The sequence below is a fragment of the Cupriavidus sp. YAF13 genome, assembly GCF_052113425.1.
In the GTDB taxonomy this organism is placed as follows: Bacteria; Pseudomonadota; Gammaproteobacteria; order Burkholderiales; family Burkholderiaceae; genus Cupriavidus.
In genome coordinates, this window is record NZ_JBFRDD010000023.1 from 1 (window position 1) to 113,098 (window position 113,098).

The window sequence follows — 113,098 nt, forward strand, 5'->3', positions numbered from 1 at the left end:
CCCGCCTGCCTGCAGCGCCTACGCGAGCGCCTAAAGTCGCTGCCCAATGTGAAACGACCCGGTCGCTCATGCGACCGGGTCGTCAAGTCCCGCCCTTCACGCTATGCCGTTCGCTTCCTCAATAGGGACCTTAACTGAACGGCATTACACCCGAAGGTGCCCTTTTTTGCTGCCTTTAAATCTATCCGCGGCTGGCCCGTCAGGCCTGCGCGCCGAAGTTCGGGTCGTCGCGGTCGATGTCGCCCGGCTTTTTCTCGCCCTTGACCAGGTCCTCGCGCTTGACGCCCAGCCACATGGCCAGCGCCGCGGCGACGAACACCGAGGAGTAGATGCCGAACAAGATGCCGACGGTCAGCGCCAGCGCGAAGTAGTGCAGGGTGGGGCCGCCGAAGAAGAACATCGACAGCACCATCATTTCGGTCGAGCCGTGGGTGATGATGGTCCGCGAGATGGTGCTGGTGATCGCGTTGTCGATGATCTCGTGCGTGGTCATCTTGCGGTACTTGCGGAAGTTCTCGCGAATCCGGTCGAAAATCACCACCGATTCATTCACCGAGTAACCCAGCACCGCCAGGATCGCCGCCAGCACCGACAGCGAGAATTCCCACTGGAAGAAGGCGAAGAAGCCCAGGATGATCACCACGTCGTGCAGGTTGGCGATGATGCCGGCCACTGCGAACTTCCACTCGAAGCGGAACGACAGGTAGATCACGATGCCGGCCACCACGCACAGCAGCGCCAGCAGCCCGTCGGTGGCCAGTTCCTTGCCCACCTGCGGGCCGACGAACTCGACACGCTGGAGCTTGACGTCAGGCGCGGCTGTCTGCAGCGCCGTCATGACCTGCTCGCTCTGCTGGGCCGAGGTGGCGGGCTTGCCGTCCGGGCCCTTTTGCAGGGGCAGGCGGATCATCACGTCGCGCGAGGTGCCGAAGTTCTGCACCTGCACGTCGGTGTAGCCAAGCTTGCTAACCTGGCCGCGGATGCGCTCCAGGTCGGCCGTCTGCTGGTAGTTGACCTCCATCACCGTGCCGCCGGTGAACTCGATCGACAGGTGCAGGCCCTTGTGTGCCAGGAAGAATACGGCGGCGGCAAACGTCAGGAAGGAAATCACGTTGAAGATCAACGCGTGCTTCATGAACGGAATATCGCGCCGGATGCGGAAGAATTCCATGTTGAATCCTGTTTTGTACGGCAGCGCCTGCTGCCGTTCTATGCTGGTTGGATGTCCATGCGCGTTCTGTGCGCGCGGACATCCATGATGCTTACTTGGCGACGGTGCCCTGGCTGTCCGAGCCCGGCTTCCAGATCTGGCCGATCGCCACGCTTTGCAGCTTCTTCTTGCGGCCGTACCAGAGGTTCACCAGGCCGCGGTTGAAGAACACCGCCGAGAACATCGAGGTCATGATGCCCAGGCAGTGCACCACGGCAAAGCCGCGCACCGGGCCGGAGCCGAAGGCCAGCAGCGCCAGGCCCGCGATCAGGGTGGTCACGTTGGAGTCCAGGATGGTGGCCCAGGCGCGGTCGAAGCCGACGGCGATCGCCATCTGCGGCGAAGCGCCCGCGCGCAGTTCCTCGCGGATCCGCTCGTTGATCAGCACGTTGGCGTCAATGGCCATGCCGAGCACCAGCGCGATAGCGGCGATGCCGGGCAGCGTCAGCGTAGCCTGCAGCATCGAGAGCACCGCCACCAGCAGCAGCAGGTTGATGGCCAGCGCAGCCACCGAGAACACGCCGAACAGCATGTAGTACAGCATCATGAAGACGGCGATGGCGCCAAAGCCGTATGCCACCGAGTCAAAGCCCTTCTTGATGTTGTCCGCGCCCAGCGACGGGCCGATGGTGCGTTCTTCGATGATTTCCATCGGCGCGGCCAGCGAGCCGGCGCGCAGCAGCAGGGCCAGGTCGTTGGCGGCTTCGGTGGAGTACGAACCGGTGATCTGGAAGCTGGAGCCCAGTTCGGACTGGATCGTTGCCACCGTCAGCACTTCGCCCTTGCCCTTCTCGAACAGCACGATGCCCATCGGCTTGCCGATGTTCTCGCGCGAGACGTCGCGCAGCACGCGGCCACCCTGGGCGTCGAGCTTGATGTTGACCGAGGCGCGCTGGTTCTGGTCGAAGCCTGCCGAAGCGCTTTCGATGCGGTCGCCGGTGAAGATCACCTGCTTCTTGAGCACCACCGGGGCGCCGTTGCCTTGCGTGAACAGCTCGCTGCCGAAGGGGATCGGGTCGCCCGGGCGCGGATTGCGCGGCGCGTCGGGGTCGGCCAGGCGGGCTTCCAGCGTGGCGGTGCGGCCGATGATGTCCTTGGCCTTTGCGGTGTCCTGCACGCCAGGCAACTGCACCACGATGCGGTCGGCGCCTTGTTGCTGGATCACCGGCTCGGCCACGCCGAGCTCGTTGACCCGGTTGTGCAGGGTGGTGATGTTCTGCTTGACCGCCGCATCCTGCACCGCCTTGCGGGCCGCATCGGTGAACACGCCGGAGATGTTGTTGCCATCCGGGGTGAACGCCAGCTCGCGCAGGTTGTCGGCCAGGATGCCGCGCGCCTTGCTGGCGTCGTCGGCATTGTTGAAGCGCACCGTCAGGCGGTCGCCGTCGCGGTCGATGCCGCCATGGCGGATGCCCTTGTCGCGCAGCAGGGTGCGGGCGTCGCCGGCCAGGCTGTCGAGCTTCTTGTCGACCGCGCCCTTCATGTCCACCTGCAGCAGGAAGTGCACGCCACCGCGCAAGTCCAGCCCCAGGTACATCGGCAGCGCGTGCATGGCGGTGAGCCAGCGCGGCGAGCCCGACAGCAGGTTCAGCGCGACCACGTAGGTGGCGTCATTGGGGTCGGGGTTGAGCGCGCGGGTCAGCACGTCCTTGGCCTTGAGCTGCTCGTCGGGCGTCTTGAAGCGCGCCTTGACCGAGCCGGACTGGCCGTTCAGGTCGAAGAACATGCCGTCGGGCTGCAGGTTGTTCTGCGCCAGCACCTGCTCGATCTGCTTTTGCATGGCCAGGTCGACCTTGACCGTGGCCTTGGCGGAGGAGACCTGCACGGCAGGCGCCTCGCCGAAGAAGTTCGGCAGCGTATAGGTGATGCCGATGGCCAGAGCCACCAGGATCACGAGGTATTTCCAAAGCGGATAACGATTCATCTTTGGCCAGTCGTTCTTCGGTTGGTGGCGCCGACGAGACCGTCAGCGGGCAGTTGGCACCACCGCACCGGTTGGCAAACAGCCGCCTGGCATCCACGGATAACCCGTGCTGGATCAGGCGGCTGCAGGGGCACGCGCGCTAAAGGCGTGCCGGGAAGGGCGAAAAAGCAGGCAGGCGGTGCGGGAGAGGCTGGGCGGCGCCTGAGTCAAGCAACGCCACGCCCGCGGCCGCGGTGCTCAGAGCGACTTCAGCGAGCCCTTGGGCAGCACCGTGGTAACCGCGCTCTTTTGCACCGTGATTTCAGTGCCCGCGGCGATTTCGATGGTCACGTATTGTTCGTTGACCTTGGTGACACGGCCGAGAATACCGCCGGCGGTCACGACTTCGTCGTTCTTGGCCAGGGCTTCCAGCATTGCCTTCGATTCCTTCTGGCGCTTCATCTGCGGGCGGATCATGATGAACCACAGCACCGCGAACATCAGGATAATAGGCAGGAAACTCATCAGGCCACCCGCCGCGCCGCCGGTGGCACCGGCAGTCTGGGCAAATGCGTTAGAAATCAGCACGTTGCTTCTCCGTCACAAAGTCAATCAGTTAGTCGATCATTCTACCACCCGCTTGCAACCGCATTCCATGCCCGATCCGGGCATTTACGGTGTAGTACGGGTTTGTTCGGGGCGCCTTGCGAGCCGCTTGGCAGCTGCAGGCACCGCTATTCGACCGGGGCCGTGCGGAAAGTTCACGCCGGGGCGGGTGTGGCCGACTGCGCCCCGCGCGCGCGATCGGCGGCGAACCGAAGGCGGAAGGCCTCGAAGCGGTGTTCCTCGATGGCTTCGCGCATCTCGCTCATCAGTTCCAGGTAGTAATGCAGGTTATGGATGGTGTTAAGGCGCGCGCCCAGAATCTCGCCAACCCGGTGCAGGTGGTGCAGGTAGGAGCGCGAGAAGTTGCGGCAGGTATAGCAGCCGCAGGACTCGTCCAGCGGGCGGGTGTCGTTGCGGTGGACGGCATTCTTGATCTTGACGTCGCCAAAGCGCGTGAACAGCCAGCCGTTGCGGGCATTGCGGGTCGGCATCACGCAGTCGAACATGTCCACGCCCGACGCCACGCCGGCCACCAGGTCTTCGGGTGTGCCCACGCCCATCAGGTAGTGCGGCTTGTGCGCGGGCAGGCGCGGGCCCACGTGCTCCAGCACGCGCATCATGTCCTCCTTGGGCTCGCCGACCGACAGGCCGCCGATGGCGTAGCCGTGGAAGTCCAGCTCCGACAGGCCGGCCAGCGACTCGTCGCGCAGGTCCTCGAACATGCCGCCCTGGACGATGCCGAACAGCGCGTTGGGGTTGCCCAGGCTGTTGAACTCGTCGATCGAGCGCTTGGCCCAGCGCAGGCTCATGCGCATGGAAGCGGCCGCTTCCGCGTGGGTGGCGGGGCGGCCATCGATTTCGTACGGCGTGCACTCGTCGAACTGCATCACGATGTCGGAGTTCAGCGTGCGCTGGATCTGCATCGAGATCTCGGGCGACAGGAACAGCTTGTCGCCGTTGACCGGCGAGGCAAAGGTCACGCCATCCTCGGTGATCTTGCGCAGCGCGCCCAGCGAAAACACCTGGAAACCGCCTGAGTCGGTCAGGATCGGCTTGTCCCAGCCCATGAAGCGGTGCAGGCCACCGTGCTTTTCCACCACGTCCAGCCCGGGGCGCAGCCACAGGTGGAAGGTATTGCCGAGGATGATCTGGGCGTTGATTTCACCGAGCTCGAGTGGCGACATCGCCTTGACCGAGCCGTAGGTGCCGACCGGCATGAAGATCGGGGTCTCGACCACGCCGTGGTTGAGGGTGACGCGGCCGCGGCGGGCGTTGCCGTCGGTGGTGAGCAGTTCGAAGTTGAGCATGGCGGGATTCGGGATTCAGGTTCGGGCTGGCGCGGCGCGCTCAGGGCTGGGGCTGGCGCGTCAGCAGCATGGCGTCGCCGTAGCTGAAGAAACGGTAGCGCTCGGCCACCGCATGGCGGTAGGCGGCGCGGATGGGCTCCACCCCGGCCAGCGCCGACACCAGCATCAGCAAGGTCGATTTGGGCAGGTGGAAATTGGTGATCAGCGCATCGACCACGCGGAAGCGGTAGCCGGGCGTGATGAAGATCTCGGTGTCGCCGCGGCCGGCAGCCAGCGTGCCATCGGTGGCGCCGGCGGACTCCAGCGCGCGCAGGGACGTGGTGCCGACCGCGATCACCCGGCCTCCGGCAGTGCGCGTGTCGAGCACGGCCTGGGCCAGCGCATCCGACACCTCGTACCACTCGGCGTGCATCTTGTGCTCGGCCAGGTTCTCGGTGCGCACCGGCTGGAAGGTGCCGGCGCCCACGTGCAGGGTCAGGAAGCCTCGGCGCACGCCCAGCGCGTCAAGCCGGGCGAACAGGGCCTCGTCGAAATGCAGGCCGGCGGTGGGCGCGGCCACCGCGCCGGGGGCGCGGGCGTAGACCGTCTGGTAGCGGGTTTCGTCGAAGGCGTCCGGATCGTGGGTGATGTACGGCGGCAGCGGCAGGCGGCCGTGGCGCTCGATCAGGTCCAGTGCCGGCTCGGGGAAGGTGAGCGTGAAGAACTGGTCCACGCGCGGGCCCACAGTGACGTCGAAGGCATCCGCCAGGCGCAGCAGGCTGCCCGCGGGCGGCGTCTTGGACGCGCGCACCTGGGCCAGCACGGTGTGGCTGTCCAGCACCCGCTCGACCAGCACCTCGACCTTGCCGCCGCTGCCCTTTTGTCCGAAGAAGCGCGCCTTGATGACGCGGGTGTCATTGAACACCAGTAAATCGTTGGGACGCAGGTAGTCGACGATGTCGGTAAATGCGCGGTCTGTGAGGCGGGTGGTGCCTTCCCCCGCGTCCGTTTCCACCACCAGCAGACGGCTCGCGCCGCGCTCCGGCAAGGCGGTCTGGGCGATCAGTTCGGGCGGGAGGGCAAAGTCAAAATCGGACAGCGTCAGCATCATGGGGGCAAAAACGGCCGCAGACCGCGCGGTGGCGCGGCCGGCATAGGTACAATCGGCGAATCCGATATTGTAAGGCTTGGGGCGGCTGCGCCGCCCGGGCGCGCGCGATATCGCCTATTTGCGCCAACCAGCGCGTGCCACCAGGCGCGCGCGCCGACCCGAATCGCCAGCCACGCCCCAGATGCCAGGAACCGCTCCCGACCGAACCCCGGAAACCAACGACAGCCCGCCCGCGGCGCGCGCCGGGGACAAGCCGGGCCGCGCGGGCAAGGCGGCGGCCAAGGGCGCTGCCGCCGGCAAACCGTCCTCGGCCATGGCCCGGCTGCATAAGCTCGGGCTCAAGCGCGATGTCGACCTGGTGCTGCACTTGCCGATGCGCTACGAGGACGAGACCACGCTGCTGCCGATCGCCGATGCCATCGGGCGCGCGGGCATGGGGCTGACGGTGCAGGTCGAGGGCGTGGTCACCTCCAACGAGGTCAGCCTGCGCCCGCGCCGCCAGATGGTGGTCAAGATCGCCGACGATACCGGCGAGCTGACGCTGCGTTTCATTAATTTCTACGGCAGCCAGACCCAGCTGATGGCCGAAGGGGCCTGCCTGCGGGTGCGCGGCGAGCTGCGCGGCGGCTTCTTTGGCGCGGAGATGGTCCATCCCACGGTGCGCTCGGTGACGCCCGGCGAGGCGCTGCCCGAGCGGCTGACCCCGGTCTACCCGAGCACCGCCGGCATCCCGCAGAGCTACCTGCGCAAGGCCATCGGCGGCGCGCTGTCACGCACGCCGCTGCCCGAGACCCTGCCGGCGCCCGTGCTGCAAGGCCCGCTAGCCCAGCTCAAGCTGCAAGCCTTGCCCGAGTGCCTGCGCCTGCTGCACACACCGCCCCAGGATGTGGACGAGCACGCGCTGATCGAGCGCTCGCACCCGGCCTGGCAACGTATCAAGCTCGATGAGCTGCTGGCGCAGCAGCTCTCCCTCAAGCGCTCCCAGGCGGCGCGGCGCGACAAGAGCGCGCCGCCCATGCCGCGCCGCGCGGGCGGCCTGCTGACCGCCTTCCTGGCCGCGCTGCCGTTCAAGCTGACCGGCGCGCAGCAGCGCGTGGTGGAAGAGATTGCCGGGGACATGGGCGCGCCCCACCCGATGCACCGCCTGCTGCAGGGCGACGTCGGCAGCGGCAAGACCATCGTGGCGGCGCTGGCCGCTTGCCAGGCCATCGATGCCGGCTACCAGGCCGCGCTGATGGCACCCACCGAAATCCTGGCCGAGCAGCATTACCGCAAGCTCTCCGCCTGGCTGGAGCCGCTGGGCGTGCCGGTGGTGTGGCTGGCCGGCAGCCTGAAGACGCGCGCCAAGCGCGAGGCCGCGGCCAAGGTCGAGTCCGGCGAGGCCAAGCTGGCCATCGGCACCCACGCGCTGATCCAGGACAGCGTCAAGTTTGCCCGCCTGGGCTTGTCCGTGGTCGATGAGCAGCATCGCTTCGGCGTGGCCCAGCGGCTGGCGCTGCGCGGCAAGGCGGACCCCGATGCCGCCGCCGCGCCGGGTAAGGCTGGCAAGGTTGCGCAAACCGTGCCGCACCAGTTGATGATGTCGGCCACGCCGATCCCGCGCACGCTGGCCATGACCTACTACGCCGACCTCGACGTCTCGGTGATCGACGAATTGCCGCCCGGGCGCACTCCGGTGGTGACCCGGCTGGTCAACGACGCGCGCCGCGACGAGGTCATCGAGCGCGTGCACCACGCCGCCGCCGATGGCCGGCAGGTCTACTGGGTCTGCCCGCTGATCGAAGAGAGCGAGGCGCTGCAACTGCAGACCGCGGTGGAAACCTATGAAACCCTGGTCGCCGCCTTGCCCGAGCTCAAGGTGGGACTGGTGCACGGGCGCCTGCCGCCGGCGGAGAAGGCCGCGGTGATGGAAGACTTCACGGCCAACCGGCTGCAGGTGCTGGTAGCCACCACCGTGATCGAGGTGGGAGTGGATGTGCCCAACGCCTCGCTGATGGTGATCGAGCATGCCGAGCGTTTTGGCCTGGCGCAGTTGCACCAGTTGCGCGGCCGGGTAGGGCGGGGCAGTGCGGAATCGGTCTGCCTGCTGATGTACCAGGCACCGCTGTCGCCCACCGGGCGCGAGCGCCTGGCGACCATGCGCGAGACCACCGACGGCTTCGAGATCGCCCGGCGCGACCTGCAGATACGCGGTCCCGGCGAATTCCTCGGCGCGCGCCAGTCCGGCGAGGCCATGCTGCGTTTCGCCGACCTGAACACCGACGCCTGGCTGGTCGATTATGCCCAGGAGGCCGCCGAGCTGATGCTGGCGCGTTTCCCGGAGGCGGTAGAGGCGCACCTGCTGCGCTGGCTGGGTGGCAGGGAGCATTACCTGAAGGCCTGATGTGATGGCGGGGACTCACTCGGCCCAGGCGGCCAGGTATCGCCTGCGCCGCTTTGCTTGTCATCTCTGACAGAACATCGAATCGAAGGTAAAATCTATCGCTTAACGAAAATTGATAAGTCATGACGCTCACCGAACTCAAGTACATCGTCGCCGTAGCGCGCGAGCGCCATTTCGGCCGGGCGGCCGAAGCCTGCTTCGTGTCGCAGCCGACGCTGTCGGTGGCGATCAAGAAGCTGGAAGACGAACTCAATGTGCAGATCTTCGAGCGCGGCACCTCCGAGGTCTCGGTGACGCCGATCGGCGAGCAGATCGTGGCGCAGGCCCAGCGCGTGCTGGAGCAGACCATGGCCATCCGCGAGATCGCCAAGCAAGGCAAGGACCCGCTGGCCGGGCCGTTGCGGCTTGGCGTGATCTACACCATCGGGCCCTATCTGCTGCCCACGCTGGTCAAGGAAATGATCCAGACCGTGCCGCAGATGCCGCTGATGCTGCAGGAGAACTACACGGTCAAGCTGATCGAGCTGCTCAAGCAAGGCGAGATCGATTGCGCCATCATGGCCGAGCCCTTTGCCGATTCCGGGCTGACCGTGCAGCCGCTGTATGACGAGCCCTTCGTGGTGGCGGTGCCGCGCGGCCACCATCTGGAGCATGCCGGGAAGGTGGATCCCGATGAACTCAAGCAGCAGACCATGCTGCTGCTGGGCAGCGGGCATTGCTTCCGCGACCAGGTGCTGGGCGTGTGCCCGGAGCTGTCGCGCTTCTCGCAGGCGGCCGACGGCATCCAGAAGACCTTCGAAGGCTCCTCGCTGGAAACCATCCGCCATATGGTGGCAAGTGGCGTGGGCATCACGGTGTTGCCGCGGACTTCAGTGCCGGACCTGAAGCCCAACAAGAACGACCTGCTGGCCTACGTGCCTTTCACCGATCCCGTGCCCGACCGGCGCGTGGTGCTGGCCTGGCGCAAGAGCTTCACCCGCCTGCCGGCCATGGAAGCGTTGCGCCGCGCGGTGGCTGCCTGCGACTTGCCCGGCGTCAGCATGCTGGCCGCCAAGGAACTGGCTGAAGCCGCCTGAGCGCGCCCTGCCTGCCGGCGCTCAACGCCGGCGGCACACTTTCCCCGCCTTGTTTTTTCTCCCCCCTCGATTTTTCTGACTTCACTGTGTCTTTGCCCTACGCCATGCTGGCGCGCAGGCATGGCATAGGCCTGCTCTATTTCATAGTTAGAAATAATTGAATTTGAGATTCAATAGCCATCCCGTAGACTTCCTGCATCGACGCATTGCGCGCTGTAACCGACAAGGAGTCGCACATGAAAGGCGAAACCCCCAGCTTGACCGCCGCCGGCGAGCTCCTGAGCGCACTGGCCGGCCGCATGGCCGACTGCCTGGCCTGCTACGCCACGGTGTACTGATATTTCCCAGCGGCTCTGCCGCATCCCGACCCAGCCAGATTCCCCCGTTCCAACCCAAGAAAAATGAGGCCAAGATGAGCAAGGACAAGGACACTCTCACCACCGCCGCAGGCGCGCCGGTAGCCGACAACCAGAATTCGCAGACTGCCGGCCCGCACGGCCCGATGCTGCTGCAGGACGTGTGGTTCCTGGAGAAGCTCGCTCACTTCGACCGTGAAGTCATCCCCGAGCGGCGCGTGCACGCCAAGGGCTCGGGCGCTCACGGCAAGTTCACGGTCACCCATGACATCTCGCGTTTCACCAAGGCCTCGATCTTTGCCCGCGTTGGCAAAGAGACGCCGATGTTCATGCGCTTCTCCACGGTGGCGGGCGAGCGTGGCGCGGCCGACGCAGAGCGCGACGTGCGCGGCTTCTCGGTCAAGTTCTATACCGATGAAGGCAACTGGGACGTGGTGGGCAACAACACGCCGGTGTTCTTCGTGCGCGACCCGCTGAAATTCCCGGATTTCATCCACACGCAGAAACGCAATCCGCGCACCAACCTGCGCGATCCGATCGCCGTGTGGGATTTCTGGTCGCGCCATCCGGAATCGCTGCACCAGGTCACCATCCTGATGAGCGACCGTGGCCTGCCGCAGAACTATCGCCAGATCCATGGTTTCGGCTCGCATACCTTCTCGTTCATCAATGCGGCCAACGAGCGGTTCTGGGTGAAGTTCCACTTCAAGTCGCAGCAAGGCATCGCCAACTGGACCAACGAGGAAGCGGCCAAGGTGGTGGCGGGCGACCGCGAAAGCGCGCAGCGCGACCTGTTCGAGAACATCGAGCGCGGCAACTTCCCGCGCTGGAACGTGCGCGTGCAGGTCATGCCCGAAGCCGATGCGGCCAAGTACCACATCAACCCGTTCGACCTCACCAAGGTGTGGCCGCACAAGGACTATCCGCTGGTCGACGTGGGCGTGCTGGAGCTCAACCGTAACCCGGACAACTACTTTGCCGAGGTGGAGCAGGTCGCGATGAACCCGTCCAACATCGTGCCGGGCATCGGCTTCTCGCCCGACAAGATGCTGCAGGGCCGGTTGTTCTCATATGGCGACACGCAGCGCTATCGCTTGGGCGTGAACCACAACCAGATCCCGGTGAACGCGCCCAAGTGCCCGTTCCACAATACCTTCCACCGCGACGGCGCGATGCGCGTGGACGGCAACCAGGGCGGCAAGCTCAACTACGAGCCGAACCGCGAAGGCGCCTACGCCGCCAGCGAGCGCGCCATCGAGCCGCCCCTGGCCCTGGATGGCGCGGCCGACCGCTTCGACCACCGTGTCGACAGCGATTACTACAGCCAGCCTGGCGCACTGTTCCGCCTGTTCGACGAGGCCCAGCGCCAGCGTCTGTACGCGAACATTGCGGCGGCCATGCAGGGCGTGCCGGAAAACATCGTGCGGGTGCAACTGGAGCACTTCACCAAGGCCGATCCGGCTTATGGCGAGGGCGTCAAGCGCGCGCTCAACCTGAAGTAATGCGCAAGCAATGAAATAGGGCAGTGCGGGTGGCCCCGGCCCGGGGCCACCTTGAAAGCCCGGCAAGGAGAACCATCATGGCCATGTTCAGACTGTTCGTCAGCGAGTTTCAGCAATTGCAGCACGTCGCCCACGACCGTCCCCGCCGCGCGGACGCGGCGCGCCTGCAGCGCAAGCTGTGGCGCACGGAGATCGGGCTGGCGGCGACCGCGCTGGGCGCGGTCGCGATGTTCCTGGACGCGGCCAAGGGTTTGTCTGCCTTTACCGGGTGATGCCATAATGTGCGGGTTGTGCCGCGACCCGTGGCGCGGCAGTTGTCAGAGCCACCCCAGACTGGAGCGTACCTATCATGGCAAAGAAGAATGAGATGAGCGTGAACATCGGCATTTCCGACAAAGAACGCAAGAAGATCGCGGAAGGCCTGTCCAAGTTGCTGGCGGATACCTACACGCTCTATCTCAAGACCCATAACTTCCACTGGAACGTCACGGGTCCGATGTTCAACACCTTGCACCTGATGTTCGAGACGCAATACACCGAGCTGGCGCTCGCCGTGGACTCGATCGCCGAGCGTATCCGTGCGCTGGGCTACCCGGCGCCGGGCACTTACAAGGAATACGCCCGCTTGTCGTCGATCCCGGAGGAAGAGGGCGTGCCCGAAGCCACCGAGATGATCCGCAAGCTGGTCGAAGGCCAGGAAGCCGTGGTGCGCACCGCGCGCTCGCTGTTCCCGGCCATCGACGCCGCAGGTGACGAACCCTCCGCCGACCTGCTGACCCAGCGCATGCAGACGCACGAAAAAACCGCGTGGATGCTGCGCTCGATGCTGGCCTGATGCCCTGAATCGACACCACCGTCGGCCTTCGTGTGCTGCCGGCCATGCGCGCCGCGCCCTGACCGGGTCGCGGCGCGTTTTTCGTTGAATGCCATTGCCTTGCCCGGCCCCGTGCCGCGGGCCCCTCGCCATGTTTGAACGCTTAGCCCTGTACGCGCGCCTGGTGCGCCTCGACAAGCCCATCGGCACGCTGCTGCTGCTGTGGCCCACGCTGTGGGCACTGTGGATGGCCTCGGGCGGCCGGCCGGTGTGGAGCCTGTTCTGGATCTTCGTCATCGGCACCTTGCTGATGCGCTCTGCCGGCTGCGCCATGAACGACTGGGCCGACCGCGACTTCGACAAACACGTCAAGCGCACCAAGGAGCGGCCGCTGACCGCGGGCAAGATTGCCGCGTGGGAGGCGGTGGCGGTGGCGGTGGTGCTGGCGCTGGCGGCCTTCGCGCTGATCACGCCGCTCAATGGGTTTACCAAGTGGCTGGCGGTGGTCGCGGCCGTGCTTGCCGCCACCTATCCGTTCTTCAAGCGGTTCTTTGCCATCCCGCAGGCCTACCTTGGCATTGCTTTCGGCTTTGGCATCCCGATGACGTTTGCCGCGGTGCAGGACCATGTGCCGGTGGTGGCGTGGGTGATGCTGCTGGCCAATGTGTTCTGGGCGGTGGCCTACGATACCGCCTATGCCATGGTGGACCGCGACGATGACTTGCTGCTCGGCATGAAGACTTCGGCCATCACGTTCGGGCGCTTTGATGTCGCCGCCATCATGATCTGCTATGCGGTGTTCCTGGGGCTGATGGCCTGGGCCGGTGCGCAGTTCGGGCTGGGCTGGCCGTACTGGATCGGACTGGCGGCGGCGGCGGGATGCGCGGTGTATCACTACACGTTGCTCCGCGAGCGGGATCGTATGAAGTGCTTTGCCGTGTTCCGGCACAACAACTGGCTGGGCGCTTGTGTGTTTGCCGGGGTGGCGGCGGCCTACGCGTTGCGCTGAGGCTGCGCTCAAGCGTCCTGACGGTTTGCGTCCTTTCCCGCGCGGCGGGAAAGGACGTACCCAACTCAGTCCTTGCCAAACTCCGCGCCCATTTCCGTCGCGCGTTCTGCCGCGGCGTGCATGGCCTTGACGAAGGCTTCGCCGATGCCGGCGGCCTGCATGGCGGTGAGCGCGGCGTAGGTGGTGCCGCCCTTTGAGGTCACGCGCTCGCGCAGCAGGCTGACCGGCTCTTCCGACTGTGCCGCCAGGGCCGCGGCGCCGCGGAAGGTTTCCACTGCCAGCGCGCGCCCTTGCGGGGCGCTCAGGCCGAGCTCCACGGCCGCTTTCTCCATGGCTTCGATGAAGTAGAAGACGTAGGCCGGGCCGCTGCCGGAGATGGCGGTGACTGCGTCGATCTGTGCGTCGCCTTCCACCCACTCGCACTTGCCCACGGCTTCGGCCAGCGCGCTGGCGATGTCGCGGTCTTGCTGCGCCAGCCCGGCTACGGCTGCCAGGCCGGTCATGCCCATGCCGGCCAGCGCCGGAGTATTGGGCATGGCGCGCACCAGGCGGGTGCGCCCGCCGAACCAGCGCTGCATGTCTGCCAGGCGGATGCCGGCGGCCACGCTCACGATCAGGCTGTCGCCCAGGTGCGGCAGCAGCGATGCCGCCGCTTCGCGGAACTGCTGCGGCTTGACCGCCAGCACAAGCACATCGCTCTTGCCAAAGGCGGCGTCGGGTGCGCCTGCCGCATGCACCCCGAGGTCGCGCCGCAGGCGCGCCTGCGCTTCATCGAACGGATCGACCACGCGGATCGAGGTGGCTGGCACGCCCCGGGCGATCAGGCCGCCGATCAGGGCGGTGGCCATATTGCCGCCGCCGAGGAAACCAAAGGTGAGAGTCTTGAGCATATCGGTCTCTTGCTGGAAATCGTCTGGGAAGAAGGGGGCCGGCGTTCAGGCCGGCCTGGCCTGTGTCGCCTCGGGGGCCGTGGCATAGTCGCGCGCGCCGAAAATGGCGGTGCCGATGCGCACCACGGTAGCACCCTCGGCAATGGCGGCCTCCATGTCGGCGGACATGCCCATCGAGAGCGTGTCCACATCCAGCCCGGCAGCGCGCAAGGTGTCGGCCAGGGTGCGCAGCGCGGCAAATGGCCGGCGCTGGGCCGCCAACTCGCTCTGCGGTTCCGGAATGGCCATCAGGCCACGCAGCCGCAGCCCGGGCAGCGCCGCCACGGCGCGTGCCAGCGCGGGCACTTCGTCCGGCGCGACACCGCTCTTGCTGGCTTCGCCGCTGATATTGACCTGCAGGCAGACCTGCAACGGCGGCATGCCGGCGGGCCGCTGCGCCGACAGCCGCTCGGCGATGCGCAGGCGGTCGATGGCATGGACCCAGTCGAACTGCTCGGCCACGGCACGCGTCTTGTTGCTTTGCAGGGGGCCGATGAAGTGCCAGCTTATCTGGTCGCGCAAATCGCCAAGCTGCGCAATCTTGTCCACGCCTTCCTGTACGTAGTTCTCGCCAAAGGCGCGCTGGCCGGCGTCGAACGCAGCCTGCACCGCGGCGGCGGGGAAGGTCTTCGAAACCGCCAGAAGCGTGACTTCACCGGCCGGCCGCCCGGCCTGTTGTGCGGCTGCCGCGACGCGCCGGTTGACGGCTTGCAAGTTGGCGGCGATTACAGACATAATCCGGCGAACATATCAAGAAGTACAACAATAAGTACGACAAAAAGGGTGGGGTCATTATAGATGGACATCGCGCAGCTATTAGCTTTCGCCGTCAAGAACAAGGCGTCCGATCTCCATCTCTCGGCAGACATGCCGCCGATGGTGCGTATCCACGGCGATATGCGCCGCATCAATGTGGCCGCGATGGGCCACAAGGATGTCCACGCCATGGTGTACGACATCATGAGCGACACCCAGCGCAAGCAATATGAGGAACGGCTGGAAATCGATTTTTCTTTCGAGATCGCCAGCCTCTCGCGTTTCCGGGTCAATGCCTACAACACGCAGCGTGGCGCCGCCGCCGTGTTCCGGACCATTCCTTCCAAGGTACTGACGCTGGAAGACCTGCGCGCGCCGGCGGTATTCGCGGACCTGTGCATGAAGCCGCGCGGCCTGGTGCTGGTGACCGGCCCGACCGGCTCGGGCAAGTCCACCACGCTGGCGGCGATGGTGGACCACCGCAACGATCACGACATGGGCCACATCCTCACGGTGGAGGACCCGATCGAGTTCGTGCACACGTCCAAGAAGAGCCTGATCAACCAGCGCGAGCTGGGGCCGCACACGCATTCCTTCGCCAATGCGCTGCGCTCCGCGCTGCGCGAGGATCCCGACGTGGTGCTGGTGGGCGAACTGCGCGACCTGGAAACCATCCGCCTGGCGCTGACCGCAGCCGAAACCGGCCACCTGGTGTTCGCCACGCTGCACACGAGCTCGGCGGCCAAGACCATCGACCGGGTTGTCGACGTGTTCCCGCCCGAAGAAAAAGACATGGTGCGCACCATGTTGTCGGAATCGCTGGAAGCGGTGATTTCGCAAACGCTGCTCAAGACGCGCGACGGCAACGGCCGTACGGCGGCGCACGAGATCATGATCGCCACGCCGGCGATCCGCCACCTGATCCGCGAGAACAAGATCGCGCAGATGTACTCGATGATGCAGACCAGCAGCGGCCTTGGCATGCAGACGCTGGACCAGTGCCTGTCGGACCTGATCAAGCGCGGCATCATCAACTACAACGATGCCCGCGCCATTGCCAAGAACCCCGACTCATTCACGGGCTGAGGCGAGTCCGCCGCATCCGAACCAGGACACCGCCATGCTCGATCGCGAATCCGCCGCCAAGTACATCAACGACCTGCTCGAGCTGATGGTGGGCAACCGCGGCTCGGACCTGTTCATCACCGCGGATTTTCCGCCGGCCATCAAGGTCGACGGCAAGATCACGCCAGTCTCGCAGCAGCCGCTCAACCCCACCCAGGCGCTCGGCCTGGTGCGCTCCATCATGAACGAGCGGCAGGCGGGCGAGTTCGACGGCAGCCGCGAGTGCAACTTCGCCATCTCCGTGCCCAACGCCGGGCGCTTCCGCGTCTCCGCGTTCATCCAGCAGGGCAAGGCGGGCATGGTGGTGCGTACCATCAATACGCGCATTCCTTCGGTGGAAGACCTCGACCTGCCGCTAGCGCTGCATGACATCGTGATGTCAAAGCGCGGATTGGTGATCGTCACCGGCGCCACCGGCTCGGGCAAGTCGACCTCGCTCGCGGCCATGCTCGATCATCGCAATGCGCATTCGTACGGGCACATCATCACCATCGAGGACCCGATCGAATACGTGCACGCGCACCAGAACTGCATCGTCACGCAGCGCGAAGTCGGCATCGATACCGACTCCTGGCACGTGGCATTGAAGAACACGCTGCGCCAGGCGCCCGACGTGATCCTGATCGGCGAAATCCGCGATCGGGAAACCATGGAATACGCGATGCAGTACGCGGAGACGGGACACCTGTGCCTGGCCACGCTGCACGCCAACAATGCCAATCAGGCCATCGACCGCGTGGTCAACTTCTTCCCCGAGGAAAAGCGCCAGCAGCTGCTGATCGACCTGTCGCTCAACCTGAAGGCGATGGTGTCGCAGCGCCTGTTGCCGCGCAAGGGGCAGAAGGGCCGGGTGCCGGCAGTGGAGATCATGCTCGGCACGCCGCTGGTGGCCGACCTGATCTTCAAGGGCGAGATCCATGCGCTCAAGGAAGTCATCAAGAAATCGCGCGAGCAGGGCATGGTGTCGTTTGACCAGGCGCTCTTCGATCTCTACGAGGCCGGCAAGATCACCTACGAAGACGCGCTGCGCAATGCCGACTCGCTCAACGACCTGCGCTTGATGATCAAGCTGCACGGTACCATGGACCGCGAGACCGACCTGGGCGCTGGCACCGAACACCTGAATGTGATCTGAGCACCTGCGGCAGCGTCGCCAAGTACACTGTCCGGTGGTGGGCGCACATCGCCGTCCACCGCCGTGTCACCCGAGGATTCCGTCATGAGCAATGTCTACCAGTTCGAAGCCAGCTCCCTGGCCGGCCTGCCGGTGCCGCTGTCGCAATTCAGCGGCAAGGTGCTGCTGATCGTGAACACGGCCAGCGAGTGCGGCTTTACGCCGCAATATGCCGGCCTGCAGGCGCTGCAGGACCAGTACGCGGCCAGCGGCCTTGAAGTGCTGGGTTTTCCCTGCAACCAGTTCGGCAAGCAGGAGCCGGGCGACGCCGCGCAGATCGGCCAGTTTTGCGAGTCGCGTTTCCACGTCACCTTCCCGATGTTCGGCAAGATCGACGTCAAGGGCGATAACGCGCATCCGCTGTATCGCTGGCTGACCTCGGAGAAGCCGGGCGTGCTTGGCCTGGAAGCGATCAAGTGGAACTTCACCAAGTTCCTGCTGCGCCGCAACGGGACGGTGTTCAAGCGCTACGCGCCCACCACCAAGCCCGAGGATATCAAGCGCGACATCGAGACGCTGCTGGCCGAGCCGGCGTAGGACGCGTCCCGAATCAGCCGATCACCCGATCACCCGGCTAGCCGCTGGTGTGCTGCACTGCACGCAGGAAGCCGTTGAGCGAGCGGTCGGGTGTTTCGTGGAAGCGCTCTTCCAGCATGACGATGCCGCGGCAGCGGTCCAGGCGGAAGCTGCGATAGTCGGTACGCGTGGTGCACCAGGCGGCCAGCAGCCAGCTGTTGCCCCAGAAGAACAGGCCCAGCGGCTGCACGATGCGGTCGGTGGCGCGCTGTTGCGCGTCGGTGTAGTCCAGGCGCAGCAGGCGTTGCGCGCTCATGGCGCTGTGCACTACGTCAAAGGCATCGCGCACCTGCGGCAGGTTGACGAATTCGGGGGCGAACACGCGGCTTTGCTGCGCCGCATGACGCCGCGCGGGCGGCAGCGCCGCCACCAGTTTCTCCAGCGCGGGATCGGCAGCGGCGGCCAGCGCACCGCCGCCCCAGGCCTTGAGCAGCCGCAGCCCGGCTACCAGCGCTTCGACTTCGATCGCGGTGAACATCAGCGGAGGGACGTCATAGTCGGCCCGCAACCGGTAGCCGATGCCCGCTTCGCCCTCGACCGGCACGCCCGACAGCGACAGCGCCTGGATATCCCGGTACACCGTGCGCTCGGACACCCCGAGCCGCTGCGCCAGCAGCGCCGCCGTGGTGAGGCGGCGCCCGCGCAGTACCTGGACGATCTGGAAAAGGCGGTCGGCGCGGCGGCTCATCGAAGCTTCATCTTGGTTCTATGCGGGTATTGGTAACACGATCGCGGTAGCCGACTATCCTACCAGCGGCTGGTGCAGGCCGATGCGATTGCCTTCGCTGTCGATGATATGCGCGATATGGCCGATATCGCCAGGCAACTGCAGCGGGCCGAACACGGTCTTGCCGCCGGCGGCGGCGACACGCGCCAGCAGCGCCGTGAGCTGCTGCGTGTGCAGGTAAGGCAGGCAGCCGTCGGCCGAAGGGCGGAAGCCCTCCCCGGCTACCAGTGCGCCGCCAGGCTCATGGTTGGCAAAGACGGCCATGTCGATCTGCGCCATGGTTTCGCGCTTGAGGGTGGTTTCGAAGGCCTGCTCGTAGAACCGGATGGCACGGGTCATGTCCGCGACAGGAATTTCAAGCCAGTTGATCAGTCCGCTCATGATGGTTTCTCTCAGGGGTGATGGAGAGACGGATCATGCGCGGGGGCTCCTGACAACGTCCTGTCAGCAGGGATCAGCGCGGCATCCATGCCGCCAGCATCGGCACCATCACTGCGGTCAGCACGCCGTTCAGGCCCATGCCGAGCGCGGCGAAGGCGCCGGCCTCCTGGTTGACCTGGAAGGCGCGCGCGGTGCCGATGCCGTGCGCTGCCACGCCGGTGGCGAAGCCGCGCACGGTGTAGTCGGCAATGCGCAGCAGGTTCAGCAGCTTGGTGGCGCTGACTGCGCCGATGATGCCGGTGGCCATCACCAGCACGGCGGTCAGCGAGGGCAGGCCGCCGATCTTCTCGGCCACGCCCATGGCGATCGGGATGGTGACCGACTTGGGCGCTAGCGAGCGCATGGTCTCGGGCGAAGCGCCCAGCAGCCAGGCGATGCCCACGGCCGATACCACCGCCACCAGCGATCCCGCCAGCAGCCCGCCCAGCAGCGGGAACACGTGCTTGCGCAACTTGGGCAGCTGCATGTAGAGCGGCACCGCCAGCGCGACGGTAGCGGGCCCGAGCAGGAAGTGGACGAACTGCGCGCCATCGAAATAGGTCTTGTACGGCGTGCCGGTCACCGTCAGCAGCGTGACCAGGATCGCGACCGCAATCATCACGGGATTGGCTAGCGGCGAGAAGCGCGCGCGCTCATAGACGCGGAACGCGAAGACATAGGCCAGCAAGGTGGCGGTCAGGCCGAGCAGCGGGCTGGCCGCCAGATAGACCCAGATCTCGTTCAGGCGCGGCGTCATGCTTGTTCTCCCGAACCGGCTTGCGCGCCGGCATCCTCGGGTGGGCGGGGCTTGCCCATCAGCGCGCCCGCCACCAGCGCGGTGGTGGCGATCGCCAGCCAGGTGGACACCACCAGCGCCACCACGATCGGCAGCCACTCGCCGCCGATGCGGTGCGCATGCACCATGATGCCGACGCCCGCCGGCACGAACAACAGCGACAAGTGCTTGAGCAGCTCGGACGTGGTCCCCTGGATCACCGGCAGCAGCCGGTCGTCGAACGTGAGCCAGCCGAACAGCAGGATCATGCCGATCACCGGCCCGGGCACGGGCAGGCTCAGGGAATAACTGAGCGCTTCCCCGACGGATTGGAAAACCAGCAGGATGGCGAAGGTCTGGAGCATGCGGGTGCGGGGCGAAAAGAGGCAAGGGTGAATGCCACTGCATGGTAACCCGGCACTACACGTCCAGCCTACCCCAGCATGCGGTCCACCAGCTCGATCCAGTGCATCACCGGCGTGCCGGTGCCGCTTTGCAGGTGCGTGATGCAGCCGATATTCGCCGAGACGATGGCCTCGGGCTTCGAGGCCTGCAGGTTGGCGAGCTTCTCGTCGCGCAGCCGATAGGACAAATCGGGCTGCAGCACCGAGTACGTGCCTGCGGAGCCACAGCACAGGTGGCTGTCGGCACAGAGCTTGACGTCCACGCCCAGGCCCGTCAGCAGGGCTTCCACCTTGCCGCGGATCTGCTGGCCGTGCTGCAGCGTGCAGGGCGGATGATAGGCCACGCGCCGGCCGCTGGTGCCGCTGGTGCCGTCGCTGCCTTTGCTGCTTCGTGCCTCGGAGGCCGCGTCTTGCAGGGCGTCGGCGAAGTTCGGCAGCAGCTCCGACAGATCCTTGGTCAGCGCCGAGATCTGGCGCGCGCGATCCGCATAGCGGGCATCGTTGCGCAGCAGGTGGCCGTATTCCTTGACCATCACGCCGCAGCCCGACGCCGTCATCACGATGGCCTCCGCGCCGGCTTGCACCGCCGGCCACCAGGCATCGATATTGCGCCGCATATTGTCGAGGCCGCCGTCGTGGTCGCCGGTGTGATAGCGCACGGCGCCGCAACAGCCGGCCTCGCGCGCCACCACCAGCTGCACGCCAAGGCGGTCGAACACGCGTGCCGTGGCGGCATTGATGTTGGGCGACATCGAGGGCTGCACGCACCCGTCGAGCAACAACATCTTGCGCGCATGCGTGGTGCGCGGCCATGCGCCGGCGTCGACCGCCTGCGGCACCTTGTTGCGCAGCGCCTGCGGCAACAGCGGACGCACGCGCTGGCCCACGCGCATGGCCGTGCCGAACAGCGCCGGGCGCGTCATGCTCTCGCGCAGCGCCCACCGCGCGAAACGCTCGCGCGCCGGGCGCTGGATGCCTTCGGCCGCAAGGCGGTCGTCCACCACCTTGCGGCCGATGTCGACCAGACGGCCATACTTCACGCCCGAAGGGCAGGTGGATTCGCAGTTGCGGCAGGTCAGGCAGCGGTCCAGGTGCAGGCGTGTGCTTTCCGTGACGGGCTGGCCCTCCAGCACCTGCTTCATCAGGTAGATGCGGCCACGCGGGCCGTCCAGCTCGTCGCCGAGCAACTGGTAGGTGGGGCAGGTCGCGGTACAGAAGCCGCAATGCACGCATTTGCCGACGATGGACTTGGCCTCTTCGCCGTCGGGCGTGTCGCGCAGGAATTCGGCCAGTGTGGTTTGCATGGTTCGGGGACTCTCCGGTGCCTTGGCTGGGGATCGATGCGGTGTGGCGCGGTGCGGCCCGTGGCTCAGAAGCCGGCGTACATGCGCTGCGGGTTGAAGATGCCGGCGGGGTCGAACGTCGCCTTGAGCCGCTGATGGATGGCAGCCACCGGCGCGGACAGCGGCGTGAACACGCCCACGGCCTTGTCGCCGTTGCGAAACAGCGTGGCATGGCCGCCGGCCGCCTTGGCCGCGGCGCGCACGATGGCACTGTCGGCCGCGCTGTCGCTGTCGCTGCCGCCCAGCCACCAGCGCTGGCCGCCGCCCCATTCGATCAGCTGCCCGCCGGGCAGCGCCAGCGGCGCGGCGGTGGTTGGCACGGCAATGCGCCACAGTGCCCGGCCAGCTTGCACCGGGGCAAAGAAGGCGTGGTTCTGCTCGCGCAGCGCGCGCCACAAGGCATCGGCTTGCGCGGCGTCCACGGCTTCGCCGCCAAGCCGCTCGCGCGCGGCGCGCAGCGCGGCCGCCGCGCCCGACAGGCGCAGGTGCAGCACGCCGTCGTGCCAGGCCGAGGCCGCAATCGGCAGGGGCTGGCCGCCCCAGTCGTTGAGGCGATCGAGCGCCGCGGCCTCGTCCAGCGCAAAGCGCAGCGTGGCATCGTCGAAGGGCATCGGCAGCACCTTGAGCGAGACTTCCAGGATCAGCCCAAGCGTGCCGAGCGATCCGGACATCAGCCGCGAGACGTCATAGCCGGCCACGTTCTTCATGACCTGGCCGCCGAAGCTCAGGACGTCGCCACGGCCATCCATCACGCGCGTGCCCAGCACAAAGTCACGCAACGCGCCCACCGCTTGCCGGCGCGGGCCGGATAGGCCGGCGGCCACCGCGCCGCCGATCGTGGCCACGTCACTGGCAGTGGCGCCGGTGCTGAAGTGCGGCGGCTCGAACGCCAGCATCTGGCGACGCTCGGCCAGCGCCGCCTCGATCTCGACCAGCGGCGTGCCACAGCGCGCGGTGATCACCAGCTCGGGCGGGTCGTAGTCGACGATGCCGCTGTAGGCGCGCGTGTCGAGCAGTGCCCCATGCGTGTGCTGGCCGTAGAAATCCTTGCTGCCGCCGCCGCGCAGGCGCAGCGGCGCGCGCGTGTCGGTGGCATGCCGGATGGCATCGCGAAAGGCGGTGAGGGTGGCTTGCTGATCGACTGGCATGGCTGGCATGGTGGCTGGCGGGTGTCGGCTTGAACTCAGTCAGGCGGAAGGAGTGGGACGGCGAGGTGGCGCCCCGGCGCTTGCGCGGGAACCTGCCGGCTCGCGTTCGCTCTCGTCCTGGTAAGGCGGCAGCTCGTTGCCGCAATGCTTGCAGTAGCCGGCATCGGAGTCGTGGCCTTCCGTCAGGCAATGGTTGCAGGTGCGCGTGGTCAGCGGCCGCTTCATGATGCTGGCGGCCAGCTCGGCGCCCACGATGCCGGTGGGGAAGGCGATGATGCCGTAGCCCAGCAGGATGGTCAGCGAGGTGATGAACTGGCCCAGCGGCGTCTTGGGCACCATGTCGCCGAAGCCGGTGGTGGTCAGCGTCACCACCGCCCAGTACATGCTCACGGGGATGCTGGTAAAGCCGTGCTGCGGGCCTTCCACCACGTACATCACGGTGCCGAGGATCACGGTGATGATGAACACCGTGCCAAGGAAGACGAAGATCTTGCGCCGGCTGTTGGCCAGCGCGCGGTACAGGATCTGCGCTTCCTCGAAATACACCGTCAGCTTGAGGATCCGGAACACGCGCAGCAGCCGCAGCAGGCGCACGTCGATCAGGAACGCCAGCTCGGGCACGAAGAAGGCGAGCCACGTAGGGATGATCGACAGGAAATCGACCACGCCGAAGAAGCTGAACACATAGCGCAAGGGGCGGCGCACCACCACGATGCGCATCAGGTATTCGGCGGTGAACAACAGCGTGAACAGCCACTCCAGCACCGTGAACACGCGGCCCAGCCGCAGGCTTACCGCCGGCAGGCTGTCGAACATCACAATCAGCACGCTGGCCACGATGGCCAGCAGCAGGGTGATGTCGAACAGCTGCCCGTTACGCGTGCCGGCCTCGAAGATGATGGTGTACCAGCGCTCGCGCCAGCCGGATTCGGGCTTGCCGAGGCGCTGGCGGGTTTGCGCGCTGCTGCGGGTGCGTTGCGTGGCGTTTTGAGCGGCCATGTTCAGAATCGGGGCAGGTCAGGGTGTGGCAGCAGGCCGCGCTTCACATGCATGCGGCCGTACTCGGCGCAGCGCGCCAGCGTGGGGATGGCCTTGTCCGGGTTGAGCAGGCGCGCCGGGTCGAAGGCCGCCTTGACGCCAAAAAACAGCTCGCGCTCCTCCGCGGAGAACTGCACGCACATGGAATTGAGCTTCTCCACGCCCACGCCGTGCTCGCCGGTCACCGTGCCGCCCAGCTCCACGCAGCTCTCCAGGATGTCGGAGCCGAACAGCTCGGCGCGGTGCCATTCGTCCTGGTCCGCGCCATCGAACAGGATCAGCGGGTGCATATTGCCGTCGCCCGCATGGAACACGTTCATGCAGCGCAGCCCGTACTTGCGCTCCATCTCCTCGATGCGCTTGAGCAGCGTGCCGATATGCTTGCGCGGGATGGTGCCGTCCATGCAGTAGTAGTCCGGCGAGATGCGCCCGGCGGCGGGGAAGGCGTTCTTGCGCCCGCTCCAGAAGCGCAGCCGTTCGGCCTCGCTTTGCGACACCTGGATGCGGCTGGCGCCGGAAGCGCGCAGCACTTCACTCATGCGCTCCACCTCCTCGGCCACTTCTTCCGGCGTGCCGTCGGACTCGCACAGCAGGATGGCGGCGGCGTCCAGGTCATAGCCGGCGCGCACGAATTCCTCGACCGCGGCGGTGGCGGGCTTGTCCATCATCTCCAGCCCGGCCGGGATGATGCCGGCGCCGATCACATCGGCCACCGCGTTGCCACCCTTGGCCACGTCATCGAAGCTGGCCATGATCACTTGCGCCAGCTGCGGCTTGGGGATCAGCTTGACCGTCACCTCGGTGACTACCGCCAGCATCCCTTCGGAGCCGATCACGGCTGCCAGCAGGTCCAGCCCCGGCGCGTCGGGCGCTTCCGAGCCGAACTCCACCACTTCGCCCTCCATGGTGACGGCGCGCACGCGCAGCACGTTGTGCACGGTCAGGCCGTACTTCAGGCAATGCACGCCGCCCGAATTCTCGCTGACGTTGCCGCCGATGGTGCAGGCGATCTGCGAGGAAGGATCGGGGGCGTAATAGAGGTTGTACTGCGCGGCCGCCTCGGAGATGGCGAGATTGCGCACGCCGGGCTGGACCACCGCGGTGCGCGAGCGCACATCCACACTGACAATGCGCTTGAACTTGGCCAGCGACAGTACCAGGCCGGTGGCGATCGGCATGGCCCCGCCGGACAGGCTGGTGCCGGCGCCGCGCGGCACCACGGGCACCTGCAGCGAGTGGCACAGGCGCAGGATGGCGCAGACCTGGTCCTCGTTATCGGGCAGCGCCACGGCCATCGGCACCTGGCGGTAGGCCGCCAGGCCGTCGCACTCGTAGGGCACGGTGTCTTCGGGTTTCCACAACAACGCCGCATCGGGCAGGATTTTCGCCAGGCCGGCGAGCAACGCGCTGCGGCGTGCGTCGTCGGCGACCGGTGAGACTTCGTGCGGGGCGTTCATGGCAACTCCTGTTATGGCCGCCGGCGCCCGCCATGGCAGGGCGGACGCGGGTGGGGAGCAAGGACTATAGCGCAGCCAGGTGGCTGCGCAGCCTCGTGGCAACGTGAATTCCGCATGGTGGGCCGATCAAAATCGCTCATGACGGCATGGGCCCGGAACGTGCCATGCGGGCGGTGGCAGGGACGATCGTCGTGCGCTGGCCGGTACCAATCCAGCTTAGCACCGGCGTGGCGCAAGGCGCCAACAGGGCGCTTTATTGTCCGCGCGGCGCCAGCATGTGCACCATTTCCAGCTTGTCGTGGTAGTCCGGTGCCACATAGAGCGCCTGCGGCTCCACGCCGTAGCGCACGAAGCCCATGGCCTCATAGAGCGCAATCGCTGGCGCATTGATGACGTTGACGCAGAGCGTGACCTGGCGCAGCCCTGGCATGGCGGTGGCCACCGCCAACGCTTGTTCCATCAGTTGCCGCCCGAGGCGCCGGCCGCGATAGCCCGGTGCCACATACATGCCCCAGATAAACGCCTTATGGCGCTGCTTGGCCTTGTCCTCGCGCATCACTCCGACCACGCCGGCCAGCGTGGTGCCGCCCTCGGTGGCTTCCAAGGCGCCGATCACGGCCTTTTCGGGCGTTGCCTCAAGGCGGCCGGCGATGGTGGCCAGCGGCAGGTCGCGCTCTTCCTCGAAGCTGGAACCGAAGGCGGCGGGCGCTTCCAGCAAGCCTTCGAGGCGCAGCGCCTGGAAGGCTCCAGCATCGGCGGGGGTGAGCAGACGGATCTGCATGGGGAGTGTCTCCGAAAGGGGTTGGCCGGACAGCTAGCCAGTCTTACCAGTCCAGGCTGAGCAGCCAGTCGACGAAATACCGTGCCTCCGGCTTGAGCGGCGCCTGTTCGCGCTCGACGATGTAGTAGCCGTGCGGCGACACCGATTCGATGTCCAGCAGCCGCACCATCTGGCCCAGCGACAGCCAGTGCCGGGCCATGCGCTGGCGAACCAGCGCCACGCCCTGGTTGGAGGCGATGGCTTCGAGCATCAGGCCGATGTCGTTGAACTGCGGGCCGGTCTGGGGCTCGGGCCAGTCCAGGCCCGCGGTCTCGAACCAGGGCTTCCAGGGCTCCAGCGGGCTGCGCAGCAGCACCAGGTTGTGCAGGTGCTCGGGTTTGGTGATGGCGCGGCCGTCGATGCGCTCGTAGTACTCGCGCCCGCAGGCCGGAAACACGGGCTCGACCAGCAGCTTGGTGGTCTTCAGGTCGGGGTAGCGCCCGGTGCCGTAGCGGATCTCCACATCGGTGTCTTCCGCCTTCACGTCCAGGAAGGGGATGGCCAGGTGCAGCTCGGTGTCGATGTGCGGGTACAGCGCCGTGAACTCGGGCAGGCGCGGCACCAGGTGCTGGCGGCCGAAGGTGGGCGGGATCGCCACGCGCAGGCGGGTGCGCAGCTTGTTGTACTCGGGCCGGGCCAGTTCGTTGAGCGCCTTGAGGGCATCCTGCACGTTGCGCAGGTAGCGCGTGCCAGCGGCCGTCAGCCGCAGCGCGGCATTGGCGCGCACGAACAGGTCCTCGCCCCACAGCTCTTCCAGGTTCTTGATGCGGTGGGACACCGCGCTGGGTGTGACCGACAGCTCCTCGGCCGCGCGCGCGAAGCTGCCCAGCCGGGCGGCGGCTTCGAACGCGATCAGCAGGTGCAGCGGCGGGACGCGGTTGAACACGGATGCCATGCCGCGCGAGCCCTTAGCGTACCGGGCGGAAGATCTTGCCCGGGTTGAGGATGTGGTTGGGATCGAGCGCGTTCTTGATGGCGCGCATCAGGTCGAGCGCGTCTTCGCCGTGCTCGCTGACCAGGAAATCCATCTTGTGCAGCCCCACGCCGTGCTCGCCGGTGCAGGTGCCGCCCATGGCCAGCGCGCGCTCCACGATGCGCTGGTTGATGGTTTCGGCCTCGGCGAGTTCCTCGGGCTTTTCAGGGTCGGTGAGGATCGCGACGTGGAAATTGCCGTCGCCCACATGGCCCACGATGGGGCAGGGCAGGCTGGACGCGTTGAGGTCACGCTCGGTCTCGGTCACGCAATCGGCCAGGCGGGAGATCGGCACGCACACGTCGGTGGTGACCGCCTTGCAGCCCGGCTTGAGCTGCAGCATGGCGAAGTAGGCGGTATGGCGCGCGTTCCACAGGCGGCTGCGGTCTTCCGGCCGCGTGGCCCACTCGAAGCCCTGGCCACCATTGTCGGCGGCAATCTGCTGCACGGTCTCGGCCTGCTCCTTGACGCCGGCCTCCGTGCCATGGAACTCGAAGAACAGGTGTGGCGCCTCCGGCATGGACAGGTTGTCGTGCCGGTTGATGGCGCGGATGGCCAGCGCGTCGACGAACTCCACGCGCGCGACGGGCACGCCCAGCTGGATGGTCTCGATGGTTGCTTGCACCGCGCTGCCCATGCTGGGGAAGCTGCAGATGGCCGCCGAGATGGCTTCGGGCTGCGGGTACAGCCGCACCGTCACCTCGGTGATGATGCCCAACGTGCCTTCGCTGCCGATCATCAGGCGGGTCAGGTCGTAGCCGGCGGAGGACTTGCGGGCGTGGGTGCCGGTCTTGATGATGCGGCCGTCGGCGGTGACCACCGTCAGCGCCAGCACGTTCTCGCGCATGGTGCCGTAGCGCACTGCGTTGGTCCCGGAGGCGCGCGTGGCGCACATGCCGCCCAGCGAGGCATCGGCGCCCGGGTCGATCGGGAAGAACAGGCCGGAGTCCTTGATTTCCTGGTTCAGCTGCTTGCGGGTCACACCCGGTTGCACCGTCACGTTCAGGTCTTCGGGTTGTACCGACAGCACCTTGTTCATCTGCGACAGGTCCAGGCTGATGCCGCCGGCCACCGCCAGCAGGTGGCCTTCGAGCGAGGAACCGGCGCCGTAGGCGATCAGCGGCACACGGTGCTCGTTGCACAGGCGGGCCACTTCGGCCACTTCCTCGGTGGTGTGGGCGAAGACCACGCCGTCCGGCGCTGCCGGCGGGAAGGGTGACTCGTCGCGGCCGTGGTGGTCGCAGACGCCGGGGGAGGTGGAGAAGCGTTCGCCGAAGCGGGCCTGCAAGGCGTCACGCACGGCGGCGGGCAGGGGTTGGCGCACCAGCGCGGCGTGGGCAAGGGGTTGGTTCATGGCGTCTCCGGCGGGTCTGTGGGGGCCGGGGACGCGCAGCGCTGGCCATGGCAAGGCCGCGCTGAACGGCGCCGGTAATCGCACCCGGTAGCGTATCAAGCGAATCCCGTTATTCTACGCCGCACCCGGGGCGGCTCGTTGGGCGGGCGCCGCAACCGCCACCCGGCGCCGGGCAGGGCGCTAACGCGAAGGGCCGGATGCGCGCCATAATGCTGGATTCGCCAACGCAGGAGACCCGCATGGGCCATCGCCTCTCCAAGATCGCCACCCGCACCGGAGATGCCGGCACCACCGGGCTTGGCGACGGCAGCCGCACCAGCAAGGACAGCCTGCGCATTGCCGCCATCGGCGATGTGGACGAGCTCAACTCGAACCTTGGCGTGCTGCTCACCGAGACGCTGCCCGACGATGTCCGTTCGGCCTTGCTGCATATCCAGCACGACCTGTTCGACCTTGGCGGCGAACTCTCCATCCCCGGCTACGTGCTGGTCAAGCCCGAGCAGGTGCTGCAGCTGGACGAATGGCTGGATCACTACAATGCCAACCTGCCGCGCCTGGCCGAGTTCATCCTGCCGGGCGGCAGCCGGGCCGCGGCGGTGGCGCATGTGTGCCGCACGGTGTGCCGGCGCGCCGAGCGCGCGCTGGTGGCGCTGGGCGCGCAGGAAGCCCTGAACGAGGCGCCCCGCCAGTACCTGAACCGCTTGTCCGACCTGCTGTTCGTGCTGTCGCGCGTGCTCAACCGGGCCGGCGGGGGCAGCGATGTCCTGTGGCAGCGAGGCCGTTAGCCGCCCCTGTTTTAAATGACTTAAGAAGCACAAAAACCACACTTGGCGCGCAACGTCTCCTAACACCCTTCAACTTGGCCCGCCAGCCTGCCGTTGATCAGAGGGAGAAGCCGAGGAATTTAGTCGGAATTGCACTTCCGGCCCTTGAAATGGCCCCGGACGGCCACATTTCGGCCTCAGGATGAATTGCAGTCCCCGCGGATAGCGGGGCTCAAGAGGAGAGAATAATGGGTAAGATCATCGGTATCGACCTCGGTACCACCAATAGCTGCGTCGCGATCATGGAAGGCAATACGCCCAAGGTGATCGAAAATGCCGAAGGCACGCGTACCACCCCGTCGATCATCGCCTACATGGAAGACGGCGAGATCCTGGTGGGCGCGCCTGCCAAGCGCCAGGCGGTGACCAATCCGCGCAACACCCTGTATGCGGTGAAGCGCCTGATCGGCCGCAAGTTCGAAGAAAAGGAAGTGCAGAAGGACATCGGCCTGATGCCGTACACCATCGTCAAGGCCGACAACGGCGACGCATGGGTGTCCGTGCGCGACCAGAAGCTGGCACCGCCGCAGGTGTCCGCCGAAGTGCTGCGCAAGATGAAGAAGACCGCCGAAGACTACCTCGGCGAGCCGGTGACCGAAGCCGTGATTACCGTGCCGGCTTACTTCAACGACTCGCAGCGCCAGGCCACCAAGGACGCTGGCCGCATCGCAGGCCTCGACGTCAAGCGCATCATCAACGAGCCGACCGCGGCCGCGCTGGCCTTTGGCCTGGACAAGAACGAAAAGGGCGACCGCAAGATCGCCGTGTATGACCTGGGTGGCGGCACGTTCGACATCTCGATCATCGAGATCGCCGACGTTGACGGCGAGAAGCAGTTCGAAGTGCTGTCGACCAATGGCGACACCTTCCTGGGCGGCGAAGACTTCGACCAGCGCATCATCGACTACATCATCGGTGAGTTCAAGAAGGACCAGGGCGTCGACCTGTCCAAGGACGTACTTGCGCTGCAACGCCTGAAGGAAGCCGCTGAAAAAGCCAAGATCGAACTGTCGAGCTCGCAGCAGACCGAGATCAACCTGCCGTACATCACGGCGGATGCCTCCGGTCCTAAGCACTTGAACCTGAAGATGACCCGCGCCAAGCTGGAATCGCTGGTCGAGGAACTGATCCTGCGCACCATCGAGCCGTGCCGCATCGCCATCAAGGACGCCGGCGTCAAGGTCAGCGAAATCGACGACGTGATCCTGGTTGGCGGCATGACCCGCATGCCCAAGGTGCAGGAACAGGTCAAGGAGTTCTTCGGCAAGGAAGCGCGCAAGGACGTGAACCCGGACGAAGCCGTCGCCGTTGGCGCCGCGATCCAGGGCTCCGTGCTGTCGGGCGACCGCAAGGACCTGCTGCTGCTGGACGTGACGCCGCTGTCGCTGGGCATCGAAACGCTGGGTGGCGTGATGACCAAGATGATCACCAAGAACACCACCATCCCGACCAAGCATGCGCAGGTGTTCTCGACCGCTGACGACAACCAGCCGGCCGTGACCATCAAGGTGTTCCAGGGCGAGCGTGAAATGGCCACCGGCAACAAGCTGCTGGGCGAGTTCAACCTCGAAGGCATCGCGCCAGCCGCACGCGGCACGCCGCAGATCGAAGTCTCGTTCGACATCGACGCCAATGGCATTTTGCACGTGGGCGCCAAGGACAAGGCCACCGGCAAGGAAAACCGCATCACCATCAAGGCGAACTCGGGCCTGTCGGAAGACGAGATCCAGCGCATGGTGAAGGACGCCGAGGCCAACGCCGAGGAAGACAAGAAGGCCCGTGAGCTGGCGGATGCCCGCAACCAGGCCGATGCGCTGATCCACTCGACCAAGAAGGCTGTCACCGAATACGGCGACAAGCTGGAAGCGGGCGAGAAGGAAAAGATCGAAGCCGCGATCAAGGAACTGGAAGACGCCGCACGCGGCGGCGACAAGGCCGAGATCGATGCCAAGGTCAGCGCGCTGTCCGAAGCCAGCCAGAAGCTGGGCGAGCGTGTCTATGCGGACATGCAGGCCCAGGCCGGCGAAGCAGGTGCGGCGGGCGCCGCGGGCGCCGCGGGCGCAGCCGGTGCCGGTGCTGCCGGCGCGGGCCATCAGCAAGCCCATCCGCAGGACGATAACGTCGTGGACGCCGAGTTCAAGGAAGTCAACGACAAGAAGTAATGGAAGAGCGGGGCGGGGGCGCGGTGCGCAACACCAGCGCCAGCCCCCATCCCGACGCCGGGCGACGGACATTGGACCAAGCGGGTTACCGCCGTCGAATGCCTCGCTCGGCTTTTTTGCTATTTCGCCCGGGCGGGCTTTGGACGCTTCCGGGCCCATCAGGTAAGCAGCCACCATGGCAAAACGTGACTTTTACGAAGTGCTCGGGGTGGGCAAGAACGCCGGCGACGACGAGATCAAGAAGGCCTATCGCAAGCTGGCGATGAAGCACCACCCGGACCGCAATCCGGACAGCAAGGATTCCGAAGAGAAGTTCAAGGAGGTCAAAGAGGCCTACGAGATGCTTTCGGACCCCGAGAAGAAGGCAGCCTACGACCAGTACGGCCACGCCGGCGTCGACCCCAACATGGCGGGCGGCTTTGGCGGCGGCGGCCAGGCCTACGGCGGTTTCGCCGAAGCCTTCGGCGACATCTTCGGCGATATTTTCGGCCAGCAAGGCGGCCAGGCTGGCGGCGGACGCCGCGGCGGCGGCCCGCAGGTGTACCGCGGCGCCGACCTGCGCTACAGCATGGAAATCACGCTGGAGCAGGCCGCCCACGGCCACGATGCGCAGATCCGGGTGCCCCACTGGGACGAGTGCGAGCATTGCCACGGCAATGGCGCCGAGCCCGGCACCAATGTCGAAACCTGCCCGACCTGCCATGGCGCGGGCCAGGTGCGCGTCTCGCAAGGCTTCTTCTCGATGCAGCAGACTTGCCCCAAGTGCCACGGCACCGGCAAGCACATCCCCAAGCCGTGCACCAAGTGCCACGGTCAGGGCAAGCTGAAGTCGCAGAAGACCCTGGAAGTGAAGATTCCCGCCGGCATCGACGAGGGCATGCGCATCCGCTCCTCGGGCAATGGCGAGCCGGGCATCAACGGCGGCCCCCCGGGCGACCTGTATGTGGAAGTCCACATCAAGCAGCACGCGGTGTTCGAGCGCGATGGCGACGACCTGCACTGCCAGATGCCGATCTCCTTCGCCACCGCGGCGCTGGGCGGCGACCTGGAAGTGCCTACGCTGGGCGGCAAGGCCAGCTTCCCGGTGCCGGAAGGCACCCAGCCCGGCAAGACCTTCCGCCTGCGCGGCAAGGGCATCAAGGGTGTGCGCTCGGGCTACCCCGGCGACCTCTACGTGCACGTGAACGTGGAAACGCCGGTCAAGCTGACCGAGGCGCAGAAGGACATCCTGCGCCAGTTCGACCGCTCGGTGCATGAAGGTGGCTCGCGCCACAGCCCGCAGGAGCAATCCTGGCTCGACAAGGTGAAGAGCTTCTTCAGCTGATCCGGCCTGGAGCATGCGGCCGGCCACGCTTTGATGCGTGGCCGGCTTTTTTGTTTTTTGGGCGCCGCTCAAACCGTTGGCTTCGTTTCAAGCGGCTCCTGGCCAAGCCACCCTCGTGCGCGGCCCTCTGCCCCTGAGGGGATAGGGCCGCAGACAGGGCGGGCGCGCGATAATGCGATGTCGCCCGCCTCCCGGCGACCTCAATTACGCTGGTGATTTCCCGTGGCAGTTTCCCCGATCCGCACGTTCCCCTTCCCGGCCAACGCCGAGCCTTTCGTCCTGCTCGACAATGCCACTGCCGCGCTGGGCGAGGCGGCATCGCGCCTGTACACCGGCTTTGCCCGTGAAGACGTGCTGCCGGATGCCTGCGCGCTCGGCACGCTCGATGCCTTGCTGGCCGATGGCTGGCGCCAGGGCTGGCACGCCACGTTGTTTGCGCCTTACGAATTCGGCGGCCCGCTGATTGGCGTGCCGGTCCATGTCGATTGCGCATTGCCCTTCCACGATGGCGCGCTGCGCCTGCTGTGGTTCAGGGATATGCATCGGCTGGACAAGGCGCAGGTCGCGCAATGGCTGGCGCCGTCCTCGGGTCAGCAGGCCGGCTTGATGGATGTCCTGGCCGACACGCCGGAGCCGGCTTTCCATGCCGCCATCGCTCGCATCCACCAGTGGATCGAAGCTGGCGACACCTATCAGGTCAACTTCACGCAGCGCCTGCGCTTTGCCGAGTTTGGCGATCCGCTGGCGCTCTATGCCGCCTTGCGTGCCGCCCAGCCAGTGCCTTACGGCGCGCTGGTGCGGCTGCCGGGCGATGGCTGGGTGCTGTCGCTGTCGCCGGAATTGTTCGTCCGGCATGACGGCCAGGGCCAGTTGCTCACCCGCCCGATGAAGGGTACGGCGCCGCGCACGGGCGACGACGCGCGCGATGCCGAGGCCGCGCTGGCGCTGGCGGCCGACGCCAAGAACCGCGCCGAGAACGTGATGATCGTCGACCTGCTGCGCAACGACCTGGGCCGCGTCGCGGTGCCGGGTACGGTCGCCGTGCCCGATCGCTTCGTGGTGCAGCCCTTCGGCCAGGTGCTGCAGATGACCTCCACCGTGACCGCCATGGCGCGCGCCGGCACCAGCCTGGCGGATCTGATGCGCGCGCTGTTTCCCTGCGGCTCGATCACTGGCGCGCCCAAGCGGCGCACCATGGAGATCATCGGCGAGCTGGAGAGCGCGCCGCGCGGCCTTTACACCGGCTCGCTCGGCTGGATCGATGCGCCCGGCGAAGGGCAAGCGCAGGCATGGCCGGGTACCTTTGCGCTGTCGGTCGCCATCCGCACACTGGTATTGGGCGCGCAGGGCGCCGACGGACTGCGCGCGGGCGAGATGGGGGTGGGCGGCGGCATCGTGCATGACAGCGACGCCGCGGGCGAATTTGCCGAGTGCGGCTGGAAGGCACGCTTCCTGACCGCGCACGATCCGGGCTTCACTTTGTTCGAAACCATGCGGGTGGAAGACGGAGCGTGCCAGCGCCTGGACCAGCATCTGGCGCGGCTGGCGGCTTCCGCTGCGTGCTTCGGCTTTGGGTTTGAGCACGCTCGCACGTTGGCGTTAGTGCAGGCGGCCGTGGCGGATCTCGGTGCCGGCACCTGGCGTCTGCGGCTGGCGCTGGACAAGGCGGGCAGCCTCACCGTTGCCCACGGCCCGGTGGCGCCGCTCACCGCGGCCCCGGTGCGCGTGGTGCTGGCAGCGCAGGCGCTGCCGGTCGCGGACGCGTTGCGCCGCCACAAGACCAGCGCGCGTGCTGTCTATGACGCCGGCTGGCAAGCCGCCGAACGCGCCGGCGCCTTCGACAGCCTGTTTTTCAACGCCCGCGGCGAGCTGCTCGAAGGCGGCCGCAGCTCGGTGTTCGTCAAGGTGCAAGGCGAGTGGCTGACGCCGCCGCTGGCCGCCGATATCCTGCCCGGCGTGATGCGCGACGCGGTGCTGGGCGATGGTGCACGCTACCTCGGCGGGACGGTGCGCGAGGCGGTTGTCACACGGGCCATGCTGCTGAGCGCGGAGGCACTAGCGCTGGCGAATTCGCTGCGGGGCGTGCTATCGGCGGCGTTGCCGGCAACAGCCTGAGCCAGGCGTTCAGGGGTGGCGCGTATCCAGCCGTCCGTCGCCGAGCTTCCAGCGCACCACGCCCGGCAGGTTGATCAGCTCGCGGTCGTGGCAGACCATCACCACGCTGCGGCCCTCGGCGGCCAGGCCCTGCACCAGGCCGATCACCTGTTCGCGTGCGTGGCCGTCCAGGCTGGAGGTGGGCTCGTCCAGCAACAGCAAATCGGGCTCCAGCACCTTGGCGCGGGCCAGTGCCACGCGCTGCACCTCGCCGCCGGACAGGCGATCCGGGGCGGTGTCCTGGACGTGCGTGATGCCGGCCCAGCCCAGCGCGGCACCCACGCGCCGCCTGACTTCGTCATCGGGCATGCCGCGCGCCTTCAGGCCATAGGCGATGTTCTCGCGCACCGAAGTGCGAAACAGGTAGGGATGCTGATGCAGGTAGGCAATGCGCTGGCGCAGCGCGGCGGGCATCGGATCGAGTGCGGCGTTGCGGGGCTTGCCGTCCGCGCCGGTCCAGGCCACGGTTGCGCCGGGGGCGCGCTCCAGCCCCGCCACCATGCGTAGCAGCGTGCTCTTGCCCGCGCCATTGACACCGGTCAGCACCACCAAAGCGGCGCGTGGGAAGACAAGCTCGGCAATATCGAACAGCCGCCGCGCGCCCACCTGGCGCTGCAAGCCGCGCACCGTCAGCAGCGGCGGCAACTGGGAAGGTGGCAGCGCCTGCCCGTCAGGCGTGCGTCGCGCGGGCAGGGTGCTCATCGGCGAAATCCTCCCGCGCCTTGCAGCCACGCCAGCATCACATTGACGAGCACTGCCAGTGCGATCAGCACAACGCCCAGCGCGATACCCTGGGCGAATTCTCCCTTGCTGGTTTCCAGCGCGATGGCGGTGGTGATGGTCCGGGTGGCGCCTTCGATATTGCCGCCGATCATCAGCGCCGAACCCACCTCGGCGATGACCCGCCCAAAGCCCGCCACCAGCGCGGCCATCAGGCCGAAGCGCATCTCGCGCAGGACGGTGAAAAAGGTCCGCCAGCGCCCGGCGCCCAGCACCCAGGCGGTTTCACGCAACCGCGCATCCGCCCCCTGCAAGGTGGACAGCGCAAACGCCAGCACCACCGGGAAGCCAATCACCGCTTGCCCGAGCACCATGCCGCCGCGGGTAAACAGCAGGGAGAAATTGCCCAGCGGCCCGTGGCGGGTGAACAGCAGGTAGAGGACCAGCCCGACCAGCACGGTTGGGAAGGAGAGGCAGGCCTGCGCCACCACCACCACCACACGCCGCCCGAGAAAATCGTGGCTGGCGATCAGGTAGGCCGCGCCGATGGCGGGCACGGCGGCAATCGCCAGCCCAAGCACGGCCACCACCAGCGAGGTCCACACGATGAACCAGATGGCGCCGTCACCGCTGGCCAGAAGCGCAAAGGCCGCGACGGTGGCGGCACCGATCTCCATCGCCGGCGCGCGCTCAGGCCGAGAAGGTGTGCTCGACGGCCGGGAAGCTGCCGTCCTTCACGGCCGCCACGTAGGCGCGCACGGCGGCCTCGATCGAGCCGGCGCCCTCCATGAAGTTGCGCACGAACTTGGCCTTGCGGCCTGGGTAGACGTTGATCATGTCCTGCAGCACCAGCACCTGGCCGGAGCAATCCGCGCCGGCGCCGATGCCGATGGTCGGGATGGTCAGCAGGCCGGTCACCACGCCAGCCACGGCCGCCGGCACCGCTTCCATCACGATCAGCTGGGCGCCCGCGGCTTGCAGCGCGAGTGCGTCGCGCTTGAGCTGCGCCGCGCTTTCATCGGTCTTGCCCTGCACCTTGAAGCCGCCCAGCGCGTGCACCGACTGCGGCGTCAGGCCAATGTGGCCGCACACCGGAATGCTGCGCTCGACCAGGAACTTGACGGTGGGCGCGAGCCAGTCGCCGCCCTCGAGCTTGATCATTTGCGCGCCGGCCCGCATCAGGGCCACGGCGCTGGTGAAGGTGGCTTCCGGGGTGGGATAGGTGCCGAACGGCAGGTCCGCCACCAGCAGCGCGCTCTGGTTGCCGCGCGCCACGCATTCGGTGTGGTAGACAACTTGTTCGAGCGTCACGGGCAGCGTGGTCTGCTGGCCTTGCATGACATTGCCAAGGGAGTCGCCGACCAGCAGCACCTCGACCCCGCAGTAATCGAGCAGCGCGGCGAAGCTGGAGTCGTAGGCGGTTAGCATGGCGATTTTTTCGCCTGCGGCGCGCATCGCTTGCAGCTTGGGGATGGTGACGGTCTTGCGGGAGGGATCGAGGAGATAACTCATGACGTTGGGCCGGTAGAGAGACGGGAGCCGGGCCTGCCGCAATGCCGCAGTGCGTTCATGATCAGTGCATCAACGCATCTGTATCCGTGCGGCAAGGCCTTTGCCCCTTTCAGTTCGTACTGCGCGAGGCGCTCGGCCCCGGGGATGGGGCCACTAGATTCGCGGCAGCGACTGCTGTCGTTATGGTGAAGGCTGGCAGGCGGGAGAACCTGTCAGGGCGCAGCGAGATTGAGAAAGGCCTTGCGGCCACGCATGTTTTCGATGCGCGACAGTAGTGTACGGAAATCGGCGTCGTTGTCTACAGGACTGAAGTGGGCGGTGTCGACGATCATGACCGGCGCCTCGTCGTAGCGGTGGAACAGCTCACCGTAGGCATCCGACAACCGCTCCAGATAGGCATCGTCGATATTGGACTCGCCGGGCGCGTTGCGCCGGGTGATGCGCTCGCGCAGCAGGGCGGGCGAGGCCTGCAGCACGATGACGAGGTCCACGCGCTGGCCCTGGGCAGGCAGGCGCGCGGCGAGGGCGTCGTACAGCGCCAGTTCGTCCTCGGGCAGGGTCAGCCCGGCGTAGAGGCGGTCCCTGGTGTACAGGAAATCGCTCACCATGCGCTGGCCCGCCAGCAGTGCCGCCTGCCAGGCCTTGAGCTGCTGCGCGCGCTGGTTCATCAGCGACAGCTGCAGCGGCAGCGCGTATCGCGCGGGCTCGCGGTAGTAGCGTTCCAGGAAGGGGTTTTCACGTGCCGCATCGAGCAATTCGCCGGTGCGCAGGGTTTGCGCCAGGCGTTGCGCGAGCGCGGTCTTGCCGGCTCCAATGGGGCCTTCCACCACGATGCGGCGCAGGTGTTCGAGCATGGGCGGGTCCGGTCGGCTAGGGGGAACTAACTACACAGTACAGGGCGGATAAAGCGGGGCCGGCTTGCCGCTGCCGGCCATGGCTTCAGGACTCGCCGCGCGCGTCCAGTTGCCGCGTGCACTTGCAAAAGGAGACCTTCTCGACGCGCTGCGCGCTGACCGCGGCCAGGTAATCCGCCGCGCGGCCAAGGCCGGGGACAACCAGTTCGGCATCCAGCTCAAGCAGCGGTACCAGCGTGAAGGCGCGTTCGGCCAGGCGTGGATGCGGCACCACCAGCTTTTCGTCCTGGTGGATTTCATCGCCAAAGACCAGCAGGTCCAGGTCGAGGGTGCGTGGTGCATTGCGGAAAGGCCGCTCGCGGCCAAACTGATCCTCGATGTGGTGACAGATGCGCAATAGCTGGGCGGCGGTGAACGAGGTCTCTACCTTGACCACCGCGTTGTAGTAGTCGTTGCCCGTAGCATCGACCGGGGCCGTGCGATAGAGCGACGATCTCGCCAGCACCGTGATGCCGACCTGCTGGGCCAGGCACACGATGGCATCTTTCAGAGCCTGCCGGGCGTCACCCAGGTTGGCTCCGATGCCGATAAAGGCAAGTGTCATTACGATTCCTCCGGCTGGACGCGTACCTTGCCGGTTTTCCGGTCTGCAGTGGAGCCGGATTCCTGGCTCGCGTCCATATCACTCCGCGGAGAAACTTTATCCGATTTCCGCGGACTGCGCCGACGGCGCTTCTTCCGTGCCGGGCCGCCGCTGTCGCCGCCGTCGCCATCTCCGGCGGGCTCAAAGCCTTCGGCATCGCCCGCGCCGCCGCTGCCGCCACCTTGCTTGCCGGCGCCGCGCACCGGGCGCACCGCGTCGATCAGGTCCTCACGGCCGTGGCTATCGGCATCCTGGAAGTCTTGCCACCATTTCGCCAGCTCGGCCGGCTGCTCGCCGGATTCGCAGCGCAGGTAGAGGAAATCGAAGCCGGCGCGGAAGCGCGGCGATTCGATCAGGCGGAACGGCATGCGGCCCACGCGCTTCTCGAAGCGCGGCTGCATGCCCCAGATGTCCCGCATGTCGGTGACAAAGCGGCGCTGGATGGCGAGCTGGCCGGTCTGGCGCTCCAGCACGTCGTCCATGGCGATATTGAGCGCGGCAATGGCGTGCTCGCCTTCCTCGCGCAGCGTGGTCCAGCGCTGCAGCACGTGGTGCCATAGCAGCGCGGCAAACAGGAAGCCCGGCGAGACCGGCTTGCCGACCTGCACGCGCTGGTCCGTGTTGTCCAGCGCCAGTTGCACGAAGCGCTGGCCCATCGGCTGCTCCAGCGCGACATCCAGCAGCGGCAGCAGGCCGCGGTGCAGGCCTGCCTTGCGCAGTTCCTGCAGCGACGCCCAGGCATGGCCCGACATCAGCAGCTTGAGCATCTCATCGAACAGGCGCGCGCTGGGCACATTGTGGATCAGCGAGGCCAGGTCGGCGATCGGCTGGCGGGTGTCCTCGTCGATCGTGAACCCGGTCTTGGCGGCGAAGCGCACCACGCGCAGCATGCGGATGGGGTCCTCGCGGTAGCGCGTGACCGGATCGCCGATCATGCGCAGCGTGCGCGCGCGGATGTCCTCCATGCCCTGGTGGTAGTCGTACACCAGTTGCTGGGCGGGGTCGTAGTACATCGCGTTGATGGTGAAGTCGCGGCGTTCCGCATCTTCGGCCTGCGAGCCCCACACGTTGTCGCGCAGCACGCGGCCCGAGGCATCGATCGCGTGGGTCTTGCTGTCGAGCTCGGCGCGCTTGAGGCGGCGCCCTTCGGGCAAGGTCTCGCTGGCGACCGCGTCGACCAGCGCGCGGAAGGTGGAGACTTCGATGATTTCCTGCTCGCGCCCGCCATAGAACGTCACGTGCACGATCTGGAAGCGCCGGCCGATGATGCGCGAGCGGCGGAACAGCGCCTGCACCTGGTCAGGCGTGGCGTTGGTGGCGACGTCGAAGTCCTTGGGCTTGATGCCTAGCAACAGGTCGCGCACCGCGCCACCGACGATAAACGCCTCGTAGCCTGCCTGCTGCAGCGTGGAGGTGACCTTGATGGCGTTGCGCGAGATCAGCGACTGGTCGATCTGGTGCTCTGCATGCGCAACGATATTCGGCGCATGGGCGCGCTGGCCGCGGCGTTTGACGGGGCGCTGCTGGGTGCCCGGCTTGCCTAGCAGCCGGTTGATTAGCTTTTTGATCACGTCAGAACAGGTCCATGATGCGCCAGCCTGACGCGGCGGCGTGGTGACGCAGGCGATCGTCCGGGTTGGCGGCGATCGGCTCGCTGACCTTCTCCAGCAGCGGCAGGTCGTTGGCCGAATCGCTGTAGAAGGTGGTGTTTTCGAAGGCATCCCATTGGGTGCCCATGCTCTTTAGCCAGGCTTCCACCCGGGTTATCTTGCCCTCGCGGAAGCTGGGAATGCCAGCCACTTCGCCGGTGAAGGCGCCATCGGGCTTGCCGTTGACGGTGGCCGGCTCGGTGGCGATCAGGTGCTTGATACCGAAGGCCGCCGTGATCGGGGCGGTGACGAAACTATTGGTGGCGGTGACCACGGCGCACAGGTCGCCGGCGTCGAGGTGCTTGTAGACCAGTGCGCGCGCCTGCGGCGTGATGACCGGATCGATCACTTCACGCATGAACTGGCTGCGCAACGCTTCCAGGCGGTCGCGCGGATTGGCCGCCAGCGGCGCCAGCGCGAAACGCAGGAAAGCCTGGATATCCAGGGTGCCAGCCTTGTAATGGCCGAAGAACTCGTCGTTCCTGCGGCGGTAGAATTCCTCGTCGACAACGCCCAGGCGCACCAGGAAGCGGCCCCATTCGTGGTCGCTGTCGGTCGGGAGCAAGGTGTGGTCGAGGTCGAACAATGCCAGATTCATGGGCGGCGATTTTACATTAACGGGACTGTGAGAGCTTTCTTAACGTCTCTGGATGCCAACAAAGGCAAGCACGGTGCATGCCATGGGTCACGCGCGCTGGCGCGCAGGCCCTGGCTCACTCACGCAACTCGGCAAACATTTCCCGCAGCAGGGGCAGCGTGACGGCGCGCTTGCGCTCCAGCGAATAGGTGTCCAGCGCGTCCAGCAGGGCCATCAGGCTCGGCATGTCGCGGTATTTGCGCGTGACCAGCCAGTGCGGGATTTCCGGTGAAAGCTGCAGGCCGCGCTCGCGCGCGGCCTGCACCAGCGCCGCCATCTTGTCCTCGTCCGACAGCGGAGCCAACTGATAGACCAGGCCCCAGCCCAGCCGCGTGCGCAGGTCCTCGCGCACCGGCATGGCCAGCGGCGCCTGGCTGCCGGCCACCACGATGGCGGTGCGCACATGAGCCCGGACCTCGTTGTACAGCGAGAACACGGCGATCTGGCGCGCTTCGTCGAGCAGCTCCACATCGTCCACGGTGTAGAGCTGGCAGCTCGGGTCGAAGATGAAGTCCGACAAGGCGTGATGCGGGCTCAGGTAGCGGCAACGGATGCCGGCCTGGTAGCCGCTGTCGCAGACCGCATGCAGCAGGTGGGTGCGGCCCGAGCCCACTTCGCCCCACAGGTAGATCAGGCGGTCGGCGGCCCGCTCCTGCGCCACCGCCGTGGCCAGGTCGCGCAGGCGCTGCACCGGCTCGCGGTTGACCGCAACGAAAAAATTCTCGAAGGTCGAGGGCGGCGGACTGCCAAGTTCAAGCGATAGCTGCTTGGGACGCTGAAACATGACTTATCGGTTACTTTGGGTGCGGATCATCTGTCAGGTAAACGCGTCGCGGCTGGCAGGCGCTGACCGCCTGTTGGGCGCGGGCAGAACGGCCGGTGGCTGCCGGAATCATCTTCATCGGGAATGGCTGCGGACAATACTTCATGACACGGAACACCGGAAACTGGAAGCCGGAAGCCCGTATCCGTTAAAATTGCAATTCTACTGGACTCGCGGCCGCAAATCGCCGTCGTGAGCGCCGCATTCCTCACTTCATACTCCAGGAAAAGCAGGTTCCCATGAGCGCATCCCCCACTTCCGGCCAGGCAGGCCTCTCCTACCGCGATGCCGGCGTCGATATCGACGCGGGCGACGCGCTCGTCGATCGCATCAAGCCGTTCGCCAAGCGCACCATGCGCGAAGGCGTGATGGCCGGCATCGGGGGCTTCGGCGCGCTGTTCGAGCTGTCCAAGAAATACAAGGAGCCGGTGCTGGTCTCCGGCACCGACGGCGTGGGCACCAAGCTCAAGCTGGCCTTCCAGCTGAACCGCCACGACACCGTGGGCCAGGACCTGGTCGCCATGAGCGTCAACGACATCCTGGTGCAGGGTGCCGAGCCGCTGTTTTTCCTCGACTACTTCGCCTGCGGCAAGCTCGACGTGGAAACCGCGGCGACCGTGATTAAAGGCATCGCCCACGGCTGCGAGCTGTCCGGCTGCGCGCTGATCGGTGGCGAAACCGCCGAAATGCCCAGCATGTACCCCGATGGCGAGTACGACCTGGCCGGCTTCGCGGTTGGCGCCGTGGAGAAGAGCCGCATCATCGACGGTACCACCATCGTGCCGGGCGACGTGGTGCTGGGCCTGGCTTCGTCGGGCGCGCACTCCAACGGCTACTCGCTGGTGCGCAAGATCATCGAAGTGGCCAAGCCGGACCTGAACGGCGATTTCCACGGCCAGCGCCTGCAGGACGCCATCATGGCGCCCACCCGCATCTACGTGAAGCCGCTGCTGTCGCTGATCGAGACCCTGCCGGTCAAGGGCATGGCCCACATCACCGGCGGCGGCCTGACCGAGAACGTGCCGCGCGTGCTGGCGCAGAACGTGACCGCCGTGCTGCAGCGCGACGCCTGGACCCTGCCGCCGCTGTTCCAGTGGCTGCAAGCCCAGGGCAACGTTGCCGATGACGAAATGCACCGCGTGTTCAACTGCGGCATCGGCATGGTGGTGATCGTCGCCAAGGAAGACGCCGACCGCGCCATTCGTCATCTGCAAGCCGCTGGCGAGGCCGTATGGCAGATCGGCGAAATCCGCGAGCGTGAAGAAGGCCAGGCACAGACCATCGTGGCCTGAGCGGTCCCGCTCCAATAAAAAAAACGGCGCATGCTTAGGCATGCGCCGTTTTTTTTTTGCCCGTCGGGCGCAGACCGTCGATCTACGGTCTGCGGAGTGACTCCGTCGCGCCCAGCTTCGCCAGCGCCTCCCCAGTCACCCGGCAAATTCGCCAGTCCGGCATCACGTCCGCACCCATTGCCCGGTAGAAATCAATGGAAGGTGTGTTCCAGTCCAGCACGCTCCATTCAAAGCGGCCGCAGCCGCGTTCCACCGCCAGCGCCGCAAGATGCTTGAGCAGAACCTTGCCCAGCCCATGGCCGCGCCAGGCGGGGTCGACATAGAGGTCTTCCAGATACAGCCCGGGCTTGGCCAGGAAGGTCGAGAAATTGTGGAAGAACAAGGCAAAGCCGACGGCCTGCGGGACCTGGGTGCCGGGGACCTCCACGAGCACAGCCTCGGCATGCGGGCGCGGGCCAAACAGCGCCTCGCGCAGTTTTTCCGGCGTGGCTTCGACCAGGTGGGTGAGTTTCTCGTATTCGGCCAGTCCCTTGATCAGCGCGAGCAAGGTTTCGCAATCGTCGGAAGTGGCGGGGCGCAGTACGAAATCGGTGGCAGACATGGCGGATTTGACGTCTTCGGCAAGATACAAACGACGATTATCGCTTATCCGTCACACCTGCCCCCCAGTGACGCTACGCTTGCCCGATCCGCGCCAGCCGCGCTACCTGCGCGACGTAGTCCGGCGCCAGGCAGTCCACAACCTCCCGCTCGGGCGTGCTGCGCAGCCAGGTCAGCTGGCGCTTGCAGAGCTGGCGGGTGGCGGCCAGGCCGCGCTCGCGCATGGTGTCGAAATCGGTTTCGCCGTCGAGGTATTCCCACACCTGCCGGTAGCCGACGCAGCGGATCGAGGGCAGCGTGGGCTGCAGGTCGCCGCGCGCGCGCAGCCGTTGCACTTCCTCGATAAAGCCGCCAGCCAGCATGGCGTCGTAGCGGGCGGCGATGCGCGCGTGCAGCACGGCGCGGTCCGACGGCTCCAGCGCGATCACGCGGTAGCGCCGGTCGGCGGCGCCGGCAAAGGCGCGCTCGTCGGCCTGCCGCGCCAGCAGCGCCGACATGGGCTGGCCGGACAGGCGGTGGATCTCCAGCGCGCGCTGGATGCGCTGGGCATCGTTGGGCGCGAGGCGGGCCGCGGTGACCGGATCGACCTCGCTCAGCATGGCGTGCAGCGCCGGCCAGCCGCGCTCGGCGGCTAGCGCGTCCAGCTCGGCGCGCAGGGCCGGATCGGCTTGTGGGAGGTCGTTCAGGCCCTGCGTCAGCGCCTTGTAGTACAGCATGGTGCCGCCGACGATCAGCGGCTCGCGGCCGCGCGCGCGGATCTCCACGATCAGCCGCTCGGCGTCGGTGACGAACTGGGCGGCCGAGTAGCTATCGGCCGGGTCGATGATGTCGATCAGGTGGTGCGGCACCGCGGCCAGCTCGGCGGGCGAGGGCTTGGCGGTGCCGATGTCCATCTCGCGGTAGACCAGGGCCGAGTCCAGGCTGATGATCTCGACCGGTGTCTGTGCGGCCAGCGCCAGCGCCGCGGCGGTCTTGCCGGAGGCGGTGGGGCCGAGCAGGCAGACCACCGGCGCGTGGCCTGATGCGGACGCGGCGGTGCCGCTGGATGAGGCGGTTGTCATCAAGTCGTCGGGCACGCGGCTTACTGCCCGCGCAGGAACAGGCGGTCGAGTTCCGCCACGGTCAGCTGCACCCAGGTGGGCCGGCCGTGGTTGCACTGGTCGGCGCGCTCGGTCTGCTCCATCTGCCGCAGCAGCGCGTTCATTTCTTCCAGCGTGAGCTTGCGGTTGGCGCGCACCGCGCTGTGGCAAGCCAGCGTGGCCAGCAGCTCGTTCTGGCGTTCGACCAGCACGCGCGAGCCGCCGAAGGCTTGCAGGTCGCGCAGCACGTCGCGCGCCAGGGCTTCGGTGTCGGCCTGCTTGAGCAGAGCGGGAATCGCGCGGATCGCCAGCGTGGTGGGCGAGACCTGCGCGATGTCGAAGCCGAGCAGGGTGAGGGTTTCCTGGTGCTCCTCGGCCGTGCCGATCTCCACGGGGCTGGCTGTGAGCGTAACCGGGATCAGCAGCGACTGCACCGCGAGCTCGCGCGCTTCGAGCGCGGTCTTGATCTGCTCGTAGAGGATGCGCTCGTGGGCAGCGTGCATATCCACCAGCACCAGGCCGCGCGCGTTTTGCGCCAGCACATAGATGCCGTGCAGCTGCGCGATGGCATAGCCCAGCGGGCTGGCCTCGTCTTCGGGAAGCTCCTGGCGGGGCATCTGGTCCAGCAGGCCGGGCGGGTCGTTCTCGCGCGCGGCTTGCGCATCGGCCAGCCAGGCCGGGGGCGTGGCGCCCGGGCCGGCCGGTGGGACATAGGCGGCGGGGCCGCGTGAAAACCCGCCGCCCGGCTGGATCGCGTCGCGCACCATGCCGAGGTAGGCCTGCCGGGGCTGGGCCACGCCGAGCTCGGTCTGCCGTGCGGCGGCCGTGTAGTCGACCCATGGGCGCGGGCTGCTGCCGCCGCCCATGCCGCCCATGCCGCCGCTTCTGCCCGATCCGCCGAAGCCGCCGACGCTACCGGAGCCGCTGGAGCCGCCGCCAAAGCTTCGCGCGCCCGGGAATCCGCCGGCACCGCCAATCGGCTCAGCCGCCGCCGGATCGTCCGCGCCGACCGACGTATGCAGGCTGTCGCCTTGCTCGCCGGCCTGCCGCGCCAGGCAACGCTGCACGGCGTGGTAGACAAACTGGTGCACCGAGCGCGATTCGCGGAAACGCACCTCGATCTTGGACGGGTGCACGTTCACGTCCACCATCTCGGGCGGCAGGTCCATGCACAGCACGTAGGAGGGGAAGCGGTCGCCGTGCAGCACGTCCTGGTAAGCGCTGCGCACCGCGTGGGTCAGCAGCTTGTCACGCACGTAGCGGCCGTTGACGAAGAAGAACTGCTGGTCCGGGCGCCCGCGCGAGGCGGTGGGCAGCCCGGCAAAGCCGTACAGGTGCAAGCTGCCGGCCTCTTCATCCAGCGGCAGCCGGGCGTTGGCGAAGTCGGCGCCCAGCACCTGGGCGGTGCGCGTGGCGACGTCGCCGGCGTTCCAGTGCTCCATCGGCTTGCCATTGTGATGGACGGAGATGGCCACGTCCGGGCGCGCCAGCGCCGCGCGCCGCACCATTTCCAGGCAGTGGCCAAACTCGGTTTGTTCGGATTTCAGGAACTTTCGGCGCGCTGGCGTGTTGAAGTAAAGGTGCTGCACGTCGACGGTGGTGCCCACGCCGCCGGATGCGGGCTGTACCACGCCGGTGTTGGCGATCACCTGCATCGCGTGGGTATCGCTGGCGGTGCGGCTGGTCAGGGTCAGCTCGGACACCGAGGCGATCGAGGCCAGCGCTTCGCCGCGAAAGCCGAGCGTCAGCACCGCTTCAAGTTCGTCCAGCGAGGCGATCTTGCTGGTGGCGTGGCGCTTGAGCGCGACCGGCAGCTCATCGGCGGGAATGCCGCAGCCGTTGTCGGCAATCACGATGCGGCGCACGCCACCTTCCTCCAGGCGGAGGTTGAGCTGGGTGGCGCCGGCGTCCAGCGCGTTCTCCAGCAGTTCCTTGACCACGGAGGCGGGGCGCTCCACCACCTCGCCGGCCGCGATCTGGCTGATCAGCTGGTCGGGCAGGGGGCGGATGGGACGGAGCGGCTGGGCGGGGTGCGGGGCTTGGGCAGGCATGGGCGGAATTATACGTGGGTGCGCCGCCTGGCCCGTGGGCGTGCGATGGATGAAAAGTGGTTGGGCAAGGTGACTTTGGCGCCTGTCCGGTCTTGTATGATGTCGGCAAATTATCGAACGGGGATCGAATTGGATATCGCATTGCAGTTCATCGACATGCTGCTGCACGTCGACAAATACCTAGGCACCGTCATCCAGAACTACGGTGCGTGGGTCTACGCCATCCTCTTCGCCATCGTGTTCGCGGAGACCGGGCTTGTGGTGCTGCCTTTTCTCCCGGGCGATTCCCTGTTGTTTATCGCCGGCGCCTTCTGCGCCACGCACGCCATGAATGAATGGGCGCTGGTCGGCCTGCTGCTGGTGGCGGCGATTGGCGGCAATACTGTCAACTACTTTGTCGGCAGTTGGGTGGGGCCGAAAGTGTTCGACGGCCATTGGCGCTTCCTGGACCAGCAGGCGTTGCGCAAGACGCACGATTTCTACGAGCGCCATGGCGGCAAGATGCTGGTGATGGCCCGTTTCCTGCCGATCGTGCGTACCTTCGCGCCGTTCGTGGCCGGCGTGTCGCAGATGACTTTTGCCAAGTTCCAGCTGTTCAACGTGATCGGCGCGGCGGCCTGGGTGCTGGGCCTGGTGTTTGCCGGCTACTTCTTCGGCAACCTGCCGTTCATCAAGCAGTACCTGAACCTGATCGTGCTGGCGGGCATCGGCGCGGCTGTGGTGCCGCTGGTGCTGGGTGGCCTGTGGAAGCTGGTGCGGGGCGGCAAGCGCCGTCCTTCCTGAGCCAGCGGGGGCGGGCCTCGGCCTGCCCCCGCCTGAGTTTCAGGTTACTTTCAGCTTACGCTGCGGCTCATCATGCGCAGCGCCGGCATGCGGTCGCGGATCTGGGTGGTGTCGGCCGCATCCGGGCGCGCCATCACATACGCTTCCAGGTCGGCCAGCGCCGGGCGGAAGCACTCCAGGTTGGCATACGCCAGCCCGCGGTCGCGCACCTCCTCGATCGAGCCGGGCAGCAGGATCACCAGGCGGTTCTGCACCGCCAGCAAGCGCTGCCAGCGCGACTCCTGCAGATAAATCGACTTGAGATTGCGCAGCACGCGCGCCACGATCTCGCGGTGGCTGGCCACCTGCAGGAACAGGCCCAGCGGCACCTCGTTGGGATCCGCGATGCCCTCGCGCTCCAGGTGCGGGTCGAGCATCTCCTGCAACTGTTCCTTGGACAAGGTCTCGCCGGTGAGCGGGTCCACCACCACCTCGCCCGCCGGAATCGACATCCGCACCAGGAAATGGTTAGGGAAGGACACGCCCTTGAGCGGCAGCCCAATATGCTGGCCCAGTTCCATATAGAGTACCGCCAGCGAAATCGGGATGCCACGCCGCTGCTTGAGCACGACGTTCAGGTACGAGTTGTCGGGGTCGTAGTAATCGTTCGCGTTGGCGCCGAAGCCCAGGTCGCGGTAGAAGAAATGATTGAGCAGGCGCATGCGCTGGATGGCCGGCGTACCTTCGGCGACGCGGCGTTTCAGGCGTACCGCGAGCATGTCGAGCGCTGCGAGCTCGGCCTGCAGGTCCAGGTCCGGATAGGCATCCTGGGCGATCGAGAGCACGGTCTCTGTCAGCGGGATACCGTTCTCGTCTGCCACGAGACTGGCAAAGTATTCCAGGACTTTCGTGGTTGTCATTGCGGCGTTCCTGAATGCGGCCTGGCGGCTGTTCCGGATGAATGCTGGCGGCGTGGCGTGCCTTCCCGGACGGTAGGGTGTTGGTACCGTCCGCGGTCGCGCGCCTGGGCAGAACCGCTTCATCTCATTCTGACACAACCTCAGTAGCCTTGACCCTGCACCGCGCGCTGCCGCAACCCTTGGCCCGCGCCGTCTGGCGCTGGCGAAAAGGGCAGGTTTGGCAGGCGGGGGCTTGTTAGCCGGCTCTCCGCTTGAAAGCGGAGTATCTCAGCCCCATGAGCCACAGTGTACCGAAGTAGACGACTGCCGCAAGTACCAGGCACGAGGCCAGCAGGGCGATACGCAACAATGGCGTGGCACCCAGGGCGACCCAGTCGAAGTTGCGGGCGAACCACAACAGCATGCCCGCCAGCAGCGTGACGGCGGTCAGCAACTGGGCCAGGAACAGCCACCAGCCCTTGGCCGGCGAGTAAAAGCCGCGCTTGCGCAGGCCCAGGAACAGCAGCAACGCGTTGACGGTGGCGCCGAAGCTGATCGACAGCGCCAGGCCCGCATGGCCAAAGCGCGGCACGAAGACGTAGTTGGACAACTGCGTGATCACCAGCACCAGCAGGGCGATCTTGACTGGGGTGCGGATGTCCTGGCGGGCATAGAAGCCCGGCGCCAGGATCTTGATGAGGATCAGTCCCAGCAGGCCGATGCCGTAGGAGACCAGCGCCTGGCGGGTCATTTCCACCGCATGGGCGTCGAACTTGCCATAGTTGAACAGCACCGCCGTGAGCGGCGCGCCGAACACGAACAGCCCGACCGCGCACGGCACGGCCAGCAGGAAGGTCAGGCGCAGGCCCCAATCCAGCAGGCCAGAGTATTCGGCCCGGTTTTCCTCGGCGCTGGCTTTCGACAGGCTTGGCAGCAAGATGGTGCCCAGCGCCACGCCCAGCAGCGCGGTCGGGAATTCCATCAGGCGGTCGGCATAGGTCAGGTAAGACACGCTGCCGGCGGCCAGGCGCGAGGCGATATTGGTATTGATGATCAGGCTGATCTGGGCCACCGAGACCGCCAGCAGCGCCGGCGCCATCTGTCGCATGACGCGGCGCACGCCCGGCTCCGCCCAGGCCGCGCGCAGGTTAAAGCGCAGGCGCGGCATTACGCCCAGGCGCCGGAGCGCCGGAATCTGCACCGCCAGCTGCAGGATGCCGCCCACCAGCACGCCCCAGGCCTGCGCGTAGATCGGCTGCGCCATATGCGGGCCGACAAACAGCGCGGCGATGATCAGGCAGATATTGAGCAGCACCGGGGTGAAGGCCGGCATGGCAAAGCGGCGCCAGGTGTTCAGGATGCCGGAGGCCAGCGCCACCAGCGAGATCAGGCCGATGTAGGGAAACATCACGCGCGTCATGAAGACCGCCGCGTCATAGGTTTCTCCGCCATGCTGGCGAAAGCCGGTGGCGACCACCATCATGACCACCGGCGCACCGATCACGCCAAGCAGCGAGACGCCCATCAGGACCCAGGTCATGACCGTGGCAACGGCATCGATCAGCGCGCGGGTCTCGGTCTCGCCACGCTTGCTGTGGTATTCACCCAGGATGGGCACGAAGGCTTGCGAGAATGCGCCCTCGCCGAAGATCCGGCGCAGCAGGTTGGGGATGCGGAACGCCACGTTGAAGGCGTCGGTCATGTCCGAGGCGCCAAAGGCACGCGCGATCAAGATCTCGCGGATGAGGCCTGTGATGCGCGACAGCATCGTCAGGCTGCTGATGGTGGCGAGCGCTTTGAGCAGGTTCAAGATGGTTCGGCGGCAAGGGGTGGCGGCGGCAGCGTCGGTCGGACCGCCGGTGCGAACCGGGTTCAGACGCCGGGCGCGCGCCAAAGTTGCATCGAGGCCACGCGAGGGCGGGGCCGGTGTGGCGCGTATTATACGGTTTGGCCCCGCAGGCGCCCGGATATGCACGTATATCGGCGTTTGCTTCGCCCTGCTCGAGATGAGGTGTGGCTCGGCTTGCCAGCCGCTTTTTCTTGTGTGTATAATTGCCGATTCACAAGGCTAGTTGCGTTCCGGATTCGTGTGCCAGTGCATCCCGGGTCGCTTGATGTGCACTTAATTGTGTCCGCGGTTTGCTCCGTCCTCCCGTCGGGCACGCATCTGAATTCAGGAAATCTACTTAAATGGCAAATTCCGCACAAGCTCGCAAGCGCGCGCGCCAGGCCGTCGCCCAGAACGCCCACAACTCCAGCCTGCGTTCGCGTCTGCGTACCGCAGTGAAGGCTGTTCGCAAGGCAATCGAAGCCGGCGACAAGGCTGCTGCTGCCGAGATCTTCAAGAACTCGCAATCGATCATCGACGCTATCGCCGACAAGAAGATCGTGCACAAGAACAAGGCTGCACGCCACAAGTCGCGCCTGTCGTCGGCTATCAAGTCGATGGCTGCCTGATATAGGCACTGGTGCCGGGCGCAAGCCAGGCACCTTCCGGCTGTTCGCCGGCCATTGCGTGGCCGCGCCGCCTCGGCGGTGTGCCACGGTCCTGGTCAGGTTGTCGGCCGGCAGGGTGGATCGCCTTACGGGGTAGTCCAGCCGATAAAAAAGCTCGTCATTTGACGAGCTTTTTTTGCTTTGTACTTGGCTTCGTGCTTTGGGCTGGCACCTGTCCTGAGGGTGTGTGCGGCTAGCTGCGGCCATGCCGCAGCTGCTTCAGTGCGAGCTCACTCCAGCGAGCAGGCCTCGACCAGTTGCAGGTTGTTGTCGCGCGCGAAGTTGAGGACGAAGTCGAGCGCTTTGGGTTCAATGTCGCGCAGCCGCGCATCGACCACCACGCTCTTCAACCCGCCGGCCATCACTGGCCGCACGTAAGGTGAGTAAGTGATGCGGGGGTCGCCGGTGTCGCCTTCGGGGCGGAATTGCGCCATCACGCCGCACAGTCGTTCAGCCCAGTCGCTTGGGCGGAAGGTCTTGCCTTCCTTGGTGATGCCTTGGATGAAGTATTCGCGAACTGTGGGATTCATGAGACTGCGGGGATAAGACGGGTGACTCGACGGTAAACCCGCCAGACTGACCAAACGGAAGCCCGTTTGACGCGGCCAGGAAACGATTAGTTCGTTTCATTCCGGCCGTGGCGGCGGGGGCGTCGGTGTCGGCGGGGGCACTTTTGATGCCGGCAGCGGGCGGTGGCATGGGTATGCCGGGCCCCGCGTGAATCAGCCAGTATTATATCTTATATAAGACTCGCGCATAAGCCTCCGTGCCGGGCGAGGTGCCGTGCACGCTCGCCAAAGCCACAATAATCCCTTATGATTCTTACAGTTAAATTGCGTAAGCGACGCGAAAGGCGGCTCCGCGGCATGGTCAGGTCATGAACCCTTCATGGCGGCATGCCACCACCGAGCCGCCTTCTTTGTTTTATGAGCCCAACTTCGATCAAGCATTACCTCCAGTTCAGCGACCTGACTCCCGACGAGTACGAGTACCTGCTGGACCGCGCACGGATTCTGAAGACCAAGTTCAAGAACTACGAGACATGGCATCCGCTGCACGACCGCACGCTGTCCATGATCTTCGAGAAAAACTCGACTCGTACGCGCTTGTCGTTCGAGGCCGGCATCCACCAGCTCGGTGGCCATGCCGTCTTCCTCAACACCCGCGACTCCCAGCTGGGGCGCGGCGAGCCGATCGAGGACGCGGCGCAGGTGATCTCGCGCATGGTCGACATCATCATGATCCGCACCTTCGGCCAGGAAATCATCGAGCGTTTCGCCGCGCATTCGCGCGTGCCGGTGATCAACGGGCTGACCAACGAATACCATCCCTGCCAGGTGCTGGCCGATGTCTTCACTTACATCGAGCAGCGGGGCAGCATCCGCGGCAAGACCGTCGCATGGATCGGTGACGCCAACAATATGGCCTACACGTGGATCCAGGCCGCAGAGCGCCTCGGCTTCACGTTCCATTTCTCGGCGCCTCCCGGCTACCAGCTCGATCCGGTCATGGTGCCGGCAACGGCCGCTCATCTGGTCAAGGTGTTCGACGATCCGCTGACCGCTTGCCAGGGTGCCGACCTTGTCACCACCGACGTGTGGACCAGCATGGGCTATGAGGCCGAGAACGACGCGCGCAAGCGCGCCTTCCAGCACTGGATGGTGACTACCGCCATGATGGATCGCGCCGGCGACGATGCCCTGTTCATGCACTGCCTGCCTGCCCACCGCGGCGAGGAAGTCGAGGCCGCCGTGATCGACGGCCCCAAGAGCGTGGTCTGGGAAGAGGCTGAGAACCGCCTGCATGTGCAGAAGGCGCTGATGGAATACCTGCTCTGCGGACGTTACTGACCGTTGGCGGGGTGGCGCCACGATTGGCGCACATGCGGCGCGCCAATCCGGTGCCCGCATGCTCGCCCGGCTCGCCAAGTGCCGCCCAAGCCGGGGCGGACGTGTCAAAATAGCGGTCTTTCCGCATCCCTTTTTCTCGCGTGACTGGCTTTGTGGCTAGCCGCGCTTACTTTTCGCATCGAGTCGAACATGAGCGATATCAAGAAAGTCGTGCTCGCCTACTCCGGCGGGCTGGACACTTCGGTGATCCTGAAGTGGCTGCAAGACACCTATCAGTGCGAGGTGGTCACCTTTACCGCCGACATCGGCCAGGGCGAGGAACTCGAACCTGCCCGCCAGAAGGCGCTCAAGTTCGGCATCAAGCCGGAAAACATCTTCATCGACGACCTGCGCGAAGAGTTCGTGCGCGATTTCGTCTTCCCGATGTTCCGTGCCAATGCCGTCTATGAAGGCGAGTACCTGCTCGGCACCTCGATCGCGCGTCCGCTGATCGCCAAGCGCCAGATCGAAATCCTGCGCAGCACCGGCGCCGACGCTGTGTCGCACGGCGCTACCGGCAAGGGCAACGACCAGGTTCGCTTCGAGCTGGGCTACTACGGCCTCGAGCCGGGCGTGAAGGTCATCGCCCCGTGGCGCGAGTGGGACCTGCTGTCGCGCGAGAAGCTGCTGGCCTACGCTGAAAAGGCCGGCATCGAAATCGACATGAAGCACAAGAAGGGCGGCGCCCCGTACTCGATGGACGCCAACCTGCTGCACATCTCCTTCGAAGGCCGCCACCTGGAAGACCCCAAGGCCGAGGCCGAGGAAGACATGTGGCGCTGGACCGTGTCGCCGGAGAACGCACCGGACGCGGCCGAGTACCTGGACGTCGAGTTCGAGGGCGGTGATATCGTTGGCCTGAACGGCAAGCGCATGACCCCGGCTGAAGTGCTGACCGAGCTGAACCGCCTGGGCGGCAAGCACGGCATCGGCCGCCTCGACCTGGTGGAAAACCGCTACGTCGGCATGAAGAGCCGTGGCTGCTACGAAACCCCTGGCGGCACCATCATCCTGAAGGCCCACCGCGCTATCGAGTCGATCACGCTCGACCGCGAAGTGGCTCACCTGAAGGACGACCTGATGCCGCGCTACGCCAGCCTGATCTACAACGGCTACTGGTGGAGCCCGGAGCGCCGCGCGCTGCAGGTGCTGATCGACCACACCCAGGCCAAGGTCAACGGCTGGGTCCGCGTCAAGCTGTACAAGGGCAATGTGATCGTGGTCGCCCGCGACTCCAAGGACACGCTGTTCGACAAGACCATCGCGACCTTCGACGATGACGGCGGCGCCTACAACCAGGCCGACGCCGGCGGCTTCATCAAGCTGAACGCGCTGCGCATGCGCATCGCCGAAAACGCTCGCCGCCAGCGCGGCGAGTAAGCCGGCCGCAGGCAGGCAACAGAAGAGGGGCCGTCATGGCCCCTTTTTTGCGCCGCCTTGCCCTGCGGTATTCCCGATTCAGTCATCCAGAACCAAGAGCATCAAGGAGAAATAGCGTGAGCCAGTTCGACAACGTATCCGTCGTCAAGAAAGCCAACCTGTACTTCGACGGCAAGTGCGTGAGCCACACCGTGCTGTTCCCGGACGGCACCCGCAAGACGCTGGGCGTGATCTTCCCCGCCGCCCTGACCTTCAACACCGGCGCCCCGGAAATCATGGAAATCAATGGTGGCGTGTGCCGCGTCAAGCTGGCTGGCGAAGACCAGTGGCATACCTATGGCGCCGGCCAGCAGTTCAATGTGCCCGGCGACAGCAGCTTCGATATCGAAGTGACCGAAACGCTGGACTACGTCTGCCACTTCGGTTGATCACGGCAGCCCGGACGGCTTAAAGCACCACCGGCTCGGGTTCGATACGCACGCCGAAGCGGGCCTGTACCGCATCGGCGATGCGGTGCGCCAGCGCCAGCAGCGCCTGCCCGGTGCCGCCGCCGTGGTGTACCAGCACCAGCGCCTGCTTGCCATAGACGCCCACCGGGCCGTCGCTGACCCCCTTGAATCCACACTGGTCGATCAGCCAGCCGGCTGCCAGCTTGTAGCTGCCGTCAGGCTGGGCATGGCTGACCAGGTTGGGATACCGCATCAGCAGCGCGTCGCGCTGTTCGGCGCCCACCACCGGGTTCTTGAAGAAGCTGCCGGCATTGCCGACCTGGGCCGGGTCGGGTAGCTTGCGCGAGCGGATCGCGATCACCGCGTCGCGGATACGGTCTGCCGTGGGGTGCGCCGCAGGATCTTGCGCCAGCTCGCGCGCCAGTTCCGCATAGCCCAGCACTGGCTGCCATGGCAGCGGCAGGCGCAGGGTGACGGCGGTGATGATGTAGCGGTCCCGCCCCTCACGCTTGAACAGGCTGTCCCGGTAGGCGAACTGGCACTGCTCCAGCGTCAGGTGGACGAATTCGCCGCTATGGCGGTCGAACGCGCGCAGGCTGTCGAAGCGCTCGCGCAGCTCCACGCCGTAGGCGCCGATGTTCTGGATCGGCGCGGCGCCCGCGGTGCCGGGAATCAGGGCCAGGTTTTCCAGGCCCGGAAGGCCGTCGGCGATAGTGCGGCAGACCAGCGCATGCCAGTTCTCGCCAGCACCGGCCGTCACCATGTGGGCGGCATCCGCCGAGGCCACCGCGTAGCCGGGAATCTCCATCAGCAGCACCAGCGCGTCAAGGTCCTGCGTAAGGACCACATTGCTGCCGCCGCCGAGCACCACCAGCGGCAGGCCTTGCGCGCGGGGATCGGCCAGGGCGGCCAGCAGGTCGGCTTCGCTGCGCACGTGCACCGCAAAGCGCGCGCGCACGTCGAATCCGAATGTATTGTGGCGGCGCAGGGGATAAAATTCGAGGAAATCTGCCATGCAAGGGAAAGGTGAAGCGGCCCGCCGGGGTCGACGGCACCGGACTGCAGGGTAGGCTGGATTATACGTAAGCGCCGCCGCCAGCCGGCGCGCGCCCGGTACAAGCAACAAGCAACACGCAGCAAGACAAGGAGAATGCAATGCCGTCGTTTGACGTAGTGTGCGAAGCGAACATGATCGAGGTGAAGAACTCGGTCGAGCAGGCCAACAAGGAAATCACGAACCGCTTTGACTTCAAGGGTTCGGATTCACGGGTCGAGCACAAGGAGAACGAACTCACCGCGTTCGCCGATGACGATTTCAAGCTCGGCCAGGTCAAGGACGTGCTGATCAGCAAGATGGCCAAGCGCAATGTCGATGTGCGCTTCCTCGACTACGGCAAGACCGAGCGCATCGGCGGTGACAAGGTCAAGCAGGTCATCACCATCAAGAAGGGTGTCACCGGCGATCTGTCGAAGAAGATCGTCAAGATGATCAAGGACAGCAAGATCAAGGTGCAGGCCAGCATCCAGGGTGACGCCGTGCGTGTCACGGGGACCAAGCGCGACGATCTCCAGAGCGTGATCGCGCTGCTGCGCAAGGACGTCCCCGAAGCGCCGCTGGACTTCAACAACTTCCGCGACTGATCCTGTCGCCGGCAGGCGTGGCAGCCATGCTGCCGCGCGCCTGCTTTTTCTTTAGCGCGCCTGCGGCAGGCCGCCGATCTTCGTGCCGGCCTTCAGGCCCTTCTGCGCAAACCATCCCTTGTTCATCTCCAGCGCGTAGCGCACGGCCGCGCGCGGGCAATGGTTGTTCTCAGTCTGGGGCGCCATGTCTTCGATATTGACGATGGACCCGTCATCGGCCAGGAAGGCGATCGACAGGGGCAGGTCGGTATTCTTCATCCAGAAGCAGTGTCCGGCTTTCTCTTCGAACACAAACAGCATGCCCTCGTTGGCGGGCATGGTCTTGCGGTACATCAGGCCAAGCTCGCGGGCTTCCGGCGTGGCGGCGATTTCCGCCTTGATCGCGTACATCCCAGCGGTGAGTTGCCTGACCGGCAAGCTGGCCGGGGACTGGGCACAGGCGGCGGCCATGGCGGCGAGCGCGCAGCCGCTGACGAGCAGGTTCTTGAGCAAAGGGCGCATGAGTTGGAGCGGCGAATGACGGTTCGGGACAGCCGCCAGCATAGCGCAGCTACCGCGCGAGCGGCACGGACAAATATTCCACTTCGTTGCAGCAGGCCCTACCGTCGCGAGCAAGAAAAAAGGCAGGCGCCTTGCGGGCGACCTGCCTTGCTTGCCGGGCACGAAGCCCGGCCTGCCTGCAAACTCTTACTTCGTTGCAGCAGCTTCAGCCTTGGCAGCCGGAGCAGCGTCAGCCTTGGCAACCGGAGCAGCCTTGGTCTTGTGGTGAGCGTGCTTCTTGGACTTCTTGGCGCTCTTCGTCGCGGGCTTTGCAGCCGGTGCTTCGGCGGCAGGCGCTGCAGCAGCCGGCGCTGCCGGTGCGGGTGCGGCGGCTTGGGCGAAAACGCCGGTGGCGAACAGGCCGGCAACCAGAGCAGCGATCAGTTTGTTCATGCTTAACAACCTCGAAGGTAAATCGATTCGGAAGAGTTGACTCGTATGCGACGCGTCAGTGTCAAAAACGAAACGAGGCGGGGAGCCGTTGACCCACGACTTGTTAATATTTGTAACTTTTTGCGCGAGGGCGTGCGTGGCGGCGCTCCGCAGGGCTGGTCGCCGCCCCCGAGCCGTCCCCGCGCACGATCGCGCGGGGACGTGGCGCGACTACGGCTTCCAGGCCGAGCGCGCTCGGGTCGATCTCGCACCATTGCCCTGGCGCGAGTCCGAGCGTACGCAGGTCGAGCATGCCAATCTGCACGCGCACCAGGCGCAAAGTCGGAAATCCTACTGCCGCGGTCATTCGGCGCACCTGGCGGTTCTTGCCCTCGCGGATCTCGAGTTCGAGCCATTGGGTCGGGATGGCGGCGCGAAATCGCACCGGCGGATTGCGTGGCCACAGAAAGCCTGGCTCGTCGATGCAGCGCGCTCGCGCCGGCAGCGTGCGGAAGTCTCCCAGGTCGACGCCATTGCACAGGTGCGCCAGGGCGGCTTCGCCGGGCACGTTTTCGACCTGGGCCAGATATGTCTTGGGCAGCTTGTGATGCGGATCGGCAATGCGCGCCTGCAAGATGCCGTCATCGGTCAGCAGCAGCAGGCCTTCGCTGTCGGCGTCGAGCCTTCCCGCCGGATACACGCCGGGCCGCTGCACGCAGTCGGCGAGAGTCGGGCGCGACGGGTGCGCGGAGAACTGGCTCATGGTGCCGAAGGGTTTGTTCAGTGCGATCAGCGTCATCGAGAGTATTGGGGCCTGGCGCGCGGATAGGCGCATGAATAGCGTCAGTATGGGGCGTCAGTATGCCGTAGCCCACGCCGGGCGGCGCGGGTCCGGCCAGGATGGCGGATCATGAAATTTTGTTGCATAATACAAAACGGTCTTATGTCTTATATAAGACTTGTGTGCGTGTGACGCATAGCCGGGTAGTCCGCGTGTGGTGCGCAGCGGCATCGCCCGCGCCAATCGCCGTTAAAATGCCCACGCGCCACCCAAATCTCGCCGTCTGGTCACGAATCCGGCGGCTCGTTGCAACCCCCCCGTTCCGTACTGGAGACGTCATGTATCAACACATCAAGGTTCCGGCCGGCGAAAAGATCACGGTCAACCAGGATTTTTCGCTGAATGTTCCGGACAATCCGATCATTCCATTCATCGAAGGCGACGGTACGGGCCTGGATATCACCCCGGTGATGATCAAGGTGGTCGATGCGGCCGTGGCCAAGGCCTACGGTGGCAAGCGCAAGATTTCCTGGATGGAGATCTACGCCGGCGAGAAGTCGACCAAGGTGTATGGCCCTGACGTGTGGCTGCCTGAAGAAACCCTGGAAGTCCTCAAGGACTACGTGGTGTCCATCAAGGGCCCGCTGACCACGCCGGTTGGCGGCGGCATCCGCTCGCTCAACGTGGCCTTGCGCCAGCAGCTGGACCTGTACGTCTGCCTGCGCCCGGTGGCGTACTTCAAGGGCGTGCCCTCGCCGGTGCGCGAGCCGCAAAAGATCGACATGGTGATCTTCCGCGAGAATTCGGAAGACATCTACGCCGGCATCGAATGGGAAGCGGAAAGCGACCAGGCCAAGAAACTGATCGCCTTCCTGCAGAACGAAATGGGCGTGAAGAAGATCCGTTTCCCGGATACCTCGGGCATTGGCGTCAAGCCGGTCTCCAAGCAAGGCACCAAGCGCCTGGTGCGCAAGGCCATCCAGTACGCGATCGACAACGACAAGCCGTCGGTGACCATCGTGCACAAGGGCAACATCATGAAGTTCACCGAAGGTGGCTTCCGTGACTGGGCCTACGAGCTGGCACAACAGGAATTCGGCGCCGAGCTGATCGACGGCGGCCCGTGGTGCAAGTTCAAGAACCCGAAGACCGGCCGCGAAATCGTCATCAAGGATGCCATCGCCGACGCCTTCCTGCAGCAGATCCTGCTGCGCCCGGCCGAATATTCGGTGATCGCCACGCTGAACCTGAACGGCGACTACATCTCCGACGCACTGGCGGCCCAGGTTGGCGGCATTGGCATTGCCCCGGGCGCCAACCTGTCGGATTCCGTGGCCATGTTCGAAGCCACCCACGGCACCGCACCAAAGTACGCCGGCAAGGACTACGTGAACCCGGGTTCCGAAATCCTCTCCGCGGAAATGATGCTGCGCCACATGGGCTGGACCGAAGCCGCCGACCTGATCATCTCCTCGATGGAGAAGTCCATCCTGTCGAAGAAGGTCACCTATGACTTCGCCCGCCTGCTCGAAGGCGCGACGCAGGTGTCGTGCTCGGGCTTTGGGCAGGTGATGATCGACAATATGTGACCGTAGTCCGGGCTGTCTCAGCCTGAACCGAAACCCCGGCGACGCAAAGGTCGCCGGGGTTTTTTTTCATCCCGTCGTATCAGGAGATACTACCCGGCAAGTGTGCAGCCAGGTCGACATAAAAAAAAGACCGAATAGGACACATAAGGAAAATGCTCTCCGCACTTGCAGAAATGTCCGATTGATTTTGGTGCTGTATCGCGCATAAGTAGGGAGGCGCCAAACGCCTATCAATCAATCCATGGGAGAACGTATGCACAACGTGAAGCAGTTGACCGCAACTTGGGAGGCCAAACCATGATGCGCAGAGTTGCGTGTGTGGGCGACAGGCTTTCACCAGATGGCGTCATCCTCCCGTATGACGGGCCAGTTTTCACCATTGGCGACGGTGCCGGCCACCAGGTAGCGCTTATCGGTGGGCAAGCCTACTGCGAAGCCTGCAAGACCACCGGCATCCTTGCAAAGGCTGGCGGACCGAGCCGTATTAGCTTCATGGGCGAGACGGCGGCTGATGGCGATATCGTGCTCTGCAAGTGCCCGACACATCCGAGCATTATCGCCACTCTCGCCGGCGAGACTTGGTGCGACGACGAAGCCGAGAGTGCTGGAGTGGCAAGCGTGCAGGAAGTTATCGCGGGCACAACTGATTTCCCAGTGGCGCCCTTCTTGGCCTCTAATCCCCGTTACGACCAACAGGTGCAACTTCTGGACGAAAACTCCGGCCAACCCCTGGCACGCCGGCGCTACCGCCTGACAGGCGATGGCGGATCGATCGAGGCGCGAACAGACGACAGCGGTATGACCGAGCGCATTTCGAGCGATACCGCAGCGACCATGACGCTGGAAATATTTGGGGAGGATGCCTGATGCAACCAATCAAGACGATACAAATTCCATTGACTCCGATTGAGAAGCGCGCGCCTGTGAAGGTCTATCTGCTGCGGCCTCGCGGGACTCTGTATTGGGGTGGGGCCGGACTAGATGGCGACTACGTGCGGCCACAACTCGAGGCGTTCCGGAGGGCAGGGATTGCCCACTGCTTTGCAGGCATCACAAACTCGGCGACTATCGATCTTCCCAAGGACTATGAGTTCGTAGGCACGCTGATCGATGCCATCCGATCCGGCCTAGCCATCCGCTCGCGCGATAACGGGGAATGGACAATTACGAGTGGCATGGCAGCAGAGGCATCCCAATTCAATCTGATCGGCTATAGCTATGGCTCCCTCCTGGCCGCTCAGACTGCATGGTCTTATGCCCGGGCCGGGCACGTGATTGACCATCTAGTACTGGTGGGTTCACCCATCGAGGCCGGGTTTCTAGCGGATCTGCGTAGCCACAAAAGTATTCGCAAGACCACCGTGATCAATCTGACCGAACATGGAGATCCAATCTACGCGGGGATGCCGTGGGCCGAGCTTGCTGTGGCGGCTCCGCTGCTGGGCAAGCAAATGATCGCAGGCAAAGGAGAAGGGCATTTTTACTATGCGCATGTGGTGCCAGACAGTCTGCGCCGTTGGGCCGCCTTGGCGCAGCAAGTGGCCGCCGAGGGGCTCAGATGATACAAACTAGGAGCAGGGTTGGGAGTGCGGTGGATTGCATCGCCATTGGCCTTGCGCTCTTGGGTTTGGCCTTTGCAGTCTTTACCTTTCTCACTCCTATCACTCGCGCGCAGGTCACTACCGGCTCATTGGTTGTTGTTACTGCTGTTGTGCTTGCAACTGCGTGTCTGCTGACGCTGATTGGCTTGATTCTGGTACTGCTAGCGCTCATGCGGCGCTCTCCTGACCGATGGCGAAGCCTTGCGGCCTATTGCGTCGGGCTTGCGTTGTTCGTGGGGGCATTTGTGCTAGCTGGTTCCTGGGTTGGGCATCACCTACCCCCACGGCAGACTAGCGCTGCCGCCATAGTCGGCAATCTCGATGTAAGTGCTTAGCCATCTTTCCACAGGCCGACGGCGCGCCGTTCGGGCCTGAGTGGCTGCACCATGCGCTCATGGGCGGCTGGGCCGACCATCGCGAATGCCACGTTGGCGGCGACTTCCTGTTGATCTACTGGCTGGATAGTGCCGGCACTGGAGGGCAAGATATTTTGCGCCTAATGACGTACATTTCGGGGTGTTTGAATGTGCGGAAACAGCCAAAATTATGCAAAAAGCCACCAAAGAGCTACAAAAACGACCGGAAATCAATGAGGAATCGAAGTGGCAGGCTAAAAGGCGCGACCAGCGAGCCAAACAAAAAGCCCGGCATTGACCTGGCCGGGCTTTTTGTCGGATGCGTTACGTGCTGCTGTCCAGCCTGCGTGCTTTGGGGCGGGGCAGGCCGATCCCGTTCCGGGGATGATCCCCCCGCATCCTGTCGTGGCCACCTCAAGCTCTACCGGCTGGTGCGGCCGCGCACCGAATCTTCAGGCGTGATCCTGGATATTGGTGGCTTGTTTGCCCTTGGGGCCCTGGATGATTTCGAAGGATACGCGCTGACCCTCTTTCAGGGTCTTGAAGCCATTCATCTGGATGGCCGAAAAGTGCGCAAACAGTTCTTCTTCGCCGTCGTCCGGCTTGATGAACCCAAAGCCCTTGGCGTCATTGAACCATTTGACGATACCGCTTGCCATAAACTCCCCCAACAAAAAAAGCAGGATACGAGCGGGGGAAAGCGCCGCGGCCAGTGGGTGCCCGGCTAGTGTTCTTCCGCGCTGCCCGGACGGAACCGGGTCGGGCGCAAAGGCACGACTGTGCGGGCACCGCGTGGCGGCCAGTTTGATGTGCTGACTCGCCGCCGCTGGATTCGTGGGCCTCCCTGCTCACGGATCACTCAGTCCGGACTATTGCTTGGCTCGCGTAACCAGACGTGAATGTGCGAACGATTCTTCTGTCAAACCTGCGCACTGTCAAGTTGGCAGATTCCCCACTCCTGGTAGGGTGTGGCGGGAAAGGAACGGCTGTAGATGGTATTTTGGAGGGAAAGGGTGCACCGCAAAGGCGTGCGCCTTCCCGTTCAAGTGACCCACGAGTGAACCCGGATGCCTTCGGCGTCCACGGAATCTGGATGGCCGCTGCATCGGCCTCTTGAATCCGGTGTCTTTTCCCCAAATTGCAGAGTTGTGCGTAAGGGTTAGAATAAAGCCATGGCTACACGGCTGGCAAATGTCCCACAACGCGAAGCAGGCACCGTACTGGAGCGGAAAGAGCAGGCGCTCAAACCACCCGCCATGTACAAGGTGTTGCTGCTGAATGACGACTTCACCCCGATGGAGTTCGTCGTGATGATCCTGCAGCAGTATTTCAGCAGGGACCGGGAGACGGCAACGCAGATCATGTTGACCGTCCACCGGGAGGGTAAGGGGGTCTGCGGCATCTATACCAGGGATATCGCGGCAACGAAGGTCGAGCTGGTGTCAACCCACGCACGGCAGGCGGGTCATCCGTTGCAGTGCGTGATGGAGGAAGCATGATTGCGCAAGAATTGGAAGTCAGCCTGCACATGGCGTTTGTTGAAGCCCGGCAGGCACGCCACGAGTTTATAACCGTGGAGCACCTGCTACTGGCGTTGCTTGACAACCCCACGGCAGCGGAAGTCTTGCGCGCCTGCGCAGCCAATATTGAGGATTTGCGCACCAGTCTGAAGAACTTCATCGCGGACAACACACCCGTGGTGCCTGGTACCGACGAGGTGGATACCCAGCCTACGCTGGGCTTCCAGCGCGTCATCCAGCGCGCCATCATGCATGTCCAGTCCACTTCCAACGGCAAGAAGGAAGTGACCGGGGCCAATGTCCTGGTGGCGATCTTTGGCGAGAAGGACTCGCACGCGGTGTACTACCTCCAGCAGCAGGGCGTGACCCGGCTGGATGTGGTCAACTTCATCAGCCATGGCATCCGCAAGGACCAGGCCGAGCCCGCCAAGCACGGCGACGGCACGGCCGAGGGCGAAGGCGGTGATGGCAAGGAGAGCCCGCTCGAGCAGTTCACCCAGAACCTGAACACGCTGGCCAAGGCCGGCAAGATCGATCCGCTGATTGGCCGCGAGAGCGAAGTCGAGCGGGTGGTCCAGGTGCTGTGCCGCCGGCGCAAGAACAACCCGCTGCTGGTGGGCGAGGCGGGTGTCGGCAAGACCGCGATCGCCGAAGGCCTGGCCTGGCGCATCACCAAGAACGAAGTGCCCGACATCCTTGAAAAGGCGGTCGTGTACTCGCTCGACATGGGCGCACTGCTGGCCGGCACCAAGTACCGAGGGGACTTCGAGCAGCGCCTCAAGGGCGTGCTCAAGTCGCTCAAGGACAATCCGAACGCGATCCTGTTCATCGACGAGATCCACACGCTGATCGGCGCGGGCGCCGCTTCGGGCGGGACGCTGGACGCCAGCAACTTGCTCAAGCCGGCATTGTCGTCGGGCCAGCTCAAGTGCATCGGCGCGACCACCTTCACCGAATACCGGGGCATCTTCGAGAAAGACGCGGCCCTGTCGCGCCGTTTCCAGAAGATCGACGTGGTGGAGCCCTCGGTCGACCAGACCGTGCAGATCCTGCGTGGCCTGAAGTCGCGCTTCGAAGAGCACCATGGTGTCAAGTACGCGGCAGCGGCGCTGACTGCGGCGGCCGAGTTGTCGGCGCGCTTCATCACCGACCGCCACCTGCCGGACAAGGCCATCGATGTGATCGATGAGGCCGGTGCAGCCCAGCGCATCCTGCCCAAGTCCAAGCAGAAGAAGACCATCGGCAAGGGCGAGATCGAGGACATCGTTTCGCGCATCGCGCGCATCCCGCCGCAGAGCGTCAACCAGGATGACCGCAGCAAGCTGCAGACCCTGGATCGCGATCTGAAATCGGTGGTGTTCGGCCAGGAGCCGGCCATCGAGGCGCTGGCTTCGGCCATCAAGATGTCGCGCGCTGGCCTTGGCAAGACGGACAAGCCGATCGGTTCCTTCCTGTTCTCCGGCCCGACCGGGGTGGGCAAGACCGAAGTGGCCAAGCAGCTTGCCTTCATCATGGGCATCGAGCTGCTGCGCTTCGACATGTCCGAATACATGGAACGCCATGCGGTGAGCCGGCTGATCGGCGCGCCGCCGGGATACGTGGGCTTTGACCAGGGCGGCCTGCTGACCGAGGCCGTCACCAAGAAGCCGCACTGCGTGCTGCTGCTGGACGAAATCGAGAAGGCGCATCCGGATATCTTCAATATCCTGCTGCAGGTGATGGATCATGGCGCGCTGACCGACAACAATGGCCGCCGCGCCGACTTCCGCAACGTGATCATCATCATGACCACCAACGCGGGAGCGGAAACCATGAACCGCGCCACCATCGGCTTCACGTCTTCGCGCGAGCAGGGCGACGAGATGGTCGACATCAAGCGCATGTTCACGCCGGAGTTCCGTAACCGGCTGGATGCCATCATCAGCTTCCGTTCACTCGACGAGGAGATCATCCTCCGCGTGGTGGACAAGTTCCTGATGCAGCTTGAGGAGCAGCTTCACGAGAAGAAGGTGGAAGCCAGCTTCAGCGACCACCTGCGCAAGTTCCTTGCCAAGAAGGGTTTCGACCCGCTGATGGGCGCGCGGCCGATGCAGCGCCTGATCCAGGACCTGATCCGCAAGGCGCTGGCTGACGAACTCTTGTTCGGCAAGCTGGTGTCCGGTGGCCGGGTGGTGGTGGATCTCGACGAGCAGGACCAGATCAAGCTGGATTTTGCCGAGGCTGCCGCGGAACCGCCGGAAGCACCGGAAAACGAGAAAGCGGAAGTCTAGGACGAAGCGCGAAGGGCAGGCAGAGCGGACCTTGCCTGCAATTCGTGCTATCCTCGGGCAAAATACAGGGCGGCAGCGATGCCGCCCTTTTTGTTTTGGCCGGGTGCGGCTGCGGACCGCAGCTGTGTGCCCGCCATCCGTCTGAGTGCCTGATGTCCCAATCCCAACGCTCGCGGCTGCGCCGCCTGCTGCTCAAATCGTTGCCATTTGGCGCGATGCCCCTGATTCCCGTGCCTGGCCTGGCTGCCCTGGGTGGCGATGCCACGACAGGCGCGTCCGGCCGTCCGATCGCCATGGTGTTGCCGTTCCCTCCGGGAGGCAGCGTCGATATCGTCGCACGCCAGTTGCAGCCCGGCCTGAAGAGCGGGCTCGGCCAGACGGTGGTGATCGACAACAAGCCCGGCGCCGGTGGCCTGGTTGCTTCGAGTACCGTGGCCCGGGCTAAGCCCGACGGCAGCACGCTGTTGATGGCGTTCGACACCCATGCCATCAACCCGTTTGCTTACAAGAACCTGCCCTACGATACCTTCCGCGACTTCACGCCGATCTCGCAACTGGTGCGCTTTCCGCTGGTGATCGCGGCCAACCCGTCGTTGCCCGCGTCCAACGTGAAGGAGCTGGTCGCCATGGCGCGGCTGAAGCCGGAGAGCGTCCGCTACGCGTCTTCCGGCATCGGCAGCCTTAACCAGCTCGCCGCCGAGGCGCTGGCGACCGAGGCCGGCGTGCGCTTTCTCCACGTGCCGTACAAAGGTGGCGGCCCGGCGGTGCAGGCGGTTCTGTCCAATGAAGTCGACGTATTTTTCTCCAGTTATGCGGCGGTGCAGGCGCATGTGGCTGCCAAGACGATCAAGCTGCTTGGCGTGACCGGCACAAGCCGCCTGCGCCAGTTCCCGCAGCTGCCAACCGTGGCCGAGCAAGGCTATCGCGGTTTCGAAGCCTATTCATGGATCGGCGTGTTTGGCCCGGCCGGGTTGCCGGAGCCGACCGTGGCGCGCCTGCACGATGCCCTGGTTCAGTCGTTGCGGCAGCAGCGCGTGATGGATGCGCTGGCCATGCAGGGCTTCGAGATCGTGGGCGGCAGCCCCGCCGAGCTGGCCAGCCTGGTGCGCCACGAGCACGACAAATGGCAGGCAGTGGCGCGCAAGGCCAATATCCAGTTCGACTGAAGCGAGAGGGTGCGATGACGATGGAACCGCTAGACCACGCCGTGATGGTGTGTCCCGATCTTGACGCCGCGGCGCAAGCCTGGCGCGGGTTTGGCTTCACGCTGACGCCGCGCGGTTACCACACGCTCGGCTCGCAGAATCATTGCGTCATGCTGGCGCGCGACTATCTTGAGCTGCTGCATGTCACCGCGCCCAGCCCGACGCGGCAGTATTACTGGGATGCACAGGAGGCCGGGGGCGGCTGCGCGGGGCTGTCCTGCAAGAGCAGCGATACCTTCACCGACGCGGCACAGCTGCGCGGCGGCGGCTGGCACACTTCGGACCCGATCGAGTTCTCGCGGCCGGTGCGGCTGGACGATGGCACGGAGCACCCCGCGACCTTCCGCGTCGCCGCGATCGACGATGCGCCGGGCGCGCGCTACTTCATCTGCGAGCACCGCACGCCGGAGCTGCTGTGGCGTCCGGAATGGACCACGCATGCCAACGGCGCCATGGGCATCGCTACGATGTTCCTGGTGGTGGCGCCATCCCTGGTCGAGGCTGCCGGGCGTGCCTACGCCGAACTGACCGGCGGCGAGATGACGCAACTGAGTGATCACATCTGCAGCCTGGCGCTGGATGGCGCCACGCTGGTGGTGACCACGCCGCAGGCGCTTGCCGCCGCGACCGGCACCGAGCATGTGCGCCGCGCCGTGCCGGGGTACGCCGCCATCCGGCTGCGCACCAGCGACCTGGCCGCAGCTCGCCGCGGCTGGCGCGAGGCGTGCGTCGGGGCGCTCGACCTGGGGCCCGATGAGAGCCTGATTCCTGCCGCTCTGGCCGGCGGCGTGGCGCTGCTGTTCGAGCAGGCGCGCTAACGCCGTATCGTCAAGCGCGCCGTCTTTCCCGCTTAGCTGCCGCTCTTGGCGTGATGCACGCCGGTTGAGCCGAAGCCGCCCGCGCCCCGCACGGTGTCTTCGGAGAACACTTCCACGGTCTTGAACACGGGCCGCAGCACCGGCACGAACATCATCTGCGCGATGCGCTCGCCCGGCTGGATCACGATCGGCTCGGTGCCGGGCGCATTGCGGTTCCACACGCTCACCATGATCGGGCCCTGGTAGTCGGCGTCGATCACGCCGATCGAGTTGCCCAGCACCAGCCCTTTCTTGTGGCCCAGGCCCGAGCGCGGCGCGATGGTGGCCGCCATGTAGGGGTTGCCCATGTGCACGGAGATGCCGGCAGGCACCAGTTGCGCCGGGCTGCCCGGCTCGATGGTGAGCGCGGCGTCCAGGCAGGCGTGCAGGTCGATCGCCGCCGCCATATCGCTCTGGTAAGCCGGCAGGCCCCATTCATGCAGGCGTGCGTCAAGCACCTTGATTTCGACGGTGGGGTTGGCTTCGAATGTCATGGCTGGTCGGTCCCGGGAAAACTAAAACGTTGGCAACCTGAGATGATAGCCGAGCTTGGTCGCCCCCCAGCCGCCCTTAGCTGCCCTTAGTGGCCCGACAGGTCGAACGCCTGCGCCAGCAGCTCGTAGGTGCGCAGCCGCGCCGCGTAGCTGGCGGCCACGCTCAGCACCACCAGCTCGTCGGCGAGGAAGCGCTCGCGCAGGGCCAGCATGCGCTGCGCCACCTGTTCGGGCGTGCCGCAGATGGTGCGCGGGCGCTCGCGCTCGACGATCAGCCGGTCGCGCTCGCTGAGCTCGTGCTGCGCGGCCTGCGCGAGCGAGGGGATCGGCGCGTTGACGCCATAGGCCATCTGCAGCCGGCGCAGGTCCACGGCGCGCTCCAGCTCCGCCGCCTCGGTCTCGGTGTCGGCACAGATCACGAAGATCGCCGCCGCGCTATAAGGCCGCTCGTCATAGCCTGCCTCGAAATCGCGGCGGTACTGCTGGGCGACGGCGTGGCCCGCATGCGGATTGATGAAGTGGGCAAAGGCAAAGCGCAGCCCCAGGCGTGCCGCCAAGGCGCCGCCGAAGTCGCTCGATCCCAGCACCCACAGCTCCGGCCGCGTATCGATCTCGGGCTGCAGCACCACGCCCTCGGCGATATGGCCGGGCGGCATCTCGCCACGGAACAGCCAGGACAGGTCCCGCACTTGCTCCTCGAACTGGTCGCCCCGGTTGTACTGGCCCATGGCCACCGCCTGCGCGGTCCGCATGTCGCCGCCCGGCGCACGCCCCACACCAAGATCGATGCGGCCCGGGAACAGGCCCTCCAGCATGCGGAACTGCTCCGCCACCTTGAAGGGGCTGTAGTAAGGCAGCATGACGCCGCCCGAGCCCAGCCGGATGCGCTTGGTGACGCTGCCCAGGCGCGCCAGCATGACTTCCGGCGCCGGATTGCACACGCCGCGCAGCCCGTGGTGCTCGGCGCACCAGTAGCGGGTGTAGCCCAGCGCGTCGGCGGCCTGCGCCAGTTCCACGGTGGCGGCCAGCGCATCGCGCGCGTTGTGGCCGGCGATGACCGGGCTCTGGTCGAGCACCGAGAGGCGCAGTTTGGGTTTGCTTGCGGACATGTTCAGGGCCGGGGCCGGGTGATGTTCGGGGGCTGGGCGCGCCGATTCAACGGCGCGCGGGCAGGCGCTGGGCGATGGCCGCGACCAGGTCGCGCGCCAGCGTCAGCTTGTCGGCGCGCGGCAGGCGGGTCATGCCTTGGGCATCGAACAGCACGATCTCGTTGTCGTCCATGCCGAAAGTGTGGTGGCCGATATTGCCCACCAGCAGGGGCACGTTCTTGCGCTGGCGCTTTTGCTCGCCATATTGCTCGAGCTTTTCGCTCTCGGCGGCAAAGCCCACGCAATAGGGCGCGTTCGGCTTTGCGGCCACGGCGGCAAGGATGTCGGGGTTCTGCACAAAGTGCAGTGTCGGCGTGTCGCTATCGTTGGCCTTCTTCAGCTTCTGGCTGGCGACTTCGGCGGGACGCCAGTCGGCCACCGCCGCGACCGCAATAAACACATCGGCGCCTGGCAGGCTCGCCATCACCGCATCGTGCATCTGCTGCGCGCTTTCCACGTCGGTGCGGGCTACGCCGCGCGGCGTGGGCTGGCCCGTCGGGCCGGCCACCAGCACCACGTCGGCGCCGGCCTCGCGGGCCGCGCGCGCGATCGCAAAGCCCATCTTGCCAGAGGAACGGTTGGTAATGCCGCGCACCGGGTCGATGGCTTCAAAGGTGGGCCCGGCCGTGATGACTACGCGCCGCCCGGCCAGCGGCTTGGGTTGGAAGAACGCGATGATGTCGGCAAGCAGTTCCGATGGCTCCAGCATGCGGCCGTCGCCGACTTCGCCGCACGCCTGATCGCCGCTGCCGGGGCCCAGCAGGGTCACGCCATCCTTGCGCAACTGGGCGGCGTTGCGCTGGGTGGCGGGGGCCTGCCACATCTGCAGGTTCATGGCCGGTGCCACCAGCAACGGACAGTTGCGGGCGATGCACAGGGTGGTCAGCAGGTCGTCGCACAGGCCGTGCGTCAGCTTGGCGAGGAAATCGGTAGAGGCGGGCGCGACCAGGATGGCGTCGGCTTCGCGCGAGAGATCGATATGGGCCATGTTGTTGCCCACGCGCGCGTCCCATTGGGAGGTGAAGACCGTGCGACCGGAGAGTGCCTGCATGGTCACCGGCGTGATGAACTGGGTGGCGCCTTCGGTCATGACCACCTGCACGGTGGCGCCGGCCTTGGTTAGCAGGCGGACCAGCTCGGCTGATTTATAGCAGGCGATGCCGCCGGTCAGGCCAAGGACGAGATGCTTGCCTCGCAGATCCATGGATATGCTCTTCGCTTGAAGTGGTTGTCCGGTTGTCCGGTTGTCCGGTTGTCCGGTTGCCGCGGCAGGCGGCAGCGCTTGCCGCCCCCGCGCCGGAGAAACGTCAATCATACCGGCTTGCCCGCGCGCGCGTTGGCGGCGCTGCCGGCGCGCCGTGCGCGCCGCCATCCGGCCAGTCAGGCAGCACCATGAAAAACGCCCGCATGACGCGGGCGCGGTCGGAACGTTGGTGTGGCCTCAGTGCCGGCGGACGCGGCGCAGTTCATCCACGATCAGCAGCACAGCGCCCACCGTGATGGCGCAGTCAGCCACGTTGAAGGCTGGCCAATGGTAGTTGCGCACGTAGAAGTCGAGGAAGTCGACGACATGGCCGTACACCACGCGGTCCACCACATTGCCAATGGCGCCGCCAAGGATCAGCGAGATCGCGAAGCAAAACAGGCGTTGCCCGGTATGGCGGTACAGCATCCAGACGATGAACAGCCCCACCACCACGCCAAGGCCGGTGAAGAACCAGCGCTGCCAGCCGCCGGCATCCGCCAGGAAGCTGAAGGCGGCGCCCTTGTTATAGACCAGCACCAGGTTGAAGAAGCGCGTTACCGGACGGGATTCGCCGTAGGCGAAGGTCCGCACGATGACGATCTTGAAAAACTGGTCCAGCATGATCACCAGCAGGGCGAACGCCATCCACAGTAGCGGGGTGGTGTTGCTGCCCTTGGTGCCCTTGCTGCTGGCGCGTTTGGTGCCGCGCGCGGTGCGCGTGGTGGTGGCGGCCATCAGGCGTGGCTCCTGTGTTCACCGGCGCCGAACAGGTTGCTGTCACAGCGGCCGCAAAGGGTGGGGTGGGCCGGGTCGCGGCCGACGTCGGCTCGGTAGTGCCAGCAGCGCTCGCACTTGGCGTGCACCGACGGCGTCACGGTGACCAGCAGGTCGCCGCCTTCCGGCGCTGGGGCCACCTTGGCAGCGGAAGTCAGCAGCACGAAGCGCAGGTCGTCGGACAGGCTCTGCAGCGCGGCCAGCACCGGGCCACCGGCCTGGATGGTGACTTCGGCTTGCAGCGAGGAACCGATCTCGCCGTCCACGCGCACCGCTTCGAGCTGCTTGGTGACTTCGGCGCGGGCTTCGCGGATCACGTGCCACTTCTGCAGCAGGTCGTCGGCCTGGTCGATCGCCGGCACGTCGTAGTAGGTGCTGGTGAAGATGGTGTCGGTGTGCTCCGTGCCATGGCCGAAGATCTGCCAGGCCTCTTCAGCGGTGAACGACAGGAACGGTGCCATCCAGTGCAGCATCGCCTGGGTGATGTGGTACACGGCGTTCTGCGCGGCGCGGCGTTCCTTCGAGTTGGCCGCGGTGGTGTAGAGGCGGTCCTTCAGCACGTCCAGGTAGAAGCCGCCCAGGTCTTCCGAGCAGAAGGTCTGCAGCTTGGCGACCACCGGGTGGAACTCGTAGCCGTCGTAGTGCGACAGGATTTCCTGTTGCAGGCGCCCGGTCAGGGCCACCGCGTAGCGGTCGATTTCCAGCCATTCCGACGCCGGCAGCGCGTGCTGCGCGTGGTCGTAGTCGGCCAGGTTGGCCAGCAGGAAGCGCAGCGTGTTGCGGATGCGGCGATAGCCTTCCACCACGCGCTTCAGGATCTCGTCGGAGATCGACAGCTCGCCGGAGTAATCGGTCGAGGCCACCCACAGGCGGATGATCTCGGCGCCCATCTTGTTCGACACGTCCTGCGGCGACACCGTGTTGCCGACCGACTTCGACATCTTGCGGCCTTCGCCGTCCACCGTGAAGCCGTGGGTCAGCAGCGCCTTGTAGGGCGGCTTGCCATACAGCATCGAGGCAGTCAGCAGCGACGAATGGAACCAGCCGCGGTGCTGGTCCGAGCCTTCCAGGTACAGGTCAGCCAGACGGCCGTCGGGCAGGTCGGCCGATGCGTCGTACAGGTCTTCGCGGTGGGAGCCACGGATCACCGTCCAGTGCGTGGTGCCTGAGTCGAACCACACGTCGAGCGTGTCGCGGTTCTTCTCGTACATGGCGGCTTCTTCTCCCAGCAGTTCCTTGGGGTCGAGCGTCTGCCAGGCCTCGATGCCGTGCACTTCCACGCGCTTGGCGATTGCCTCCAGCAGCTCCGGCGTGCGCGGGTGCAGTGCGCCGGTTTCCTTGTGCAGGAAGAAGGCCATCGGCACGCCCCACTGGCGCTGGCGCGACAGGGTCCAGTCGGGCCGGTTGGCGATCATGTTGTGCAGGCGCTGCTTGCCCCACGCCGGGTAGAACTCGGTTGCCTCGATGCCGGCGAGCGCGGTTTCGCGCAGGGTCGGGCCGTTGGTGCCGTCTTCATTGACCGGATCCACGTCCATGCCCGCGAACCACTGCGAGGTGGCGCGGTAGATGATCGGCGTCTTGTGGCGCCAGCAGTGCATATAGCTGTGGGTGTACTTGTGCGAATTGAACAGGTTGCCCGAGGCCTTCAGCACTTCGACGATCTTGGGGTTGGCGTCCCAGATCTTCTCGCCGCCGAACAGCGGCAGCGTGCTGGCGTAGACGCCGTCGCCCATGACCGGGCTGATGATGTCCCTGTCGTTCATGCCGTGCGCCTTGCACGACTGGAAATCCTCCACGCCGTAGGCCGGCGCCGAGTGCACGATGCCGGTGCCCGTATCGGTAGTGACGTAGTCGCCCAGGTAGATCGGCGACAGGCGGTCGTAGCCCGCGTCCATCTTGGACAGCGGGTGGTGGAAGCGGATCTCCGACAGCGCTGCGCCGGTGGTGGTGGCCAGCACCGTGCCTTCCAGTTCATAGACCTTGAGCTGCTCTTCGACGCGCTCGGTGGCCAGGATCAGGAAGCCGCGCGTGGTATCGACCAGCGCGTATTCGACTTCCGGGTGCATGTTCAGCGCCTGGTTGGACGGGATGGTCCAGGGCGTGGTGGTCCAGATCACGACCCAGCCCGGCTTGGCGGCGAGCTGCTCGGCCGGCAGCTTGAAGGCATGGGCCAGCTTGTCGGTTTCGGCGAAGGGGAAGCCCACGTCGATGGACAGATCGGTCTTGTCCTTGTACTCGACCTCGGCCTCGGCCAGCGCCGAGCCGCAGTCGAAGCACCAGTTCACCGGCTTCAGGCCGCGGAACACATAGCCCTTCTCCATGATCTTGCTCAGCGCGCGCAGCTCGTCGGCTTCGTTGCTGTAGTTCATGGTCAGGTAGGGATGTTCCCAGTCACCCAGCACGCCTAGGCGCTCGAAGTCCAGCTTCTGGCGGGCGATCTGCTCGGTGGCGTAGGTACGGGCGCGCGATTGCACTTCCTGCACCGGCAGGCCTTTGCCGAACTGCTTTTCGATCTGGATCTCGATCGGCATGCCGTGGCAGTCCCAGCCCGGCACATAAACGGCATCCAGCCCGGTCAGGCCGCGCGCCTTGACGATCATGTCCTTGAGGACCTTGTTGACCGCATGGCCGATGTGGATGTCACCGTTGGCGTACGGGGGGCCATCGTGCAGGATGAACTTCTTGGCGCCCTTGCGAGCGGCCCGGATCTTCTTGTAGAGCTGCTTGTCCTGCCATTGCTTGACCCACAGCGGCTCGCGCTTGGGCAGGTCGCCGCGCATCGGGAACGGGGTCTCGAGCAGGTTGACCGGGTACTTGCTTTTTTCGGGCTTGGCGCGTTTGTCGTTGGACATGTCGATTCTCGGGGCAATTCGGTTGGCGCGCGGCACTAGCTCGGCTGGGTGCGGGCGCGCGGTACAGCGTGGACCGGCTGCGGAGGGTGCCGCGGGCTGGCTTCGGGTTGGGGTAGCGACCCGGGTCCCGCCGCGCGGGAACGGGGCGCTAGCTAATTCGGTCGGTGGCGGAGGTGGCGAAGTCGCGGCTGCCCGCGGCCGGGGGCGTGCCCTCGGGCGAGCCCGGCACGGTCAGGCCGAAGAAGGCGCGCGCGTCCGCGCTGTCCTTGGCAATGGCGGCGGTCAGCGCCTCCAGGCCATCGAAACGGGCTTCGTCGCGCAGCTTCTTCATGAACTCGACCCGCACCAGCTTGCCGTAGACGTTCTGACTGAAGTCGAACAGGTGCACTTCCAGCAGCACCCGGCCGGCATCTTCGATGGTCGGGCGCACGCCGATGCTGGCCACACCCGGTATGGCGTGCTCTGCCAGCCCGTGCACCTGCACCACGAAGATGCCGTTGACCGCCGGCCGCTTGTGGGAAATACGCAGGTTGATGGTGGGAAAGCCCAGGTCGCGACCGAGCTTGCGGCCGTGGACAACGTGCCCGCTGATGGCATAGCCATGGCCAAGCAGGCGGCGCGCGTGTTCGAGATCACCATCGCCGAGCGCCTGCCGCACGGCGGAGCTGGAGATGCGCACGCCGCCTTCGGAGACCGAGCCCATCTGCTCCACGTCGAAGCCGAACTGGACGCCGGCTTGTTGCAGATAGGCGAAATCGCCGGCGCGCCTGGCACCAAAGCGGAAGTCGTCGCCGACCAGCAGCCAGCGCGTGTGCAGGCCATGCCAGAGTACGTTTTCGACGAATGCTTGCGGGGACTGCGCCGCGAAGTGTGCGTTGAAGTGCTCAACGACAACACGGTCGACACCGTTGCGGCGCAGGCTTTCCAGCTTGTCGCGCAGCAGCGCAATGCGCGTTGGCGCCTTTTCCGGCGTGAAGAATTCGCGCGGATGCGGCTCGAATGTCATCACGCATAGCGGCAGCCCGCGTGCATCCGCTGCAGCGCGCGCGCGGGCGAGCAGGGACTGGTGGCCGCGGTGCACACCGTCAAAATTGCCGATGGTGAGGGCGCAGGGCGCCCGGCTTTCGGCGTTGGGCAGGCCACGGAAGACTTTCACGAGGACGGCAACAGGCGTTTGGGTAAAGCGAGCATTATAAGGCGAATGGTGGACAAGTTTGGCCTGGCGGCGGTGGCCGGCATGCCCGGACTGGCGTTTTTGTGCACGGATCGACTCATTGTCATGGCGTTGTGCTCCAAAAGGCGGCATGATACGGCGGATCGCACTCGCTGCCCCCAGCCCTCCCTTGAACGCGCTGCTAAACCGAATCCTGCCGCCGCCAGGGCCTCCGCTCGATACCGAAACGCGGGCCAAGCTGCTGGCGACCATCCATCGCGTCTCCCCCACCGCCATCGTCGCCTCGGTGGTGCTTCCGGCATTGACCGCGATCGCCTTCTGGTCGGCCGCCGATCACAGTGCCCTGGTGGGCTGGTGCGGCGTCATGCTGGTGCTGACCGCGGCCACCAGCTGGTTCTACTTCGGCTACCTGCGCGATTGCGCCACCATGAGCCGCTCGGCACACACGCGCAAATGGTGGGCCAATATGCGCGCGATGGCCTTCCTGACCGGCCTGACCTGGGGCAGCTCCGCGCTGCTGCATCTCTATACCGGCTCCACCGTTTTTTCCAGCGTGCTGTACCTGCTGGCGCTTGGCGTGCTGGCGGGCGGCGTTACCGCGCAGTCGCCGGTGCCATCCAACCTGGTCTACGCCGGCATCCCGATCCTGGTACCCAATATCCTGCTGGCCGAGTACGCCTTCCCGGGCCATGGCACCTATGTGCAATTGCTGCTGGTGGTCTACGCCATCATGCTCACGCGCCATGCGCTGAACCTGCAGCGCACGCTGGTGCGGGCCATCCAGCTGGAAAGCGACAGCCGCAGGCTGGCCAAGCAATTCCAGGAGGAGAAGGAGAGGGCGCTGCATGCCAGCGAGGAAAAGTCGCGCTTCCTGGCCGCCGCCAGCCATGACCTTCGCCAGCCGGTGCATGCGCTGGTGATGCTGGTGGAGGCGCTGCGCGCCCGCAACAAGTCATCCTCGCTCCATCCGCTGGTGGAGCAGGTGGCCGCCGGCACCCAGACCATCGACCTGCTGTTCCGCTCGCTGCTGGACCTGTCCAAGCTCGAGGGCCGCAAAGTGCTGCCCACGCTGGAGCCGTGCGAGCTCAGCCATCTGATCAGCGAGGTCATGAGCCAGTTCGCCGCCGACGCGCGAGAAAGCGGCCTGACCTTGACCCCGCGCGTGCCCGAAGAGCTGTACGCCATGGCCGAGCCGGTGCTGCTGCGCCGCGCGCTGTTCAATCTTGTGCAGAATGCCCTGCGCTATACCCGGCGCGGCGGCGTGCTGGTGACCGCGCGCGAGCGCCGCAAGCATATCCGCGTGGAGGTGTGGGACACCGGAGCAGGGATTACGCCCGAGCATCTGCCGGACATCTTCTCGCCGTATTACCAGGTGCACAACCCGCAGCGCGACCCGTCCCAGGGCCTGGGACTCGGGCTGGCGATCTTCAAGGAATGCGTACGGCTGATGCGCGGCACCTACGGCGTGCGCTCCGTGCCGGGCCGGGGATCGGTGTTCTGGTTCTCGCTGGCGCCGGTGGCGGCCGAGACCGTGGCAACCATCCGTACCGTGCGGGCCAACGCGCAGGCCGAGGATGCCAAGCCCGACCACCTGCGTGGCACCGTGCTGGTGGTCGACGACGACACCCAGATCCGCAAGGCATGGATTGCGCTAATGGAGGCGTGGGGCATCCAGGTAGCCTGCGCCGCGCACGGCGCGGATGCCGACCGCCTGTTCCTCCAGGGACTCAAGCCGGACATCATCTTCTGCGACCTGCGCCTGCCTGGCAGCGAAAACGGACTGGACCTGCTTGAACGCTGGCAGAACACGCAGCCGCAGGCGCGCAGCGCGCTCTTGTCGGGCGACCTGAAATCCGCCGCGCTGGCAGCGGCCGAGGAGGCAGGCTACTTCGTGCTGCCCAAGCCGGTCGACCCGGCTGCATTGAGACTGTTGCTGCGGCGCTGGCTGCGGCCCGCCTGAGCGGCGAAGGCATAAAAAATGGGCCGGCGCATGACGCGCAGGCCCATTTTTTATTTGCCGCCTGCCCAGTCAGCGTGAGCCGCAGGCGTCGCCGGTGCGCGTTACTGGCGCAGGCGGAATCGCTCCATGCGCGACATGACCTGCATGCGGGTGCGCACGCTGAGCCGCTGCAGGATGGCCGAGACGTGTTCCTTGACGGTGTTTTCCGTCAGGCCCAGCCGGCGCGCGATGACCTTGTTGGGCAGGCCTTCCAGCACCAGCGCCAGCACCGAGCCCTGGCGCGGGGTCAGGCCCAGTTCCGCCGGCGTGACCGGAATACCGTGCGCCGGCCCGAAGGATTGAGCACGGCCGCTGAGCGCTTCGTCCGACGGGAAGGAGGTGTCGCCGGCCAGCACCTTGCGCACGGCGGCGGTGAATGCGTTGGCGTCCAGGTGCTTGCCGACGAAGCCACAGGCCGCGAGCGCGCGCGCGCGGCCCACGATCTCAGGCGTAGCCTCGGCCGACATAAAAATAAAGCGAGCGGAAGGTACCAGTGTCTTGAGCGCCTGCATGGCGTCGAAGCCGGTACCATCGGTCAGCCAGATATCCAGCAGCACGATGTCAGGCCTGAGTCCTTGCTGCAAGGTATTCAACGCTTCTTTGGCGCTTCCAGCAGCATGGACGGCGATGTCGGGCATCACTTCCGCCAAAAACGCGGTTGTGCCAGACAAGGCCATAGGATGATCATCGACCACCAACAAGGTCGGTGCAGCGTTCGACATGCGATTTCCCGTCTAATTTCCCAGTTCGTCCTTGTTGTCACTTGAAGCCGTGTTAACGGACTGCGCGTGGACGATAGCAGCCACTCTAGCAGAGCGGGCGAGGCGTCACAATCCACCGCACGCGGGTTCACGTTGCGTATAGGCCATGCGAAATGGCGCTGCGGCGAGGGTTTCGCGTGTTTTAAGTGCCTAATGCGCTCGCTTTGGTCGTGTACTGGCCCCGACTTGGTAGAATTGCGCGATGAAAAATATCGTTATCCTGATTTCCGGGCGAGGCTCCAATATGGAAGCCATCGTCAGCGCCTGCGCCGCCGAGGGCTGGCCGGCGCGCGTAGCGGCGGTCTTGTCCAACCGGCCAGACGCCGAAGGTCTGAAATATGCCGCCGACCACGGCGTGGCTACCGGCGTGGTGGACCACAAGCTTTATGATGATCGCGCCACTTTTGATGCCGCGCTCGCCGCTGCCATCGACGCTTTCGCGCCGGACCTGGTGGTCCTGGCCGGATTCATGCGCATCCTGACGCCGGGCTTTGTCGACAAGTACGCCGGGCGCATGCTGAATATCCATCCGTCGCTGCTGCCGTGCTTTCCGGGGCTGCATACGCACCGGCAAGCCATTGAGGCGGGCGTCAAGGTCCACGGCGCCAGCGTGCATTTCGTCACGCCCGAGCTTGATCACGGCCCCGTCATCGTCCAGGCCGCGCTTGACGTGCTGCCGGACGACACGCCCGAGAGCCTGGCCACGCGCCTGTTGCCGTGCGAACACGTTATCTACCCGCGCGCTGTGCGCTGGTATGTCGAAGGCCGGCTGCAAGTGCGTGCCGGCGTAGTCCGGGTCGAACCACCCGAATCCCAGCTGTTTACGGCCTTTGCTGCCGCTACGGAGGTGCAGTCATGAGCCGCAATACCGCAGGGGCCCGCCAGCCCGTCCGCAACAAGAACAAGGATCACAAGGGCACGCCCATCCGCCTGTCGCGCTCGCGCGATGCGAACGAGGGCCAGGCCCCGCAGCAAGGCCGCGGGCCGCATGGCGGGCTGCATGCCGTCCATATCCAGCATATCGACCGCCTGCTGGGCAAGGTGCTGATGTTCACGCGTCCGTCCGACGTGGTGGTGAGCTACTACTTCCGCGAAAACCCCAAGCTGGGCCATCGCGAGCGCGGCATCATCGCCGAAGCCGTGTTTGCCGTGCTGCGCCGGCGCGTGGAGTTTGCGCAGTTCGCCGCCAGCGGCACGGGAGCTTCGCAGCGCCGCCTGGCCTTGCTGGGCCTGGCCGCCACGCTGGGCCGCGACGTACTGACGCCGTTCTTGCTGCCGGAAGAGGGCGAATGGCTCGATCGCCTGACCACGATCGAGCGTTCCAGCCTGGCGCCGCGCGTGCGCGCCAACCTGCCCGAATGGCTGTTCGACCAGCTGGCCGCGCGCCACGACGAAGCCTTTGTCGAAGCGCTGGGCGACGCCTGGCTGCGCCCGGCGCCGCTGGACCTGCGCGCCAACCTGGTCAAGACCACGCAGGAGGCCGCGCTGGCCGAACTGACCACCGCGGGGCTGAAGGCCGAGTTGACGCCGATGGCGCCGTCCGGCATCCGCCTGGCCGGCAAGCCGGCGCTCAACCAGCTGCCGCTGTTCGTCAACGGCCTGGTCGAAGTGCAGGATGAAGGCAGCCAGCTGCTGTGCAACCTGGTCGCGCCCAAGCGCGGCGAGATGGTGGTCGATTTTTGCGCGGGCGCGGGCGGCAAGACGCTCGCCCTGGGCGCGCTGATGCGCTCCACCGGCCGCCTCTATGCATTCGACGTGTCCGAGAAGCGCCTGTCCAATCTCAAGCCGCGCCTGGCGCGCAGCGGATTGTCCAATGTGCACCCCGTGCTGATCGACTCCGAGCACGACGCCAAGATCAAGCGCCTGGCCGGCAAGATCGACCGCGTGCTGGTGGATGCGCCTTGCAGCGGCCTGGGCACGCTGCGGCGCAATCCGGACCTGAAGTGGCGCCAGTCGCCGCAATCGGTGCTGGAGCTGACCGTCAAGCAGGCGGCCATTCTCGAGTCCGCCGCGCGCCTGGTAAAGGTGGGCGGGCGCGTGGTCTACGCAACCTGCAGCGTGCTGGAGGCCGAGAACGAAGGCATCGTGCGCGGTTTCCTGGCCTCGCACCCGGCCTTCCGCCTGGTGCCCGCCGCGCAGGTGCTGGCCGAGCAAAAGATCACGGTGCCCGGCTTGCCGGAAGATGCCGAGATGCTGGCGCTGTACCCGCACCTGCACCAGACCGACGGCTTCTTCGCCGCCGTGCTGGAGCGCGTCAGCTAACGCCCGATCGGTCAGGCGGCTGCGCCCGGGGAGGCATCCCCGTGGTGCCGGCCGACTGGCGATTTTTCCGCGCTGGGGCCGTTCGGCCCCAGCCGCCTCTCCCGTTCTCCCTTTCTTTCCCATCCGCGATCCCTGCCGTCACGCATTGCGCCTGCGCCGCTCGGCCTGCGCGCACGCCGCGAGGATGTCCGGTGCGTGCCAATGCCAGATACGCGGCGCTTGATGGACTAAGCCCTCTGGGCGGCCCGCCATCCTTTGTGGCGCGCGGACGGACCCCGCAAGGGCGCGCGACGGTGCGGGGAAACCGGCCATGAATGTTGCCAGCGCAAGGCTGGCCGGCGCACACCCGCTCCCGGCTACGTGAAGGCCGCCATCGTGGAGCGCAGTCCGCCTCCATTCGCATCCCCCATTCGCACGAATGGAAAAAGATCTCAAGTTCAGTACATTTAAGGCGGTGCAACTTGTCTTGTCGGGTAATGCCGTCTAAGTTGGCAAGACAACGCGCGCCAGGCAAGCACATCGGCGCGCAACCGTGCAGGGTGGCTCGGCGCCGGCACAATTTTCGGATGGGGTTTCAGAACGCGCCGGTCCCGCAACGGGGGGCGGCCCGCTCGGTTGGGAGGCGGGATGTTGCATTCATTCTTCTTCGATACGGCTGCGCGGCAGCCCGGCGACCACGCCTTGTGGGTCGACGGCCGCTTTTACGCTTATGAGGAACTGCGCGCACGCGCGGGCCGCGTGAGTGCCGCGCTGGCGGCGTATGCAGGGGACGGGCGCCGCAACTGCGTCCTGTTCGCGCACCGCAGCGTCTCGGCGTACACCGGCCTGCTCGGCGTGCTCGCGGCGGGCATGGCCTACGTGCCGTTGCACCCCAAATTCCCCTTGGCACGCAACGCCGCCATTGTCGAGCGCTCGGGTGCGCGGGTGATGCTGGTCGATCACGCATGCGCACCGCAGCTTGAGGCGCTGATGCCGTTGCTGCCCCCGGATTTGCACATCGTCCTCCTGGATCCGGAGTCGCTGCCGGAAACCGGGTGTCCGGGAGGCAGCGCGCGCTTCGCCCCGCTGCCTCCGGCGCTTTTCGTGCATGACCCGCCCGGCCAGCTTGCCGCCGTCTCGGGAGACGATCTTGTCTACCTGATCTTCACCTCCGGCACCAGCGGGCCGCCCAAGGGCGTGATGATCCCGCATGCCAGCGCCGTGGCCTATGTCAGCGCGCAGATGCAGCGCTTTCCATGCGAGCCCGGGGCGCGCTTCAGCCAGTTCGCCGATCTCACCTTCGATTTCTCGGTGCATGACATGCACGTCTGCTGGGCGAACGGCGGCTGCCTTTATGTGCCCGCGCTGCAAGACCCGCTTTACCTGGCCGGTTTTATCCAGGAGCACAGGATTACCCATTGGGCCAGCGTGCCCTCCGTGCTGGCGCTGATGCAGCAGTTTCGCAAGCTCACGCCTTGCGCGTTTCCCAGCGTGCGAATGACCTTGATGGGGGGCGAGGCCTTGCCCAAGACGCTGGCGCGGGCATGGTCGCGGGCGGCGCCGAACACCCGCATCGTCAACGGCTACGGACCCACCGAGGCGACGGTGATCATGCTCACCTTCGAGTTGACCGAGGCGTTTCTTGCCGATGCGTCGCGCCCCGCGGTGCCGCTCGGCAAGCCATATCCCGGGGTCGAGCTGATGATCGTCGACGATGCGCTTGCGCCGGTGCCGCCCGGTGCGCAGGGTGAGCTGCTGATTGGTGGCGCGCAGCTTGCCAAGGGCTATCTCGGTGCCAACCCGCTCGACGCGCAGCGCTTCTTTACCCGCGCCTATCCCGAGCGGGCGTGCAGCCGTTGGTACCGCACCGGCGATGCTGTGGCCGAATCCCCCGACGGCTTCCTCTATCACGGCCGCATCGACATGCAGGTGAAGATTCGCGGCAACCGCGTGGAATTGCAGGAGATCGAGCAGGTGGTGCAGGCTGCCAGCGGCAGCACGCAGTGCGCCGTGCTGGCGTGGCCACTGGATAACACCGGCAAGCCGATGGGGCTGGTCGCCTTTGTGCAGGCATCGGGCGACGCCTCGCCGGGCGAGCTCGGCGCGCGCCTGGCGCGGATCCGCCAGGCGTGCAGGCAGAGCCTGCCGGTCTACGCGCAGCCGGATCGCATTGTCTGCGTCGACGGCCTTCCCATGAACGTGAACGGCAAGATCGATCGCGGCCAGTTGCAGGCGCGCTGCGAGCGCCTGGCCGTTGGTGGCGGGGATGCACGGCAGGCGAGCCGCAAGGCGTTTGCGCCATGACGCCGCTGCATTTCGACGGATGTTTTGGCTGGTACCACCCGGCCCAGGGTCAGCGCGCGGTACTGCTGTGCAATGCGATCGGGCACGAAGCCTTGTGGACGCATGCCGGCCTGGCGCGGCTGGCGGAGCGGCTCGCGGCCCAGGGCGTGCCTGTGCTCAGGTTCGACTATCCAGGCACCGGTGACTCCGCCGACCTTGACCATGCCGGCGTGCCGGGCGCGTCCTGTGTCGACGCCTGGCTTGCCGGGATCGATGCTGCTGGCAAGTTGCTCAGGCGCTTGTCCGGTGCCCAGGAACTCGTGCTGCTGGGCGTGCGCGGGGGCGCCTTGCTGGCGGCACTGGCTGCCGGGCGCGGCGTGGCCGGGCGGCGCGTCGATGCGCTGGCCCTGCTCGCGCCCGTGGCGAGCGGCAGGCTGCTGGTGCGGGAGATGAAGATGATCGCGCAGACCTGGCGCTCGCTCGCTTGCCGCGCTGTGGAGCCGGAGCCGGGGCCGGTGCCTGGCGCGGGCCAGCAATCGGGCATGGACATCCTGGGAATCCATTTCACCGATGCCGCGATCGATGGCCTTGGCGGCATCGACCTGCTCAATGCGCCTTGCGCCCCCGCCCCGCAAATTCTGATCGCGGGCGGCGAGCCTCAGATGGCCCCGCTGGCGCGCCACTACGGCACGCTGGGCGCGCAGGTGCGGATGGTGCCTTTCCCTGACCTGATCGGCTGGCTGCAGGACCCGTTGCATGGCACGCCACCGGATGCGACCTTCACGGAGGTGGCCGGCTGGATTGCCGCCATGGCGCCAGCGGCGCCAGTTGGCGAGCCCGCTCCGGCTGGCCGCGCGATGGCAGCGGGAACGGTTTCGTGCCTGCGCGCCGGCGAGTGGGCGGAAACGCCGGTGCGCTTTGGCCAGGGCCTGTTCGGCATGTTGTGCGAGCCGCGCGGGCCGCGCATCGAGCGGCCGGCCGTGCTGATCAACAATTCCGGCGGCACGCATCACGTCGGTGCCGGCCGTTGCGGGGTCATGCTGGCGCGCCGGCTGGCGGCACGCGGTGTTGCCTCGTTCCGCATCGATGTGCGGGGCATCGGGGACGCATCGGTTGGCGCGCAGGCCATCGCGGCGGTGCCGGCCGATCCGGAGGGGTACCGCGATGCTGTCGCTGCCTGCGACTGGCTGCTTGCTCACGGCCATCGCGAGGTGGTGGCTTTCGGCGTGAGCTACGGCGCCAATGTCAGCTTGCACACCGCGGGCGCGCACCCGGGCGTGGTGGGCGCCGTGCTGGTCAACCTGCAGCGCTTGTTGCGCCGGGAGACCTTTACCCGGCCCCGGTGGCTGATCCATGGCCGCAGCGCACCTACGGCAGAAGAGGGCGCGCCCGGCATCGATGCGGCATCGGTCCTGCCCAAGCCTGCCGTGCACGAGCAGCAGGAGATCGAGGGCTTGCTCCAGTCGCTCGACGCGCGCGGCACGGCGCTGCGCCTGCTGTTCGGGCCGGACGATCCCGGGCCTTTCGAGCTGGCGCGGTTCTTCGGGCCGACGCTGGCCGGCCTCGCCGGCTTCTCGCAGTTGCAGATCGAGACCATCGATGGCCTGGACCACGGCATGCTCAACCCGCCCGGGCGGGCGCGGGTGATCGACTATTGCGTCGACCTGTTATGCGGCCGCTTGCATCCCGGCGCGGACCTTCGGGATCGGCTGCAACGCATTGCCGAGCCGTGGCGTCGCCCGCCGGATTGCCGGTGAAGGTGCGGCGGACAGTGCTCGGCCTCGGCGTATAGGCCCGCTTGCCCGTTTGCCCGGCGCCAATCCTGCGCCGTGCGGAGCAGGGCGGCTAGAATGGCTGACTTTTTGGCTGCGGGGCATGCAGTAACGTCATGCAGTGTCCCGCTTACCTTGCCAGGGACCGCCGATCCGGACCGGATGGACCCTGCCAGCCACGGCAGAACATGAATCCCATTTCCTTGAACGAACTCCATGTTGCGCATCCGGCCTTTGGCAAGATGCTCGATGACCTGATCCGCGACGCGGGTGGCCCTGGCTTCATCTGGCAATTGGCGGTCCTCGCCGCTTGCCTGGCCGTGGCTTGGCCATTGGCTAGACTGATCGTCAAGCGCCTCGAAGCCCGCTACGCCGGATCCAGCTTCTCCCTGCGTTTCGCCGCCGCCAGCCTGGAGCGCGCGATGTTCCCGTTGTTCGGCTGGCTGCTGGTGACGGGTGCGCGCTTCGGGCTGGAGCCGATGATGTCCATCAGCGTGCTACGGCTCGCATTGGTGCCTCTTTCCGGCATTACCTTCCTGTATTTCGCCTTCTACATCCTGCGTCGCGTCATGTCGGGCAATGGCCAGTTGCATGGCATGCTGCTGCTGGTCGAAAAAGTGCTGACGACCCTGGTTTGGGCGGCGATGGCGCTTTATGTGCTGGGTTTGCTGTGGGATGTGGTGAATTGGATGGACGGCATCCGCTTTTCGCTGGGCGGCAAGCAGAAGATCAGCCTGGCGGACACACTGGTGGCCATCGTTTGGATCCTGGTCACCGTGCTGGTGGCGATGTGGTTCGGCTCATGGCTGGAAGAGCGCCTGATGCGGTCGACCGGGCTGGATAGCAACCTGAAGGTGGTTCTGAGCCGGATTTCAAAGGCGCTGCTGCTGCTCGTGTCCCTGTTGCTGAGCCTGTCGCTGGTCGGCATCGACCTCACCGTGTTGTCCGTGTTCGGTGGCGCGCTGGGTGTTGGCCTGGGGCTGGGCTTGCAAAAGATCGCCAGCAACTACATCTCCGGATTCATCATCCTGCTGGACCGGTCGGTCAAGCTGGGCGACCAGATCACCGTCGACAAGTACACGGGGATCGTTTCTCAGATCCGGACGCGGTACACCGTGGTGCGCAACGGCGATGGCGAAACCCTGGTGCCGAACGAGCAACTGGTGGCGCAGGCGGTGCAGAACCATTCGTTCTCCAATACCCATGTGCGCGTGGCGACACGTGTGCAGGCCGATTACGCGGCGGATCCCGAAGTGGTGCTCGCCTTGCTCGTGGAGGCCGCCCAGGATATTCCGCGCTTGATGCCGCAGCCGGGCCCGTCGGCATTTCTGGTGTTGTTCGGCGACAATGGCATCGAATACGAGCTTGCCGGCTATATCGCCGATCCTCAGAATGGTAAGCTGGGCGTGCAATCGGCGATGAACCGGGCGATATGGCGGAAGTTCAAGGAGCATGGCATCTCGATCCCGTATCCGCAGCGAGAGGTGCGGGTGCTGGGGAAAGTGGAAGTCGACGGCAATGGTGGCCCCGTAAAAGAAGTGCAAGGGGCACATATCGATTTGCCGGGTGTCCGCAGGGGATCGGCATCCTGAGCGTTCACGGGGCGTTTAGGCCACCTTATGGAACAATCCGTGTTGCTTAGCGTCAAACTGAGGGAAAAAGCGGATGTCCGTGCGATGCGGTTCCGGTAGAATCCAGGGTAGTTGCGGGTTCATTCGGAAAGCACGTTTCGTTCGGGTGAGTTTGTTTGACCTCCAGCCCCACACCAGACAGCCGCCAGATTGCAGCGGCTCGTGTCCAGTCCGCCGGCAGGCAGCAGTTTTGCCCATGGCGCCAGGCGCGCGTGCCTTGGGGACTCCGGCGAATGCCGGGGTTTCAGGCAGGTGCCGTATGACGCAATCATTGAATTTGCAGTCCTTTTTCTGCACTTTGTTTGCGGCTCGCCCTGTCGTGCCGCACTGAATGCCCCTGTTTAATCGACGGAGAACAGTTTGTTCGACACTATTCTTGACTGGGCCGCTAATGGCCTCGCCAACTGGTCCTGGTGGGAGATTGTGATCTACACCCTCGTGGTGACGCACATCACCATCGCGGGCGTAACCATCTACCTGCACCGCTGCATGGCGCACCGGTCGCTGGACCTGCACCCTATCGTTTCGCATTTCTTCCGTGGCTGGCTGTGGCTGACCACCGGCATGGTCACCAAAGAGTGGACCGCCATTCACCGCAAGCACCACGCCAAGTGCGAGACCGAAGACGATCCCCACAGCCCGCAGACCCGCGGCATCCGCAAGGTGCTGCTGGAAGGCGCGGAGCTGTATCGCGCCGAGTCCAAGAACAAGGAAACCATCACCAAGTTCGGTCATGGCACGCCCAACGACTGGGTCGAGCGCAATGTCTACTCGCGCTTTGGCTGGCAAGGCGTTGGCCTGATGCTGATCATCGACGTCGCCCTGTTCGGCGTGATCGGCCTGAGCGTGTGGGCCGTGCAGATGCTGTGGATCCCGATCCACGCCGCCGGCATCATCAATGGCCTGGGCCACTGGTGGGGCTATCGCAATTACGATTGCGAGGACGCTTCGACCAATGTCTCGCCGTGGGGCATCATCATCGGCGGCGAAGAACTGCACAACAACCACCACACCTACCCGACGTCGGCCAAGTTCTCGATCAAGTGGTACGAGTTCGACATCGGCTGGGGCTACATCCGCGCCATGCAGGCTGTTGGTCTGGCCAAGGTCAAGAAGACCCCGCCGAAGGCGCGCCTGGTGGATGCCCGCCCGGTTGACCACAACACGCTGGAAGCCATCATTGCCAATCGCTATGACGTGATGGCGCGCTATGCCAAGGCGGTCAAGAGCGCCTACAAGCAGGAACTGGAAAAGCTGAAGGAAGCCCGTATGGCCGAGTACAGCAGCTTCAAGCCGGCTCGCAAGTGGTTCCACCGCGAAGAAGCCAAGCTGGCCGATCCGCAGCGCCAGCAACTGGCCAGCATCGTGGAGCAGAACAAGTCGCTGCATACCTTCGTGGAAATGCGCCGCGAGCTGGCCGCGATCTGGGGCCGCTCCAACCTGACGCGCGAACAGCTGCTGGCGCAGCTGCAGGCCTGGTGCCACCGCGCCGAGGCCAGCGGCATCCAGGCACTGCACGATTTCTCGCTGCGCCTGCGCCGTTATGCCTGATGCGGGCTGATGCCCGAGCTGGCGTGGCCTGATACAATTTAGCTCGCCCAAAAGCCCCGCCTCTGGCGGGGCTTTTGTTTTCGCTAAACTCCCCCAATATCAGGGTCAGCGGCGACAAGCGGATACCAAGCGGAATTCCGAGGCGCGCTGTCCAAGAGGAGTATCGGAGATGACCCCCCAAACGATCAAAGCCGTCGAGTTCGAAAAGCCGAACCTCTCGACGGAGTCCCCCGAAGGCGGCAGCTGTGTCGCCCACGCCTGGGCCAAAGTGCCTCCTGTGCTGTCGGCACAGGAGCGCACGGCGCTCAAAGCGCGCATCAAGACCCTGCTGAAACAACGCAATGCGGTGCTTGTCGCGCACTATTACGTTGATTCCGACCTGCAGGACCTGGCCGAGGAAACCGGCGGCTGCGTGTCGGACTCGCTGGAGATGGCGCGCTTTGGCCGCGATCATCCGGCCAAGACGCTGGTGGTGGCGGGGGTCCGATTCATGGGCGAGACCGCAAAGATCCTCAGCCCGGAAAAGACCGTGCTGATGCCCGACCTGGACGCAACCTGCTCGCTTGACCTGGGCTGCCCGTCCGACGAATTCGCCGCGTTCTGCGACGCGCATCCCGATCGCACGGTGGTGGTCTATGCCAACACCAGTGCCGCCGTGAAGGCGCGCGCCGACTGGATGGTGACTTCGAGCATTGGCCTGAAGATTGTCGAGCACCTGCACGCGCGCGGCGAGAAGATCCTGTGGGCCCCGGACAAGCACCTGGGCAGCTATATCCAGAAGCAGACCGGCGCCGACATGCTCTTGTGGCAGGGTTCCTGCCTGGTGCATGATGAGTTCAAGGGCATCGAGCTTGACCTGCTGCGCCGGGAGTTTCCCAATGCCAAGATTCTGGTGCATCCGGAGTCGCCGGCCAATGTGGTTGAGCAGGCCGATGTGGTGGGCTCGACTTCGCAGCTGATCGCGGCGGTAAAGGAGCTGGACGCGCGCGAGTTTATCGTTGCGACCGACAACGGCATCCTGCACAAGATGCGCCTGGCCGCACCCGACAAGCATTTCATCGAAGCCCCCACTGCCGGCAACAGCGCGACCTGCAAGAGTTGCGCGCACTGCCCCTGGATGGCGATGAATGCACTGACCAATCTGGCTGAAGTGCTGGAGAAGGGTCATAACGAAATCCATGTCGACGCGGATATCGGCCGCCAGGCCGTGACCTGCATCGACCGCATGCTCGACTTCGCCGCGCAGCAGAAGGCCAATGTGCGGCCCAAGGCCGACCTGGCCAGCGAGCAGGCCTTGTTCAAGGGAATCGGCCCGGCATGAGCAGCAATCCAAACCTGAATTCCGTGAATTCGAACGTCAACGCTATTTTTGACAGCTATGGCCCGGCGCTCGCCGAGGCGCTCCAGGCCAATGTCAGCGCCGCCATTGCCGAAGATGTCGGCAGCGGCGACCTGACCGGCCTGCTGGTGCCCGCCGGCAAGCCGGCGCGGGCACGCGTGATCGTGCGCGAGCAAGCCGTGCTGTGTGGCCAGCCGTGGTTCGAGGCGTGCATGCGCGCGGTCGATCCCGCGCTACAGGTCGTCTGGAAGCAGGCCGAGGGTGCCCGCATGGCGCCGGACTCGGTGGTCTGCGAGATTACCGGTCCGGCTCGTTCGCTGCTGACCGCGGAGCGGCCGTCGCTGAATTTCCTGCAGTTGTTGTCCGGCGTGGCGACCGCCACGCGCCGCTATGCCGACCTGGTCGAAGGTACCCGGGCGCGCGTGCTCGATACCCGCAAGACGTTGCCGGGCCTGCGCCTTGCGCAGAAGTACGCGGTCAGGGTCGGCGGTGGCGACAACCAGCGCCTGGCGTTGTATGACGGCATCCTGATCAAGGAAAACCACATTGCCGCGGCCGGCAGCATCACCGCCGCCATGCAGGCAGCAGCCGCGCTGGATGCTGGTGTGTCGGTCCAGGTCGAGGTGGAAAGCCTGGCCGAGCTGGAAGAGGCATTGGCGGCTGGCGCGAAATCGATCCTGATCGATAACTTTACCGAGGCGATGATGCGCGATGCCGTGCGTATCAACGCCGGGCGTGCCTTGCTGGAGGTCTCGGGCGGGGTCAATGCAGACACGATCCGTGCTTTTGCGCAAACCGGTGTGGACCGGATCTCGGTCGGGGCGCTAACCAAGGACGTGCGCGCGACGGATTATTCGTTGCGGATCATCGAATAATCGGGATTGGTCGGAGCATGAAAAAAGCGCGCCTTGGGCGCGCTTTTTTCATGGCGAGATCCAGGCGCGGGCTTACTTCACCCGTTCCCGCTTGAACACGGGCTGCATCACCGTGGGCAGCGCCTTCGGCAACGTCTCGGGATAGTCACGGCTGAAATGCAAACCACGACTTTCATGGCGCGAATACGCGCTATCCACGATCAACGAGGCGACTTCCACCAGGTTGCGCAGCTCCAGCAGGTCGCGGGTGACACGGAAGTTGGCGTAGTACTCCGCGATCTCCTCGCGCAGCAGGGTGATGCGGTGCTGGGCGCGCTCGAGCCGCTTGCTGGTGCGCACGATGCCCACATAATTCCACATCATGCGGCGCAGCTCGTCCCAGTTGTGCGAGACCACGACTTCCTCGTCGGCATCCGCAACCCGGCTTTCGTCCCACTGGGGCAGGGTGATGTCCGGTTGGCCGGCCTTGTCCTGGCCGGCAATGTCGAGGGCTGCCGCGCGCCCGATCACCATGCATTCGAGCAGCGAATTGGAGGCCAGGCGGTTGGCGCCGTGCAGGCCCGTGCAGCCCGTCTCGCCCACGGCATAGAGATTGGCCAGATCGGTGCGGCCCGCGGTGTCGGTGACCACGCCGCCGCAGGTGTAGTGCGCGGCCGGCACCACCGGGATGGGCTCGCGGGCGATGTCGATGCCAAGTTCCAGGCACCGTGCGTGAATGGTCGGGAAGTGCTCGCGCAGGAAGGATTCGGGCTGGTGGCTGATGTCCAGGTGCACGTAATCCAGGCCGCGCTTCTTCATCTCGAAGTCGATTGCGCGCGCCACCACGTCGCGCGGAGCCAGTTCGGCGCGTTCGTCGTGCTCTGGCATGAAGCGGGTGCCGTCGGGCAGCTTCAGCAGGCCGCCTTCGCCACGTACCGCTTCCGAAATCAGGAAAGACTTGGCGTAGGGGTGATACAGGCAGGTCGGGTGGAACTGGATGAACTCCATGTTCGACACCCGGCAGCCCGCACGCCAGGCCATGGCGATGCCATCGCCGGTGGCGGTGTCGGGGTTGGTGGTGTAGAGATAGACCTTGCCCGCGCCGCCTGTCGCCAGCACGGTGTGGGTGGCGGTAATGGTCTGCACTTCGCCACTGGCGTCGTCCAGCACGTAGAGGCCGTAACAGCGGTTGCCCGGCAGGCCAAGCTTGCTCGAGGTGATCAGGTCCACCGCGAAGTGGTCCTCGATGATCGTGATATTGGGGTGCTGGCGCGCCTGCTCGCTCAACGTGGACACGACGGCATGGCCGGTGGCGTCCGCCGCGTGGATGATGCGCCGGCGGCTATGGCCGCCTTCGCGCGTGAGGTGGTAGCCGAGTTCCGCCTGGTCATCGCGGGTGAACGGCACGCCGCGGTCGATCAGCCACTGGATCGCTTCGCGCCCGTGCTCGACGATATAGCGCGTGGCGCTGTCATCGCAAAGGCCAGCGCCTGCCACCAAGGTGTCCTGCGTGTGCTCATCGTGGCTGTCGCCTGAGTCCAGGACCGCGGCTATGCCGCCTTGGGCCCAGTCACTGGCGCCTTGCGTCATGGCACGTTTGCAAATGATGACAACCCGATGGGTGTCGGCCAGTTGCAGCGCGACCGTCAGACCGGCCAGTCCGCTGCCGACAATGGCGACATCGAAGTTCATGGTGCGAGAGACGCGCGCGGCGCGCGGTCGGGAGGCAGGAAAGCTGGAAAGTGTACACCGCCAGCGTGCTTGCGTGGGCAGGCAAGCCATGCGTGAGCTGGGTGCCGAGAGCCGTTGGCCGCGCAATGCGGCGCATGCTGCCCGGAAAAGCAAAAACCCCGCGTGAGCGGGGTTTCTACAGACATGCCGCGCGATCGGCATGCGGAAGACAGGATCAATTACTTGATCTTGGTTTCCTTGTACGACACGTGCTTGCGGGCGACGGGATCGAACTTCATGATCTCCATCTTTTCCGGCATCGTGCGCTTGTTCTTGGTGGTCGTGTAGAAGTGACCCGTACCTGCAGTCGACTCCAACTTGATTTTATCGCGTCCGCCCTTGCTGGCCATGATGTGCTCCTAATTAGACTTCGCCACGTGCGCGCAGATCCACGAGCACGGTGTCGATGCCTTTCTTGTCGATCAGGCGCAGGCCGGCGTTCGAGACGCGCAGGCTCACCCAGCGGTTTTCCGATTCAACAAAGAAACGACGATTCTGCAGGTTGGGCAGAAAACGACGCTTGGTCTTGTTGTTTGCGTGGGAAACGTTGTTGCCGACCATCGGCGCTTTCCCGGTCACTTGACAGACGCGTGCCATGAAGCACTCCTAACTCTTCTACGTGGACAATGTTCGCAACAGATCAACAAAAGGCGCGCTGGCCCGGACTGCAGCGGTTGAGACTTCAGCAAACGAGCATTATAGACCGGAAAGCACTGGTGAATCAATGCCTTCTCTCGTTTACCGTTCAGGAGTGTGCATCCGTGCGGTGCGCATCACAACACGCATCGCATCCTGCATCACAGCTGGCCGTGTTCGGCGAAGGAGTGGATGTTACTACCTGCGACGATGAAATGGTCAAGAACTTGCACGTCGATCAGGGCCAGGGAGCGGGACAGCGCGCGGGTCATGGTGAGGTCGGCGGCGCTGGGCGTGGTGTTCCCCGACGGGTGGTTGTGCGCCACGATGACCGCCGCGGCGTTATACGCAAGTGCCTTACGGGCAACCTCGCGCGGATAGACGCTGGTTTGGGTCAACGTACCGCGAAACAGCTCCTCGCTGGCGAGCAGGCGGTTGCGCGCGTCCAGGAACAGGCACAGGAACGCTTCGTAGGTCAATCCCGCCAGTGACAGGCGCAGGTAGTCGCGCACCGCCGTGGGGGAATCCAGTGCCCCGGGCAGTTGCAGCTGCTCGCCCAGCGCGCGCCGGGTCAGCTCGCGGGCCGCCTGCAACTGCGCGTACTTGGCGCTGCCGACGCCCTTGACGCGTGCCAGTTGCCCGGCGTCCGCCGCAAACAGGCTGCTGAGCGTGCCGAAATCGTTCAGCAGCTCCCGGGCGATGTCAACTGCACTTTTTCCCGCCACACCCACGCGCAGGAACACGGCAAGCAGCTCGGCGTCTGAGAGCGTGGCGGCCCCGCCGCTCAGCAGTTTCTCGCGTGGCCGCTCGTTGCTGGGCCAATCGGTAATGCGCATGGCACGATCCCCTCGGAACAATGGCACCGCGGACAAGGCGGCGCTCGGTCGAGTCGCTTACAATACGGGTTGTTGACTGGTTGAGCACCTATGACTTTGCAAACTTTTGCTTCCGGCCCGGCGGATGGGGACGGCACCGTGGATGTCCGCAAGACCGTGCAGGCGGACTCCTTCCTGACCCTTCACTACAGCATCTCCATGGAGAATGGCACTGAGATCGTCAGTACCTTCGCGGAGAAGCCGGCCACGCTGCTGCTTGGACAAGGCCAGTTCGCGCCTACACTGGAGCAGGCGCTGCTGGGCATGCCGGAGGGCGAGCGCATGACTTACCGGCTGGCGCCGGAGCACGCCTTCGGCCCGCGCAACCCCGATCTGCTGCAACGGGTTTCGCTGGCGACGCTGCGCGAGAACTCGTCGTTCGAAGAGGACTACGCGCCGGGCGACCTGGTTGAGTTCAACGCGCCCGGCGGCGGTAAGTACGCCGGTGTGCTCAAGGAGATCGGCACGACGTCGGCGCTGTTCGATTTCAACCACCCGCTGGCCGGACAGACCATTCTGTTCGATGTCCAGTTGATCGGCATTCTCTAAGCAGACCACCGGCCGGGCCGTCGTGCCGGCACCCTTGAGTCGAATCCTTGCATGTCTGAACCCACCACAGCCCCCGATGCCGAGATCCTGATGGCGCAGCCGCGCGGCTTTTGCGCCGGCGTGGATCGCGCCATCGAGATCGTCGAGCGTGCCCTTGCACGCTACGGCGCGCCGATTTACGTGCGCCACGAAATCGTCCACAACGCCTATGTGGTGGAGGACCTGCGCCGCAAGGGCGCGGTCTTCGTGCAGGAGCTCGAGGAAGTGCCGCCCGGCTCGACCGTGATCTTCAGCGCCCACGGCGTATCCAAGGAAGTGCGCGCCGACGCCACCGTGCGCGGCCTGAACGTATTCGATGCGACCTGCCCGCTGGTGACCAAGGTGCACGTGGAAGTCGGCAAGATGCGCACCGAGGGCTGCGAGATCATCATGATCGGCCACAAGGGCCATCCTGAAGTCGAGGGCACCATGGGGCAGGCCGAAGGCGGCATGCTGCTGGTCGAGTCTTCCGAGGATGTCGCCAAGCTGCAAGTCACGGATCCCGAGCGCCTGGCATTCGTGACCCAGACCACGCTGTCGGTGGACGAAACGCTGGAGATCGTCGCCGCGCTCAAGGCACGCTTCCCGCTGATCCGCGAGCCCAAGAAGCAAGACATCTGCTACGCCACCCAGAACCGCCAGGATGCCGTGAAGTTCATGGCGCCCCAGGTGGAGGTGGTGATCGTGGTGGGCAGCCCCAACAGTTCCAACTCCAACCGCTTGCGCGAGCTGGCGGAGCGCCTGGGCGTGCCGGCCTACATGATCGATTCGCCCGATCAGCTCCAGCCGGAATGGATCGCGGGCAAGCGCCGCATCGGCCTGACCGCCGGCGCCTCCGCCCCCGAGGCACTGGCGCAGGCCATTGTCGCGCGCCTGCACCTTCTGGGTGCGCGCAACGTGCGCGCGCTGGACGGGATCGAGGAGAAGATGTCGTTCCCCTTGCCGCGCGGCCTGCAACAGGCCACGTCCGCCTGATCAGCCTGCTTCACCTGACCGTCTGGCAAAACGGCCCGCTCTAGCGGGCCGTTGCTTTTTGCGTAGCCGCTTCTGCCCGGCAGGCGCACCTCGCGCGCGCCGGTTGCACGCCTTCGCGCACCATTCTCTCGCCAGGGTTGCACCAATATATAGCACTCTATATTGCCTGCTGTCCCTTGGATAATGCGCAAGCCCGGCATGAACGGCCATATACCTGTCTGTCCGAAAAGACAAATAAGGGAAATCCCTGTAATTGGGGATTTCCCTATTATGGTGCCGGCGCACTCGCTCGTTGTATTTGAATGGGACTGTTGATATTAAATGAAACACCTATTTAATACGCGTCCCTGCGAAGTGACTTAAAGGCTGCAAAACCAACCTGGGGCAAGCGGTAGGCACGAATCTTGTTAGTATCAACGGCTAGCCTCCATGTAGGTGGGAATTGCCCCAATGTGTGCATTGGGGAAATTCCCTAGCTCATTTGGTGGGTTAATCCTTCAGGTTGTTGCGTCGCATATTGCATCCGTATAAAAAGGGAATACAATTCGCGCGTTTCAAATTGAAACTAAACTAAGGCGGTTCAGGGAAACGTCCGGGGGGCGTTGGTTTACCCTGATCATGTGAATCCTAGGAGATCACTCATGCAAATCACGTTTGCCAAGATTCTGCCGATCGCAGCCGCAGTGGCGCTGGTTACTGCTTGTGGCAAGAAAGAAGAAAAGCCCGCTGATGCGGCAGCATCGGCTCCTGCGGCGGCCACCGCGCCGGCAGCAGGCAGTGGCGATGTCGTAGTAAAGATCGGCCATGCGGCACCGCTCACCGGCGGCATCGCTCACCTTGGCAAGGACAACGAAAACGGCGCCCGCCTGGCCGTGGAAGAAGTCAACAAGACCGGCCTGGAGATCAACGGCAAGAAGATCAAGCTCGAGCTGGTCGGCGAAGACGACGCAGGCGACCCGAAGACGGGCACGGCTGTGGCGCAGAAGCTGGTGGACGCCAAGGTCGTGGCCGTGGTTGGCCACCTGAACTCGGGCGTATCGATTCCGGCCTCCAAGATCTATAGCGATGCTGGCATCGTGCAGATCTCGCCGTCGTCGACCAACCCCGACTACACCAAGCAAGGCTTCAAGACCACGTTCCGCGTGGTGGCCACCGACGCCCAGCAAGGTCCGGCACTGGCCAACTACGCCACCAAGAGCCTGCACGCCAAGACCGTGGCCATCGTCGACGATGCCACTGCCTACGGCAAGGGCCTGGCCGACGAGTTCGAGAAGACTGCCAAGGCTTCGGGCGTGAACGTGGTGGCACGTGAAGCCACCAACGACAAGGCTACCGACTTCAAGGCCATTCTGACCAAGATCAAGGGCAAGAAGCCCGACGTGATCATGTACGGCGGCATGGACGCCACTGGCGGCCCGTTCGCCAAGCAGGCCAAGGAACTCGGCATCAGCTCCAAGATCGTTGGCGGCGACGGCGTCTGTACCGACAAGGTGGCTGAGCTGGCCGGCGACGCCGTGTCCAACATCATCTGCTCGGAAGCCGGTCTGGCACTGTCCAAGATGGAACAGGGCGCGGACTTCGACAAGCGCTACCAGGCTCGCTTCAATGCGCCGGTGCAGATCTACGCACCGTTCACCTATGACGCCGTCATGGTCATCGTTGACGCCATGAAGCGCGCTAACTCGACCGAGCCGGCGGCCATCCTGGCCGAGATGCCCAAGACGAACTACAAGGGCCTGATCGGCAACATCGCCTTCGATGAAAAGGGCGACATGAAGGAAGGCACCATCACGTTGTACGAGTACAAGGACAAGAAGAAGACCGTTCTTGACGTCGTGAAGATGTAAACCGGGCTTACCGGCCCATCCGAACGGCACCGCGAGTATGTTGCGGTGCCGTTTTTTTAGCCTTGCCATACGTGCAGCATCCTTACCATGGGTGGAGTAGGCAGGCCGCTTACCAGCAAATATCGACACTACCAAACCACCCACATATCAACGTCCCCCCGACATCCACACCATGTCGAGGGAATTTGGACGGAAGCAAGGAGTTTTCATGGATATCTTTATCCAGCAGATCGTGAACGGTCTGGTGCTCGGCAGCATCTATGCGCTGATCGCACTCGGCTACACCATGGTCTACGGCATTCTCGGGATCATCAACTTCGCCCACGGCGACGTGCTGATGATCGGCGCGCTGACCGCCCTGTCAGCCATACTTGGCTTGCAGAAATTCTTCCCCGGCTTGCCGGAGTGGCTCACGCTGGTGATTGCCACGCTGATTGCCATGCCGGTCTGCGCCGCGCTGGCCTACACCATCGAGCGGGTTGCCTACCGGCCGTTGCGCAACGCGCCCCGCCTAGCCCCGCTGATTACCGCCATCGGTGTGTCCATCATCCTGCAGACCCTGGCGATGATGATCTGGTCGCGTAACCCGCTGACCTTCCCGCAGCTGCTGCCCTCGTCGCCGATCGATATCGGTTCGACCGGCGCCACCATCACGGGCAAGGAAATCGTCATCATCGGCATGGCGCTGATGGTCATGGCGGGCCTGCTGACCCTCGTCAACCGCACCAAGCTGGGCCGCGCGATGCGCGCCACCGCCGAGAACCAGAAGGTGGCGGGGCTGATGGGCGTGAACCCGAACTTCGTGATCTCGGCCACCTTCATGATCGGTGCGGCGCTGGCCGCGCTGGCCGGCGTGATGATGGCGACCAACTACGGCAATGCGCACTTCTACATGGGCTTCATCCCGGGCCTGAAGGCGTTCACCGCCGCGGTGCTGGGCGGCATCGGCAACCTTGCCGGCGCCATGGTTGGCGGCATGCTGCTGGGCCTGATCGAAGCGCTGGGCGCCGGCTATATCGGCGATCTCACCAACGGGGTGTTTGGCTCCAACTACCAGGACGTGTTCGCCTTCATCGTGCTGATCATCGTCCTTGTATTCCGTCCGTCCGGCATCATGGGCGAGCGGGTTTCCGAACGCGCCTAAGGAGAGAGAATCCATGAATACCCCGATTCCATCCCCGGCGGCGCAGGCTGCGCCGCTGACCAAGACGCCGGCCAAGACCATGGCCGCGTTGCTTGGCTTCCTGGTCATCGCCTTGTGCGCCCCGTTCCTGGTGCAGACGCTGGGCGGCAACTACTGGGTGCGCGTGCTCGACTTCGCGCTGATCTACATCATGCTGGCGCTTGGCCTGAACATCGTGGTGGGCTTTGCCGGCCTGCTCGACCTCGGCTACATCGCCTTCTATGCCGTCGGCGCATACATGATGGCCTTGCTGGGCTCGCCCCACCTGGCCAACCAGTTCGAGTGGATCCACCAGCTCTTCCCGCATGGCTTTCACGTCTCCATGTGGTTCGTGCTGCCGCTGGCCGTGCTGGTGGCGGCGACTTTCGGCGTGCTGCTCGGCGCGCCAACGCTCAAGCTGCGCGGCGACTACCTCGCTATCGTGACCCTGGGCTTTGGCGAGATCATCCGCATCTTCCTGAACAACCTCGACCGGCCGCTCAACATCACCAATGGCCCGAAGGGGATCACCGCGGTGGATCCGGTCCACATCTTTGGCTTCGATTTCTCCAAGTCGCACGAGATCTTCGGGCTGAAGTTCACGCCGGTGTTCATGTACTACTACCTGCTGGTGGTGCTGGTGATCGCCATCGTGTTCATCTGCCTGCGCTTGCAGAACTCGCGCATCGGCCGCGCCTTCGTGGCCATCCGCGAAGACGAGATCGCCGCCAAGGCGATGGGCATCAACACCCGCAACATCAAGCTGCTGGCCTTTGCCATGGGCGCGTCGTTCGGCGGCGCGTCGGGCGCGGTGTTCGGCGCCTTCCAAGGCTTCGTGTCGCCTGAGTCGTTTGTGCTGTGGGAGTCCATTTACATCCTGGCCATCGTGGTGCTGGGCGGCATGGGTCACATTCCTGGCGTGATCCTGGGCGGTATCTTGCTGGTGGGTTTCCAGGAACTGCTGCGCGCCGTGGCGGAGCCGGCGCAGAACATGCTCTTCGGCCATACCATCGTCGACGCCGAAGTGTTGCGCCAGCTGTTGTTCGGGCTGGCCCTGGTGGGTGTGATGCTGTATCGCCCGGCGGGCCTGTGGCCGTCGCCGCGCAAGGAAGACCGGCCGGTGATCCGCCGCCCGGGCAGCGTTGGCCGTTTCTGACCAGGAGGACATCATGAGCAACGAGAATCTCCTCCTGTCGGTACAGGGGGTCAACAAGCGATTCGGCGGCCTGCAGGCACTGTCCGATGTGGGCCTGCAGATCGAGCCGGGTGAGATCTACGGCTTGATCGGTCCCAACGGGGCCGGCAAGACCACCTTCTTCAACGTGATTACCGGCCTGTACACGCCGGACTCCGGCGAGTTCGTGCTGGGCGGCAAGGCCTACCAGCCGACCGCCGTGCACGAAGTCGCCAAGGCCGGGATTGCCCGCACCTTCCAGAACATCCGCCTGTTCGGCGAGATGACCGCGCTGGAAAACGTGATGGTGGGCCGGCACGTGCGCACCAAGGCGGGCCTGCTTGGCGCGGTATTCCGTCCGCCCTCGGTGCGGCGCGAAGAAGAGTCGGTGGAAGACTGGGCTCACGACCTGCTGGACTATGTCGGCATCGGCAAGTACGCGCACTTCACCTCGCGCAACCTGTCCTACGGCCACCAGCGCCGCCTGGAAATCGCGCGGGCGCTGGCCACCGAGCCCAAGCTGCTGGCGCTCGATGAGCCGGCAGCCGGCATGAACGCCACCGAGAAGGTGGAACTGCGCGGCCTGCTCGACAAGATCCGCAGCGATGGCAAGACCATCCTGCTGATCGAGCACGACGTGAAGCTGGTGATGGGCCTGTGCAACCGCCTGACCGTGCTCGACTACGGCAAGGTGATCGCGCAAGGCCTGCCGCACGAAGTCCAGAGCAATCCAGCGGTGATCGAGGCTTACCTCGGTACCCCGGCGCACTGACGGGGGAAAGACACAATGAAAGAAACACTACTGAAGATATCCGGCCTGAAGGTCGCGTACGGTGGCATCCAGGCGGTCAAGGGCATCGATCTCGAGATCAAGGACGGTGAACTGGTCACGCTGATCGGTGCCAACGGCGCCGGCAAGACCACCACCATGAAGGCGATCACCGGCCTGCAGGGCTGGGCGGGCGGCGATGTGGAGTACATGGGCAAGTCCATCAAGGGCGTGCCCAGCTACACGCTGCTCAAGCAAGGGCTGGCGATGGTGCCGGAAGGCCGCGGCGTGTTCGCGCGCATGACCATCACCGAGAACCTGCAGATGGGCGCCTACACGCGCACCGACGAGGCCGGCATCAAGGCCGACATCGACCGCATGTTCGGCATCTTCCCGCGCCTCAAGGAGCGGGCCAACCAGCTGGCCGGCACGATGTCGGGCGGCGAGCAGCAGATGCTGGCCATGGCGCGCGCGCTGATGAGCCAGCCCAAGCTGCTGCTGCTGGACGAGCCCTCGATGGGCCTGTCTCCGATCATGGTCGCGAAGATCTTCGAGGTGGTGCGCGACGTCTCCGCGCTGGGCGTGACCGTGTTGCTGGTGGAGCAGAACGCGCGGCTGGCGCTGCAGGCCGCCCACCGCGGCTATGTGATGGAGTCGGGTCTCGTCACCATGAGCGGTGACGCCAAGCAGATGCTGGACGATCCGAAGGTCCGCGCGGCATATCTGGGCGAGTGATGTTGCGCCAGTGACGCTGCAGTTTGCTGCAAGGAAAAAGCCCCGCAAGCGATTTGCGGGGCTTTTTTCATGGTGCCGGGCCGGCGGCGCGCCGGCCTCAGGACGAGCCTCAGGCCAGCTTTTTCAGCAGCGTGCGCAGCATGCCGATCATCTGGTCGATTTCCTCGATGGTCACGTTCAGCGCGGGCATGAAGCGCAGCAGGTTGGGGCGCGGCGAATTCAGCAGCAGGCCTTGCGGTTGCATGTCGCGCGCTTCTTCCACCAGTTGCGGGCCGATGTCCTTGTTCAGCACCAGTGCGCGCAGCAGGCCTTCGCCGCGCTCGCCGCCCAGGCCGAACTCGGACGTCAGCGCCAGCAACTGCTCGCGCAGGTAGGCGCCTTTTTCTTGCACGCTTTGCAGGAAGCCGGGCGCGGTCAGCTGCGAGATCACGGCGCTGCCAACGGCCGTCATCACCGGGTTGCCGTTGTAGGTGCCGCCCTGGTCGCCGGCTTCGAAGCTGGCGACTTCGGCCTTGCACAGCAGGGCTGCCAGCGGCACGCCGCCGCCAATGCCCTTGCCCAGCGTCATGATGTCCGGCTCCACGCCCGACAGCTCATAGGCGAACATGGTGCCGCAACGGCCGCAGCCGGTCTGCACTTCGTCGACGATGAACAGCAGCTTGTGCTGGTCGGCCAGCTTGCGCAGGCCTTGCATGAATTCGCGCGAGGCGGGGATCACGCCGCCTTCGCCCTGCACCGGCTCCAGCATGATGGCCACGGTCTTGTCGTTGATCAGCTTCTCGACCGAGGCCAGGTCGTTCAGGTCGGCCTTGGGGAAGCCCGGCACCTGCGGCGCGAAGATGGTGTCCCAGCCGGCCTTGCCCGACGCGCTCATGGTGGCGAGCGTGCGGCCGTGGAAGCTGTGGTCCATGGTGATGATCTCGAACGCGCCGTTCTTGTGCTTGCGTCCCCATTTGCGCGCCAGCTTGATCGCGCCTTCGTTGGCTTCCGCGCCGCTGTTGGCGAAGAACACCTTGTCGAAGCAGCTGGCATCGGTGAGTTGCCTGGCCAGCTTGAGCATGGGCTCGTTGTAGAACGCCGGGCTGGGGTTGAACAGCTTCTTCGACTGGTCGACCAGCGCGTCGATCATGGCCTGGTTGGAGTGTCCCAGGCAGTTGACCGCCCAGCCTTGCACGAAGTCCAGGTATCGCTTGCCGTTATGATCCGTGAGCCACGAGCCCTTGCCTTCGGTAAAGACGAGCTCGGGCCGGTTGGTGATGTACATCAGGGATTGGACGGGGTACTCAGCAAATGCCATGGCGGACTCCAGGGGTCGGCGTGAAACAGGGGAGAGGAGAGCAGAAAAACAAAAAGCCACGGGGATTGCCCGTGGCTTGTTGACCTGAACAGAAGCTATGGACGGTCAGCCGCGAGGCACCCCGGTGGGGAGCGACGTACGGTAGCTGCGTCGGTTGTTGATAGCGTAGTTCATGGCCGCCAATATAAGGGCCATGCGCCCGGCTGTCAAAACGAATTTTGGCGGAGCCGGGCATTGTTGTAGCTTGGGAACGGCAGCGGGGCGCTCAGGCCGCCGGTGCCGCCGGTACCGAGCCTGCCGGATGCATGTCCGCTTCCGACGTGAACGAGTCGGCGAAGAAGGCATCCTCGTGCAGGTCGCAGCGCAGGGAAAAGTCCTTGCGCGCGGCGTTGATCATCACCGGCGCGCCGCAGGCGTAGACCTCGAAACCGGACAGGTCGGGATGGTCTTCCATCACGGCCTCGTGGACAAAGCCGGTGCGGCCGTCCCAGTCGTCGCTGTCCTGGGCGTTGGAGATCACCGGCACGTAGCGGAAGTTGGGCAGCTCGCGCGCCCATTGCTCGCACAGCGCGTGCATATAGAGATCGTGCGGGCGGCGCCCGCCCCAGTACAGCGTCATCGGGCGGGTGATGCCGGTGTAGACCGCGTGCTCGACGATGGCCTTGATCGGCGCGAAGCCGGTGCCTGAGGCCAGCAGGATGATGGGCTTGTCGGAGTCTTCACGCAGGAAGAAGCTGCCGAGCGGGCCTTCGAAGCGCAGGATGTCGCGCTCCTTCATGACCGGCTGGCCTTCCCTGGCGCCGAACACGTAGTCGGTGAAGGTGCCGCCGGGCATGTGGCGGATGTGCAGCTCGATCGGGCCATCCTGGTGCGGTGGCGTGGCGATGGAGTAGCTGCGGCGCTTGCCGTCGCGCAGCAGGAACTCGACATACTGGCCGGCCAGGAACTGCATGCGCTCGGTGGCGGGCAGTTGCAGGCGGGTCACGATGACGTCGTCGGCCACGCGTTCCAGCGTGGCGACGCGGCACGGCACCTTCTTGATGGGGATGTCGCCGGCGCCTTGCACCTCGCGGCATTCGATGGTGATGTCCGAGGTGGGCTTGGCGCAGCAGAACAGCGCGCGGCCCTCGGTCTTTTCCTGCGCGGACAGCGCGGAAGCGGCATGATCGCCCTGCTCGATGCCGCCAGCGGTGACACGGCCCTTGCAGGATCCGCATGCGCCGTTCTTGCAGCCGTAGGGCAGGCCAATGCTGTGGCGCAGGGCCGCGGTAAGGATGGTTTCATCCGCGGCCGCTTCGAACGTGCGGCCGCTGGGCATGACGGTAACTTGATAAGCCATAATCACTCTATGAGCAAAAATCTGTCGCGACGCCGCCTGGGTCGCCCGCGCCTACTCATCGTTGGCTGTGGGGATGTGGGCACGCGTTGCCTGCGTATTCTATCGACGCGCTGGCGCGTCTTTGCCATCACTTCGCAGCCGTCCCGCCGCACTGAACTGCGGGACAACGGCGCCGTGCCGCTGGTAGCCGACCTGGACCGGCCCGCCACGCTGGCGCGTCTGTCCGGGCTGGCCGACAAGGTGCTGCACCTGGCGCCGCCGCCGTCCCGCGGCGAGAGCGATCCCCGCACGCTGGCGCTGCTGCGCGCCTTGCGGCGCGGTGCCTGGCGGCAGTCCGCCGCGCGGCCTGGCGGATGGTCTGCCAAGCCCGCTATTCTACCCGACCGCCGCTACGGCAGGTCTGGCCGAAGCGCCGCGCCGCCCGCGTTCGTCTATGCCAGCACCTCGGGCGTGTATGGCGACCGGGGCGGCGCCAGGCTGGCGGAATCGCAGGCGGTGCGCCCGCAAACCGCGCGCGCCCGGCGCCGCGTGGCGGCCGAGCAGGCCGTGCGGGACTTTGGCCGCCATGCCGGCTGGCGTGCTTCCATCGTGCGCATTCCCGGCATCTATGCCGAGGACCGGCTGCCGCTGGCCCGCCTGGCCAAGGGCACGCCGGCGCTGGCGCCGCAGGACGACGTCTATACCAACCACATCCATGCCCTGGACCTGGCCCGCACCATGGTGGCGTCGCTGTTCCGCGGCCGCTCGCAGCGGGTGGTGCATGCCAGCGACGATTCGGAAATGCGCATGGCCGATTACTTCGACCTGGTGGCCGACCGCCGCGGCCTGCCCCGCCCGCCGCGCCTTGCGCGCGCGCAACTGCGCGAAGCCGTGGAGCCAACCTTGCTCAGCTTCATGAGCGAATCGCGCCGGCTGGAAAACGCCCGTCTCAAACGCGAGCTGCGCCTGCGGCTGCGCTATCCCACCGTGGCCTCCTTTTTCGACGCCTGAATTCGGGTGCCCTCGGGATCGCCCGGGAGCGCGTTCCTTTCGCATCCCGGCGGCGCCCCGTGGCACGCCGCTTGCATTGGTGTTGCCGCTCGATCCTGTATAGACAGCAAGTGATGCATTCGGCGTAGCTGTGCGCGGATCTGGTGCGCGGAGGCGAATGCGGCAAGGGGCGGATGCCCCGCCAGCGGGCATCGGCGGGCACCCGGCCTGATCCCGTAACGTCGCGGTTTTGTGCTCGTTTCGTGCCGTTCCAGGCCCGGCGGTGCGTAAGTGCCGGCCACGCCAGTTCTGCGTTTCGCCTCGGGTTAACTACCGCATTGACTTGTATATACAGCGTTGCTAAATTGCCTGGCAAATGACCGGCGCCGCAAGTACGGCGCCGCCCGAGCCGGGCGGTCCGGCCGCCGCCAACGCTGGCGCGGCCTCGTTCGCATCACACCAAAGGAGCCAGGAAGATGGGATTTCGTATCCGTAGCGGTAAGCCGCTAGCCGCCGCCGTTGCAGCAGTCGTCGCCACGCTGGGTGCCGCAGGCACCGCGCAAGCGCAAGCCACGCAGGTCACGCTCGGCATGAGCGGCTGGACTGGCTTCGCGCCGCTGACGCTGGCCGACAAGGCCGGCATCTTCAAGAAGCATGGTGTCGACGTCGACATCAAGATGATTCCGCAGAAGGACCGTCACCTGGCACTCGCCTCGGGCGCCATCCAGTGCGCTGCCACCACGGTCGAGACCCATGTGGCCTGGAACGCCAACGGCGTGCCCATCACCCAGATCGTGCAGCTCGACAAGTCCTACGGTGCCGATGGCCTGGCCGTGCGCGGTGACGTCAAAGGCTTTGCCGACCTCAAGGGCAAGACCATCGGCGTGGACGCGCCGGGCACCGCGCCTTACTTCGGCCTGGCCTGGATGCTCAAGAAGAACGGCATGAGCCTGAAGGACGTGAAGACCACCACGCTGTCGCCGCAAGCCGCCGCGCAGGCCTTCGTCTCGGGCCAGAACGATGCTGCCATGACGTATGAGCCGTACCTGTCGTCGGTGCGCCAGAACCCGGACAAGGGCAAGATCCTCGCCACCACGCTGGACTACCCGATGGTGATGGACACGCTGGGCTGCGCGCCCAAGTGGCTCAAGGACAACCCCAAGGCCGCGCAAGCGCTGGTGGACAGCTACTTCGAAGCGCTCGACATGATCAAGCAGGACCCGGCCAAGGCTAACGACATCATGGGCGCGGCGGTCAAGCAAAGCGGCGAGCAGTTCGCCAAGTCGTCCGCCTACCTGCGCTGGCAGGATCGTGACGCCAACCGCAAATTCTTCGGCGGCGAGCTGGCCAGCTTCAGCAAGGAAGCGGCGCAGGTGCTGCTGGAGATCGGCGTGATTCGCCAGGTGCCGGACGTCACGGCGCTGTACGACGCGCGCTTTATCAAGTAACGAGGCCGGTGCCATGACGCAGGTTCACATTGGTTCGCCCGCCGCCGGTGCGGCTACAACGCCCGCTCCCGCCGCGGTGACTCCGGCGGCCGCGCGCCGGCATCCCTGGATGGCGCCGCTGGCGCCGGTCACCCAGCGTGCGCGCTGGGTCCTGGGCTTGTCGTTCTTTGTGGTGTTCTTTGCCGTGTGGGCGGCGGTGACCCTGGGCGGCATGGTGCCGCGCACCTTCCTGGCCGACCCGATGACCATGGCCCACGAAGGTGTGCTGCTGTTCGCCGAGTACAACTTCATCGGCGACATCGGCATGACGGTATGGCGCGTGCTGGGCGGCTTCGTGCTGGCCGCTGTGCTGGCCGTGCCGCTGGGCATCTTCATGGGCGCGTACAAGGCGGCGGAGGCGTTCTTCGAGCCCTTCGTCTCGTTTTGCCGCTACCTGCCGGCGTCGGCCTTTATTCCGCTGCTGATCCTGTGGGCCGGCATCGGCGAAGCGCAGAAGGTACTGGTGATCTTTATCGGCTCGTTCTTCCAGATCGTGCTGATGGTGGCAGTGACGGTGGGCGGCGCACGGCGCGACCTGGTGGAGGCGGCCTACACGCTGGGCGCCAACAGCAGTGGCATCGTGCGGCGCGTGCTGATCCCGGGCGCCGCGCCGGAAATCGCCGAGATCCTGCGCCTGGTGCTGGGCTGGGCCTGGACCTATGTCATCGTCGCCGAGCTGATCGGCTCGTCCTCCGGCATTGGCCACATGATCACCGACAGCCAGGCGCTGCTCAACACCGGGCAGATCATCTTCGGCATTATCGTGATCGGTTGCATCGGCCTGGTCTCCGACCTGGCTTTCAAGCTGGCCAACCAGCGCCTGTTCCCGTGGAGTTCGATCAAATGAGCGCGCTGTCCATCCAGCAGGTCTCGCGTACCTTCGTCAATCCGCGCGGCGGCCAGACCCTGGCGTTGCAGCCGACCGATTTCGAAGTGGCGGACAACGACTTCGTCACCATCCTCGGCCCCTCGGGCTGCGGCAAGTCCACGCTGCTGCGCATCGTCGCCGGGCTGGATACGCCCACCACCGGGCGCGTGCTGCTCGACGGGCAGGAAGTCACCGGCCCGGGCGCGGAGCGTGGCATGGTGTTCCAGTCGTACACGCTGTTCCCGTGGCTGACCATCGAGCAGAACGTGCGCTTTGGCCTGCGCGAGCGCGGCATGAGCGAGGCCGGCCAGCGCGAGCGCAGCGACTTCTTTATCCAGCGCGTGGGCCTGCGCGGCTTCGAGCATCATTTCCCCAAGCAGCTCTCGGGCGGCATGCAGCAGCGCACGGCCATTGCCCGGGCGCTGGCCAACGACCCCAAGATCCTGCTGCTGGACGAGCCCTTCGGCGCGCTGGACAACCAGACCCGCGTGCTGATGCAGGAACTGCTGCTGGGCATCTGGGAAGCCTCGCGCAAGACGGTGCTGTTCGTCACGCACGATATCGACGAGGCCATCTTCATGGCCAACCGCGTTGCCGTGTTCTCGGCGCGGCCGGGGCGCATCAAGCGCACCATCGACGTGGATTTTCCGCACCCGCGCCACTACACGATCAAGACCTCGCCGGCGTTCTCGGAACTCAAGGCGGTGCTGACCGAGGAAATCCGCGCCGAGGCCATGGCCTCCGCGGAGCACTGAGTTGCCAGCCAAGCCATGAAAGCTGCCACCGCCAACCGCCGGGGCGTTCCCGATGCCACTCCCGCCGCGCTCTACCAGCAGGTGAAGGAGTACATCGCGCGCCATATCCAGAGCCGCGCGTGGCAGCCGGGCGACCGCGTGCCATCCGAGCAGGAACTGGTCACGCGCTTTGGCGTGTCGCGCATGACGGTGAACCGCGCGCTGCGCGAGCTGGCCGAGCAGGGCAGGGTGGTGCGCGTGGCCGGCGTGGGAACCTTCGTGGCGGAGCACAAGCCGCAGTCGACGCTGCTCAACGTGGTCAACCTGCAGGATGAGATCCGCATGCGCGGGCACGACTACGCCTGCGACGTCATGGTGGTGGAACGCGTGGCTGCCTCCATCGAGGTCGCGGCCGCGCTGGACTTGCGCACCGGTGAATCGGTGTTCCACTCCGTGTGCGTGCACCGCGAGGACGGCGTGCCGGTGCAGCTCGAAGACCGCTATGTGAACCCGCGCGTCGCGCCGGACTTCATCAACCAGGATTTCGCTGCCGCCGATGCGGTGAAGCCGGGCGAATACCTGCTGCGCCATGTGCCCTACGACCAGATCGAACACGTGGTCGATGCCATTTCCGCCACGGCGGAGCAGGCCACCCAACTGGAAATGCCGGCTACCCAGCCGTGCCTGCTGCTGACCCGCCGCACCTGGACGGGCGGCACCCCCGTGACCTTTGTACGTTGCCTGCACCCAGGCAACCGTTACCGCCTAGGCAGCCGATTCCGCGCCGATGGCAATCCGGCCTTCGGCTGAACCCGCCGAGGGCCGTTAGTTTTTTCAGATCCACCAGCCAACGCACGAACCCGGCTGTATAGACAGGGACATACAAATGAGCGCCACCCAAGCCAACCAAACTTCCCGCCCGCTGCTGACCTTGCAGCCCGGCTCCGTCACGCTGGCCGACCTGCGCCGCATCCATCGCGGCGAAGTGAGCCTGGCGATGGATGCATCCGCGTGGGCTGGCGTGCGCGCATCCCAGGCCACCGTGCAGGACATCATCGACGCCGATGCGGTGGTCTACGGCATCAACACCGGCTTCGGCAAGCTGGCGCAAACGCGCATTGCGCATGACAAGCTGGCGGAGCTGCAGCGCAACCTGGTGCTGTCGCACAGCGTGGGCACCGGCGCGGACCTGAACAGCGACACCGTGCGGCTGATTCTGGCGATCAAGGCCGTGAGCCTGGCGCGCGGCCATTCCGGCATCCGTCCCGAAATCATCGAGGCGCTGCTGGCGCTGGCCAACGCCGGCGTCACGCCGTGCATTCCGGCCAAGGGCTCGGTGGGGGCGTCCGGCGATCTCGCGCCGCTGGCGCATATGTCGTGCACGCTGATCGGCGTGGGCGAGGTGATGATCGACGGCGTGCGCCGCCCGGCCGCCGAAGGGCTGGCCCACGCTGGCCTGGCACCCTTCACGCTAGGCCCCAAGGAAGGGTTGGCGCTGCTCAACGGCACGCAGGTTTCCACCGCGCTGGCGCTGGCGGGCCTGTTTGCCGCCGAAGACATCTTCGCTGCCGGGCTGGTGGCGGGCGCGCTGTCGCTCGAAGCCATCAAAGGCTCGGTCAAGCCGTTTGACGCGCGCATCCACGCCGCGCGCGGCCAGGCCGGCCAGATTGCCGTGGCCGGCGCAGTGCGCACGCTGCTCGATGGCAGCAAGATCGTGGACTCGCATGTGAGCTGCGGCCGCGTGCAGGACCCGTACTCCATCCGCTGCCAGCCGCAGGTGATGGGCGCCTGCCTGGACAACCTGCAACACGCCGCGCGCGTGCTGCAGATCGAGGCCAACGCCGCGTCCGACAATCCGCTGGTGTTCCCGGAGCAGGGCGACGTGATCTCGGGCGGCAACTTCCACGCCGAGCCGGTGGCGTTTGCCGCCGACATCATCGCGCTGGCCATCGCCGAGATCGGCGCGATCTCCGAGCGCCGCCTCGCGCTGCTGCTCGATACCGGCCTGTCCGGCCTGCCGCCGTTCCTGGTGCGCGACGGCGGCCTGCATTCGGGCTTCATGATCGCGCAGGTCACTGCCGCCGCGCTGGCCTCCGAGAACAAGTCGCTGGCGCACCCTGCCAGCGTGGACAGCTTGCCGACGTCGGCCAACCAGGAGGACCATGTGTCGATGGCCACCTACGGCGCGCGCCGCCTGGGCGATATGGCGGAGAACACCGCCGTGGTGGTCGGCATCGAAGCCATGGCCGCCGCGCAGGGCATCGAGTTCCACCGCCCGCTGGAATCCTCGCCGCTGATCGAGACCGAGATCGCGCGCATCCGCGAGCGCGTGGCCTTCGTGGAAGGCGACCGCTACTTCGCGCCGGATATCGAGGCGATGAAGCTGTGGGTGCAGCAGGGCGATGCGGGTGCCGGTTGGCCCGAGTCGGTGCGCCAGGTGCTGCCGTCGCAGGTGGGCGTGGCGTAAGCCGCCGTGCTGAAGAAAACAATTGGCTTCGCTTCAAGTGGCTCCTAGTCAAACCGCCCCTCTCCCCAACTCTATCCCCGTGACGGGAGAGGGCGGGCGCCCCCGAATGCGAGGCCCCAAAAATCACCGCAGCGCAGGGTTGAACCCAACACGCAGGAGAACCAGACATGAACGCCAACGAACATCAATTCACCAAGGCGGCACCCCCGCGCGGCCAGCGCGAGATCCGCGCGCCGCGCGGCACCGAGCTGCACTGCAAGAACTGGCTGATCGAAGCCGCCTACCGCATGCTCCAGAACAACCTGGATCCCGATGTGGCCGAGCGCCCGCAGGACCTGGTGGTGTACGGCGGCATCGGCAAGGCGGCGCGCAACTGGGAGTGCTTCGATGCCATCCTCGATAGCCTGCGCAACCTGGGCGAGGAAGAATCGCTGCTGGTGCAATCCGGCAAGCCGGTGGGCGTGTTCCGCACCCATGCCGACGCGCCGCGCGTGCTGATTGCCAACTCCAACCTGGTGCCGCACTGGGCCACCTGGGACAAGTTCAACGAGCTGGACCGCGCCGGCCTGATGATGTACGGCCAGATGACTGCCGGCTCGTGGATCTATATCGGCACGCAGGGCATCGTGCAGGGCACCTTCGAAACCTTTGTCGAAGCCGGCCGCCAGCACTACAACAACGATCTCACCGGCAAGTGGATCCTCACGGCAGGTCTCGGCGGCATGGGCGGCGCGCAGACGCTGGCCGGCGTGCTGGCCGGCGCTTGTGTGCTGGCCATCGAGTGCCAGGAGTCGCGTATCGACTTCCGCCTGCGCACGCGCTATGTCGACAAGAAGGCCACCAGCATCGACGAAGCGCTGGCCATGATCGAAGAAGCCACGCGCAACAAGCAGGCCATCTCCGTCGGCCTGCTCGGCAACGCTGCCGAGATCATGCCGGAACTGGTCAAGCGGGCGCAGGCCGGCGGCATGCGCCCGGACATCGTCACCGACCAGACCTCGGCGCACGACCTGGTCAACGGCTACCTGCCGGCGGGCTGGACGGTGGCGCAATGGGAAGCCGCGCGCACGGCCGATCCCAAGTCGGTCGAGGCCGCCGCCAAGGCCTCCATCGTCAAGCACGTGCAGGCCATGCTGGCCTTCCAGCAGATGGGCGTGCCCACGCTGGACTATGGCAACAACATCCGTCAGGTCGCCTTTGACGAGGGCGTGGCCAATGCCTTTGATTTCCCGGGGTTCGTGCCGGCGTACATCCGCCCGCTGTTTTGCCGCGGCAAGGGCCCCTTCCGCTGGGTCGCGCTGTCGGGAGACCCCGAGGATATCTACAAGACCGATGCCAAGATGAAGGAGCTGTTCCCCGAAGACGCGCACCTGCACCGCTGGCTGGACATGGCGCGCGACCGCATCGCCTTCCAGGGCCTGCCCGCGCGCATCTGCTGGGTGGGGCTGGACGAGCGCCACCGCGCGGGCCTGGCCTTCAACGAGATGGTGAAGAACGGCGAGCTGAAGGCGCCGATCGTGATCGGCCGCGACCACCTGGATTGCGGCTCGGTTGCCAGCCCCAACCGCGAGACCGAAGCCATGCGCGACGGCTCCGATGCGGTGTCCGACTGGCCGCTGCTCAACGCGCTGCTCAACACCGCGGGCGGTGCCACGTGGGTCAGCCTGCATCACGGCGGCGGCGTGGGCATGGGCTTCTCGCAGCATTCGGGCGTGGTGATCGTGTGCGACGGCACCGACGCCGCGGCTAAGCGCATCGAGCGTGTGCTGTGGAACGACCCGGCCACCGGCGTGATGCGCCACGCCGATGCCGGCTACGAAAGCGCGATCGACTGCGCCCATGAGAAGGGCCTGAACCTGCCGATGGTGCCGAAGGGGGCAGGCGTATGAACGGCGTCGAACGCTTCTCGCTCGGCGCGCTGGCTGCGCGGCCCTGGAAGAACGGCGGCGGCGTCACCCGCGAGATCGCGGCGTGGCCGCCGGGCGCCGGCATGGACGCCTTCCTGTGGCGCGTGAGCGTGGCCGACATCGCCGCCGATGGGCCGTTCTCCGCTTTTCCCGGCATCGATCGCCAGATCGTGCTGCTGGACGGCGAGGGCGTACGCCTGCTGGCTGACGATGGCAGCTTCGATCATCGCCTCGATGCCGTTGGCGAGCCCTTTGCCTTTGCCGGCGAGCGCGGCGTGCAGGCCACGCTGCTGGATGGCGCCACGCGGGACTTCAATGTGATGACGCGGCGCGGCCAGTGCCGCGCGAGCGTGGTCGCGGCGCGCGGCGAGTTCACGATCGCGCCCGGCGCGCAAGTGGTGCTGTTGTTTGTGGTTGAGGGGGCATGGCGCCACGGCGTTGCCGGCCAGGGCGGCCAAGCCGTGCTGGCGAGCGACGACGGCATGCTGTTTGCCGAAGGCGTGGCGGTGCCATATCGCCTGCAGGCGATGTCGGAGCCCGCGCTATGCCTGTGCGTCACCCTGGAACTGGAGTTGGAGAACCCGCAATGAACCTGAACCCGGCGCAGGCCGCCGTTACCGCTTCGTCCACTGAATCTGCCAAGTCCGCCGACGGCGTCTGGCATCGCTGCCACCTGCTGCCCGACGGGGATCCCGCCAAGGCCATCCGTGACGCCGCGCTGGTCGTGCAGCAAGGCCGCATCGCGTGGCTCGGCACGCAGGCCGAGCTGCCGCAGGCGTACGCAGCGCTGCCGCGCCACGATGCCGGCAACGCGTGGATCACGCCGGGCCTGGTCGACTGCCACACCCACCTGGTGTATGGCGGGCAGCGCGCCGATGAATTCGCCATGCGCCTGGCTGGTGCAGGCTATGAGGAAATCGCGCGCGCCGGCGGCGGCATCGTCTCCACCGTGCGCGCCACCCGCGCCGCCGATGAAGACACGCTGTTCGCGCTGGCCGGCGCGCGTCTTGCGCCGCTGCTGGCCGAAGGCGTGACCACGCTGGAGATCAAGTCCGGCTACGGCCTGGACCTCGCCAGCGAGCGCAAGCAGCTGCGCGTGGCGCGCCGCCTGGGCGAGGCCTTTGGCGTGACGGTGCACACCACTTTCCTCGGCGCGCACGCGCTGCCGCCGGAATACGCGGGCCGCGCCGACGACTACATCACGCTGGTGTGCGAAACCATGATGCCCGCGCTGGCCGAAGAGGGCCTCATCGATGCGGTGGACGCCTTCTGCGAATCCGTGGGCTTCAGCCTGGCGCAGACCGAGCGCGTGTTCCAGGCCGCCGAGCGCCACGGCTTGCGCGTCAAGCTGCACGCCGAGCAACTCAGCAACCTGGGTGGCACCGCGCTGGCGGCGCGTTACCGCGCGCTGTCGGCCGATCACCTGGAACACCTGGATGAGGCCGGCGTCGTTGCCATGGCCGAGTCGGGCACGGTGGCGGTCTTGCTGCCTGGCGCCTATTATTTCCTGCGTGACACCAACCTGCCGCCGATCGACCTGCTGCGCCGGCATGGCGTGCCGATGGCGATCTCCACCGATCACAATCCCGGTACGTCACCCGTCACTTCGCTGCTGCTGATGATGAATATGGCGTGCACCCTGTTCAGGCTGACCGTGCCGGAAGTGCTGGCAGGTGTCACCACGCACGCCGCGCGCGCGCTGGGCGCGGCCGGCCGGCACGGCTTGCTGGCCGCCGGGCGCGCCGCCGATTTCGTGCTGTGGCATGTCGATTCGCCGGCCGAGCTGGCCTACTGGTTCGGGCGCAATCCGGCCGCCGCCGTGGTGCGCCAGGGCAAGGTCTATCCCGCCGCCACGCTAGCGCAAGGAGTGCGGCCATGAGCGCCGGAAGCCTGTTCGCCACGCAGGCCTTGCTGCCCACCGGCTGGGCCAGCAATGTGCTGCTGGCCTGGGACGACGCCGGCGCATTTACGACGGTGCAGGCCGGCGCGGAACCCGCCGTGGACGTGCCGCGCGCCGCCGGGCCGCTGTTGCCGGGCATGCCCAATCTGCATTCGCACGCCTTCCAGCGCGGCTTTGCCGGGTTGACCGAGTTCCGCAGCGAGACACTGGCCGACGGCCAGGAGAGCGATTCCTTCTGGAGCTGGCGCAAGCTGATGTACCGCTTCGCGCTGCGGCTTTCGCCCGATACGCTGGAAGCCATCGCCACGCAGCT

General features: G+C 65.7%; 103 protein-coding genes and 2 pseudogenes (1 of these 105 cut by a window edge). 55 read left to right on the plus strand and 50 right to left on the minus strand.

The annotated features are described in order from the left end of the window. Positions 1 to 138, plus strand: a pseudogene (locus AB4061_RS19055) (IS4 family transposase); the annotation flags it as partial. 61 nt (positions 139 to 199) lie between these two features. Here AB4061_RS19055 and secF read toward each other — a convergent pair. From secF to queA, 5 genes are all read right to left on the minus strand, one after another. Beyond that, complete coding sequence (gene secF / locus AB4061_RS19060; RefSeq protein WP_441636486.1) at positions 200 to 1,171, minus strand: protein translocase subunit SecF; 972 nt, start codon at positions 1,169 to 1,171, stop codon at positions 200 to 202. A gap of 91 nt (positions 1,172 to 1,262) precedes the next feature. Next, a complete protein-coding gene (gene secD, locus AB4061_RS19065; RefSeq protein ID WP_441636488.1) occupies positions 1,263 to 3,134 on the minus strand; it encodes a protein translocase subunit SecD in 1,872 nt (623 codons plus the stop codon). A 237-nt stretch (positions 3,135 to 3,371) separates the two neighbouring features. Further along, positions 3,372 to 3,701, minus strand: a complete 330-nt coding sequence (gene yajC, locus AB4061_RS19070) for a preprotein translocase subunit YajC (RefSeq protein ID WP_441636490.1) — start codon at positions 3,699 to 3,701, stop codon at positions 3,372 to 3,374. A gap of 173 nt (positions 3,702 to 3,874) precedes the next feature. After that, positions 3,875 to 5,026, minus strand: coding sequence for a tRNA guanosine(34) transglycosylase Tgt (gene tgt / locus AB4061_RS19075; RefSeq protein WP_441636492.1), 1,152 nt, complete (start codon positions 5,024 to 5,026; stop codon positions 3,875 to 3,877). A gap of 40 nt (positions 5,027 to 5,066) precedes the next feature. After that, on the minus strand, positions 5,067 to 6,113 hold the full coding sequence (gene queA, locus AB4061_RS19080; RefSeq protein ID WP_441636654.1) for a tRNA preQ1(34) S-adenosylmethionine ribosyltransferase-isomerase QueA: 1,047 nt from the start codon (positions 6,111 to 6,113) through the stop codon (positions 5,067 to 5,069). Positions 6,114 to 6,297: 184 nt separating this feature from the next. Between queA and recG the strand changes: the two genes are divergently transcribed. From recG to ubiA, 6 genes are all read left to right on the plus strand, one after another. Then, on the plus strand, positions 6,298 to 8,499 hold the full coding sequence (recG, locus tag AB4061_RS19085) for an ATP-dependent DNA helicase RecG (RefSeq protein WP_441636494.1): 2,202 nt from the start codon (positions 6,298 to 6,300) through the stop codon (positions 8,497 to 8,499). Positions 8,500 to 8,621: 122 nt separating this feature from the next. After that, positions 8,622 to 9,575, plus strand: coding sequence for a LysR substrate-binding domain-containing protein (locus AB4061_RS19090; protein ID WP_043349480.1), 954 nt, complete (start codon positions 8,622 to 8,624; stop codon positions 9,573 to 9,575). 412 nt (positions 9,576 to 9,987) lie between these two features. Next, positions 9,988 to 11,433, plus strand: coding sequence for a catalase (locus AB4061_RS19095; protein WP_441636496.1), 1,446 nt, complete (start codon positions 9,988 to 9,990; stop codon positions 11,431 to 11,433). 77 nt (positions 11,434 to 11,510) lie between these two features. Continuing rightward, positions 11,511 to 11,705, plus strand: coding sequence for a hypothetical protein (locus tag AB4061_RS19100; RefSeq protein WP_441636498.1), 195 nt, complete (start codon positions 11,511 to 11,513; stop codon positions 11,703 to 11,705). Between the two features lie 77 nt (positions 11,706 to 11,782). After that, a complete protein-coding gene (locus AB4061_RS19105; protein ID WP_416049654.1) occupies positions 11,783 to 12,268 on the plus strand; it encodes a Dps family protein in 486 nt (161 codons plus the stop codon). Between the two features lie 130 nt (positions 12,269 to 12,398). Next, entirely contained in the window at positions 12,399 to 13,256 is an 858-nt protein-coding gene (gene ubiA, locus AB4061_RS19110; RefSeq protein ID WP_441636501.1) for a 4-hydroxybenzoate octaprenyltransferase, read from the plus strand. Between the two features lie 65 nt (positions 13,257 to 13,321). On the opposite strand, the gene proC is transcribed toward ubiA, so the two are convergent. Then, positions 13,322 to 14,146: a pyrroline-5-carboxylate reductase gene (gene proC / locus AB4061_RS19115; protein WP_441636503.1), complete on the minus strand. Its 825-nt coding sequence runs from the start codon at positions 14,144 to 14,146 to the stop codon at positions 13,322 to 13,324. Positions 14,147 to 14,191: 45 nt separating this feature from the next. Further along, positions 14,192 to 14,920 carry a YggS family pyridoxal phosphate-dependent enzyme gene (locus tag AB4061_RS19120; RefSeq protein ID WP_441636505.1) on the minus strand — a complete coding sequence of 243 codons (729 nt, stop codon included), beginning with the start codon at positions 14,918 to 14,920 and terminating at the stop codon, positions 14,192 to 14,194. 63 nt (positions 14,921 to 14,983) lie between these two features. Here AB4061_RS19120 and AB4061_RS19125 point away from each other — a divergent pair, with 63 nt between their 5' ends. The 3 genes from AB4061_RS19125 to AB4061_RS19135 all read left to right on the plus strand — a co-directional run bounded on the left by AB4061_RS19125 (position 14,984) and on the right by AB4061_RS19135 (position 17,777). Continuing rightward, on the plus strand, positions 14,984 to 16,027 hold the full coding sequence (locus AB4061_RS19125; RefSeq protein WP_150985964.1) for a type IV pilus twitching motility protein PilT: 1,044 nt from the start codon (positions 14,984 to 14,986) through the stop codon (positions 16,025 to 16,027). 34 nt (positions 16,028 to 16,061) lie between these two features. After that, positions 16,062 to 17,201, plus strand: a complete 1,140-nt coding sequence (locus tag AB4061_RS19130) for a PilT/PilU family type 4a pilus ATPase (RefSeq protein ID WP_441636507.1) — start codon at positions 16,062 to 16,064, stop codon at positions 17,199 to 17,201. Positions 17,202 to 17,285: 84 nt separating this feature from the next. Next, entirely contained in the window at positions 17,286 to 17,777 is a 492-nt protein-coding gene (locus tag AB4061_RS19135; protein WP_309409221.1) for a glutathione peroxidase, read from the plus strand. Between the two features lie 37 nt (positions 17,778 to 17,814). On the opposite strand, the gene AB4061_RS19140 is transcribed toward AB4061_RS19135, so the two are convergent. The 11 genes from AB4061_RS19140 to AB4061_RS19190 all read right to left on the minus strand — a co-directional run bounded on the left by AB4061_RS19140 (position 17,815) and on the right by AB4061_RS19190 (position 28,275). Then, positions 17,815 to 18,504: a helix-turn-helix transcriptional regulator gene (locus AB4061_RS19140; RefSeq protein WP_441636510.1), complete on the minus strand. Its 690-nt coding sequence runs from the start codon at positions 18,502 to 18,504 to the stop codon at positions 17,815 to 17,817. Between the two features lie 54 nt (positions 18,505 to 18,558). Next, the gene (locus AB4061_RS19145; RefSeq protein ID WP_441636512.1) at positions 18,559 to 18,924 is read right to left on the minus strand and encodes a VOC family protein; all 366 of its coding nucleotides are present in this window, start codon (positions 18,922 to 18,924) and stop codon (positions 18,559 to 18,561) included. A gap of 73 nt (positions 18,925 to 18,997) precedes the next feature. Further along, a complete protein-coding gene (locus tag AB4061_RS19150; protein ID WP_174422941.1) occupies positions 18,998 to 19,720 on the minus strand; it encodes an LrgB family protein in 723 nt (240 codons plus the stop codon). Further along, the gene (locus tag AB4061_RS19155) at positions 19,717 to 20,103 is read right to left on the minus strand and encodes a CidA/LrgA family protein (RefSeq protein ID WP_441636514.1); all 387 of its coding nucleotides are present in this window, start codon (positions 20,101 to 20,103) and stop codon (positions 19,717 to 19,719) included. Before AB4061_RS19155 ends, AB4061_RS19150 begins: the two co-directional genes overlap by 4 nt. 68 nt (positions 20,104 to 20,171) lie before the next feature. After that, positions 20,172 to 21,446 carry a glycolate oxidase subunit GlcF gene (gene glcF, locus AB4061_RS19160; RefSeq protein WP_441636516.1) on the minus strand — a complete coding sequence of 425 codons (1,275 nt, stop codon included), beginning with the start codon at positions 21,444 to 21,446 and terminating at the stop codon, positions 20,172 to 20,174. A gap of 65 nt (positions 21,447 to 21,511) precedes the next feature. Next, positions 21,512 to 22,633 (minus strand): glycolate oxidase subunit GlcE, encoded by a 1,122-nt coding sequence (gene glcE / locus AB4061_RS19165; RefSeq protein WP_441636518.1) that lies wholly within the window; start codon positions 22,631 to 22,633, stop codon positions 21,512 to 21,514. Between the two features lie 39 nt (positions 22,634 to 22,672). After that, positions 22,673 to 23,632: an ion transporter gene (locus AB4061_RS19170; protein WP_441636520.1), complete on the minus strand. Its 960-nt coding sequence runs from the start codon at positions 23,630 to 23,632 to the stop codon at positions 22,673 to 22,675. 2 nt (positions 23,633 to 23,634) lie between these two features. After that, complete coding sequence (locus AB4061_RS19175) at positions 23,635 to 25,128, minus strand: FAD-linked oxidase C-terminal domain-containing protein (RefSeq protein WP_441636522.1); 1,494 nt, start codon at positions 25,126 to 25,128, stop codon at positions 23,635 to 23,637. A 253-nt stretch (positions 25,129 to 25,381) separates the two neighbouring features. Continuing rightward, the gene (locus tag AB4061_RS19180) at positions 25,382 to 25,909 is read right to left on the minus strand and encodes a GNAT family N-acetyltransferase (protein ID WP_441636524.1); all 528 of its coding nucleotides are present in this window, start codon (positions 25,907 to 25,909) and stop codon (positions 25,382 to 25,384) included. A 43-nt stretch (positions 25,910 to 25,952) separates the two neighbouring features. Next, positions 25,953 to 26,843, minus strand: coding sequence for a LysR substrate-binding domain-containing protein (locus AB4061_RS19185; protein WP_150985975.1), 891 nt, complete (start codon positions 26,841 to 26,843; stop codon positions 25,953 to 25,955). Positions 26,844 to 26,856: 13 nt separating this feature from the next. Further along, a complete protein-coding gene (locus AB4061_RS19190; protein WP_441636526.1) occupies positions 26,857 to 28,275 on the minus strand; it encodes an FAD-binding oxidoreductase in 1,419 nt (472 codons plus the stop codon). 239 nt (positions 28,276 to 28,514) lie between these two features. Here AB4061_RS19190 and AB4061_RS19195 point away from each other — a divergent pair, with 239 nt between their 5' ends. From AB4061_RS19195 to AB4061_RS19210, 4 genes are all read left to right on the plus strand, one after another. Further along, entirely contained in the window at positions 28,515 to 29,060 is a 546-nt protein-coding gene (locus tag AB4061_RS19195; protein WP_441636528.1) for a cob(I)yrinic acid a,c-diamide adenosyltransferase, read from the plus strand. Positions 29,061 to 29,245: 185 nt separating this feature from the next. Next, positions 29,246 to 31,261 carry a molecular chaperone DnaK gene (dnaK, locus tag AB4061_RS19200; protein WP_441636656.1) on the plus strand — a complete coding sequence of 672 codons (2,016 nt, stop codon included), beginning with the start codon at positions 29,246 to 29,248 and terminating at the stop codon, positions 31,259 to 31,261. A gap of 175 nt (positions 31,262 to 31,436) precedes the next feature. Next, positions 31,437 to 32,585: a molecular chaperone DnaJ gene (dnaJ, locus tag AB4061_RS19205; protein WP_150985979.1), complete on the plus strand. Its 1,149-nt coding sequence runs from the start codon at positions 31,437 to 31,439 to the stop codon at positions 32,583 to 32,585. Between the two features lie 222 nt (positions 32,586 to 32,807). Then, positions 32,808 to 34,700, plus strand: coding sequence for a chorismate-binding protein (locus tag AB4061_RS19210; RefSeq protein WP_441636531.1), 1,893 nt, complete (start codon positions 32,808 to 32,810; stop codon positions 34,698 to 34,700). A gap of 9 nt (positions 34,701 to 34,709) precedes the next feature. Here AB4061_RS19210 and AB4061_RS19215 read toward each other — a convergent pair whose 3' ends face one another. The 8 genes from AB4061_RS19215 to hda form a co-directional block, all read right to left on the minus strand. Beyond that, positions 34,710 to 35,441, minus strand: a complete 732-nt coding sequence (locus AB4061_RS19215) for an ATP-binding cassette domain-containing protein (protein ID WP_441636533.1) — start codon at positions 35,439 to 35,441, stop codon at positions 34,710 to 34,712. Then, positions 35,438 to 36,136: an ABC transporter permease gene (locus AB4061_RS19220; RefSeq protein WP_441636535.1), complete on the minus strand. Its 699-nt coding sequence runs from the start codon at positions 36,134 to 36,136 to the stop codon at positions 35,438 to 35,440. The genes AB4061_RS19215 and AB4061_RS19220 overlap by 4 nt, the downstream gene beginning before the upstream one ends. A gap of 13 nt (positions 36,137 to 36,149) precedes the next feature. After that, complete coding sequence (gene panB / locus AB4061_RS19225; RefSeq protein WP_441636537.1) at positions 36,150 to 36,971, minus strand: 3-methyl-2-oxobutanoate hydroxymethyltransferase; 822 nt, start codon at positions 36,969 to 36,971, stop codon at positions 36,150 to 36,152. A 212-nt stretch (positions 36,972 to 37,183) separates the two neighbouring features. Then, positions 37,184 to 37,825 (minus strand): deoxynucleoside kinase, encoded by a 642-nt coding sequence (locus AB4061_RS19230; RefSeq protein WP_441636539.1) that lies wholly within the window; start codon positions 37,823 to 37,825, stop codon positions 37,184 to 37,186. An 85-nt stretch (positions 37,826 to 37,910) separates the two neighbouring features. Continuing rightward, the gene (gene folK / locus AB4061_RS19235; protein ID WP_441636541.1) at positions 37,911 to 38,429 is read right to left on the minus strand and encodes a 2-amino-4-hydroxy-6-hydroxymethyldihydropteridine diphosphokinase; all 519 of its coding nucleotides are present in this window, start codon (positions 38,427 to 38,429) and stop codon (positions 37,911 to 37,913) included. Then, complete coding sequence (gene pcnB, locus AB4061_RS19240; protein ID WP_441636543.1) at positions 38,429 to 40,039, minus strand: polynucleotide adenylyltransferase PcnB; 1,611 nt, start codon at positions 40,037 to 40,039, stop codon at positions 38,429 to 38,431. Before pcnB ends, folK begins: the two co-directional genes overlap by 1 nt. Position 40,040: 1 nt before the next feature. Next, on the minus strand, positions 40,041 to 40,715 hold the full coding sequence (locus AB4061_RS19245) for an HAD family hydrolase (RefSeq protein ID WP_441636545.1): 675 nt from the start codon (positions 40,713 to 40,715) through the stop codon (positions 40,041 to 40,043). Between the two features lie 115 nt (positions 40,716 to 40,830). Next, complete coding sequence (gene hda / locus AB4061_RS19250) at positions 40,831 to 41,538, minus strand: DnaA regulatory inactivator Hda (RefSeq protein ID WP_043349383.1); 708 nt, start codon at positions 41,536 to 41,538, stop codon at positions 40,831 to 40,833. Positions 41,539 to 41,816: 278 nt separating this feature from the next. Here hda and purM point away from each other — a divergent pair, with 278 nt between their 5' ends. Continuing rightward, positions 41,817 to 42,869, plus strand: a complete 1,053-nt coding sequence (gene purM / locus AB4061_RS19255; protein ID WP_441636548.1) for a phosphoribosylformylglycinamidine cyclo-ligase — start codon at positions 41,817 to 41,819, stop codon at positions 42,867 to 42,869. Positions 42,870 to 42,951: 82 nt separating this feature from the next. Here purM and AB4061_RS19260 read toward each other — a convergent pair whose 3' ends face one another. The 3 genes from AB4061_RS19260 to mutL form a co-directional block, all read right to left on the minus strand. Then, on the minus strand, positions 42,952 to 43,470 hold the full coding sequence (locus AB4061_RS19260; protein WP_441636549.1) for a GNAT family N-acetyltransferase: 519 nt from the start codon (positions 43,468 to 43,470) through the stop codon (positions 42,952 to 42,954). 73 nt (positions 43,471 to 43,543) lie between these two features. Next, the gene (gene miaA / locus AB4061_RS19265) at positions 43,544 to 44,530 is read right to left on the minus strand and encodes a tRNA (adenosine(37)-N6)-dimethylallyltransferase MiaA (RefSeq protein ID WP_441636551.1); all 987 of its coding nucleotides are present in this window, start codon (positions 44,528 to 44,530) and stop codon (positions 43,544 to 43,546) included. A 20-nt stretch (positions 44,531 to 44,550) separates the two neighbouring features. Continuing rightward, positions 44,551 to 46,599, minus strand: coding sequence for a DNA mismatch repair endonuclease MutL (gene mutL, locus AB4061_RS19270; protein ID WP_441636553.1), 2,049 nt, complete (start codon positions 46,597 to 46,599; stop codon positions 44,551 to 44,553). A 156-nt stretch (positions 46,600 to 46,755) separates the two neighbouring features. Between mutL and AB4061_RS19275 the strand changes: the two genes are divergently transcribed. Further along, a complete protein-coding gene (locus AB4061_RS19275; protein WP_241754543.1) occupies positions 46,756 to 47,382 on the plus strand; it encodes a VTT domain-containing protein in 627 nt (208 codons plus the stop codon). A 50-nt stretch (positions 47,383 to 47,432) separates the two neighbouring features. On the opposite strand, the gene AB4061_RS19280 is transcribed toward AB4061_RS19275, so the two are convergent. Both AB4061_RS19280 and murJ read right to left on the minus strand, forming a co-directional pair. Then, a complete protein-coding gene (locus AB4061_RS19280) occupies positions 47,433 to 48,281 on the minus strand; it encodes a SirB1 family protein (RefSeq protein WP_441636555.1) in 849 nt (282 codons plus the stop codon). A gap of 235 nt (positions 48,282 to 48,516) precedes the next feature. After that, a complete protein-coding gene (gene murJ, locus AB4061_RS19285; RefSeq protein WP_441636557.1) occupies positions 48,517 to 50,070 on the minus strand; it encodes a murein biosynthesis integral membrane protein MurJ in 1,554 nt (517 codons plus the stop codon). 380 nt (positions 50,071 to 50,450) lie between these two features. Between murJ and rpsT the strand changes: the two genes are divergently transcribed. Continuing rightward, positions 50,451 to 50,717 carry a 30S ribosomal protein S20 gene (gene rpsT / locus AB4061_RS19290; RefSeq protein WP_006157537.1) on the plus strand — a complete coding sequence of 89 codons (267 nt, stop codon included), beginning with the start codon at positions 50,451 to 50,453 and terminating at the stop codon, positions 50,715 to 50,717. 269 nt (positions 50,718 to 50,986) lie between these two features. Here rpsT and AB4061_RS19295 read toward each other — a convergent pair whose 3' ends face one another. Further along, positions 50,987 to 51,286: a DUF3579 domain-containing protein gene (locus AB4061_RS19295; protein ID WP_006157536.1), complete on the minus strand. Its 300-nt coding sequence runs from the start codon at positions 51,284 to 51,286 to the stop codon at positions 50,987 to 50,989. 396 nt (positions 51,287 to 51,682) lie between these two features. Between AB4061_RS19295 and argF the strand changes: the two genes are divergently transcribed. From argF to ppnP, 3 genes are all read left to right on the plus strand, one after another. After that, the gene (gene argF, locus AB4061_RS19300; protein WP_441636559.1) at positions 51,683 to 52,606 is read left to right on the plus strand and encodes an ornithine carbamoyltransferase; all 924 of its coding nucleotides are present in this window, start codon (positions 51,683 to 51,685) and stop codon (positions 52,604 to 52,606) included. A gap of 189 nt (positions 52,607 to 52,795) precedes the next feature. Then, a complete protein-coding gene (locus AB4061_RS19305; protein WP_035867543.1) occupies positions 52,796 to 54,025 on the plus strand; it encodes an argininosuccinate synthase in 1,230 nt (409 codons plus the stop codon). Between the two features lie 116 nt (positions 54,026 to 54,141). Continuing rightward, the gene (ppnP, locus tag AB4061_RS19310; RefSeq protein WP_441636562.1) at positions 54,142 to 54,453 is read left to right on the plus strand and encodes a pyrimidine/purine nucleoside phosphorylase; all 312 of its coding nucleotides are present in this window, start codon (positions 54,142 to 54,144) and stop codon (positions 54,451 to 54,453) included. Positions 54,454 to 54,472: 19 nt separating this feature from the next. On the opposite strand, the gene murB is transcribed toward ppnP, so the two are convergent. Next, positions 54,473 to 55,489, minus strand: coding sequence for a UDP-N-acetylmuramate dehydrogenase (gene murB / locus AB4061_RS19315; protein WP_441636564.1), 1,017 nt, complete (start codon positions 55,487 to 55,489; stop codon positions 54,473 to 54,475). A gap of 140 nt (positions 55,490 to 55,629) precedes the next feature. Here murB and AB4061_RS19320 point away from each other — a divergent pair, with 140 nt between their 5' ends. Further along, positions 55,630 to 56,115, plus strand: a complete 486-nt coding sequence (locus AB4061_RS19320; RefSeq protein ID WP_006157531.1) for a YajQ family cyclic di-GMP-binding protein — start codon at positions 55,630 to 55,632, stop codon at positions 56,113 to 56,115. Between the two features lie 51 nt (positions 56,116 to 56,166). On the opposite strand, the gene AB4061_RS19325 is transcribed toward AB4061_RS19320, so the two are convergent. From AB4061_RS19325 to AB4061_RS19335, 3 genes are all read right to left on the minus strand, one after another. After that, complete coding sequence (locus tag AB4061_RS19325; RefSeq protein WP_441636566.1) at positions 56,167 to 56,616, minus strand: DUF192 domain-containing protein; 450 nt, start codon at positions 56,614 to 56,616, stop codon at positions 56,167 to 56,169. A gap of 186 nt (positions 56,617 to 56,802) precedes the next feature. Further along, a complete protein-coding gene (locus tag AB4061_RS19330; protein ID WP_441636568.1) occupies positions 56,803 to 57,048 on the minus strand; it encodes a hypothetical protein in 246 nt (81 codons plus the stop codon). 103 nt (positions 57,049 to 57,151) lie between these two features. Further along, positions 57,152 to 57,826, minus strand: coding sequence for a pseudouridine synthase (locus tag AB4061_RS19335; RefSeq protein ID WP_441636570.1), 675 nt, complete (start codon positions 57,824 to 57,826; stop codon positions 57,152 to 57,154). 320 nt (positions 57,827 to 58,146) lie between these two features. On the opposite strand from AB4061_RS19335, the gene icd reads away from it, so the two are divergent. The 4 genes and pseudogenes from icd to AB4061_RS19355 all read left to right on the plus strand — a co-directional run. Beyond that, positions 58,147 to 59,397 (plus strand): NADP-dependent isocitrate dehydrogenase, encoded by a 1,251-nt coding sequence (icd, locus tag AB4061_RS19340; protein WP_043349336.1) that lies wholly within the window; start codon positions 58,147 to 58,149, stop codon positions 59,395 to 59,397. Between the two features lie 297 nt (positions 59,398 to 59,694). Continuing rightward, a complete protein-coding gene (locus AB4061_RS19345; RefSeq protein WP_441636573.1) occupies positions 59,695 to 60,264 on the plus strand; it encodes a PAAR domain-containing protein in 570 nt (189 codons plus the stop codon). Next, positions 60,264 to 60,959, plus strand: a complete 696-nt coding sequence (locus AB4061_RS19350; protein ID WP_441636575.1) for a hypothetical protein — start codon at positions 60,264 to 60,266, stop codon at positions 60,957 to 60,959. The genes AB4061_RS19345 and AB4061_RS19350 overlap by 1 nt, the downstream gene beginning before the upstream one ends. Before the next feature lie 376 nt (positions 60,960 to 61,335). Continuing rightward, positions 61,336 to 61,494: pseudogene (locus AB4061_RS19355) on the plus strand (type II toxin-antitoxin system mRNA interferase toxin, RelE/StbE family); the annotation flags it as partial. Positions 61,495 to 61,806: 312 nt separating this feature from the next. Here the strand turns inward: AB4061_RS19355 and AB4061_RS19360 are convergent. Next, positions 61,807 to 62,013, minus strand: coding sequence for a cold-shock protein (locus AB4061_RS19360; RefSeq protein WP_006157526.1), 207 nt, complete (start codon positions 62,011 to 62,013; stop codon positions 61,807 to 61,809). A gap of 513 nt (positions 62,014 to 62,526) precedes the next feature. Between AB4061_RS19360 and clpS the strand changes: the two genes are divergently transcribed. The 4 genes from clpS to AB4061_RS19380 all read left to right on the plus strand — a co-directional run bounded on the left by clpS (position 62,527) and on the right by AB4061_RS19380 (position 67,167). Continuing rightward, entirely contained in the window at positions 62,527 to 62,853 is a 327-nt protein-coding gene (clpS, locus tag AB4061_RS19365) for an ATP-dependent Clp protease adapter ClpS (RefSeq protein WP_006157525.1), read from the plus strand. Next, positions 62,850 to 65,144: an ATP-dependent Clp protease ATP-binding subunit ClpA gene (gene clpA / locus AB4061_RS19370; RefSeq protein ID WP_043349328.1), complete on the plus strand. Its 2,295-nt coding sequence runs from the start codon at positions 62,850 to 62,852 to the stop codon at positions 65,142 to 65,144. The genes clpS and clpA overlap by 4 nt, the downstream gene beginning before the upstream one ends. Positions 65,145 to 65,296: 152 nt before the next feature. Further along, complete coding sequence (locus AB4061_RS19375; protein WP_441636578.1) at positions 65,297 to 66,310, plus strand: Bug family tripartite tricarboxylate transporter substrate binding protein; 1,014 nt, start codon at positions 65,297 to 65,299, stop codon at positions 66,308 to 66,310. A gap of 14 nt (positions 66,311 to 66,324) precedes the next feature. Continuing rightward, on the plus strand, positions 66,325 to 67,167 hold the full coding sequence (locus AB4061_RS19380) for a VOC family protein (protein WP_441636580.1): 843 nt from the start codon (positions 66,325 to 66,327) through the stop codon (positions 67,165 to 67,167). Between the two features lie 32 nt (positions 67,168 to 67,199). On the opposite strand, the gene dut is transcribed toward AB4061_RS19380, so the two are convergent. The 6 genes from dut to AB4061_RS19410 all read right to left on the minus strand — a co-directional run bounded on the left by dut (position 67,200) and on the right by AB4061_RS19410 (position 74,876). Then, entirely contained in the window at positions 67,200 to 67,700 is a 501-nt protein-coding gene (gene dut / locus AB4061_RS19385; RefSeq protein WP_441636582.1) for a dUTP diphosphatase, read from the minus strand. 86 nt (positions 67,701 to 67,786) lie between these two features. Then, positions 67,787 to 68,809, minus strand: a complete 1,023-nt coding sequence (locus AB4061_RS19390; RefSeq protein ID WP_441636584.1) for an LLM class flavin-dependent oxidoreductase — start codon at positions 68,807 to 68,809, stop codon at positions 67,787 to 67,789. A gap of 46 nt (positions 68,810 to 68,855) precedes the next feature. Then, positions 68,856 to 70,052: a bifunctional phosphopantothenoylcysteine decarboxylase/phosphopantothenate--cysteine ligase CoaBC gene (coaBC, locus tag AB4061_RS19395; RefSeq protein ID WP_441636586.1), complete on the minus strand. Its 1,197-nt coding sequence runs from the start codon at positions 70,050 to 70,052 to the stop codon at positions 68,856 to 68,858. A 237-nt stretch (positions 70,053 to 70,289) separates the two neighbouring features. Further along, the gene (gene lspA, locus AB4061_RS19400) at positions 70,290 to 70,829 is read right to left on the minus strand and encodes a signal peptidase II (RefSeq protein ID WP_441636588.1); all 540 of its coding nucleotides are present in this window, start codon (positions 70,827 to 70,829) and stop codon (positions 70,290 to 70,292) included. Then, positions 70,829 to 73,720: an isoleucine--tRNA ligase gene (ileS, locus tag AB4061_RS19405; protein WP_441636590.1), complete on the minus strand. Its 2,892-nt coding sequence runs from the start codon at positions 73,718 to 73,720 to the stop codon at positions 70,829 to 70,831. The genes lspA and ileS overlap by 1 nt, the downstream gene beginning before the upstream one ends. Positions 73,721 to 73,868: 148 nt before the next feature. Beyond that, entirely contained in the window at positions 73,869 to 74,876 is a 1,008-nt protein-coding gene (locus AB4061_RS19410) for a bifunctional riboflavin kinase/FAD synthetase (RefSeq protein ID WP_441636592.1), read from the minus strand. Between the two features lie 148 nt (positions 74,877 to 75,024). Between AB4061_RS19410 and AB4061_RS19415 the strand changes: the two genes are divergently transcribed. After that, a complete protein-coding gene (locus AB4061_RS19415; RefSeq protein WP_441636594.1) occupies positions 75,025 to 76,854 on the plus strand; it encodes a hybrid sensor histidine kinase/response regulator in 1,830 nt (609 codons plus the stop codon). A 101-nt stretch (positions 76,855 to 76,955) separates the two neighbouring features. On the opposite strand, the gene AB4061_RS19420 is transcribed toward AB4061_RS19415, so the two are convergent. Continuing rightward, positions 76,956 to 77,615 carry a response regulator gene (locus tag AB4061_RS19420; RefSeq protein WP_441636596.1) on the minus strand — a complete coding sequence of 220 codons (660 nt, stop codon included), beginning with the start codon at positions 77,613 to 77,615 and terminating at the stop codon, positions 76,956 to 76,958. A gap of 241 nt (positions 77,616 to 77,856) precedes the next feature. On the opposite strand from AB4061_RS19420, the gene purN reads away from it, so the two are divergent. The 8 genes from purN (at position 77,857) to nadC (ending at position 89,346) form a co-directional block, all read left to right on the plus strand. After that, on the plus strand, positions 77,857 to 78,513 hold the full coding sequence (gene purN, locus AB4061_RS19425) for a phosphoribosylglycinamide formyltransferase (RefSeq protein WP_441636598.1): 657 nt from the start codon (positions 77,857 to 77,859) through the stop codon (positions 78,511 to 78,513). Next, positions 78,510 to 79,916, plus strand: coding sequence for an RsmB/NOP family class I SAM-dependent RNA methyltransferase (locus AB4061_RS19430; RefSeq protein WP_441636600.1), 1,407 nt, complete (start codon positions 78,510 to 78,512; stop codon positions 79,914 to 79,916). Before purN ends, AB4061_RS19430 begins: the two co-directional genes overlap by 4 nt. Before the next feature lie 627 nt (positions 79,917 to 80,543). Beyond that, positions 80,544 to 82,199, plus strand: coding sequence for an amino acid adenylation domain-containing protein (locus AB4061_RS19435; RefSeq protein WP_441636602.1), 1,656 nt, complete (start codon positions 80,544 to 80,546; stop codon positions 82,197 to 82,199). Further along, positions 82,196 to 83,935 (plus strand): serine aminopeptidase domain-containing protein, encoded by a 1,740-nt coding sequence (locus AB4061_RS19440; RefSeq protein ID WP_441636604.1) that lies wholly within the window; start codon positions 82,196 to 82,198, stop codon positions 83,933 to 83,935. The genes AB4061_RS19435 and AB4061_RS19440 overlap by 4 nt, the downstream gene beginning before the upstream one ends. 203 nt (positions 83,936 to 84,138) lie before the next feature. Next, complete coding sequence (locus AB4061_RS19445; RefSeq protein ID WP_441636606.1) at positions 84,139 to 85,542, plus strand: mechanosensitive ion channel family protein; 1,404 nt, start codon at positions 84,139 to 84,141, stop codon at positions 85,540 to 85,542. A 399-nt stretch (positions 85,543 to 85,941) separates the two neighbouring features. Beyond that, a complete protein-coding gene (locus tag AB4061_RS19450; protein WP_441636608.1) occupies positions 85,942 to 87,132 on the plus strand; it encodes a DesA family fatty acid desaturase in 1,191 nt (396 codons plus the stop codon). 169 nt (positions 87,133 to 87,301) lie between these two features. Then, complete coding sequence (gene nadA / locus AB4061_RS19455; protein WP_441636610.1) at positions 87,302 to 88,453, plus strand: quinolinate synthase NadA; 1,152 nt, start codon at positions 87,302 to 87,304, stop codon at positions 88,451 to 88,453. Further along, positions 88,450 to 89,346: a carboxylating nicotinate-nucleotide diphosphorylase gene (gene nadC / locus AB4061_RS19460; protein WP_441636612.1), complete on the plus strand. Its 897-nt coding sequence runs from the start codon at positions 88,450 to 88,452 to the stop codon at positions 89,344 to 89,346. The genes nadA and nadC overlap by 4 nt, the downstream gene beginning before the upstream one ends. A gap of 72 nt (positions 89,347 to 89,418) precedes the next feature. Here nadC and nadB read toward each other — a convergent pair whose 3' ends face one another. The 4 genes from nadB to radC all read right to left on the minus strand — a co-directional run bounded on the left by nadB (position 89,419) and on the right by radC (position 92,528). Further along, complete coding sequence (nadB, locus tag AB4061_RS19465) at positions 89,419 to 91,017, minus strand: L-aspartate oxidase (RefSeq protein ID WP_441636614.1); 1,599 nt, start codon at positions 91,015 to 91,017, stop codon at positions 89,419 to 89,421. Positions 91,018 to 91,235: 218 nt separating this feature from the next. Next, on the minus strand, positions 91,236 to 91,406 hold the full coding sequence (gene rpmG / locus AB4061_RS19470; protein ID WP_006157508.1) for a 50S ribosomal protein L33: 171 nt from the start codon (positions 91,404 to 91,406) through the stop codon (positions 91,236 to 91,238). A 13-nt stretch (positions 91,407 to 91,419) separates the two neighbouring features. Beyond that, complete coding sequence (gene rpmB, locus AB4061_RS19475) at positions 91,420 to 91,653, minus strand: 50S ribosomal protein L28 (protein ID WP_006157507.1); 234 nt, start codon at positions 91,651 to 91,653, stop codon at positions 91,420 to 91,422. A gap of 200 nt (positions 91,654 to 91,853) precedes the next feature. Further along, positions 91,854 to 92,528 carry a RadC family protein gene (radC, locus tag AB4061_RS19480; protein WP_441636617.1) on the minus strand — a complete coding sequence of 225 codons (675 nt, stop codon included), beginning with the start codon at positions 92,526 to 92,528 and terminating at the stop codon, positions 91,854 to 91,856. A 90-nt stretch (positions 92,529 to 92,618) separates the two neighbouring features. Here radC and AB4061_RS19485 point away from each other — a divergent pair, with 90 nt between their 5' ends. The 7 genes from AB4061_RS19485 to AB4061_RS19515 all read left to right on the plus strand — a co-directional run bounded on the left by AB4061_RS19485 (position 92,619) and on the right by AB4061_RS19515 (position 99,817). After that, positions 92,619 to 93,116 carry an FKBP-type peptidyl-prolyl cis-trans isomerase gene (locus tag AB4061_RS19485; RefSeq protein WP_441636619.1) on the plus strand — a complete coding sequence of 166 codons (498 nt, stop codon included), beginning with the start codon at positions 92,619 to 92,621 and terminating at the stop codon, positions 93,114 to 93,116. Positions 93,117 to 93,167: 51 nt separating this feature from the next. Next, positions 93,168 to 94,130, plus strand: coding sequence for a 4-hydroxy-3-methylbut-2-enyl diphosphate reductase (gene ispH, locus AB4061_RS19490; RefSeq protein ID WP_441636621.1), 963 nt, complete (start codon positions 93,168 to 93,170; stop codon positions 94,128 to 94,130). A gap of 641 nt (positions 94,131 to 94,771) precedes the next feature. Then, positions 94,772 to 95,977 carry a branched-chain amino acid ABC transporter substrate-binding protein gene (locus tag AB4061_RS19495; protein WP_441636623.1) on the plus strand — a complete coding sequence of 402 codons (1,206 nt, stop codon included), beginning with the start codon at positions 94,772 to 94,774 and terminating at the stop codon, positions 95,975 to 95,977. A gap of 208 nt (positions 95,978 to 96,185) precedes the next feature. Then, positions 96,186 to 97,121, plus strand: a complete 936-nt coding sequence (locus tag AB4061_RS19500) for a branched-chain amino acid ABC transporter permease (RefSeq protein WP_043349266.1) — start codon at positions 96,186 to 96,188, stop codon at positions 97,119 to 97,121. Between the two features lie 13 nt (positions 97,122 to 97,134). Next, a complete protein-coding gene (locus AB4061_RS19505; protein WP_441636626.1) occupies positions 97,135 to 98,295 on the plus strand; it encodes an ABC transporter permease subunit in 1,161 nt (386 codons plus the stop codon). 13 nt (positions 98,296 to 98,308) lie between these two features. Beyond that, positions 98,309 to 99,085, plus strand: coding sequence for an ABC transporter ATP-binding protein (locus AB4061_RS19510; protein WP_441636628.1), 777 nt, complete (start codon positions 98,309 to 98,311; stop codon positions 99,083 to 99,085). 15 nt (positions 99,086 to 99,100) lie between these two features. Then, entirely contained in the window at positions 99,101 to 99,817 is a 717-nt protein-coding gene (locus AB4061_RS19515) for an ABC transporter ATP-binding protein (protein ID WP_441636630.1), read from the plus strand. Between the two features lie 109 nt (positions 99,818 to 99,926). Here the strand turns inward: AB4061_RS19515 and AB4061_RS19520 are convergent, their stop codons facing one another. Further along, positions 99,927 to 101,114 carry an acetylornithine transaminase gene (locus AB4061_RS19520; RefSeq protein WP_253929569.1) on the minus strand — a complete coding sequence of 396 codons (1,188 nt, stop codon included), beginning with the start codon at positions 101,112 to 101,114 and terminating at the stop codon, positions 99,927 to 99,929. Positions 101,115 to 101,379: 265 nt separating this feature from the next. Continuing rightward, on the minus strand, positions 101,380 to 102,453 hold the full coding sequence (locus AB4061_RS19525) for a CDP-6-deoxy-delta-3,4-glucoseen reductase (RefSeq protein ID WP_441636632.1): 1,074 nt from the start codon (positions 102,451 to 102,453) through the stop codon (positions 101,380 to 101,382). Between the two features lie 9 nt (positions 102,454 to 102,462). Here AB4061_RS19525 and AB4061_RS19530 point away from each other — a divergent pair, with 9 nt between their 5' ends. The 10 genes from AB4061_RS19530 to AB4061_RS19575 form a co-directional block, all read left to right on the plus strand. After that, positions 102,463 to 103,443 carry an NAD-dependent epimerase/dehydratase family protein gene (locus AB4061_RS19530; RefSeq protein ID WP_441636634.1) on the plus strand — a complete coding sequence of 327 codons (981 nt, stop codon included), beginning with the start codon at positions 102,463 to 102,465 and terminating at the stop codon, positions 103,441 to 103,443. A 455-nt stretch (positions 103,444 to 103,898) separates the two neighbouring features. Next, the gene (locus tag AB4061_RS19535; RefSeq protein WP_441636636.1) at positions 103,899 to 104,870 is read left to right on the plus strand and encodes an ABC transporter substrate-binding protein; all 972 of its coding nucleotides are present in this window, start codon (positions 103,899 to 103,901) and stop codon (positions 104,868 to 104,870) included. 13 nt (positions 104,871 to 104,883) lie between these two features. Beyond that, the gene (locus AB4061_RS19540) at positions 104,884 to 105,756 is read left to right on the plus strand and encodes an ABC transporter permease (protein WP_441636638.1); all 873 of its coding nucleotides are present in this window, start codon (positions 104,884 to 104,886) and stop codon (positions 105,754 to 105,756) included. Next, positions 105,753 to 106,532, plus strand: a complete 780-nt coding sequence (locus tag AB4061_RS19545; protein ID WP_441636640.1) for an ABC transporter ATP-binding protein — start codon at positions 105,753 to 105,755, stop codon at positions 106,530 to 106,532. Before AB4061_RS19540 ends, AB4061_RS19545 begins: the two co-directional genes overlap by 4 nt. 15 nt (positions 106,533 to 106,547) lie before the next feature. Then, on the plus strand, positions 106,548 to 107,321 hold the full coding sequence (hutC, locus tag AB4061_RS19550) for a histidine utilization repressor (RefSeq protein ID WP_416049599.1): 774 nt from the start codon (positions 106,548 to 106,550) through the stop codon (positions 107,319 to 107,321). A gap of 76 nt (positions 107,322 to 107,397) precedes the next feature. Continuing rightward, the gene (hutH, locus tag AB4061_RS19555; protein ID WP_441636642.1) at positions 107,398 to 108,978 is read left to right on the plus strand and encodes a histidine ammonia-lyase; all 1,581 of its coding nucleotides are present in this window, start codon (positions 107,398 to 107,400) and stop codon (positions 108,976 to 108,978) included. Between the two features lie 167 nt (positions 108,979 to 109,145). Continuing rightward, positions 109,146 to 110,867, plus strand: a complete 1,722-nt coding sequence (gene hutU, locus AB4061_RS19560) for a urocanate hydratase (RefSeq protein WP_441636644.1) — start codon at positions 109,146 to 109,148, stop codon at positions 110,865 to 110,867. Next, entirely contained in the window at positions 110,864 to 111,475 is a 612-nt protein-coding gene (locus tag AB4061_RS19565) for a HutD/Ves family protein (protein ID WP_441636646.1), read from the plus strand. Before hutU ends, AB4061_RS19565 begins: the two co-directional genes overlap by 4 nt. Continuing rightward, positions 111,472 to 112,764 carry an imidazolonepropionase gene (hutI, locus tag AB4061_RS19570; RefSeq protein WP_441636648.1) on the plus strand — a complete coding sequence of 431 codons (1,293 nt, stop codon included), beginning with the start codon at positions 111,472 to 111,474 and terminating at the stop codon, positions 112,762 to 112,764. The genes AB4061_RS19565 and hutI overlap by 4 nt, the downstream gene beginning before the upstream one ends. After that, positions 112,761 to 113,098 carry the 5' end (the start) of a formimidoylglutamate deiminase gene (locus AB4061_RS19575; RefSeq protein ID WP_441636650.1) on the plus strand. It continues 1,063 nt past the right edge of the window, so only the first 338 of its 1,401 coding nucleotides appear in the window; the start codon lies at positions 112,761 to 112,763; its stop codon lies off the right edge, out of view. Before hutI ends, AB4061_RS19575 begins: the two co-directional genes overlap by 4 nt.

Coding starts and splice junctions, on each gene's coding strand:
- AB4061_RS19350 (WP_441636575.1), top strand. CDS start 60,264: ATGCAACCAATCAAGACGATACAAATTCCATTGACTCCGATTGAGAAG.
- AB4061_RS19520 (WP_253929569.1), bottom strand. CDS start 101,114: ATGGCATTTGCTGAGTACCCCGTCCAATCCCTGATGTACATCACCAAC.
- rpmG (WP_006157508.1), bottom strand. CDS start 91,406: ATGGCCAGCAAGGGCGGACGCGATAAAATCAAGTTGGAGTCGACTGCA.
- proC (WP_441636503.1), bottom strand. CDS start 14,146: ATGCTCAAGACTCTCACCTTTGGTTTCCTCGGCGGCGGCAATATGGCC.
- purM (WP_441636548.1), top strand. CDS start 41,817: ATGAGCGCATCCCCCACTTCCGGCCAGGCAGGCCTCTCCTACCGCGAT.
- AB4061_RS19535 (WP_441636636.1), top strand. CDS start 103,899: ATGGGATTTCGTATCCGTAGCGGTAAGCCGCTAGCCGCCGCCGTTGCA.
- queA (WP_441636654.1), bottom strand. CDS start 6,113: ATGCTGACGCTGTCCGATTTTGACTTTGCCCTCCCGCCCGAACTGATC.
- AB4061_RS19090 (WP_043349480.1), top strand. CDS start 8,622: ATGACGCTCACCGAACTCAAGTACATCGTCGCCGTAGCGCGCGAGCGC.
- AB4061_RS19170 (WP_441636520.1), bottom strand. CDS start 23,632: ATGGCCGCTCAAAACGCCACGCAACGCACCCGCAGCAGCGCGCAAACC.
- AB4061_RS19515 (WP_441636630.1), top strand. CDS start 99,101: ATGAAAGAAACACTACTGAAGATATCCGGCCTGAAGGTCGCGTACGGT.
- hutH (WP_441636642.1), top strand. CDS start 107,398: ATGAGCGCCACCCAAGCCAACCAAACTTCCCGCCCGCTGCTGACCTTG.
- icd (WP_043349336.1), top strand. CDS start 58,147: ATGTATCAACACATCAAGGTTCCGGCCGGCGAAAAGATCACGGTCAAC.
- AB4061_RS19190 (WP_441636526.1), bottom strand. CDS start 28,275: ATGAACCAACCCCTTGCCCACGCCGCGCTGGTGCGCCAACCCCTGCCC.
- AB4061_RS19195 (WP_441636528.1), top strand. CDS start 28,515: ATGGGCCATCGCCTCTCCAAGATCGCCACCCGCACCGGAGATGCCGGC.
- AB4061_RS19485 (WP_441636619.1), top strand. CDS start 92,619: ATGACTTTGCAAACTTTTGCTTCCGGCCCGGCGGATGGGGACGGCACC.
- AB4061_RS19445 (WP_441636606.1), top strand. CDS start 84,139: ATGAATCCCATTTCCTTGAACGAACTCCATGTTGCGCATCCGGCCTTT.
- AB4061_RS19305 (WP_035867543.1), top strand. CDS start 52,796: ATGAGCGATATCAAGAAAGTCGTGCTCGCCTACTCCGGCGGGCTGGAC.
- AB4061_RS19420 (WP_441636596.1), bottom strand. CDS start 77,615: ATGTCGAACGCTGCACCGACCTTGTTGGTGGTCGATGATCATCCTATG.
- AB4061_RS19440 (WP_441636604.1), top strand. CDS start 82,196: ATGACGCCGCTGCATTTCGACGGATGTTTTGGCTGGTACCACCCGGCC.
- AB4061_RS19130 (WP_441636507.1), top strand. CDS start 16,062: ATGCTCGATCGCGAATCCGCCGCCAAGTACATCAACGACCTGCTCGAG.
- AB4061_RS19150 (WP_174422941.1), bottom strand. CDS start 19,720: ATGACGCCGCGCCTGAACGAGATCTGGGTCTATCTGGCGGCCAGCCCG.
- hutI (WP_441636648.1), top strand. CDS start 111,472: ATGAACCTGAACCCGGCGCAGGCCGCCGTTACCGCTTCGTCCACTGAA.
- miaA (WP_441636551.1), bottom strand. CDS start 44,530: ATGACAACCGCCTCATCCAGCGGCACCGCCGCGTCCGCATCAGGCCAC.
- clpS (WP_006157525.1), top strand. CDS start 62,527: ATGGCTACACGGCTGGCAAATGTCCCACAACGCGAAGCAGGCACCGTA.
- secD (WP_441636488.1), bottom strand. CDS start 3,134: ATGAATCGTTATCCGCTTTGGAAATACCTCGTGATCCTGGTGGCTCTG.
- AB4061_RS19495 (WP_441636623.1), top strand. CDS start 94,772: ATGCAAATCACGTTTGCCAAGATTCTGCCGATCGCAGCCGCAGTGGCG.
- AB4061_RS19230 (WP_441636539.1), bottom strand. CDS start 37,825: ATGCTCGAACACCTGCGCCGCATCGTGGTGGAAGGCCCCATTGGAGCC.
- AB4061_RS19545 (WP_441636640.1), top strand. CDS start 105,753: ATGAGCGCGCTGTCCATCCAGCAGGTCTCGCGTACCTTCGTCAATCCG.
- AB4061_RS19105 (WP_416049654.1), top strand. CDS start 11,783: ATGGCAAAGAAGAATGAGATGAGCGTGAACATCGGCATTTCCGACAAA.
- AB4061_RS19095 (WP_441636496.1), top strand. CDS start 9,988: ATGAGCAAGGACAAGGACACTCTCACCACCGCCGCAGGCGCGCCGGTA.
- rpmB (WP_006157507.1), bottom strand. CDS start 91,653: ATGGCACGCGTCTGTCAAGTGACCGGGAAAGCGCCGATGGTCGGCAAC.
- hutU (WP_441636644.1), top strand. CDS start 109,146: ATGAACGCCAACGAACATCAATTCACCAAGGCGGCACCCCCGCGCGGC.
- ubiA (WP_441636501.1), top strand. CDS start 12,399: ATGTTTGAACGCTTAGCCCTGTACGCGCGCCTGGTGCGCCTCGACAAG.
- AB4061_RS19540 (WP_441636638.1), top strand. CDS start 104,884: ATGACGCAGGTTCACATTGGTTCGCCCGCCGCCGGTGCGGCTACAACG.
- AB4061_RS19525 (WP_441636632.1), bottom strand. CDS start 102,453: ATGGCTTATCAAGTTACCGTCATGCCCAGCGGCCGCACGTTCGAAGCG.
- AB4061_RS19390 (WP_441636584.1), bottom strand. CDS start 68,809: ATGTCCGCAAGCAAACCCAAACTGCGCCTCTCGGTGCTCGACCAGAGC.
- AB4061_RS19500 (WP_043349266.1), top strand. CDS start 96,186: ATGGATATCTTTATCCAGCAGATCGTGAACGGTCTGGTGCTCGGCAGC.
- mutL (WP_441636553.1), bottom strand. CDS start 46,599: ATGCCTGCCCAAGCCCCGCACCCCGCCCAGCCGCTCCGTCCCATCCGC.
- AB4061_RS19245 (WP_441636545.1), bottom strand. CDS start 40,715: ATGAATCTGGCATTGTTCGACCTCGACCACACCTTGCTCCCGACCGAC.
- purN (WP_441636598.1), top strand. CDS start 77,857: ATGAAAAATATCGTTATCCTGATTTCCGGGCGAGGCTCCAATATGGAA.
- dut (WP_441636582.1), bottom strand. CDS start 67,700: ATGACATTCGAAGCCAACCCCACCGTCGAAATCAAGGTGCTTGACGCA.
- folK (WP_441636541.1), bottom strand. CDS start 38,429: ATGACACTTGCCTTTATCGGCATCGGAGCCAACCTGGGTGACGCCCGG.
- AB4061_RS19120 (WP_441636505.1), bottom strand. CDS start 14,920: ATGTCTGTAATCGCCGCCAACTTGCAAGCCGTCAACCGGCGCGTCGCG.
- lspA (WP_441636588.1), bottom strand. CDS start 70,829: ATGGCCGCCACCACCACGCGCACCGCGCGCGGCACCAAACGCGCCAGC.
- AB4061_RS19345 (WP_441636573.1), top strand. CDS start 59,695: ATGATGCGCAGAGTTGCGTGTGTGGGCGACAGGCTTTCACCAGATGGC.
- hda (WP_043349383.1), bottom strand. CDS start 41,538: ATGTTTCAGCGTCCCAAGCAGCTATCGCTTGAACTTGGCAGTCCGCCG.
- AB4061_RS19100 (WP_441636498.1), top strand. CDS start 11,511: ATGGCCATGTTCAGACTGTTCGTCAGCGAGTTTCAGCAATTGCAGCAC.
- clpA (WP_043349328.1), top strand. CDS start 62,850: ATGATTGCGCAAGAATTGGAAGTCAGCCTGCACATGGCGTTTGTTGAA.
- AB4061_RS19175 (WP_441636522.1), bottom strand. CDS start 25,128: ATGAACGCCCCGCACGAAGTCTCACCGGTCGCCGACGACGCACGCCGC.
- hutC (WP_416049599.1), top strand. CDS start 106,548: ATGAAAGCTGCCACCGCCAACCGCCGGGGCGTTCCCGATGCCACTCCC.
- AB4061_RS19380 (WP_441636580.1), top strand. CDS start 66,325: ATGACGATGGAACCGCTAGACCACGCCGTGATGGTGTGTCCCGATCTT.
- AB4061_RS19155 (WP_441636514.1), bottom strand. CDS start 20,103: ATGCTCCAGACCTTCGCCATCCTGCTGGTTTTCCAATCCGTCGGGGAA.
- ileS (WP_441636590.1), bottom strand. CDS start 73,720: ATGTCCAACGACAAACGCGCCAAGCCCGAAAAAAGCAAGTACCCGGTC.
- nadC (WP_441636612.1), top strand. CDS start 88,450: ATGAGCAGCAATCCAAACCTGAATTCCGTGAATTCGAACGTCAACGCT.
- AB4061_RS19185 (WP_150985975.1), bottom strand. CDS start 26,843: ATGGCATCCGTGTTCAACCGCGTCCCGCCGCTGCACCTGCTGATCGCG.
- AB4061_RS19530 (WP_441636634.1), top strand. CDS start 102,463: ATGAGCAAAAATCTGTCGCGACGCCGCCTGGGTCGCCCGCGCCTACTC.
- tgt (WP_441636492.1), bottom strand. CDS start 5,026: ATGCTCAACTTCGAACTGCTCACCACCGACGGCAACGCCCGCCGCGGC.
- secF (WP_441636486.1), bottom strand. CDS start 1,171: ATGGAATTCTTCCGCATCCGGCGCGATATTCCGTTCATGAAGCACGCG.
- AB4061_RS19220 (WP_441636535.1), bottom strand. CDS start 36,136: ATGGAGATCGGTGCCGCCACCGTCGCGGCCTTTGCGCTTCTGGCCAGC.
- argF (WP_441636559.1), top strand. CDS start 51,683: ATGAGCCCAACTTCGATCAAGCATTACCTCCAGTTCAGCGACCTGACT.
- AB4061_RS19125 (WP_150985964.1), top strand. CDS start 14,984: ATGGACATCGCGCAGCTATTAGCTTTCGCCGTCAAGAACAAGGCGTCC.
- AB4061_RS19275 (WP_241754543.1), top strand. CDS start 46,756: ATGCTGCTGCACGTCGACAAATACCTAGGCACCGTCATCCAGAACTAC.
- glcF (WP_441636516.1), bottom strand. CDS start 21,446: ATGCAAACCACACTGGCCGAATTCCTGCGCGACACGCCCGACGGCGAA.
- AB4061_RS19140 (WP_441636510.1), bottom strand. CDS start 18,504: ATGAGCCGCCGCGCCGACCGCCTTTTCCAGATCGTCCAGGTACTGCGC.
- AB4061_RS19360 (WP_006157526.1), bottom strand. CDS start 62,013: ATGGCAAGCGGTATCGTCAAATGGTTCAATGACGCCAAGGGCTTTGGG.
- ispH (WP_441636621.1), top strand. CDS start 93,168: ATGTCTGAACCCACCACAGCCCCCGATGCCGAGATCCTGATGGCGCAG.
- AB4061_RS19430 (WP_441636600.1), top strand. CDS start 78,510: ATGAGCCGCAATACCGCAGGGGCCCGCCAGCCCGTCCGCAACAAGAAC.
- AB4061_RS19505 (WP_441636626.1), top strand. CDS start 97,135: ATGAATACCCCGATTCCATCCCCGGCGGCGCAGGCTGCGCCGCTGACC.
- AB4061_RS19435 (WP_441636602.1), top strand. CDS start 80,544: ATGTTGCATTCATTCTTCTTCGATACGGCTGCGCGGCAGCCCGGCGAC.
- AB4061_RS19335 (WP_441636570.1), bottom strand. CDS start 57,826: ATGACGCTGATCGCACTGAACAAACCCTTCGGCACCATGAGCCAGTTC.
- AB4061_RS19325 (WP_441636566.1), bottom strand. CDS start 56,616: ATGCGCCCTTTGCTCAAGAACCTGCTCGTCAGCGGCTGCGCGCTCGCC.
- AB4061_RS19565 (WP_441636646.1), top strand. CDS start 110,864: ATGAACGGCGTCGAACGCTTCTCGCTCGGCGCGCTGGCTGCGCGGCCC.
- coaBC (WP_441636586.1), bottom strand. CDS start 70,052: ATGGATCTGCGAGGCAAGCATCTCGTCCTTGGCCTGACCGGCGGCATC.
- AB4061_RS19295 (WP_006157536.1), bottom strand. CDS start 51,286: ATGAATCCCACAGTTCGCGAATACTTCATCCAAGGCATCACCAAGGAA.
- nadB (WP_441636614.1), bottom strand. CDS start 91,017: ATGAACTTCGATGTCGCCATTGTCGGCAGCGGACTGGCCGGTCTGACG.
- rpsT (WP_006157537.1), top strand. CDS start 50,451: ATGGCAAATTCCGCACAAGCTCGCAAGCGCGCGCGCCAGGCCGTCGCC.
- AB4061_RS19320 (WP_006157531.1), top strand. CDS start 55,630: ATGCCGTCGTTTGACGTAGTGTGCGAAGCGAACATGATCGAGGTGAAG.
- AB4061_RS19510 (WP_441636628.1), top strand. CDS start 98,309: ATGAGCAACGAGAATCTCCTCCTGTCGGTACAGGGGGTCAACAAGCGA.
- murB (WP_441636564.1), bottom strand. CDS start 55,489: ATGGCAGATTTCCTCGAATTTTATCCCCTGCGCCGCCACAATACATTC.
- radC (WP_441636617.1), bottom strand. CDS start 92,528: ATGCGCATTACCGATTGGCCCAGCAACGAGCGGCCACGCGAGAAACTG.
- AB4061_RS19260 (WP_441636549.1), bottom strand. CDS start 43,470: ATGTCTGCCACCGATTTCGTACTGCGCCCCGCCACTTCCGACGATTGC.
- glcE (WP_441636518.1), bottom strand. CDS start 22,633: ATGCCAGTCGATCAGCAAGCCACCCTCACCGCCTTTCGCGATGCCATC.
- AB4061_RS19135 (WP_309409221.1), top strand. CDS start 17,286: ATGAGCAATGTCTACCAGTTCGAAGCCAGCTCCCTGGCCGGCCTGCCG.
- nadA (WP_441636610.1), top strand. CDS start 87,302: ATGACCCCCCAAACGATCAAAGCCGTCGAGTTCGAAAAGCCGAACCTC.
- dnaJ (WP_150985979.1), top strand. CDS start 31,437: ATGGCAAAACGTGACTTTTACGAAGTGCTCGGGGTGGGCAAGAACGCC.
- recG (WP_441636494.1), top strand. CDS start 6,298: ATGCCAGGAACCGCTCCCGACCGAACCCCGGAAACCAACGACAGCCCG.
- AB4061_RS19375 (WP_441636578.1), top strand. CDS start 65,297: ATGTCCCAATCCCAACGCTCGCGGCTGCGCCGCCTGCTGCTCAAATCG.
- AB4061_RS19330 (WP_441636568.1), bottom strand. CDS start 57,048: ATGAACAAACTGATCGCTGCTCTGGTTGCCGGCCTGTTCGCCACCGGC.
- AB4061_RS19280 (WP_441636555.1), bottom strand. CDS start 48,281: ATGACAACCACGAAAGTCCTGGAATACTTTGCCAGTCTCGTGGCAGAC.
- AB4061_RS19215 (WP_441636533.1), bottom strand. CDS start 35,441: ATGAGCACCCTGCCCGCGCGACGCACGCCTGACGGGCAGGCGCTGCCA.
- AB4061_RS19145 (WP_441636512.1), bottom strand. CDS start 18,924: ATGAGCGGACTGATCAACTGGCTTGAAATTCCTGTCGCGGACATGACC.
- AB4061_RS19180 (WP_441636524.1), bottom strand. CDS start 25,909: ATGCAGATCCGTCTGCTCACCCCCGCCGATGCTGGAGCCTTCCAGGCG.
- AB4061_RS19415 (WP_441636594.1), top strand. CDS start 75,025: ATGATACGGCGGATCGCACTCGCTGCCCCCAGCCCTCCCTTGAACGCG.
- panB (WP_441636537.1), bottom strand. CDS start 36,971: ATGAGTTATCTCCTCGATCCCTCCCGCAAGACCGTCACCATCCCCAAG.